At 60.2% G+C, this 115343-nt stretch carries 104 protein-coding genes and 3 pseudogenes (2 of these 107 only partly in view); 49 read left to right on the top strand and 58 right to left on the bottom strand.

All coding sequences use genetic code 11. The features are described 5' to 3' along the window. On the top strand, positions 1 to 226 hold the 3' end of the coding sequence (locus PFEN_RS02715) for a hypothetical protein (protein ID WP_191485491.1). 587 nt of this gene lie to the left of the window's left edge; the window shows 226 of its 813 coding nt (coding positions 588-813); its start codon lies beyond the left edge, outside the window; it ends in the stop codon at positions 224 to 226. A 223-nt stretch (positions 227 to 449) separates the two neighbouring features. Here the strand turns inward: PFEN_RS02715 and PFEN_RS02720 are convergent, their stop codons facing one another. Continuing rightward, positions 450 to 734, bottom strand: a complete 285-nt coding sequence (locus PFEN_RS02720; RefSeq protein WP_191485492.1) for a hypothetical protein — start codon at positions 732 to 734, stop codon at positions 450 to 452. A 601-nt stretch (positions 735 to 1335) separates the two neighbouring features. On the opposite strand from PFEN_RS02720, the gene PFEN_RS02725 reads away from it, so the two are divergent. The 8 genes from PFEN_RS02725 to PFEN_RS02760 all read left to right on the top strand — a co-directional run bounded on the left by PFEN_RS02725 (position 1336) and on the right by PFEN_RS02760 (position 11608). Next, positions 1336 to 2973, top strand: a complete 1638-nt coding sequence (locus PFEN_RS02725; protein ID WP_191485493.1) for a diguanylate cyclase domain-containing protein — start codon at positions 1336 to 1338, stop codon at positions 2971 to 2973. A 140-nt stretch (positions 2974 to 3113) separates the two neighbouring features. Continuing rightward, positions 3114 to 4028, top strand: coding sequence for a LysR family transcriptional regulator (locus PFEN_RS02730; RefSeq protein WP_191485494.1), 915 nt, complete (start codon positions 3114 to 3116; stop codon positions 4026 to 4028). 106 nt (positions 4029 to 4134) lie between these two features. Continuing rightward, positions 4135 to 5625 carry a gamma-aminobutyraldehyde dehydrogenase gene (locus PFEN_RS02735; RefSeq protein WP_191485495.1) on the top strand — a complete coding sequence of 497 codons (1491 nt, stop codon included), beginning with the start codon at positions 4135 to 4137 and terminating at the stop codon, positions 5623 to 5625. A gap of 86 nt (positions 5626 to 5711) precedes the next feature. Then, the gene (gene ydcS, locus PFEN_RS02740) at positions 5712 to 6863 is read left to right on the top strand and encodes a putative ABC transporter substrate-binding protein YdcS (protein ID WP_191485496.1); all 1152 of its coding nucleotides are present in this window, start codon (positions 5712 to 5714) and stop codon (positions 6861 to 6863) included. A gap of 260 nt (positions 6864 to 7123) precedes the next feature. After that, positions 7124 to 8149: an ABC transporter ATP-binding protein gene (locus PFEN_RS02745; RefSeq protein ID WP_191485497.1), complete on the top strand. Its 1026-nt coding sequence runs from the start codon at positions 7124 to 7126 to the stop codon at positions 8147 to 8149. 1 nt (position 8150) lies between these two features. Beyond that, positions 8151 to 9098, top strand: coding sequence for an ABC transporter permease (locus PFEN_RS02750; protein WP_191485498.1), 948 nt, complete (start codon positions 8151 to 8153; stop codon positions 9096 to 9098). Further along, positions 9088 to 9915, top strand: a complete 828-nt coding sequence (locus PFEN_RS02755) for an ABC transporter permease (RefSeq protein ID WP_191485499.1) — start codon at positions 9088 to 9090, stop codon at positions 9913 to 9915. Before PFEN_RS02750 ends, PFEN_RS02755 begins: the two co-directional genes overlap by 11 nt. 268 nt (positions 9916 to 10183) lie before the next feature. Continuing rightward, the gene (locus PFEN_RS02760; protein WP_191485500.1) at positions 10184 to 11608 is read left to right on the top strand and encodes a gamma-aminobutyraldehyde dehydrogenase; all 1425 of its coding nucleotides are present in this window, start codon (positions 10184 to 10186) and stop codon (positions 11606 to 11608) included. 459 nt (positions 11609 to 12067) lie between these two features. Here the strand turns inward: PFEN_RS02760 and PFEN_RS02765 are convergent, their stop codons facing one another. From PFEN_RS02765 to PFEN_RS02785, 5 genes are all read right to left on the bottom strand, one after another. Then, positions 12068 to 12259 carry a hypothetical protein gene (locus PFEN_RS02765; RefSeq protein ID WP_191485501.1) on the bottom strand — a complete coding sequence of 64 codons (192 nt, stop codon included), beginning with the start codon at positions 12257 to 12259 and terminating at the stop codon, positions 12068 to 12070. Positions 12260 to 12421: 162 nt separating this feature from the next. Next, a complete protein-coding gene (locus PFEN_RS02770; protein ID WP_191485502.1) occupies positions 12422 to 12934 on the bottom strand; it encodes an AAA family ATPase in 513 nt (170 codons plus the stop codon). Between the two features lie 194 nt (positions 12935 to 13128). Next, a complete protein-coding gene (locus tag PFEN_RS02775; protein ID WP_191485503.1) occupies positions 13129 to 14235 on the bottom strand; it encodes an NADH:flavin oxidoreductase/NADH oxidase in 1107 nt (368 codons plus the stop codon). 227 nt (positions 14236 to 14462) lie between these two features. Beyond that, entirely contained in the window at positions 14463 to 16172 is a 1710-nt protein-coding gene (gene recJ, locus PFEN_RS02780) for a single-stranded-DNA-specific exonuclease RecJ (protein ID WP_191485504.1), read from the bottom strand. Positions 16173 to 16180: 8 nt separating this feature from the next. Beyond that, a complete protein-coding gene (locus tag PFEN_RS02785) occupies positions 16181 to 16723 on the bottom strand; it encodes a YaeQ family protein (RefSeq protein ID WP_191485505.1) in 543 nt (180 codons plus the stop codon). A gap of 139 nt (positions 16724 to 16862) precedes the next feature. Between PFEN_RS02785 and PFEN_RS02790 the strand changes: the two genes are divergently transcribed. Next, a complete protein-coding gene (locus PFEN_RS02790) occupies positions 16863 to 18062 on the top strand; it encodes a CaiB/BaiF CoA transferase family protein (protein WP_191485506.1) in 1200 nt (399 codons plus the stop codon). A 51-nt stretch (positions 18063 to 18113) separates the two neighbouring features. Next, positions 18114 to 19013, top strand: coding sequence for a TIGR02285 family protein (locus tag PFEN_RS02795; RefSeq protein WP_191485507.1), 900 nt, complete (start codon positions 18114 to 18116; stop codon positions 19011 to 19013). Positions 19014 to 19174: 161 nt separating this feature from the next. Here the strand turns inward: PFEN_RS02795 and PFEN_RS02800 are convergent, their stop codons facing one another. Next, positions 19175 to 19465 carry a DUF3509 domain-containing protein gene (locus PFEN_RS02800; RefSeq protein ID WP_191485508.1) on the bottom strand — a complete coding sequence of 97 codons (291 nt, stop codon included), beginning with the start codon at positions 19463 to 19465 and terminating at the stop codon, positions 19175 to 19177. Between the two features lie 166 nt (positions 19466 to 19631). Between PFEN_RS02800 and PFEN_RS02805 the strand changes: the two genes are divergently transcribed. Beyond that, entirely contained in the window at positions 19632 to 20309 is a 678-nt protein-coding gene (locus tag PFEN_RS02805; RefSeq protein WP_191485509.1) for a response regulator transcription factor, read from the top strand. Between the two features lie 13 nt (positions 20310 to 20322). Here PFEN_RS02805 and PFEN_RS02810 read toward each other — a convergent pair whose 3' ends face one another. The 11 genes from PFEN_RS02810 to ffh form a co-directional block, all read right to left on the bottom strand. Continuing rightward, positions 20323 to 21588 carry an EAL domain-containing protein gene (locus PFEN_RS02810; RefSeq protein WP_191485510.1) on the bottom strand — a complete coding sequence of 422 codons (1266 nt, stop codon included), beginning with the start codon at positions 21586 to 21588 and terminating at the stop codon, positions 20323 to 20325. A gap of 87 nt (positions 21589 to 21675) precedes the next feature. Then, positions 21676 to 25188 (bottom strand): ATP-binding protein, encoded by a 3513-nt coding sequence (locus PFEN_RS02815; protein ID WP_191485912.1) that lies wholly within the window; start codon positions 25186 to 25188, stop codon positions 21676 to 21678. 203 nt (positions 25189 to 25391) lie between these two features. Next, complete coding sequence (gene thrC, locus PFEN_RS02820; RefSeq protein WP_191485511.1) at positions 25392 to 26801, bottom strand: threonine synthase; 1410 nt, start codon at positions 26799 to 26801, stop codon at positions 25392 to 25394. Positions 26802 to 26832: 31 nt separating this feature from the next. Then, complete coding sequence (locus tag PFEN_RS02825) at positions 26833 to 28137, bottom strand: homoserine dehydrogenase (RefSeq protein ID WP_191485512.1); 1305 nt, start codon at positions 28135 to 28137, stop codon at positions 26833 to 26835. 139 nt (positions 28138 to 28276) lie between these two features. Beyond that, a complete protein-coding gene (locus PFEN_RS02830) occupies positions 28277 to 29008 on the bottom strand; it encodes a DsbC family protein (RefSeq protein WP_191485513.1) in 732 nt (243 codons plus the stop codon). Between the two features lie 132 nt (positions 29009 to 29140). Continuing rightward, positions 29141 to 30037 (bottom strand): site-specific tyrosine recombinase XerD, encoded by an 897-nt coding sequence (xerD, locus tag PFEN_RS02835; RefSeq protein ID WP_191485514.1) that lies wholly within the window; start codon positions 30035 to 30037, stop codon positions 29141 to 29143. 122 nt (positions 30038 to 30159) lie between these two features. Next, complete coding sequence (rplS, locus tag PFEN_RS02840; RefSeq protein WP_191485515.1) at positions 30160 to 30510, bottom strand: 50S ribosomal protein L19; 351 nt, start codon at positions 30508 to 30510, stop codon at positions 30160 to 30162. 45 nt (positions 30511 to 30555) lie between these two features. Continuing rightward, positions 30556 to 31323, bottom strand: a complete 768-nt coding sequence (trmD, locus tag PFEN_RS02845; RefSeq protein ID WP_191485516.1) for a tRNA (guanosine(37)-N1)-methyltransferase TrmD — start codon at positions 31321 to 31323, stop codon at positions 30556 to 30558. Next, positions 31310 to 31846, bottom strand: coding sequence for a ribosome maturation factor RimM (rimM, locus tag PFEN_RS02850; protein ID WP_191485517.1), 537 nt, complete (start codon positions 31844 to 31846; stop codon positions 31310 to 31312). The genes trmD and rimM overlap by 14 nt, the downstream gene beginning before the upstream one ends. Before the next feature lie 5 nt (positions 31847 to 31851). Next, on the bottom strand, positions 31852 to 32103 hold the full coding sequence (gene rpsP, locus PFEN_RS02855; protein WP_017130802.1) for a 30S ribosomal protein S16: 252 nt from the start codon (positions 32101 to 32103) through the stop codon (positions 31852 to 31854). A 253-nt stretch (positions 32104 to 32356) separates the two neighbouring features. Continuing rightward, positions 32357 to 33733: a signal recognition particle protein gene (gene ffh, locus PFEN_RS02860; RefSeq protein ID WP_191485518.1), complete on the bottom strand. Its 1377-nt coding sequence runs from the start codon at positions 33731 to 33733 to the stop codon at positions 32357 to 32359. A gap of 197 nt (positions 33734 to 33930) precedes the next feature. Here ffh and PFEN_RS02865 point away from each other — a divergent pair, with 197 nt between their 5' ends. The 3 genes from PFEN_RS02865 to PFEN_RS02875 all read left to right on the top strand — a co-directional run bounded on the left by PFEN_RS02865 (position 33931) and on the right by PFEN_RS02875 (position 37689). Further along, positions 33931 to 34743, top strand: coding sequence for an inner membrane protein YpjD (locus PFEN_RS02865; RefSeq protein ID WP_191485519.1), 813 nt, complete (start codon positions 33931 to 33933; stop codon positions 34741 to 34743). Positions 34744 to 34758: 15 nt separating this feature from the next. Further along, entirely contained in the window at positions 34759 to 36003 is a 1245-nt protein-coding gene (locus PFEN_RS02870; RefSeq protein WP_191485520.1) for an HlyC/CorC family transporter, read from the top strand. Between the two features lie 369 nt (positions 36004 to 36372). Then, on the top strand, positions 36373 to 37689 hold the full coding sequence (locus PFEN_RS02875) for an MFS transporter (RefSeq protein WP_191485521.1): 1317 nt from the start codon (positions 36373 to 36375) through the stop codon (positions 37687 to 37689). A gap of 145 nt (positions 37690 to 37834) precedes the next feature. On the opposite strand, the gene purT is transcribed toward PFEN_RS02875, so the two are convergent. The 5 genes from purT to PFEN_RS02900 all read right to left on the bottom strand — a co-directional run bounded on the left by purT (position 37835) and on the right by PFEN_RS02900 (position 41208). Then, a complete protein-coding gene (gene purT / locus PFEN_RS02880; RefSeq protein ID WP_191485522.1) occupies positions 37835 to 39016 on the bottom strand; it encodes a formate-dependent phosphoribosylglycinamide formyltransferase in 1182 nt (393 codons plus the stop codon). Between the two features lie 115 nt (positions 39017 to 39131). Next, complete coding sequence (locus PFEN_RS02885) at positions 39132 to 39599, bottom strand: VUT family protein (protein WP_191485523.1); 468 nt, start codon at positions 39597 to 39599, stop codon at positions 39132 to 39134. Positions 39600 to 39837: 238 nt separating this feature from the next. Continuing rightward, a complete protein-coding gene (locus PFEN_RS02890) occupies positions 39838 to 40047 on the bottom strand; it encodes a DUF1289 domain-containing protein (protein WP_191485524.1) in 210 nt (69 codons plus the stop codon). Then, positions 40044 to 40568 carry a gamma carbonic anhydrase family protein gene (locus tag PFEN_RS02895; RefSeq protein WP_191485525.1) on the bottom strand — a complete coding sequence of 175 codons (525 nt, stop codon included), beginning with the start codon at positions 40566 to 40568 and terminating at the stop codon, positions 40044 to 40046. Before PFEN_RS02895 ends, PFEN_RS02890 begins: the two co-directional genes overlap by 4 nt. 40 nt (positions 40569 to 40608) lie before the next feature. Further along, positions 40609 to 41208, bottom strand: coding sequence for a CoA pyrophosphatase (locus PFEN_RS02900; RefSeq protein WP_191485526.1), 600 nt, complete (start codon positions 41206 to 41208; stop codon positions 40609 to 40611). Positions 41209 to 41355: 147 nt separating this feature from the next. On the opposite strand from PFEN_RS02900, the gene PFEN_RS02905 reads away from it, so the two are divergent. Further along, the gene (locus tag PFEN_RS02905; protein ID WP_191485527.1) at positions 41356 to 41910 is read left to right on the top strand and encodes an NUDIX hydrolase; all 555 of its coding nucleotides are present in this window, start codon (positions 41356 to 41358) and stop codon (positions 41908 to 41910) included. Positions 41911 to 41944: 34 nt separating this feature from the next. Then, complete coding sequence (locus tag PFEN_RS02910; RefSeq protein WP_191485528.1) at positions 41945 to 42448, top strand: L,D-transpeptidase family protein; 504 nt, start codon at positions 41945 to 41947, stop codon at positions 42446 to 42448. Positions 42449 to 42479: 31 nt separating this feature from the next. On the opposite strand, the gene PFEN_RS02915 is transcribed toward PFEN_RS02910, so the two are convergent. Then, the gene (locus tag PFEN_RS02915) at positions 42480 to 42791 is read right to left on the bottom strand and encodes a YqfO family protein (protein ID WP_191485529.1); all 312 of its coding nucleotides are present in this window, start codon (positions 42789 to 42791) and stop codon (positions 42480 to 42482) included. 6 nt (positions 42792 to 42797) lie between these two features. Further along, positions 42798 to 46694: a phosphoribosylformylglycinamidine synthase gene (purL, locus tag PFEN_RS02920; RefSeq protein WP_191485530.1), complete on the bottom strand. Its 3897-nt coding sequence runs from the start codon at positions 46692 to 46694 to the stop codon at positions 42798 to 42800. Between the two features lie 287 nt (positions 46695 to 46981). Between purL and mltF the strand changes: the two genes are divergently transcribed. Next, positions 46982 to 48442: a membrane-bound lytic murein transglycosylase MltF gene (gene mltF / locus PFEN_RS02925; RefSeq protein WP_191485531.1), complete on the top strand. Its 1461-nt coding sequence runs from the start codon at positions 46982 to 46984 to the stop codon at positions 48440 to 48442. Positions 48443 to 48632: 190 nt separating this feature from the next. Here the strand turns inward: mltF and pdxJ are convergent, their stop codons facing one another. From pdxJ to lptF, 9 genes are all read right to left on the bottom strand, one after another. Then, the gene (pdxJ, locus tag PFEN_RS02930; protein ID WP_191485532.1) at positions 48633 to 49379 is read right to left on the bottom strand and encodes a pyridoxine 5'-phosphate synthase; all 747 of its coding nucleotides are present in this window, start codon (positions 49377 to 49379) and stop codon (positions 48633 to 48635) included. Positions 49380 to 49678: 299 nt separating this feature from the next. Continuing rightward, complete coding sequence (gene recO, locus PFEN_RS02935) at positions 49679 to 50368, bottom strand: DNA repair protein RecO (protein ID WP_191485533.1); 690 nt, start codon at positions 50366 to 50368, stop codon at positions 49679 to 49681. Between the two features lie 273 nt (positions 50369 to 50641). After that, positions 50642 to 51544 carry a GTPase Era gene (gene era, locus PFEN_RS02940; RefSeq protein WP_191485534.1) on the bottom strand — a complete coding sequence of 301 codons (903 nt, stop codon included), beginning with the start codon at positions 51542 to 51544 and terminating at the stop codon, positions 50642 to 50644. Further along, positions 51537 to 52226, bottom strand: a complete 690-nt coding sequence (rnc, locus tag PFEN_RS02945; protein WP_103497033.1) for a ribonuclease III — start codon at positions 52224 to 52226, stop codon at positions 51537 to 51539. Before rnc ends, era begins: the two co-directional genes overlap by 8 nt. Then, entirely contained in the window at positions 52223 to 52600 is a 378-nt protein-coding gene (locus PFEN_RS02950; protein WP_191485913.1) for a DUF4845 domain-containing protein, read from the bottom strand. The genes rnc and PFEN_RS02950 overlap by 4 nt, the downstream gene beginning before the upstream one ends. Positions 52601 to 52661: 61 nt before the next feature. Then, entirely contained in the window at positions 52662 to 53516 is an 855-nt protein-coding gene (gene lepB, locus PFEN_RS02955; RefSeq protein WP_191485535.1) for a signal peptidase I, read from the bottom strand. Between the two features lie 5 nt (positions 53517 to 53521). Further along, positions 53522 to 55321: a translation elongation factor 4 gene (gene lepA / locus PFEN_RS02960; RefSeq protein ID WP_191485536.1), complete on the bottom strand. Its 1800-nt coding sequence runs from the start codon at positions 55319 to 55321 to the stop codon at positions 53522 to 53524. 170 nt (positions 55322 to 55491) lie between these two features. Next, positions 55492 to 56553: an LPS export ABC transporter permease LptG gene (gene lptG, locus PFEN_RS02965; RefSeq protein WP_191485537.1), complete on the bottom strand. Its 1062-nt coding sequence runs from the start codon at positions 56551 to 56553 to the stop codon at positions 55492 to 55494. Beyond that, a complete protein-coding gene (lptF, locus tag PFEN_RS02970; RefSeq protein ID WP_191485538.1) occupies positions 56546 to 57664 on the bottom strand; it encodes an LPS export ABC transporter permease LptF in 1119 nt (372 codons plus the stop codon). The genes lptG and lptF overlap by 8 nt, the downstream gene beginning before the upstream one ends. Before the next feature lie 468 nt (positions 57665 to 58132). Between lptF and PFEN_RS02975 the strand changes: the two genes are divergently transcribed. From PFEN_RS02975 to rlmF, 5 genes are all read left to right on the top strand, one after another. Next, the gene (locus tag PFEN_RS02975) at positions 58133 to 59623 is read left to right on the top strand and encodes a leucyl aminopeptidase (protein ID WP_191485539.1); all 1491 of its coding nucleotides are present in this window, start codon (positions 58133 to 58135) and stop codon (positions 59621 to 59623) included. Positions 59624 to 59680: 57 nt separating this feature from the next. Next, on the top strand, positions 59681 to 60109 hold the full coding sequence (locus PFEN_RS02980; protein ID WP_191485540.1) for a DNA polymerase III subunit chi: 429 nt from the start codon (positions 59681 to 59683) through the stop codon (positions 60107 to 60109). Between the two features lie 8 nt (positions 60110 to 60117). Beyond that, the gene (locus PFEN_RS02985; protein ID WP_191485541.1) at positions 60118 to 60534 is read left to right on the top strand and encodes a DNA polymerase III subunit chi; all 417 of its coding nucleotides are present in this window, start codon (positions 60118 to 60120) and stop codon (positions 60532 to 60534) included. Between the two features lie 353 nt (positions 60535 to 60887). Continuing rightward, a complete protein-coding gene (locus tag PFEN_RS02990) occupies positions 60888 to 63734 on the top strand; it encodes a valine--tRNA ligase (protein WP_191485542.1) in 2847 nt (948 codons plus the stop codon). Positions 63735 to 64008: 274 nt separating this feature from the next. Beyond that, positions 64009 to 65037 carry a 23S rRNA (adenine(1618)-N(6))-methyltransferase RlmF gene (rlmF, locus tag PFEN_RS02995; RefSeq protein WP_191485543.1) on the top strand — a complete coding sequence of 343 codons (1029 nt, stop codon included), beginning with the start codon at positions 64009 to 64011 and terminating at the stop codon, positions 65035 to 65037. A 90-nt stretch (positions 65038 to 65127) separates the two neighbouring features. Here rlmF and PFEN_RS03000 read toward each other — a convergent pair whose 3' ends face one another. Then, on the bottom strand, positions 65128 to 65409 hold the full coding sequence (locus PFEN_RS03000; RefSeq protein WP_191485544.1) for an HU family DNA-binding protein: 282 nt from the start codon (positions 65407 to 65409) through the stop codon (positions 65128 to 65130). 389 nt (positions 65410 to 65798) lie between these two features. Between PFEN_RS03000 and yejK the strand changes: the two genes are divergently transcribed. Together yejK and PFEN_RS03010 are read left to right on the top strand one after the other, a co-directional pair. Then, positions 65799 to 66806: a nucleoid-associated protein YejK gene (gene yejK, locus PFEN_RS03005; protein ID WP_191485545.1), complete on the top strand. Its 1008-nt coding sequence runs from the start codon at positions 65799 to 65801 to the stop codon at positions 66804 to 66806. A gap of 3 nt (positions 66807 to 66809) precedes the next feature. Next, complete coding sequence (locus PFEN_RS03010; protein WP_191485546.1) at positions 66810 to 67163, top strand: glutaredoxin family protein; 354 nt, start codon at positions 66810 to 66812, stop codon at positions 67161 to 67163. On the opposite strand, the gene PFEN_RS03015 is transcribed toward PFEN_RS03010, so the two are convergent. The 3 genes from PFEN_RS03015 to PFEN_RS03025 all read right to left on the bottom strand — a co-directional run bounded on the left by PFEN_RS03015 (position 67138) and on the right by PFEN_RS03025 (position 69106). Next, a complete protein-coding gene (locus PFEN_RS03015; protein ID WP_191485547.1) occupies positions 67138 to 68079 on the bottom strand; it encodes a glutathione S-transferase family protein in 942 nt (313 codons plus the stop codon). The genes PFEN_RS03010 and PFEN_RS03015 overlap by 26 nt on opposite strands. Positions 68080 to 68371: 292 nt before the next feature. Beyond that, positions 68372 to 68662: a helix-turn-helix domain-containing protein gene (locus tag PFEN_RS03020; protein ID WP_191485548.1), complete on the bottom strand. Its 291-nt coding sequence runs from the start codon at positions 68660 to 68662 to the stop codon at positions 68372 to 68374. A gap of 114 nt (positions 68663 to 68776) precedes the next feature. Continuing rightward, on the bottom strand, positions 68777 to 69106 hold the full coding sequence (locus PFEN_RS03025; protein ID WP_191485549.1) for a type II toxin-antitoxin system RelE/ParE family toxin: 330 nt from the start codon (positions 69104 to 69106) through the stop codon (positions 68777 to 68779). A 340-nt stretch (positions 69107 to 69446) separates the two neighbouring features. Between PFEN_RS03025 and PFEN_RS30400 the strand changes: the two are divergent. Continuing rightward, positions 69447 to 69910 (top strand): annotated as a pseudogene (locus tag PFEN_RS30400) (hypothetical protein); the annotation flags it as partial. A gap of 19 nt (positions 69911 to 69929) precedes the next feature. Here PFEN_RS30400 and PFEN_RS03030 read toward each other — a convergent pair. Further along, complete coding sequence (locus PFEN_RS03030) at positions 69930 to 70907, bottom strand: DUF4238 domain-containing protein (RefSeq protein WP_191485550.1); 978 nt, start codon at positions 70905 to 70907, stop codon at positions 69930 to 69932. Positions 70908 to 71919: 1012 nt separating this feature from the next. Here PFEN_RS03030 and PFEN_RS03035 point away from each other — a divergent pair. Both PFEN_RS03035 and PFEN_RS03040 read left to right on the top strand, forming a co-directional pair. Beyond that, entirely contained in the window at positions 71920 to 73575 is a 1656-nt protein-coding gene (locus PFEN_RS03035; protein ID WP_191485551.1) for a HEPN domain-containing protein, read from the top strand. Positions 73576 to 73904: 329 nt separating this feature from the next. Beyond that, entirely contained in the window at positions 73905 to 74645 is a 741-nt protein-coding gene (locus PFEN_RS03040) for a RusA family crossover junction endodeoxyribonuclease (protein WP_191485552.1), read from the top strand. An 89-nt stretch (positions 74646 to 74734) separates the two neighbouring features. Here the strand turns inward: PFEN_RS03040 and tnpB are convergent, their stop codons facing one another. After that, positions 74735 to 74932: an IS66 family insertion sequence element accessory protein TnpB gene (tnpB, locus tag PFEN_RS03045; RefSeq protein ID WP_224770874.1), complete on the bottom strand. Its 198-nt coding sequence runs from the start codon at positions 74930 to 74932 to the stop codon at positions 74735 to 74737. A gap of 396 nt (positions 74933 to 75328) precedes the next feature. Between tnpB and PFEN_RS03050 the strand changes: the two genes are divergently transcribed. Beyond that, positions 75329 to 75883 carry a hypothetical protein gene (locus PFEN_RS03050; protein WP_191485553.1) on the top strand — a complete coding sequence of 185 codons (555 nt, stop codon included), beginning with the start codon at positions 75329 to 75331 and terminating at the stop codon, positions 75881 to 75883. Between the two features lie 228 nt (positions 75884 to 76111). Here PFEN_RS03050 and PFEN_RS03055 read toward each other — a convergent pair whose 3' ends face one another. The 4 genes from PFEN_RS03055 to PFEN_RS03070 form a co-directional block, all read right to left on the bottom strand. Then, entirely contained in the window at positions 76112 to 76441 is a 330-nt protein-coding gene (locus PFEN_RS03055; RefSeq protein WP_191485554.1) for a GIY-YIG nuclease family protein, read from the bottom strand. A 46-nt stretch (positions 76442 to 76487) separates the two neighbouring features. Continuing rightward, positions 76488 to 76958, bottom strand: coding sequence for a nuclear transport factor 2 family protein (locus tag PFEN_RS03060; protein ID WP_191485555.1), 471 nt, complete (start codon positions 76956 to 76958; stop codon positions 76488 to 76490). Between the two features lie 102 nt (positions 76959 to 77060). Continuing rightward, positions 77061 to 78368: a CynX/NimT family MFS transporter gene (locus PFEN_RS03065; protein WP_191485556.1), complete on the bottom strand. Its 1308-nt coding sequence runs from the start codon at positions 78366 to 78368 to the stop codon at positions 77061 to 77063. Next, a complete protein-coding gene (locus tag PFEN_RS03070; protein WP_191485557.1) occupies positions 78358 to 79017 on the bottom strand; it encodes a FadR/GntR family transcriptional regulator in 660 nt (219 codons plus the stop codon). The genes PFEN_RS03065 and PFEN_RS03070 overlap by 11 nt, the downstream gene beginning before the upstream one ends. 271 nt (positions 79018 to 79288) lie before the next feature. Here PFEN_RS03070 and PFEN_RS03075 point away from each other — a divergent pair, with 271 nt between their 5' ends. Both PFEN_RS03075 and PFEN_RS03080 read left to right on the top strand, forming a co-directional pair. Beyond that, a complete protein-coding gene (locus PFEN_RS03075; protein ID WP_191485558.1) occupies positions 79289 to 80113 on the top strand; it encodes a FadR/GntR family transcriptional regulator in 825 nt (274 codons plus the stop codon). Positions 80114 to 80585: 472 nt separating this feature from the next. Next, on the top strand, positions 80586 to 81512 hold the full coding sequence (locus tag PFEN_RS03080) for a transporter (RefSeq protein ID WP_191485559.1): 927 nt from the start codon (positions 80586 to 80588) through the stop codon (positions 81510 to 81512). 283 nt (positions 81513 to 81795) lie between these two features. On the opposite strand, the gene PFEN_RS03085 is transcribed toward PFEN_RS03080, so the two are convergent. Continuing rightward, positions 81796 to 82407, bottom strand: coding sequence for a TetR/AcrR family transcriptional regulator (locus PFEN_RS03085; RefSeq protein WP_191485560.1), 612 nt, complete (start codon positions 82405 to 82407; stop codon positions 81796 to 81798). Positions 82408 to 82884: 477 nt separating this feature from the next. Between PFEN_RS03085 and PFEN_RS03090 the strand changes: the two genes are divergently transcribed. Then, positions 82885 to 83658, top strand: a complete 774-nt coding sequence (locus PFEN_RS03090; RefSeq protein WP_224770875.1) for a hypothetical protein — start codon at positions 82885 to 82887, stop codon at positions 83656 to 83658. Positions 83659 to 83875: 217 nt separating this feature from the next. Next, positions 83876 to 84772: pseudogene (locus PFEN_RS03095) on the top strand (MFS transporter); the annotation flags it as partial. A gap of 28 nt (positions 84773 to 84800) precedes the next feature. On the opposite strand, the pseudogene PFEN_RS30405 reads toward PFEN_RS03095, so the two are convergent. Together PFEN_RS30405 and PFEN_RS03100 are read right to left on the bottom strand one after the other, a co-directional pair. Beyond that, positions 84801 to 85061: pseudogene (locus PFEN_RS30405) on the bottom strand (NAD(P)H-dependent oxidoreductase); the annotation flags it as partial. Between the two features lie 37 nt (positions 85062 to 85098). Further along, complete coding sequence (locus PFEN_RS03100) at positions 85099 to 86346, bottom strand: acyl-CoA dehydrogenase family protein (protein ID WP_191485562.1); 1248 nt, start codon at positions 86344 to 86346, stop codon at positions 85099 to 85101. A gap of 130 nt (positions 86347 to 86476) precedes the next feature. Here PFEN_RS03100 and PFEN_RS03105 point away from each other — a divergent pair, with 130 nt between their 5' ends. Next, positions 86477 to 87469, top strand: coding sequence for a GlxA family transcriptional regulator (locus PFEN_RS03105; RefSeq protein ID WP_191485563.1), 993 nt, complete (start codon positions 86477 to 86479; stop codon positions 87467 to 87469). A gap of 307 nt (positions 87470 to 87776) precedes the next feature. Here PFEN_RS03105 and PFEN_RS03110 read toward each other — a convergent pair whose 3' ends face one another. The 4 genes from PFEN_RS03110 to PFEN_RS03125 all read right to left on the bottom strand — a co-directional run bounded on the left by PFEN_RS03110 (position 87777) and on the right by PFEN_RS03125 (position 91939). Further along, positions 87777 to 88541: an amino acid ABC transporter ATP-binding protein gene (locus PFEN_RS03110; protein WP_191485564.1), complete on the bottom strand. Its 765-nt coding sequence runs from the start codon at positions 88539 to 88541 to the stop codon at positions 87777 to 87779. Positions 88542 to 88551: 10 nt separating this feature from the next. Beyond that, a complete protein-coding gene (locus tag PFEN_RS03115; protein WP_191485565.1) occupies positions 88552 to 89649 on the bottom strand; it encodes an amino acid ABC transporter permease in 1098 nt (365 codons plus the stop codon). 10 nt (positions 89650 to 89659) lie between these two features. Further along, positions 89660 to 90841 (bottom strand): amino acid ABC transporter permease, encoded by a 1182-nt coding sequence (locus PFEN_RS03120; RefSeq protein ID WP_191485566.1) that lies wholly within the window; start codon positions 90839 to 90841, stop codon positions 89660 to 89662. 66 nt (positions 90842 to 90907) lie between these two features. Continuing rightward, on the bottom strand, positions 90908 to 91939 hold the full coding sequence (locus tag PFEN_RS03125; protein ID WP_191485567.1) for an amino acid ABC transporter substrate-binding protein: 1032 nt from the start codon (positions 91937 to 91939) through the stop codon (positions 90908 to 90910). Between the two features lie 480 nt (positions 91940 to 92419). On the opposite strand from PFEN_RS03125, the gene PFEN_RS03130 reads away from it, so the two are divergent. The 5 genes from PFEN_RS03130 to PFEN_RS03150 all read left to right on the top strand — a co-directional run bounded on the left by PFEN_RS03130 (position 92420) and on the right by PFEN_RS03150 (position 97696). After that, positions 92420 to 93076 (top strand): alpha/beta hydrolase, encoded by a 657-nt coding sequence (locus PFEN_RS03130; RefSeq protein ID WP_191485568.1) that lies wholly within the window; start codon positions 92420 to 92422, stop codon positions 93074 to 93076. A 76-nt stretch (positions 93077 to 93152) separates the two neighbouring features. Then, the gene (gene rhlB / locus PFEN_RS03135) at positions 93153 to 94628 is read left to right on the top strand and encodes an ATP-dependent RNA helicase RhlB (RefSeq protein ID WP_191485569.1); all 1476 of its coding nucleotides are present in this window, start codon (positions 93153 to 93155) and stop codon (positions 94626 to 94628) included. A 131-nt stretch (positions 94629 to 94759) separates the two neighbouring features. Next, positions 94760 to 95710, top strand: a complete 951-nt coding sequence (locus PFEN_RS03140) for an ornithine cyclodeaminase family protein (protein WP_191485570.1) — start codon at positions 94760 to 94762, stop codon at positions 95708 to 95710. 64 nt (positions 95711 to 95774) lie between these two features. Beyond that, entirely contained in the window at positions 95775 to 96902 is a 1128-nt protein-coding gene (locus tag PFEN_RS03145) for an NAD(P)/FAD-dependent oxidoreductase (RefSeq protein ID WP_191485571.1), read from the top strand. Positions 96903 to 97066: 164 nt separating this feature from the next. After that, on the top strand, positions 97067 to 97696 hold the full coding sequence (locus PFEN_RS03150; protein WP_191485572.1) for a transcriptional regulator: 630 nt from the start codon (positions 97067 to 97069) through the stop codon (positions 97694 to 97696). Between the two features lie 261 nt (positions 97697 to 97957). Here PFEN_RS03150 and PFEN_RS03155 read toward each other — a convergent pair whose 3' ends face one another. From PFEN_RS03155 to moaC, 4 genes are all read right to left on the bottom strand, one after another. Further along, positions 97958 to 98734, bottom strand: a complete 777-nt coding sequence (locus PFEN_RS03155) for an ABC transporter substrate-binding protein (RefSeq protein ID WP_191485573.1) — start codon at positions 98732 to 98734, stop codon at positions 97958 to 97960. 225 nt (positions 98735 to 98959) lie between these two features. Further along, positions 98960 to 99409 (bottom strand): molybdopterin synthase catalytic subunit MoaE, encoded by a 450-nt coding sequence (moaE, locus tag PFEN_RS03160; protein WP_191485574.1) that lies wholly within the window; start codon positions 99407 to 99409, stop codon positions 98960 to 98962. 1 nt (position 99410) lies between these two features. Next, positions 99411 to 99653 carry a MoaD/ThiS family protein gene (locus PFEN_RS03165; RefSeq protein ID WP_191485575.1) on the bottom strand — a complete coding sequence of 81 codons (243 nt, stop codon included), beginning with the start codon at positions 99651 to 99653 and terminating at the stop codon, positions 99411 to 99413. Then, complete coding sequence (gene moaC / locus PFEN_RS03170) at positions 99650 to 100123, bottom strand: cyclic pyranopterin monophosphate synthase MoaC (protein WP_191485576.1); 474 nt, start codon at positions 100121 to 100123, stop codon at positions 99650 to 99652. The genes PFEN_RS03165 and moaC overlap by 4 nt, the downstream gene beginning before the upstream one ends. 218 nt (positions 100124 to 100341) lie before the next feature. Between moaC and PFEN_RS03175 the strand changes: the two genes are divergently transcribed. The 6 genes from PFEN_RS03175 (at position 100342) to ribD (ending at position 106245) form a co-directional block, all read left to right on the top strand. Beyond that, a complete protein-coding gene (locus PFEN_RS03175) occupies positions 100342 to 100785 on the top strand; it encodes a DMT family transporter (protein WP_191485577.1) in 444 nt (147 codons plus the stop codon). A gap of 90 nt (positions 100786 to 100875) precedes the next feature. After that, on the top strand, positions 100876 to 101616 hold the full coding sequence (locus tag PFEN_RS03180) for a class I SAM-dependent methyltransferase (RefSeq protein ID WP_191485578.1): 741 nt from the start codon (positions 100876 to 100878) through the stop codon (positions 101614 to 101616). Between the two features lie 69 nt (positions 101617 to 101685). Next, complete coding sequence (locus tag PFEN_RS03185; RefSeq protein ID WP_191485579.1) at positions 101686 to 102693, top strand: formylglycine-generating enzyme family protein; 1008 nt, start codon at positions 101686 to 101688, stop codon at positions 102691 to 102693. Between the two features lie 73 nt (positions 102694 to 102766). Continuing rightward, positions 102767 to 103360, top strand: coding sequence for a GTP cyclohydrolase II (locus tag PFEN_RS03190; RefSeq protein WP_191485580.1), 594 nt, complete (start codon positions 102767 to 102769; stop codon positions 103358 to 103360). A gap of 78 nt (positions 103361 to 103438) precedes the next feature. Then, the gene (locus tag PFEN_RS03195) at positions 103439 to 105142 is read left to right on the top strand and encodes a WD40 repeat domain-containing protein (protein WP_191485581.1); all 1704 of its coding nucleotides are present in this window, start codon (positions 103439 to 103441) and stop codon (positions 105140 to 105142) included. Continuing rightward, positions 105139 to 106245 (top strand): bifunctional diaminohydroxyphosphoribosylaminopyrimidine deaminase/5-amino-6-(5-phosphoribosylamino)uracil reductase RibD, encoded by a 1107-nt coding sequence (ribD, locus tag PFEN_RS03200; protein WP_191485582.1) that lies wholly within the window; start codon positions 105139 to 105141, stop codon positions 106243 to 106245. The genes PFEN_RS03195 and ribD overlap by 4 nt, the downstream gene beginning before the upstream one ends. Here ribD and PFEN_RS03205 read toward each other — a convergent pair. Continuing rightward, positions 106224 to 107150 carry a LysR family transcriptional regulator gene (locus PFEN_RS03205; RefSeq protein WP_191485583.1) on the bottom strand — a complete coding sequence of 309 codons (927 nt, stop codon included), beginning with the start codon at positions 107148 to 107150 and terminating at the stop codon, positions 106224 to 106226. The genes ribD and PFEN_RS03205 overlap by 22 nt on opposite strands. Before the next feature lie 48 nt (positions 107151 to 107198). Here PFEN_RS03205 and PFEN_RS03210 point away from each other — a divergent pair, with 48 nt between their 5' ends. Genes PFEN_RS03210 through PFEN_RS03220 form a run of 3 tightly spaced genes read left to right on the top strand, consistent with a single transcriptional unit; the run spans position 107199 to position 111846 of the window. Then, complete coding sequence (locus tag PFEN_RS03210; RefSeq protein ID WP_191485584.1) at positions 107199 to 107612, top strand: VOC family protein; 414 nt, start codon at positions 107199 to 107201, stop codon at positions 107610 to 107612. A gap of 23 nt (positions 107613 to 107635) precedes the next feature. Further along, positions 107636 to 108787: an efflux RND transporter periplasmic adaptor subunit gene (locus PFEN_RS03215; protein ID WP_191485585.1), complete on the top strand. Its 1152-nt coding sequence runs from the start codon at positions 107636 to 107638 to the stop codon at positions 108785 to 108787. Beyond that, positions 108784 to 111846, top strand: coding sequence for a MexW/MexI family multidrug efflux RND transporter permease subunit (locus tag PFEN_RS03220; RefSeq protein WP_191485586.1), 3063 nt, complete (start codon positions 108784 to 108786; stop codon positions 111844 to 111846). Before PFEN_RS03215 ends, PFEN_RS03220 begins: the two co-directional genes overlap by 4 nt. A 57-nt stretch (positions 111847 to 111903) precedes the next feature. Here the strand turns inward: PFEN_RS03220 and PFEN_RS03225 are convergent, their stop codons facing one another. After that, positions 111904 to 113298, bottom strand: coding sequence for a PhoH family protein (locus tag PFEN_RS03225; protein WP_191485587.1), 1395 nt, complete (start codon positions 113296 to 113298; stop codon positions 111904 to 111906). Between the two features lie 342 nt (positions 113299 to 113640). Continuing rightward, positions 113641 to 114765, bottom strand: coding sequence for a polysaccharide deacetylase family protein (locus PFEN_RS03230; protein WP_191485588.1), 1125 nt, complete (start codon positions 114763 to 114765; stop codon positions 113641 to 113643). 308 nt (positions 114766 to 115073) lie between these two features. On the opposite strand from PFEN_RS03230, the gene yaaA reads away from it, so the two are divergent. Further along, positions 115074 to 115343, top strand: the beginning of a protein-coding gene (yaaA, locus tag PFEN_RS03235; protein WP_191485589.1) for a peroxide stress protein YaaA. The gene runs 510 nt beyond the window's last position; the window shows 270 of its 780 coding nt (coding positions 1-270); the start codon lies at positions 115074 to 115076; the stop codon falls past the right edge of the window.

Genomic DNA, 115343 nt, shown 5'->3' on the forward strand with positions numbered 1-115343 from the left:
AGACAAAAGAGGTACCTACCTAATAAGTTTAAGCTTTTCAACAGAAGCAGAGTTCTTGGGAGCGCCCTTCCAAGGCGATGACAAGCTTCGCTGGAAAGAGCTACTACCCGACGTGCTAGCGGTCGCAAAAAAACAACGCGAAGAACTGGAAGCCAAAGCCCGAGCCGCCGGTATAGAAATTGATGAGTCGTATCAAGACCCTCTGATCAAAGAGTTAAATTTGTGACCCATTGCAAAAGTCAAATTTCAACTTCTCACTCACCTATGGAAAGTCTACCCTTCTCCAACTTATAGATTTACCCGGAACGTGAGCGCGGGCTGGACGTTTAACTAATACACGGTCTTTTAGGCCCGCACTGGCCCGCGTAGGAGTCGAATTGCCGACTATGAGGACCTCGATCTAGCGGACATCATCGCCAGCAAGCTGGCTCCTACAGTACCGTGTTCGGTCAGGATACCGGGGCGCTGTGGATTCGGTCGGTGAATCGACCCTGCATCGCATCCAGCGCATCGCAGCCATCCTGCAACAGCAAGCAGCTGGCACCGGCAAAGTGCTGAAGATCACGGTCGCAGGTGTTGCCGATACTCATGCAGGTCAGGCTGTGGCTCAGGTCGCGGGCGGCCTTGATGCGCTGGATGGCGCACTCATACAGATCACGCACCGGGGCATCGAGATTGAGGGAGAGAACAGGGACTTCGGTGAGGTTGCTTTGCAGCGGGCGATATTGAGTCATTGCTAAAGCTCCATTAGGAATTAGGAGCCACCACCTTTTGCGGCTAAGCAAAATCAGGGTGGCAGCTGTACGCGGGTTAGCCGACCGGGTCCTATGGAGCTACACCCGACACACCCGAAGATGTCCCGCGCACAACCGCCATAACGCAAACGTCAGGCAGTAATAAGCGCCAGCATTGTAATGGCGGAGCCCAAGCTCCGTGAGGAATTTCGACCGGCTAAGATCGATCACCGAGGCGTCGGTGACGACCGAACTATAGTCCAGCCACTCACCGAATAGTCGCCGCTTTTACACCTTGAAATACTAGTCACTGCACAGGTCAATCATGACTATCAGTCCGAGTTATCCAGGAGCCATTGCCACAACATCCCGATTTTCGCACTCGATCGCCTGCAGCCCTTTAAAATGACAGGCAGCGTCGCCAGGCCTGTGCCATCCTTTATCCAGCCGCGGGTCGCGGCATTGCGTGATAGCCACCAGGCTATCCCCCTGAGCGGACGCTTTGCGACAACGCGCACAAGCTCAGCGAGCTTCATTTCCGAGCAAACGGCCATTGTTGCCCGCGCATCCTATCAATCCTCTAGGTCCAGGAACCTGGTTCATGCCCGTTCTGCCCAGCCTGCGCAGTCGCTTCGCGCTGATGATCGCCGTATTGGTCAGCCTGTTGAGCTGGTTGCTGGGCTCACTCATCAGCCACGACTCCAATTCGCGAATGATCAATGAAATCGGCCAGGACCTGGCCGAAAACGCCTACCAGATGTCCGATCGGCTGGACCGCGACATGGCCAGCCGGGTCAAGCTGCTGAGCGTCGTCAGCCACCTGCAGGTCCTGCAACAGGCCACGGACACCCAGCAGATCCGCCGCCTGCTCGAGCATGTGCAAGAGGAGTTCCCAAGCTTCGCCTGGGTCGGCTTCATTGCGCCCGACGGCGTCGTCAAGGCCGCGACCCAAGGTCTTCTGGAACAAGCCGATATCAGCGAGCGGCCGGTATACACCCAGGGCCGGGAGCAATTGTTCGTCGGTGATGTGCATGATGCCAAGCTGTTGTCCAAACTGTTGCCCAACCCCAAGGGCGAGGCGATGAAGTTCGTCGACATCAGCTTGCCGGTGTTCAGCAATGAACCGTCACAAAATCAAGTCGGGGTACTCGCGGCGCATCTCTCCTGGGGCTGGGCCGAAGAATTGCGCCAGTCCTTGCTCAACCCTATCCAGGCCCGGCGCGACGCGGAGTTTTTCGTCGTCACCGCCAACCATCAAGTCATCCTCGGCCCCAGGGAAGCGATCGGCCAGGCGCTGCCCCTGCCCCTGCTCGACAACCTTGGCACCCAGCAGACCCGCTGGGGCGTCCAACGCTGGCCGGACGGCAATGACTACCTCACGGGCGTTGCCGTGAGCCGCGGTCACGGCAGTTACGCAGGGCTGGGCTGGACCGTGGTGTCGCGCCAGACGCTTGACGAAGCCTACGCCCCGGCCAAGGCATTGCAGCGCGATATCCTGGTCTGGGGCATTGCCCTGGCGGTGGTCATCGCCTTTATCGGCTGGTTGCTGGCCACCTGGTTCACTCGACCGCTGCATGCTATCGCCAGGGCCGCCGACCGGTTGAGCCTCGGCGAATCCATGGAGATTCCCGAGGTCAAGGGCACCCGGGAAATCGCCCAGTTGAGCCAGTCGATCCGCCATCTGGTGGACAGCCTGAGCAATCACCAGACCGCCCTGGGCATGATGGAAAGCCTGGCCCACCATGATGCCCTGACCGGCCTGCCGAACCGCGCCGCACTGGAAAAATATCTGCCCCGTGCCCAGCAGCGCAGCCAGGCGCAGAACTACTGCCTGGCCTTGCTCTACCTGGATCTGGACGGCTTCAAGCCGATCAACGACCAGTTCGGCCATGCCGGTGGCGATGAGCTGCTCAGGGAAGTCGCGAGTCGCTTGCGCGTCTGCCTGCGCGAAGGCGACCTGGTGGCGCGCCTGGGCGGCGATGAGTTTCTGATGGTCCTGCAGGTACCGCGCCACGATGCCATTGACCAGGCGCGAAGCATTGCCCAGCGCGTGCTCGCCAGCCTGGGGCAAACCTTCCTGGTGCACGACGTCCACGCCCGGATCGGTTGCAGCATCGGCGGCGCGCTGTGGCCTCTCGATGCCCCGGACCTGAGCGACGTGCTGGGCCTGGCGGACCAGGCCTTGTACCGCGCCAAGCATGCGGGCAAGGGCCAGGCGCATTTTCACACAGAGGCATAAGGGTGGCGACTTGCACTGATCAGAGCGCCTCCAGCACGGGTCAGCTCGCAGCTGTCGTCCGCAAGGCTATCGATTAAAAAGATATACACTGGGTCGTATCCATAAGAACAACCTGCCGGCTGATCGGCATTGGTGCGCCCATGATGACCCTGCGTCAGATCCGTCACTTCATCGCCGTGGCCGAGACCGGCTCGATCTCGGCCGCGGCCCAGGCGGTGTTCATTTCCCAGTCGACCCTGACCCTGGCGATCCAGCAGCTTGAGCAGGAGATCGGCGTCAGCCTGTTCAACCGCCACGCCAAGGGCATGACCCTGACCCACCAGGGCCACCAGTTCCTGCGCCAGGCGCACCTGATCCTCGCCACCGTCGACAACGCCAAGCGCAGCCTGCAGCAAAGCACCGACCAGGTCGCCGGACAACTGACCATCGGCGTGACCAGCCTGGTGGCCGGCTACTACCTCGCCGACCTGCTGACCCGTTTCCAGCGCGCCTACCCCAACGTCGAGATCCGCGTGATGGAAGACGAGCGCCCCTATATCGAGCACTTGCTGGTCAGCGGCGAGATCGATGTCGGGGTGCTGATCCTCTCCAACCTTGAAGACCGTCATGCCCTGCAGACCGAGGTCCTGACCCACTCGCCGCATCGCCTGTGGCTGCCGGCCCAGCATCCGCTGCTGGAACACGACAGCATCAACCTGGCGGACGTGGCCCGCGAGCCGCTGATCCAGCTCAACGTCGATGAAATGGACCGCAACGCCCAACGCATGTGGCGTGGTGCCGGCCTGCAACCGCGGATCACCCTGCGCACCGCGTCTACTGAGGCCGTGCGCAGCCTGGTGGCAGCCGGGCTGGGGGTATCGATCCAGCCGGACATGACCTACCGCCCCTGGTCGCTGGAAGGCGACATCATCGAAGCCCGGCCGCTGGCCGACCTCAACCAGACTCTCGACGTCGGCCTGGCCTGGCGCCGGGGCACCGCCCGGCCGCCGCTGGTGGACCCGTTCCTGACCGTGGCCCGTGAACAACCTCATGGCGGACGCAAGCCATCGATTTAATCGAACGCCGCATTCAGTATTTAGTATTTGTCGACCTCCCGTCCGCCCACTAGTCTCTTGCCATCCATCTAGAGAAAGGCCGGACTCCAGCGATAGGGGACGCTCCATGGCCACACAAGAAAAGAGAACTCGCAAAATGGCTGGCGCGCACCCGACCCCACTGTTCACGGCGTTACTGATCGACGGTGAACTCGTTGGCGGCCTCGGCGTGGTCGAGCCGATCCTCAACCCGGCCACGGGGGAGGTGCTCACGCATATCGCCGAAGCCAGCAGCGAACAGGTCGAAAGCGCCATCCTCGCCGCCCACCGGGCCTTTGCCGGCTGGTCGCGGACCACTCCGCAACAACGCGCCGATCGCCTGCTGGCGATCGCCGATGCGGTGGAAAAAAACGCCGACCTGCTCGCCCGCCTGGAATCGCTGAACTGTGGTAAGCCCTTGCACCTGGCCCGCCAGGACGACCTGAGCGCCACCGTCGACGTGTTTCGTTTCTTCGCCGGCGCGGTGCGCTGCCAGACCGGCCAGTTGTCCGGCGAATACCTGCCGGGCTACACCAGCATGGTCCGTCGCGACCCGATTGGCGTAGTGGCCTCCATCGCACCGTGGAACTACCCGATCATGATGGCCGCCTGGAAGATCGCCCCGGCCCTGGCCGCCGGCAACACCCTGGTGTTCAAGCCATCGGAACACACGCCGCTGTCGATCCTGGCCCTGGCCCCCATGCTCGCCGAGCTGCTGCCACCCGGAGTGCTCAATATTGTCTGCGGCGGTGGCGAAGGGGTCGGCAGTCATCTGGTCAGCCACCCGAAAGTACGCATGGTGTCGCTGACCGGCGATATTGTCACCGGCCAGAAAATCCTCCAGGCCGCCGCCAAGAGCGTCAAGCGTACCCATCTGGAACTGGGCGGCAAGGCACCGGTGATCGTCTGCAACGATGCCGATCTGCAGGCCGTGGTCGAAGGCGTGCGCAGCTACGGTTACTACAACGCCGGGCAGGATTGCACCGCCGCCTGCCGGATCTACGCCCAGGCCGGTATTCACGACAAACTGGTGGCCGATCTTGGCGCGGCGGTCAGCAGTCTGCGGTTCGCCGGCAAGCGCGACGCCGACAATGAAATCGGGCCGCTGATCAGCACCCGCCAGCGTGACCGCGTCGCCAGCTTCGTCGAGCGTGCCCTCGGCCAGCCGCATATCGAACGGATCACCGGAGCCGCCGTGCATTCCGGAGCCGGCTTCTACTACCAGCCGACCCTGCTCGCCGGCTGCCGACAGAGCGACGAGATCGTCCAGCGCGAAGTGTTCGGTCCGGTGGTCACCGTGACCCGCTTCGATGAACTGAGCCAGGCGGTGGACTGGGCCAACGACTCGGAATACGGCCTGGCGTCATCGGTCTGGACCCAGAACCTGGACAAGGCCATGCAGGTGGCCGCGCGCCTGCAATACGGCTGCACCTGGATCAACAGCCATTTCATGCTGGTCAGCGAAATGCCCCACGGCGGCCTCAAGCGCTCCGGCTATGGCAAGGACCTGTCCAGTGATTCGCTTCAGGACTACAGCGTGGTACGCCACATCATGGCGCGCCACGGCCAGCATCTGTAACACGCTCTACTCTAATAACCAGCCCGCGACGGCACGCTGCATCACGTTCAACTGCCCCGACCATAATTAAAGAAGAGGGAATCCCCATGTTCGTGCACAAGATCGCACTGCTCAGTGCAATGACCACCGCGCTGCTGGCCAGCGTCTCGATCCAGGCCGCCGAGCCGCTGAAAGCCGTGGGTGCGGGCGAAGGCCAACTGGATATCGTCGCTTGGCCGGGCTACATCGAGCGCGGCGAAAGCGACAAGGCCTACGACTGGGTGACGGGCTTCGAGAAGGAAACCGGCTGCAAGGTCAGCGTGAAAACCGCCGCCACCTCCGATGAAATGGTCAGCCTCATGGCCAAGGGCGGCTATGACCTGGTCACGGCTTCCGGCGATGCCTCCCTGCGACTGATCGTCGGCAAGCGCGTGCAACCGATCAACACCGCGCTGATCCCGAACTGGAAGAACCTCGATCCGCGTCTCAAGGATGCGCCCTGGTATGTGGTCAACAAGCAGACCTACGGCACGCCTTATCAGTGGGGCCCGAACGTACTGATGTACAACACCAACGTGTTCAAGCAGGCACCGACCAGCTGGGGCGTGGTCTTCGAGGCGCAGAACCTGCCGGACGGCAAGCCGAACAAGGGGCGCGTACAGGCCTATGACGGCCCGATCTATATCGCCGACGCGGCGCTGTACCTCAAGTCGGCCAAACCGGAGCTGGGCATCCAGAATCCCTATGAGCTGACCGAAACCCAGTACAAGGCCGTGCTCGACCTGCTGCGCGCCCAGCAGCCGTTGATCCACCGCTACTGGCATGACGCCACGGTACAGATGAGCGACTTCAAGAACGAAGGTGTGGCGGCCTCCAGTTCCTGGGGCTACATGGTCAACGGCCTGCAGGCGGACAAGCAGCCGGTGGCCTCGGTCATTCCGAAGGAAGGTGTCACCGGCTGGGCCGACACCACCATGCTGCACGCCGATGCCAAGCACCCGAACTGCGCCTACAAATGGATGGACTGGTCGTTGCAACCCAAGGTCCAGGGTGACGTCGCGGCCTGGTTCGGTTCGTTGCCGGCGGTACCGGCGGCCTGCAAGGAGAGCGAGTTGCTGGGAGCTGAAGGCTGCAAGACCAACGGCTTCGACCACTTCGACAAGATTGCTTTCTGGACCACGCCCCAGGCCGCGGGCGGCAAGTTCGTGCCGTACAGCCGCTGGACCCAGGACTACATTGCGATCATGGGCGGCAGGTAATACCCCCAGGCAATAACGAAACTTGTGGCGAGCGGGCTTGCCTCCAATGCCATTCAGTTAAGAACTGGCCCCAAGTCGGGCCGAGATTTGTGGCGAGCGGGCTTGTCGGAACGCCGCACCGCCACTCTCGGCTGCGAAGCAGCCGTAAAACCGCTCATCTCGATCGGCCTGACAGGCCGAATTCGCCGGTTTCAGGGGCGCTTCGCGCCCCAGCGCGGGCAAGCCCGCTCGCCACACACGCCTTCTCGGAGCACCGCATCATGACGCTTGCAGTCCAGTTTACCCACGTTTCCCGTCAGTTCGGCGAAGTGAAAGCCGTCGACCGGGTTTCCATCGATATCCAGGACGGCGAGTTCTTTTCCATGCTCGGCCCTTCCGGCTCGGGCAAGACCACCTGCCTGCGCCTGATCGCCGGTTTCGAACAACCCAGCGCCGGCTCGATCCGCATCCATGGCGAAGAGGCCGCCGGGCTGCCACCCTATCAGCGCGACGTGAACACCGTGTTCCAGGATTACGCGTTGTTCCCCCATATGAACGTGCGCGACAACGTCGCCTACGGCCTGAAAGTCAAAGGCGTCGACAAACGCGAACGCCTGAACCGCGCCGAAGAGGCCCTGGGCATGGTCGCCCTGGCCGGCTACGGCGAGCGCAAGCCGGTACAGCTCTCCGGCGGTCAGCGCCAGCGCGTGGCCCTGGCCCGCGCCCTGGTCAATCGCCCTCGGGTACTGCTGCTCGACGAACCCCTCGGCGCACTGGACCTCAAGCTGCGCGAGCAGATGCAAGGCGAGCTGAAAAAACTGCAACGGCAACTGGGCATCACCTTCATCTTCGTCACTCATGACCAGACCGAAGCGCTGTCCATGTCCGACCGCGTGGCGGTGTTCAACAAAGGCCGCATCGAGCAGGTCGACAGCCCGCGCAACCTTTACATGAAACCGGCCACCGCGTTTGTCGCCGAGTTCGTCGGCACCTCCAACGTGATTCGCGGCGAGCTGGCGAAACAGCTCTGCGGCAGCGACCTGCCGCTGTCGATCCGTCCGGAGCACGTGCGCTTCGCCGACGGGCCGGCGCACAGCGACGAGGTCGAGATCAGTGGCCTGCTCCATGACATCCAGTACCAAGGCAGCAGTACCCGCTATGAACTGAAACTGGACAGCGGCCAGACCCTGAATATCAACCGGCCCAACACCCAATGGGCGGACACCGGCAGCGCTTACCAGGCCGGCCAGCGGCTCACCGCGCGCTGGGCGCGGGAAGCCATGACCGTGCTGGCGAGCGAGGTCTGACATGTATAGCCAGGCCCTCCCCCAAGCGACCTCGGCAGGCTCGCCGATGCGGCGCTTCTCCAACCTGCTGTACCGGCGCCCCAACTTCTACCTGGCGCTGCTGCTGGTACCGCCGCTGATCTGGTTTGGCGCGATCTACCTCGGCTCGCTGCTGACCTTGCTCTGGCAGGGTTTCTACACCTTCGACGACTTCACCATGGCGGTCACCCCGCAGCTGACCCTGGCGAACTTCGCCGCCCTGTTCGCGCCGTCGAACTTCGACATCATTCTGCGCACCTTGAGCATGGCGGTGGTGGTGTCCATCGCCGCCGCTATCGTCGCCTTCCCCATTGCCTACTACATGGCGCGCTACACCACGGGCAAGACCAAGGCTTTCTTCTACATCGCGGTGATGATGCCAATGTGGGCCAGCTACATCGTCAAGGCCTACGCCTGGACCCTGCTGCTGGCCAAAGGCGGGGTCGCCCAGTGGTTTGTCCAGCACCTGGGGCTGGAACCGTTGTTGCAGTTCGTGCTGGGCATTCCGGGGGTCGGCGGCAGCACCCTGTCGACCTCGCACCTGGGACGTTTCCTGGTGTTCGTCTATATCTGGTTGCCGTTCATGATCCTGCCGATCCAGGCTGCCCTCGAGCGCCTGCCGCCGTCGCTGCTGCAAGCCTCCGCGGACCTCGGCGCCAAGCCGCGCCAGACCTTTATGCTGGTGATCCTGCCGCTGTCGATTCCCGGCATCGCGGCGGGCTCGATCTTCACCTTCTCGCTGACCCTGGGCGACTTCATCGTGCCGCAACTGATCGGCCCACCCGGTTACTTCGTCGGCAGCATGGTCTACGCCCAGCAGGGCGCCATCGGCAACATGCCGATGGCGGCGGCCTTCACCCTGGTGCCAATCGTGCTGATCGCCGTGTACCTGTCCATCGTCAAACGCCTGGGGGCCTTCGATGCGCTCTAATTCAGAACAACACGGGGAAAGAGCCTCGCTGGGCCTGCGCCTGGCGGCCTGGGGCGGGCTGCTGTTCCTGCACTTCCCGATCCTGATCATCTTCCTCTACGCCTTCAACACCGAAGACGCGGCCTTCAGCTTCCCGCCCCGGGGCTTTACCCTGAAGTGGTTCAGCGTGGCCTTCGCCCGGCCCGATGTCCTGGAAGCCATCAAGCTGTCCTTGCAGATCGCCGCGATTGCCACGCTGATCGCCATGCTGCTCGGCACCCTGGCCTCGGCCGCCCTGTATCGCCGGGACTTCTTCGGCAAGCAGGGCATTTCGCTGATGCTGATCCTGCCCATCGCCCTGCCGGGGATCATCACCGGGATCGCCTTGCTCGCGACCTTCAAGAGCCTGGGGATCGAGCCGGGCATGTTCACCATCATCGTCGGCCACGCGACCTTCTGCGTGGTGATCGTCTACAACAACGTCATCGCCCGCTTGCGGCGCACCTCCCACAGCCTGATCGAAGCCTCGATGGACCTGGGTGCCGACGGCTGGCAGACCTTCCGCTACATCGTCCTGCCGAACCTCGGCTCGGCGTTGCTGGCCGGCGGCATGCTGGCATTCGCCCTGTCGTTCGACGAGATCATCGTCACCACCTTTACCGCCGGCCATGAACGCACCTTGCCGATCTGGCTGCTCAACCAGCTCAGCCGACCACGGGACGTCCCGGTGACCAACGTGGTGGCCATGCTGGTGATGATAGTCACGATGCTGCCGATTCTCGGTGCCTACTACCTGACCCGCGGCGGTGAAAGCGTGGCCGGCAGTGGCGGTAAATAAGCGAAGACCGAGGCCGGCTACCGAAATTGAAAGCTAAATCGGAACTGGAACTGAGGCTGGAACTGAGGCTGTGACTGGAATTTGGACTTGAACTTGAACTTGGACCGTGGGAGCGGAGCTTGCCCGCGAAGGGGCCCTTGAGGGCACTAAAAGCTTCGCGGACAAGCTCCGCCCCCACAAGGAGACTCCCACCCATCCGAAGGCTCCCACAAACTCCGAAAAATTCGGTGTCTACAGAACCACCTGATTGCTCCATGAGGACATGACCATGCAAACCAAACTGCTGATCAACGGCCAACTCGTCAACGGCGAAGGCCCGGCCCAATCCGTGTTCAACCCGGCCCTGGGCCGGGTCCTGGTAGATATCAACGAAGCCAGCGAAGCCCAGGTCGACGCCGCCGTGCGCGCCGCCGACGGCGCCTTCGAAAGCTGGTCGCAGACCGCGCCGAAAGACCGCTCCCTGCTGCTGCTGAAACTGGCCGACGCCATCGAGGCCCATGGCCCGGAACTGGCGAAACTGGAGTCGGACAACTGCGGCAAGCCCCTGAGCGCGGCCCTCAACGACGAGATCCCGGCGATCGCCGACGTGTTCCGTTTCTTCGCCGGCGCCAGCCGTTGCATGAGCGGTTCGGCGGGGGGCGAATACCTGCCCGGCCACACTTCGATGATCCGCCGCGACCCGGTGGGCGTGATCGCCTCCATCGCGCCGTGGAACTACCCGCTGATGATGGTCGCCTGGAAAATCGCCCCGGCCCTGGCCGCCGGCAATACCGTGGTACTCAAGCCCTCGGAACAGACCCCGCTGACCGCCTTGCGCCTGGCCGAACTGGCCGCGCAGATCTTCCCGGCCGGCGTGTTCAACCTGGTCTTCGGCCGCGGCCCGACCGTGGGCAACCCGCTGGTGACCCACCCGAAAGTACGCATGGTGTCGCTGACCGGCTCCATCGCTACCGGTTCGCAGATCATTTCCAGCACCGCCGACAGCGTCAAGCGCATGCACATGGAACTGGGCGGCAAGGCCCCGGTGATCATCTTCGACGACGCCGACATCGACGCCGCCGTGGCCGGCATCCGCACCTTCGGTTTCTACAATGCCGGCCAGGACTGCACCGCCGCCTGTCGGGTCTATGCCCAGGCCGGGATCTACGAGAAGTTCGTCGAGAAACTCGGCGCGGCGGTCAGCACCATCAAGTATGGCTTGCAGGATGATCCGCAAACCGAGCTGGGCCCGCTGATCACCGCCCAGCACCGTGATCGCGTGGCCGGTTTCGTCGAGCGCGCACTGGCCCAGTCACATATCCGCCTGGTCACGGGCGGCAAGGCGGTGCCCGGCAACGGCTTCTTCTTCGAACCGACGGTCCTGGCCGACGCCCTGCAGGATGACGAAATCGTCCGGCGCGAGGTGTTCGGGCCGGTGGTCTCGGTAACCCGGTTCGACGATGAAGCCCAGGTGCTGGGTTGGGCCAACGATTCGGACTACGGCCTGGCGTCATCGGTGTGGACCGCCGATGTCGGTCGCGCCCATCGCCTGGCGGCCCGCTTGCAGTACGGCTGCACCTGGGTCAACACCCACTTCATGCTGGTCAGCGAAATGCCCCATGGCGGGCAGAAGCTGTCCGGGTATGGCAAGGACATGTCGATGTACGGATTGGAGGACTACACCACCGTGCGGCATGTGATGTTCAAGCACTGACACATCAATACCTGGGTTGTCCGCGAAGCAGGCGTTCGTCTTGAGGGCCTCTTCGCGGGCAAGCTCCGCTCCCACAGGTTATCGGTCGCCTGCGAAAAGTAAATTCGACGCGGTCATTGTGGCAGCGGAGCTTGTCGGGACGCTGCACAGCCGCGAAGAGGCCAGAACAAGCACCACCATTCAAGATATCTACCCGCAATCCAGATCCACCACAACAATACCGAACCGGGACGGGCCGTCATGGCCCGGCCACGGTTTCGGACACCTGAAATCTGCCGATTTTCTGGAGCAACACCGTCATGAGTGCACAACCCCACCTCGGCGCAGCGGCCGACAGCGGGTGTTCGAGCGCCATCAACCGCTCTGCGTGCTGTTCAACACCTTCGATATCCGCGTCGAGGATTCCTACCGGCCAGCATTCCTCAGCGCGTCCCTGGCGGGCATGACGACTTGTGCGACTCAAAACCGCGAAACACCCTCCATCACATTCAACAGGCAGCGCATCGCATTGCGGTCCTCGGCCGACAACGCGCGATAGCGTTCCAGCAATTGTTGCTCTTCAGCGCTGAGCTTACGCGCCCTGGGCCGGGATGAGGTCCTGAACGTCCAGAGGAACAGCATGAAACCGACAATGCTCCGCGCCTTTGCCATGACCACTTTCCTTGCTGGATAGACCTGCCCCGCCTGAACGAACCGCTCAGGATTGCCTTAAGCGTAGGAACAGTCCGAATCAGGCTAAGAACATTTCGAAATTTCCAGCAAGAAAACTCAAGTCATCCTGGCAAGAGCCCGTGATAAACACCCGGGGTACGCCTATTCATACCGCACCACCTCAAACCCCTCTTCCAGCGCCGGAGCTTCGAAATAGCGGGAAATCGCCTCGAACTCGGCCTCACTGGTCTTGAACGGGTGATCACCCGCCTCATTACGGACCTTCAGACGGGCCTTGCACAGCTCATCAGCCACATCGAGGAAATGCAGCCGATGGGCAGCCCCCGCGCTTTCAAAGACCGAACGCGCCCAAAGCCGGCTGGCCACGGTATTGGACGGAAAATCGAGGACCACCGAGACCCCAGCGTGCAAAAGCGCAACGAGATGCTCGGCCAAGACCCCGCGCAAGCGGCCGGCACAGCGCACATAGTCAGCGATTGCAGTGATCTCGCCCGGATACAGCCGGGCAAGCCAGACGTCCTCACAGATCAACACGGTCGAGGCGGTTGCCGCCAGGCGTTGTGCCAGCATCGACTTCCCCGAGCCGATCTTTCCACAGACCAGATGCAGGGTCGGAACGCTATCGCCGGGGGCGCGGGTTTCAGGTGGCGACATTTCAATCTCCTTTTGACGTCCAATACCCAGGAAGGCGGCCAGAAAAAACCCGCCTCGGTGGGCGGGTTTCGGGTGTTTTCAGAACACGCGTCAGCCCACCCTCGTATCGAAGGTGGGAATAATCGCGATGTTCTGCTGTGAGTTCATGAAACTGACCTTATTCACTTAAACGTCTGACGGCAAGCCTCAACCCTTCACTCACGCAAATTCGACTCGTGAATCGGCTGATCGCGATGGGTCGCACGCTGATACTGCGCCGGCCAGGTCGCCTTGTGCCCGCCCAGATCATCATCGGCGTGCAACGGCCAGTAAGGGTCACGCAACAGCTCGCGGGCCAGCAGAATCATATCCGCCTGGCCGGTGCGCAGGATGTGCTCGGCCTGGGCCGGCTCGGTAATCAGGCCGACGGTACCGGTGGCGATGTCGGACTCCTTGCGTACGCGCTCGGCGAAACGGGTCTGATAACCCGGTCCAGTGGGAATCTCCGCATTGGCGGCGGTGCCACCCGAGGACACATCGATCAGGTCGACGCCGAGGGCCTTCAAGCGCCGCGCCAGCTCCACCGTCTCATCGGGGTTCCAACCATCTTCCACCCAGTCGGTGGCCGAAACACGGACAAACAGCGGCAGCTCTTCGGGCCAGACCGCGCGCACGGCCTCAGTCACCTGCAACACCAGGCGAACGCGATTTTCAAAGGATCCACCGTATTGGTCGCGGCGCTGGTTGCTCAATGGCGATAGAAACTGGTGCAGCAGATAACCATGGGCCGCATGCACTTCGACCACCTTGAAACCGGCGATCAAGGCGCGCTTGGCTGCCATCACAAAAGCCTGGATAACCTCGGCGATCTGCTGCTCGTCCAGTTGCGCGGGCGAGGTGTGCTGCGGATCGAAGGCAATCGGCGATGGGCCGACCGGAGTCCAGCCACCCTCCTCCGGCTTGACGCTGCCATGCTTGCCCAACCAGGGCCGGTGGGTGCTGGCCTTGCGTCCGGCATGAGCGAGCTGGATTCCCGCCACCGCGCCCTGGGCGGTGATAAAGCGGGTGATGCGTTGTAACGGTTCGATCTGTTGGTCATTCCACAGGCCAAGATCCTGGGCGGTGATCCGGCCGTCGGCGGTAACGGCGGTGGCTTCGGTGAAGATCAACCCGGCACCGCCCACTGCCCGACTGCCCAGGTGGACGAGGTGCCAGTCGTTGGCCAGGCCGTCGACGCTGGAGTACTGACACATGGGCGAGACCGCGATGCGGTTGAGCAGGGTCAATTGACGAAGGGTATAAGGTTCAAGCAGCAGACTCATGGGGCACCTCTCAAATCAAGTGGGCTGGCTCCAGGGTTCTGTTAGAACGTCGGCAAGTGACAAGAGTGGTGGATAACCGCCCCCCGGCGGGTAGAAAACAGGGCGACGTCACAAGACCATTCAGACAGTGCTTACAGCCTAGTCGACAATGGCACGGGCGGGAGGGTTCAGCGGATTTAAACCGGCATAATCACCTGCGGGCGCCGGCATGCCGGCACCCGCAGCTCTCAGCGCGGCTCGATATGGGCAATCATCAGTTGCACGCTTTCCTTGCCACGAAACTCGTTGAGGTCAAGTTTGTAGGCCAGTTCCACCCAGTCGACCCGCGCGTTGCTCCACAGCTCCGGGTCGATGCCGAAGGCAATGCCATCGAGCTTCAGCGACCCGCATTCGCTTTTCAACACCACCTTCAGGTGCCGCTCGCCGACGATGCGCTTTTCCACCAGTTGGAATACACCATGGAACAGCGGCTCGGGGAAATGCTGCCCCCACGGGCCGGCATTGCGCAGCGCCCGCGCCAGCTCCAGGTTGAACTCCTCCAGGGCCAGCGAACCATCGGTCTGCAAGCGTCCGGTCAGGTCGTCCTCGCTAAGCTGACGCCGTACTTCGGCATCGAAGGCTTCGGCGAACAACGGCAAGTTTTCCTGCGCCAGGCTCAGACCGGCGGCCATCGCATGACCGCCGTACTTGCCGATCAGTTCCGGGTGTTGCGCCGCCACCACGCTCAAGGCATCACGAATATGGAAACCCGGGACCGAACGGCCGGAACCCTTGAGCATGCCGTCGCCGGCATCGGCAAAGGCGATGGTCGGCCGGTGATAACGCTCTTTCATCCGCGAGGCGAGGATACCGATCACCCCCTGGTGCCAGTCCGGCTCGAACAGGCACAGGCCGAACGGCATCGACTCCAGCGGCAGGTCCTTGAGCTGGGCCAGCGCTTCGCGTTGCATGCCCTGCTCGATGGACTTGCGGTCCTTGTTCATATCATCGAGCTGGCTGGCCATTTCCAGGGCCAGGGCCGGGTCTTCACAAAGCAGGCATTCAATACCCAGGCTCATATCGTCCAGACGCCCCGCCGCGTTCAGCCGCGGGCCGAGAATAAAGCCCAGGTCGGTGGAGGTCAGCCGCGAATGATCGCGTTTGGCCACCTCGAGGATCGCCTTGAGTCCCGGTCGGGCACGCCCCGCGCGAATCCGCTCCAGGCCCTGGTGCACCAGGATACGGTTGTTGGCATCCAGCGGCACCACGTCCGCCACGCTGCCCAACGCCACCAGATCGAGCAGTTCGCCGATGTTCGGCTGCGGCGCGCTGGCGTAGCGGCCCAGGCCGCGCAGGCGCGCGCGCAGGGCCATCAACACATAGAAAATCACCCCGACACCAGCCAGGGCCTTGCTCGGAAACTCGCAGCCCGGCTGGTTCGGGTTGACGATGGCATCGGCCTCCGGCAATTCGCTGCCGGGCAAGTGGTGGTCGGTGACCAGCACCTTGAGCCCCGCCGCCTTCGCCGCCTGCACCCCCTCGATGCTGGAAATGCCGTTGTCCACGGTGATCAGCAATTGCGGCTCGCGCTGCAAGGCCACGGCAACGATTTCCGGGGTCAGGCCATAACCGTATTCGAAGCGGTTCGGCACCAGATAATCGACATGCGCCGCGCCCAGCAGGCGCAGGCCCAGGACCCCGACAGTGCTGGCGGTGGCGCCGTCGGCATCGAAGTCGCCGACAATCAGGATCCGCTGGCGCTGCTCCAGCGCCGTCACCAGCAGGTCCACCGCCGCGTCGATGCCTTTGAGTTGCTGGAAGGGGATCAGCCGCGCCAGGCTCTTGTCCAACTCGTCCTCGGAGACCACGCCGCGGGCGGCGTACAGACGGGTCAACAAGGGCGGCAGATCACCGAGAAAAGGCAGCGTGGCGGGCAACGGGCGGGGTTCGATACGCATGGGAATAATTAACCGCGCTCGCCCATCAGCCATTCCAGCTGGACTTCATGCTGGCCACGATCGTCGGTGACGAAGATTGTGCCTTCGCTGATCATCACGTCCCACTTGATCACCCGCGGCATGTCCTTGGCCAGGGTTTCCAGGACTTCTTGCGGTACGGCGGCGATATGGACATTCTTCAGGTTCTTCACCGCGTCGACCACCTTGGTCTGCCAGACCCGCAAACTGCCATAGGCCAGCAGGCTGGTACGCTCGGTGCGGCGGGAACACCAGGTCAGACGGTCGGCATCCGGTTGACCGACTTCGATCCAGTGCAGCACGCGATCATCCAGGCTCTTTTCCCACAATGCCGGCTCGTCCACTTCCGACAGACCCCGACCAAAGGCCAGCAGCTCGTTGTACCAGAAGGCGTAAGCCAGCAGACGCACGGTCATGCGCTCCTCGGTTTCCGATGGGTGGCGGGCGATGGTCTGGTTGACGCTCTCGTAGACCCCACGATCCAGGTCAGTGAGGTTCAGGTTGAATTTGTAGGTCGTGGACGGCTGGGCCATGAACGGGGCTTCTAAAGACGAGGAAAGGCGGCCAGTCTAACCGATACGCAAGGCAATCAACGACTGCTCGCGGTTATGCTGATTCGTTCAGCCATGATAAAAAGCCCTATTGTCTTCGTTTTGCCCTACAGGATCTGCCATGCCGCTCACCGCCAAACCCCTTTCCGGACTGAAGGTCATCGAGCTCGGAACCCTGATCGCCGGCCCTTTCGCCTCGCGCATCTGTGCCGAATTCGGTGCACAGGTGATCAAGGTGGAATCGCCGGACGGCGGCGACCCGTTGCGCAAATGGCGCAAGCTGTACGAGGGCACGTCGCTGTGGTGGTTTGTCCAGGCACGCAACAAGCAATCGCTGACGCTGAACCTGAAACACCCGGACGGCCTGGCCATCCTCAAGCAATTGCTTGGCGACGCGGACATCCTGATCGAGAACTTCCGCCCCGGCGTACTGGAAAAGCTCGGCCTGGGCTGGGAAACCCTGCACGCGCTGAACCCGAAGCTGGTGATGGTGCGGTTATCGGGTTTCGGCCAGACCGGGCCGATGAAGGACCAGCCCGGCTTCGGCGCGGTCGGCGAGTCCATGGGCGGGTTGCGCTACATCACCGGTTTCGAGGATCGACCGCCGGTACGCACCGGGATTTCCATCGGCGATTCGATTGCCGCGCTCTGGGGGGTGATTGGCGCACTGATGGCCCTGCGTCATCGCGAAGTCAACGGAGGCAACGGCCAGGTGGTGGACGTGGCCTTGTATGAAGCCATCTTCGCCATGATGGAGAGCATGGTGCCGGAATTCGACGTGTTCGGTTTTATCCGCGAGCGCACCGGCAACATCATGCCGGGGATCACGCCCTCCTCGATCCACACCACGGCCGATGGCAAGCATGTACAGATCGGCGCCAACGGTGACGCGATCTTCAAACGCTTCATGCAAGCCATCGATCGCAACGATCTGGCGAACGATCCGGCGCTGGCCAGCAACGATGGCCGCGACAGCCGGCGTGACGAACTCTATGGTGTGATCGATCGATGGGTGAACAGCCAGTCACTGGACTCGGTGCTCGCCACCCTGAACCAGGCCGAGGTACCGGCCAGCCGGATCTACAGCGCCGAAGACATGTTCAGCGACCCGCAGTTTCTCGCCCGGGAAATGTTTATCCAGGCCAAGCTGCCGGACGGCAAGGACTTCAAGATGCCGGGAATCGTGCCGAAACTCTCAGAGACACCGGGCTCCAGCGAATGGGTGGGACCTGAATTGGGCGAGCACAACAACGTGGTGCTGGCCAGCCTGGGCTATGACGCCGCACGGATTGCACGCTTGCGTGAAAGTGGCGCTATCTAGCGTGTCGTGGTGGCAAGACCTTGGCCTGACTGCGCGGAAGGTATGGACGTCATGAGTCCTCGAATTCTCTGGCAACACCGGCGCTGTCGACGAGCGCTTATCACCCTGCTGGCCACGCTGGTCTTTGCCCTGCCGATAGGCGCCCAGGCCAAGGACACGCTGATCTGGCTGCTGCGGGACCTGCCGCCGCTGGTGATTTTCGAGGGGCCGCAAAAAGGTCAGGGGGCCGTCGATCAATTGCGCCAGTTGTTGGCGGCCGCCATGCCCGAGTACGAACATACGACCCTGCGGGTCAACCGGGCGCGAGCCATGCAGATGCTCGCCGAGCCTTCGTTTACCTGCGACGCGGCGCTGCTCTGGACCGCTGAACGGGCGAAGAAGATTGTGTTCTCCATTCCCAGCCTGGGCTTGACCAGCAACGGATTGGTGGTGCGCCAAGAGGACCGTCCGCTGATCGAGCCGTTTGTGCGCGACGGCCAAGTGGACCTCGCTGCCCTGCTGGTCAGTGATCATCTGAAACTGGGGATTGTCGCCGAACGCAGCTACGGCTACCTGATCGACAATCTGTTGCGACAGACCCCCGCGGAGCACTTGGCGCCCCATTACGGCAACGATGCCCAGGGCAATCTGTTGCAGATGCAGCGCTTGGGACGGCTGACCGCCTTACTCGGCTATTGGGCGGAAATTCGCTACCAGGCCCGGCAACAAGGCATCGTCGCCGAGAACCTGGTGTTTTATCCGATCAAGGGCATCGCCAAGTACCAGTTCATCCGTGTGGGGTGCTCCAACACGGAACAGGGACGCGCGGCCGTCACCCATATCAACCAGATCCTGCGTGAGCTGCGCCAGCACCAGTTGCTCGATCTCTATGTGCAATGGCTCGACCCACAGCAGCGGGACGCCTATCTGGAGGACGCCAGGCAGTTTTTCCTGGCCCCTGAGGATCAGTGATAAACGCCAGGCAAAAGAAACCCCGAGAAGCGGGGAAACGACTCGGGGTTAAACGTGGTCTATAAAGACCAGTACGGCAAGCGACAAACACCGGAGCACAATGTTTGCTCCTGCCGATACATATCCGACAACGCGCGCGAAAAAAAGTTTCCCGAGAATCTCTACACGCCAGTCGAACGAAACATCTTGTCCCGCGCGGCGTGACGCAAGGCCGCGATCACAGAGGGCTCCAGGCGTCCTTCGGCAATACGCAGGTCGCGGTGCAAGCCGTCGACCACATCGGTCAACAAACGCTTGTCGTTCAATTGGGCATGGCTGATTTCACGCTCCAACAGGATCAGGCCCGCGCGGCTGTTCACGGTCAGCCGGCATTCACCATGGCTCCCCGACGGTGTCAGGGTGACGGGATAAGGACTCAATGCTTCATTCAGCAACAGACTGATACTTTCCATCTCGATCACCACTCAATAGTCAGAACCCGACAGATCAAAAACAAAGGGGCTGTAGTCAATGACCGCCAGTCAGAGAAGAAAGTTCGTCAAGCCAGCTAACCGGATACTGGTAGAAACCGCACATCCGGCAGTTCCTAGCGTTCCATTGCGAGCATGAACCAGAAAGATGACAGAGAGAAAACAGCGAAACGCCTCACCTCCCCCCTTGCGCATCATCCTCGCCGACGATCATCCGATTTTTCTGATTGGCCTGCGTGTTGTTCTCGAGCAAGACCCAGGACTGAGCGTTGTTGGCGAGGCCAGCACGCCAGAGGAACTGCTCGGACTTCTGCAAAGCACTACCTGCGAGATGCTGGTCACGGATTTCATGATGCCGGTCGAACAGCAGAATGACGGTCTGCGCATGCTGGAAAGCGTGACTCGGCAGCACCCGCACCTGCCGATCGTGGTGGTCACCATGCTCAACAATGCCGGGCTGTTCCGTTCCATTCTCGACCTCGGCGTGATGGGGCTGCTGAGCAAGGCCAGCCTAGCCGCCGAGCTGCCGGTCGCCATCGCCCAGGCACGGCGCCGACGGCTCTACGTAGCCAACTCCATTCGTCAGATATTGGCGCTGGCAGGCGAGGTCGGCGAGCACCGCCTGGGCGACCAGGAACAACTTTCACCCCGGGAGCTGGAGGTGACACGCCTGCTGGCGGCCGGGCGTACCGTCGGTGAAATCGCCACGCAGTTGAGCCGCAGCAAGCAGACGGTGAGCGCCCAGAAGGTCAGTGCCATGCGCAAGCTCGGCTTGTCCAACAATGCGGCGTTGTTTCTCTACCTGCAGGAACATGGCCTGGCCTGAAAGGGGCCGGTCGTCAGAGGCTCACGCTGTCCGCGGGTACGTATTCCACCCGCGCGGGCAGCGGGCACCCCGCGCCGAACCCCGCCACTTCAAGCCAGGACAACAGCTCGGCGCGACTCATGGGCGGGGCCACGAAGCTGCCTTGAATCAGCCCGTCCCCCAGGGCCATGACCGCCTGGTAGTCGCTTTCGCTTGCAACCCCGCTGAGCACCACTTGCAAGTTCATGCCTCGCGCCATCCGCCAGACTCCGTCGACGATGGCCGACTTGCGCGGGTCCGCCGCCATCCCGAGCACGAATGGCGCGGCGATCTTCAGTTCCGTGAACGGTAACTCAAGCAGGCGCCGCAGGCTGCTCCCGCCCATGCCGAAATCGCCGACCGCCAACTGGCAGCCGAGCATGCGTAACCTCAGCAAGCCCTCGGCCAGCGCAATGGCGCTGGTGAATTCGGTTGTTTCCAGCACATCGAGGGTCACTCGCGCGGCAGGTAAGTCGAAGCGCTCCAGCAAGGCTTTCAGGCGCGCGGCGAAGTCCAGCTGTTCGACCATGCTTCCCGGTATACCCACGGTGATCGGCAAGGCTTCCTCGGTGGCGAAACGCACCTCGGCCGACAGGCTCACGGCCAGTTCCAACACCTGCCAGATCAACGCCTGTGCCAACCCGGCGTACTCGAGCACCGGCATGAAACTGTCGGGCAGCAACAACCCCTGCTCCGGGTGTTGCCAGCGCACCAGCGCCTCGACTCCCGCGACGCGACCGTGCGCCGTCAAGCGTGGCTGAAAGTGCGCGGTACAGTATTTCTCGATGGCCGCGGTACCTGCGCACGCCTGGAGTTCGTGCAGCGACAGCAGCTCACAGACCTGGGCCAGCGGCAGGCCCGGCCGCCGACGAGCGAAACGCTGCTGGTAGATCGCCAGCAACTCCGCCAGAGTCGCGGCCGAGGCCGGCTTGCGCAGACAACCGAGGACGTGCAGCCCCAACTGGCGGGCCATATGCGCCGCGCCCTCAAGTACCTCCAGCTCGGCGCTGCTGAGGATGATCAGGGCCTGTGCCTCCTGCCCTTCGGCCATGCAACGAATCAGCTCCAGGCCATCGCCCTCCTCCAGGTGCAGGTCGCAGATGGCGACGTCGACTGGGCCGCGATTGGCCAACGATTGCCGGGCACCCTCGACATTTTCCGCCGTCAGCACATCAAACACGCCGGTGGCATTGAGCATCTGGTGCAGGGCCATCAGTTGAAAGGGGTTGTCTTCAAGAATCAGGACTTTGAGTGCGCGCATCGAGGGGCTCCACAAAATGAGGCGGCCGTGGTCCGCAATCACCTTCGAGCTTAATCAACGCCCCGGTAACGCCCCATAGGACAAGTCCTAAAGTGCCGGAATATCCACCTGCAAATGCACTTCGATGTCGTCGAGCACCCGCTCGATGGCTTGTTTGAGCGCCTGCCCGTCCGAGGCCACTCGCTCGTCGGATTTGAGCCGCACACAGCTGTCCAGATCGGCGCAGGCACGTGCCAGGGCAATGGCATCGATCAGGCAGGCGATCCCCTTGAGCCGATGGACCGCCACCCCCAGGCCCTCCCAGTTGCTCAGCCCGACCGCCAGCTCCAGCGCGCCGCGCTCCTGTTCGAGGTTCTTGCGCAACTCCAGCAGCATGCGCCGCATGACCTCGGCGTTGGCACAGGTCATGCTGTTCAGGGCCTGAATATCAAATGAGCGCTCGGGTACGATGCTCGCCAGCAGCTGCGCCAGGTCGTCCAGGGAGACCGGCTTGACCAGCAGCTCAATCATCCCCGCCTCCAGGCAATGCTGACGTTCGTCGCTCAGGGCATTGGCCGTACAACCAACGACCGGACAGCTCTCCCGGACCTCGAGCTGGCGTATCGCCGCGGCCAGCGCATAGCCGCTCATGTCCGGCATGTTGCAATCGGTGATCACCAGGTCGAAAGGCTCCTGCCGCAAGGCTTGCAACGCGGCCTCGCCACTCTGGCAGGCCACGACCCGCTGGCCGAGAAAACTCAACTGCTGGTTGAGCACCAGGCAATTGGCGGACAGGTCATCGACAATCAGCACCTTGAGGGATGCCAGTCGAGGCCGGCGGTCCTCCGCGGCGGGAGACACGATCAGGGCCGGTTCCACGGGCTTGAGCGCCAGCTCGATATGCACCCGGGTGCCTTGTCCCGGTTGGCTGAGCAAGGCGATGGTGCCCCCCATCAACTCCACCAGTTGCTTGCAGATGCTCAAGCCCAGGCCGGTTCCGCCATATTCCTCATCGGCTTGACCACGAATCTGGACAAACGGTGCGAAGAGCGTTTTCTGCTGTTCGAGGCCGATCCCCTTGCCGCTGTCTTCGATAGTGATGCACAGGCTTTCCTGGTCCGCCGTGCGTGACAGACTGCGCACACGAATACGCACAAAGCCCTCGGCGGTGAATTTCAGCGCATTGCCGATCAGGTTGTTCAACACCTGGCGCAAACGCAGCGGGTCGATCCAGTAATCGCCCTCAAGCCCCGGTTCGATCTCCAGGCTCAGTTCGACGCCCTTTTCCCGTGCGGCGGCCTCGAACAGTTGCCGCACGCTTTCCAGCACCGCGGCCAGGGAGCTGGCGCGCAACGCCAGGTGCATGCCACCGGCCTCGATCTTGGCCAGGTCCAGGCTGTCGCCGATCAAGGCCGTCAGCTCCTGCGCCGATTGATAAGCCACCTGCAACGCCTGGGAAAAGCCGCGGCCATTGGCGCGGGCCTGCTCGCGCTCCAGTTCGAGCAGGCCAATGATGGCCACCATCGGGGTGCGAATTTCATGGCTCATGGTGGCCAGAAATGCGCTCTTGGCCTGGTTGGCCTGCTCCGCCTGCTGGCGCGCCTCCATCAGTTGGGCTTCGAGCTGCTTGCGTTCGGTAATGTCGATCCAGCCGCCCAGCAGCCCCTGCAACTGGGCCTCCGCCGAGTAGAACGGCACCATCCACTGATAGATGTCGATCCTGCCGCTGGCAAAGTCGAGCTGGCGGTCCCGGAACAGCGGCTGCTGGGTCTCGAACAACTGGAGGAACTCGGCATGCAGTTGCTCCGCGGTCGCCAGGGGCAAAATATCCACTTCGGTGATCCGTCGACCTTGCACTTGCTCCAACGAGGTGGAAAAGCGTTCCTCGTAACTGCGGTTGCAGGTCATCAGGCGCCCGTCCAGGTCGCGCACGAAAATCGGATTGGGGATCCCGTCCAGCAGGGCACGCTGGAAGGCCAACTGGTCGCTGAGTTCCTGTTCGGCCCGGCGGCGCTGGCGAATCTGGATGTTCAAGCGGCGGTTCCAGGCCAGGGAGACACCGCCCAGCAGGATCATCACCGCCGTCAGGCCGTAGACCCAGCGCGGCACCCGCTCCCAGACCGGGCGCATCGGCGCCAGGCCGATCGCACCGTGCCATTTGATGCGCAACGCGCGCAGTTCGGCCACCGGGAACGCCTCCAGGGCCTTGTTCAGGATACCGAGCAACTCCGGTTCGGTCTTGAGCACCGAGAAACTGTCGGCTGACCACAGCCCCTCGACGCTGCGCCCGACCTTCAGCCGCCCGGGCGGATACAGATAGGCCCGCGTATCGCTCTGGATCGTCGCGGTGGCCTCGCCGCGCTCGACCATTGCCCGCGCCTCCTCGGGCGTCTTGACCGTGCGCAGGTCGATATCCGGATAGCCCCGACGGATCATCGGCTCCAAGGCGTGTTTCTCCGGCAGCACCAGCACCCGCCCGGACAACTGGGAAAGCGCGCCAAGTGGCGAGTCGTGCACGCGCACCACGAACACCCAGGCGCTGCCACCAAAGGCATAGGTGAAATTCAGGAAGGCCTTGCGCTCGACGCTCTCGGCCAGTGTCGTGCTCATCAGTGCCTTGCCATCGTGGAGCAGGCTGACACTCTCGGCGGTGGAACCGGTCTCCCGGAAGTCGAACTGCAGGCCGGTCATGCGCGCAATGCGTGACAGCAGATCCGGGTTGAGGCCAACCCAGCGGTTGTGACCGTCCTTGTAGATATGCGGCGGGTACGGCTGGGCCACCACCGTGACCCGTGGGTGGCGGTCGATCCAGGCCAGCTCCGCCGCGCTGAGGCTGATGCGCGGCTGAGCGATATCCGAACCGAACCCGGTGGTCCAGCGGGCCAGGATCTCCCGCCGCGTGGCGTTGTCGGTGTTGTCCAGGACCCGCTCCACCAGGCCGCTGAGCACTGGATCGGACTGGCGCGTGGCAAAGGCAAAACCAATCGGCGGCAAGTCGCTCTTGTCCTTGATCTGCACGCCCATGTAAGGCCGCAGGCTCTTGTAGGCACGGACAATCACCTCGTTGCCGATAAAGGCCTCGACCTCGCCCTGGGAGAGGGCTTCCAGGGCACTGTAGAGGGTCGGAGCGAGGATGATCTCGCTCTCGGGGTAGGTGGCATGCACGACCTGGGCATCGGCGTAGCCATCGAGCAGCACCACCTTCTTGCCGTTGAGATCATGCAGATCGTGCGCGCCGGCGCGGCCGACGATCACCGAACGATCCGGCATATAGTCGCTGGAGAACGTCAGCCCGGGCACGCCGCGCTCGTAGCCGTTGGCACTGGTGAGAATATCGATCTGCCCGCTGCGCAGGGCGTCGACGGCCTGGTCGCGCTCGCCGAAGCCGAGCACCTGGACCTGCACTCCCAGGCGATCGCGGATCAGCCCCACGTAATCGGCACTGATGCCCTGGTAGCGGTTGCGGTCATTGGTGATATCGATGGGTTCATAGTCGGCCACCGAAATCCCCACCCGCAAGGTTCGCTCGGCCAGCCATTGCTCCTCTTCCGGGTTCAGCGGCAGGCGCTCGACCGCGACGAACGACGGCGGCAAGCTGAACGGCAGGCCCTGGGCCGCCATTGCGCAGGCGGGCAGGCACAGCAGCAGCCACCACGACAACCTGGCCAGAACGGATTGTATGGATCGAGCCAAAAACACCATGACGAACTACCTGCCCCCTTCGGTCCATTTCAGGAAATGGCAAAAAAACAGGGCAAGTTTGACATGCGAAAACGATAAAGCCCGCCAAGGGGCGGGCTTTAATGTGTGACCTTTCTAGTCTGTCAGAGCGCTTTGCCGCGGTTGCCATGCTGGCTGACAAAGGCCTGAACGGCTTTCAAGTCATTGGCCAATACGGTGCAACGCTCATCTCGCTCAAACAAATCCGAAAGATGCGCAGGTAGTTCAAGTGCTTTTCCTACGCCTGCCTTCTCCACTGCCTCGGGGAACTTGACCGGATGCGCGGTTCCCAGCACCACCATCGGGATATCCAGGCTGCGTCGGCACTCACGGGCCGCGCGGACACCGATAGCGGTATGTGGATCGAGGACCTCACCGCTCTGGGCAAAGACTTCGGCGATGGTTTCGCAGGTCTGCGCATCGTCCACGGCCAGGGAATCGAACAGCCTGCGCGCTTCCGTCCAGCGATCCTGATCGACACTGAACCCGCCACCCTGCTTGAAGGTGTCCATCAACCCGGCGATGGCCGCGCCATTGCGCCCGTGCAGGTCGAACAGCAGGCGTTCGAAGTTCGACGAAACCATGATGTCCATGGATGGCGACAGGGTCGCGTGCAGGGTTTCCTTGACGTACTGGTTGCCGCTCATGAAGCGGTGCAGGATGTCATTGCGGTTGGTGGCGACAATCAGTTGATTGATCGGCAGACCCATGTTGCGCGCCAGGTAGCCGGCGAAGATATCGCCGAAGTTGCCGGTCGGTACCGAGAACGCCACCGAACGGGCCGGACCGCCCAACTGCAAGGCCGCGTGGAAGTAGTAGACGATCTGGGCCATGATCCGCGCCCAGTTGATCGAGTTCACCGCCACCAGCCGCGTGCCCTTGAGGAAACTCTGGTCGGCGAAGCTGTTCTTGACCATTTCCTGGCAATCGTCGAAGTTGCCTTCGATGGCGATGTTGTGGATGTTGTCGCCGAACAGGGTGGTCATCTGCCGGCGCTGCACCTCGGACACCCGGTTGTGCGGATGGAGGATGAAGATGTCGACGTTTTCGCAGTGCTTGCAGCCTTCGATGGCGGCCGAACCGGTGTCGCCGGAGGTGGCGCCGATGATCACCACGCGCTCGCCACGCTTTTCCAGCACGTAGTCGAGCAGGCGACCGAGCAGTTGCAGGGCGAAGTCCTTGAACGCCAGGGTCGGGCCGTGGAACAGCTCCAGCACCCATTCGTTGCCGTTCAGTTGGCGCAACGGCGCCACGGCGTCATGGGCGAAGACACCGTAGGTTTCCTCGAGAATCTTCTTGAAGTCGGCGTCCGGAATGCTGCCGGTGACGAACGGGCGCATGACCCGGAACGCCAGCTCGTGGTACGGCAGGCCGGCCCAGGAAGCGATTTCCTCCTGGGTGAAGCGTGGCAGGTTTTCCGGCACGTACAGGCCGCCGTCGCTGGCCAGGCCGGCCAGCAGCACGTCTTCGAAGTTCAGGGCCGGTGCCTGGCCGCGGGTACTGATGTAACGCATGAAGAATTCCTCTCTGATCGGCGGCGCCGGCTTAGTTCAAGTGCTCGACGCGGATCCGCACGACAGGGCCGACCACGCCTTGCAGGGCCTCCAGCGCCGCGATGGCGTCGTTGATATGCTGCTCCAGGACACGGTGGGTCAGCAGGATCATCGGCACCAGGCCGTCGTGCTCCTCGACTTCCTTCTGCATGATCGATTCGATGTTGATGCCGCGCTCCGACAGGATGCTCGCCACCTGGGCCAACACGCCCGGATGGTCCTTGGCCTGGATACGCAGGTAGTAGGCGCTTTCGCAGGCTTCGATCGGCAGGATCGGGTGCGCCGACAGCGAGTCCGGCTGGAAAGCCAGATGCGGTACGCGGTTTTCCGGATCGCTGGTCATGGCACGAACCACATCCACCAGGTCGGCAACCACCGACGAAGCCGTTGGCTCCATGCCAGCACCGGCCCCGTAGAACAGGGTGGAACCGGAGGCATCGCCATTGACCATGACCGCGTTCATCACGCCATTGACGTTGGCGAGCAGGCGATCGGCCGGGATCAGCGTCGGGTGCACCCGCAGTTCGATACCGGCGGCGGTGCTGCGCGCTACACCCAGGTGCTTGATGCGATAGCCCAGGGCCTCGGCGTAATTGACGTCGGCGGTGGTCAGCTGGGTGATGCCTTCGGTGTAGGCCTTGTCGAATTGCAGCGGGATACCGAAGGCAATGGAAGCCAGGATCGTCAGCTTGTGCGCGGCATCGATGCCTTCGACGTCGAAGGTCGGATCGGCTTCGGCGTAACCCAGGGCCTGGGCCTCGGCCAACACGTCGTCGAAGGTACGGCCCTTCTCGCGCATTTCGGTGAGGATGAAGTTGCCGGTACCGTTGATGATCCCCGCGACCCAGTTGATGCGGTTGGCCGAGAGGCCTTCGCGAATCGCCTTGATCACCGGGATACCGCCGGCCACGGCGGCTTCGAACGCGACGATCACGCCCTTCTCGCGGGCCTTGGCGAAGATTTCGTTACCGTGCACGGCAATCAGCGCCTTGTTCGCGGTGACCACGTGCTTGCCGTGCTCGATGGCACTGAGCACCAGCTCACGGGCCACGGTGTAACCGCCCATCAGCTCGACGACGATATCGATTTCAGGGTTGCTCGCCACTTCGAATACGTCGCGGGTAATAGCAATACCGGTGGTCTGGAACTGAGGCTTTGGCGTACGCATGGCAATTTGTGCCACTTCGATTCCACGCCCGGCACGGCGGGCAATCTCCTCGGCGTTACGCTGAAGTACGTTGAAGGTGCCGCCACCGACGGTACCTAACCCACAGATGCCTACTTTGACCGGTTTCACTCTGAACTCCCCATGAAACGGCCGACACGAGGTCGGCCGTGGAAAACAGCCGCTGGACCACCAGCGGCTCGCTATTGATGACCCCGGAACCTTGTCCCGCGGGCCATGCTCGTCAAAGGTTGAGCCTGACGAGGCTGGATTACTTGGCGGACAGTGCCAGTTTGGCAACTTGTGCCGCTGGCTGGTAGCCCGGAATTACCTGACCGTCGGCCAAAATAATGGCCGGCGTGCCGTTGACACCGATCGATTGGCCGAGGGCGAACTGCTTGGACACCGGGTTGGCGCACTTGGCAGCCTTGATTTCCTGGCCGTCGACCATCTTGTCCATGGCCGCTTTCTTGTCGGCCGAGCACCAGACCGCCTGCAACTGTTCGTCGCCCGGCGAGCCGAGGCCCTGGCGCGGGAACGCGACATAGCGCACCTCGATGCCCATTTTGTTCAGCGCCGGCACTTCGGCATGCAGCTTGTGGCAGTACGGGCAGGTGGTATCGGTGAACACGGTGATATGCGACTTGGTTTCGCCGATAGCCGGGTAGACCACGGTCTCGGCCACCGGAATACCGTTGATCAATTTGGAGACGCCCAGGCGTTCGGTCTTCTCGGTGAGGTTGACCGGCTTGCCATCCTTGAGCTGGAACAGGTAGCCCTGCATGACGAACTGGCCATCGGCGCTGGCGTAGAGCACGCGGCTGCCCTTGAGCTTGACTTCATACAGGCCGGCCAGGGGGCTGGCGCTGATGCTCTCCACCGGGGTTTCCAGTTGAAGGCTCTCGAGGCTCTTGCGAATCGCCTGCTCGGCGGTGTCGTCGGCCAGGGCCAGGGAGCTGACCAGAGCGAGGGCAGCGGCGGCGAAAATCTGGGTCAAGCGCATGGGAACTCCTGAAGACGGGCGAAGGGGGGTCAGGCCGATAGGACCATGGTGAAACGGATCGGTTTCAAACACCCACTTTGCAAACCTGTAGAGCCTATCACATAAGCCCGGCGGGGCCGAACCCTGTGTCGCTCAGCCGCGCGGGTGGTGCTTGGCATGCATATCCTGCAAGCGCGCCCGGGCCACATGGGTGTAGATCTGCGTGGTCGACAGATCGCTGTGGCCGAGCAACATCTGCACCACCCGCAAGTCGGCACCGTGGTTGAGCAGGTGCGTGGCGAAAGCATGGCGCAAGGTGTGTGGCGACAGCGACTTGCCGATCCCGGCGACCTTGGCCTGGTGCTTGATCCGGTGCCAGAAGGTCTGGCGGGTCATCTGTTCGCCGCGCTGGCTGGGAAACAGCACATCGCTGGGGCGTCCGCCGAGCAGTTCGACACGGGCATCACGCATATAGCGCTCGACCCAGACAATTGCTTCTTCGCCCATGGGCACCAGCCGTTCCTTGCTGCCCTTGCCCATGACCCGCAACACGCCCTGGCGCAGATTGACCTGTTCCAGGGTCAGGCTGATCAGTTCGGTGACCCGCAGCCCGCAGGCATAGAGCACCTCGAGCATGGCGCGGTCGCGCTGGCCGATGGCCTCGCCCAGGTCCGGGGCGGCCAGCAGCGCTTCCACATCGGCTTCCGACAAGGATTTGGGTAGCGGCCTGCCCAACTGCGGCATCTCGACCTGCAAGGTCGGGTCGACGGCAATCAGCTTTTCACGCAACAGATAGCGATAGAAACCACGCACACCGGAGAGAAAGCGCGCAGTGGAGCGCGGCTTGTAGGCCTGTTCCAGGCGCCAGGCCAGATGATCGAGGATCAGCTCGCGGCCGGCATTGGCCAGTTCCAGGTCTTTTTCCTGCAACCAGCCGTTGAACAACGCCAGGTCGCTGCGATAAGCGCCCCGGGTGTTGTCGGACAGACCTTTTTCCAGCCACAAGGCGTCGAGAAACTGGTCGATAAGCGGGTGATCGATGGCGGGCATAAGGGCTCGGAAAACAACAGGCGATTAGCAGATGAACTGTGACAGCGCGCCACGGCTTTTTCAAAACCCATAATGCAAAAAAGCAGCCCGTAGGCTGCTTTTTTCTGCATCGGAAGCTGGACTTAAACCAGTTTTTCCTTGATGCGAGCTGCTTTACCCGACAGGTCACGCAGGTAGTACAGCTTGGCTTTACGTACATCACCGCGACGCTTGACAGCCATGCTGTCGATTTGCGGGCTGTAGGTCTGGAAAGTACGCTCTACGCCAACACCGTTGGAGATTTTACGTACGGTGAACGCGCTGTTCACACCGCGGTTACGCTTGGCAATTACCACGCCTTCGAACGCTTGCAGACGCGAACGGTCGCCTTCCTTCACTTTCACCTGAACGACAATGGTGTCGCCCGGGGCAAAGGTAGGGATCTCTTTGGTCATCTGCTCGGCTTCGAGTTGCAGAATGATTTTGTTAGTCATGCTGTGCTCCTAAGGTAAATCGTCCGATCTACCATCGATACGTTGTTAACTATCGTCCCGCTCGCGGATGTATTCCTCGAGCAGCTTCTTCTCTTCTCCAGAAAGCGAGCGGCTTTCCAGAAGATCGGCGCGTCGTTCCGAGGTCCTGCCAAGGGACTGCTTCAGACGCCAACGCCGGATATGTGCGTGGTTGCCACTGAGCAACACGTCGGGAACACGCTGATCCGCATACACCTCCGGACGGGTGTAGTGCGGGCAATCCAGCAGACCATCCGTGAAGGAATCTTCCTCCGCGGAGTCCGCATGCCCTAAAGCTCCGGGCAGCAGCCGTGTAACCGCATCTATCAGGACCATCGCCGGCAGCTCGCCACCGGAAAGAACATAGTCCCCAATCGACCACTCTTCATCGACATGAGCCTCTATAAAGCGCTCGTCAATGCCTTCATAACGACCTGCAATGAGGATCAAGGCTTCCTCGTTCGCCAGGTCGCGTACCGCCAACTGATTCAGTTGCCGGCCTTGGGGCGACAGGTAAATCACCTTCGCCGCCTCCCCTGCCGCCGCCTTGGCCTGAACCAGGGCATCCTCAAGGGGCTTGATCTTCATCACCATGCCCGGACCACCGCCAAACGGGCGATCGTCCACAGTGTGATGCCGATCCGTGGTGTAGTCCCGCGGGTTCCAACAGGTCAACTGCAAGAGCCCCTGTTTCACCGCGCGACTGGTGATGCCGTAGTCGCTGATGGCGGAAAACATCTCGGGAAACAAACTGATCACTTCTACGCGTAGGCGAGCCAGCTTAGAAGTCTGCATCCCATTCCACCTTCATCTCACCAGCGGCAAGGTCGACAGCCAACACACATTGCTCCGTATAGGGCAACAGGCGTTCGCGATCATCCAGGCTGCCCGGGCAAGGCTTGACCACCATGACATCGTTCGAGCCCGTCTCAAGCAGGTGATCGATTTTCCCGAACAGTTGTCCGAGGGTGTCGATGACCTTGAGACCTTCCAGCTGGTACCAGTAGTACTCGCCGTCGGTCAGTTCAGGAAACAGGTTGCGCGGCACGCAGATCTCATAACCGGCCAGAAGACGCGCTTCTTCACGATCATCGAGACCCTTGAGCTTTGCGACCAGGAACTTGTCGTTCCCACGTCCGCTGACCAGCTCTACCTGTTTCACGCTACCTTCGCGCTTGAGCGTCCAGGTTTTGTAGTCCAACAGGTTTTTAATCGGATCCGTAAAGGAATAAACCTTCACTTCGCCGCGAACGCCATGAACCGAATAGATCTTGCCGATAACGATCAAATCATCGGTAGAAGCCGGCGTCGCGCTCATATTGCTCAGGCCGCAGCCTTAGCAGATTCCTTCAACAACTGAGCAACACGCTCAGAAGGTTGTGCACCAACGCTCAGCCAGTAGGCTACGCGCTCTTGGTTCACGGACAGACGAACTTCCTGACCACGAGCAACCGGGTTGAAGAAACCCACTTGTTCTTTGTGCGAACCGTCACGAGCGTTGCGGCTGTCGGTTACGGTCAGGTGGTAAAACGGGCGCTTTTTGGAGCCGCCAAGGGCAAGACGGATTGTTAGCATGTGAACATCGTTCCTGTAGTCGGTGCTGCAAATCTAAATGCACAGCGGGCATGGGTGCCCGAAAGGCCGCATATTCTAAGGAATATACGGACTTTTGCAAATGACTTTTTCCGGCGCCCGGCGCCGTGCAATCAAGATTTGCCATAGAGCCATCGTCAAGATGGCAGGTCAGCTCCCGCTGAACGCGGGTTTACTGGCGATCCCCCGCATCCCTGCGGGGGGTAGCGCCGACCGTCAGGTCGGCGCGAATCCTTTACATTTTCGGCATGCCGCCGCCGGGCAACATACCGCCCATGCCGCGCATCATCTTGGCCATACCGCCTTTGGCGGAGAATTTCTTCATCATTTTCTGCATCTGCTTGTGCTGCTTGATCAAGCGTCCGATGTCCTGCACCTGGGTGCCGGAGCCCATGGCGATCCGGCGTTTGCGCGAACCGCTGATCAGCTCAGGGTCGCGGCGCTCGGCCGGGGTCATGGAATTGATGATGGCTTCCATCTGCTTGAACTGCTTCTCGGCCGCGCCCTGGGCGTTGCCCATCTGCGCCAGGTTGACCCCACCGATGTTCGGCAGTTTGTCCATCAGGCCACCCAGGCCGCCCATGTTCTTCATCTGTTGCAGCTGGTCGCGGAAGTCTTCGAGATCGAAGCCCTTGCCTTTCTTCAGCTTCTTGGCCAGCTTGTCGGCCTTGTCCTTGTCGAGGGTCTGTTCGGCCTTCTCGATCAGGCTGAGCACGTCGCCCATGCCGAGGATACGCGAGGCGATCCGCTCCGGGTGGAACGGCTCGAGCGCTTCGCTCTTCTCGCCCATGCCGATGAACTTGATCGGTTTGCCGGTAATGGCCCGTACCGACAACGCGGCACCGCCACGGGCATCGCCGTCGACCTTGGTCAGGATCACACCGGTCAGCGGCAGCGCATCGCCGAAGGCCTTGGCGGTGTTGGCGGCGTCCTGGCCGGTCATGGCGTCGACCACGAACAGCGTCTCCACCGGCTTGATCGCCGCGTGCAGCTGCTTGATTTCGGCCATCATCTCGTCGTCGATGTGCAGACGACCAGCGGTGTCGACGATAACCACGTCGATGAATTTGAGTCGGGCTTCCTTGATCGCCGCTTCGGCGATGTCCACCGGCTTCTGGCTGAGATCGGACGGGAAGAAGGTGACGCCGATGTCGCCCGCCAGGGTTTCCAGTTGCTTGATCGCCGCCGGACGGTAGACGTCGGCCGAGACCACCATCACGCTTTTCTTCTTGCGCTCCTTGAGGAAGCGCGCCAGCTTGCCGACGGTGGTGGTTTTACCCGCGCCCTGCAGACCGGCCATGAGTACCACCGCGGGCGGTACGGCGCTGAGGTTGAGGTCCTCGTTGGCGGCGCCCATCAGGCTTTCGAGCTCGGCCTGGACGATCTTCACGAAGGCCTGGCCCGGGGTCAGGCTGCGCGACACTTCGGTGCCGACCGCGCGGTCCTTGACCGCGTTGACGAAATCCTTCACCACCGGCAGGGCGACGTCGGCTTCGAGCAACGCCATGCGCACTTCACGCAGGGTGTCTTTGATGTTGTCCTCGGTCAGCTTGGCCTTGCCGGTGACATGGCGCAGCGTCTGCGAGAGACGGTCGGTCAGGTTTTCAAACATGCGCGATCCTTTGAGGCCCTCATGGAGACCGAAGTGATGGCTGCCGGACAAGAAAAAACAACGTCTGGCGAGCCTGCGGCGTGGGCAGGTCGCGGATTATAGCGGAGACTGCATGCGCCGCACTAGCACCACGGTCTTTCGTGGACCAGGGGTTCTATGCCAAACTCAGCGCCTTTCGGGCTTGCCTAACAGGACTTATGCTCCCTTTGTCACCCAGTTTGCTGACCAGCCTCGCCGCCGCCTGCCTCTATGCCGCTGCGACCCTTTATCAAGGCACCCGCCTGCGCCAGGGCGCCAAGGCGAACAAACGCCTGCTGGTCGGGCTCGGCGTGCTCGCCGTGATTGCCCATGCGACCAGCCTGCTCACCCACCTGATGACACCCATCGGCCTGGGCCTGGACTTTTTCAACGCCGCCAGCCTGATCGCCGTCGCCGTGATCGCCCTGACCCTGGCGGCCTGCTCGCGCATCCCGGTGGAAAACCTGCTGCTGCTACTGTTTCCGCTGGGCCTGCTGACCGTGGTGCTGGCACAGTTCGCGCCCTCCGGCACGGTGCAGATCATCGATGAGGCGCCTGGGATCCTGGCGCATATCCTGTTGTCGATCCTGGCCTACGGCATGTTCACCATCGCGGTGTTCCAGGCCCTGCTCCTGCTGCTGCAGGATCACCAGCTCAAGCACAAGCACCCCTCCGGGCTGATCAGGAACTTCCCGCCGTTGCAGACCATGGAAAGCCTGTTGTTCGGCTTTCTCTGGGCCGGCTGGAGCCTGCTGTCGCTGTCACTGATCTCCGGCTGGCTGTTCGTCGAGAACCTGTTCGCCCAGCACCTGGTACACAAGACCCTGCTAGCCTGCCTGGCCTGGGTGGTGTTCAGCGTGCTGTTGTGGGGGCGCAATCGTCTTGGTTGGCGCGGGCACAAGGCCATCCGCTGGACCCTGGCTGGTTTCTGCCTGCTGATGCTGGCCTATTTCGGCAGCAAGCTGGTCCGCGAATACATCCTGCACATCTGACGGGCGTTTGACACCATGGACAACTTGCCCGCCGGGCCGATGCTCGCCGTATTGGCCCTGCTGATCCTCTGGTCGGCGCTGTTCACCGCCATAGAAGTCGCGCAACAACAGCTCGCGGCCTTGCGCCCCGCCTCACGCTCGGGTGAAAAGCCGCTGGCCCGGCTGAAATTCCCCCGCGACAGCCTGATCCTGTGCAATACCCTGTGCCGGATCGTGGTCGTGGTGATCAGCACCCTGCTGTCGATTCTGCTGTGGGGCCAGCACGGGCCCTGGCTGGCCTGCCTCGGCGCCACGGTCCTGTTGCTGGTCTTCGCCGACTACCTGCCACGTCTGCTCGCCGCGCGCTATCCCGAGCCGATTCTGGCCACGGGTAACGCCCTGTTGGGGATTCCGCTGAAGATCATCTACCCGCTGGCCTGGCTGCTCAGCGGTATCGCCCAACTGTTGCTGCGCCCCTTTATCAGCAAAGCCGGCGCAGTCAAGCAGAGCGATGAAGACCAGCCGCCCCTTGATCTGGAAGATGAGCCGGAGCTCCCGCCGCGCAGCCCGTCGCTGTCGAGCATCAAGGCACTGGACAACATCACGGTCAACGACATCCTGGTGCCACGCAGCGAAGTGGATGGGATCAACCTCGACGACTCCATCGAGGAAATCACCGCGCAGTTGCTGAAGAACCGCCGTACCCGCCTACCGGTGTTCCACAGCGATATCAACCAGGTCGAGGCGGTGATCAATACCCGTCAGATCCTTAACCTGCTGTTCGATGCCAGCCTGACCAAAGCCGCCCTGCTCGCCGCCTGCCATGAGCCGTACTTCGTGCCGGAAAGCACGCCACTGCAACTGCAACTGCTGAACTTCCACAAGCAACAGCGGCGCCTGGGCATGGTGGTGGACGAATACGGCGAGGTGCTGGGCATCGTCACCCTGGAAGATATTCTGGAAGAAATCGTCGGCGAATTCGAAAGCGAGCACAGTCTCGACAACCCGCACATCCATCCCCAGCCCGACGGACGGTTGGTGATCGAAGGGGCCGCGTCAATTCGCGAACTGAACAAGAGTCTCGGTTGGCACCTGCCTTGCGATGGCCCGAAAACCCTCAATGGCCTGGTCACCGAAGCACTGGAAACCATTCCGGACAGCGCCGTATGCCTGAAGATCGGCCGTTACCGCCTGGAAATTCTCGAAACCGAGGACAATCGGGTCAGCCGGGTTCTGGCCTGGCATACCAGCTCTACCCCAGTGGCAACGCCATCCTCGTAATTCAAAGTCGCCGCGCAACCTTGTGAGCGGAGCTTGCCCGCGAAGCCTTTGGCGGCCTTGAGGGCCCCTTCGCGGATGAATCCGGCTCCCACGGCACGGTGTTTCAACGTAAAGCTTCGCCGACCCCGGGCCTGCCACACATCCCGCACGACCTTCGCTCTTGTTTGATCCATCGGCGCCTTCCTATAATCGAACCGGCTTACCCAGCCCACTCGGAACGACTGCCTACCCGCAATCCGCGTTCCTCGACCCCGCACAGTGTCACGATCCAGTGCCGACTCGAACCTCAAGCGGCGCGCAACCAGCCCTTATCCCTGGGCGGTCAATACTAATAATTCGCATGAGCAAGACTTTACAGGGACGCCCGCAATGACTTCCAGCACCACCTTTGCCGATGCCACGCCGAACAAACCGCTGAACTCGACCTCGCGAGTGGCCACCGCCAGCTTTATCGGCACGGCCATCGAGTTCTACGATTTCTACGTCTATGCCACCGCCGCCGCGCTGGTGATCGGACCGGTTTTTTTCCCCCAGACCGACAGTACCGCGCAGATGCTCTCAGCCTTCCTGACCTTTGGCATCGCCTTCCTCGCCCGCCCGCTGGGCTCGGTCCTGTTCGGCCATTTCGGTGATCGCATCGGACGCAAATCGACACTGGTCGCCTCGTTGCTGCTGATGGGTGTCTGTACCACGCTGATCGGCGTGCTGCCCGGCTACGCGAGCATTGGCGCCTGGGCGCCGGTCCTGCTGTGCCTGCTGCGCTTCGGCCAGGGGCTGGGACTCGGCGGGGAATGGGGCGGGGCCGCGCTGCTGGCCACCGAAAACGCCCCCGAAGGCAAGCGCGCCTGGTTCGGCATGTTTCCGCAGTTGGGCCCTTCGATCGGCTTTCTCGCCGCCAATGGCCTGTTTCTGATCCTGGCCATGACCCTGAGCGACGAACAGTTCCGCTCCTGGGGCTGGCGCATTCCGTTCCTGCTCAGTGCCGTCCTGGTGATGGTCGGCCTGTATGTGCGCCTCAAGCTCGAGGAAACCCCGATCTTCACCAATGCCGTGGCGCGCCAGGAGCGCGTGAAGATCCCTCTGATCGAACTGTTCAGCCGCTATTGGGCACCGGTACTGCTCGGCTCGCTGTCCATGGTGGTGTGTTACGCGCTGTTCTATATCTCGGCGGTGTTTGCCCTGAGCTACGGGGTGGCCAACCTTGGCTACAGTCGCGAGACCTTCCTCGGACTTTTGTGCTTTGCCGTGCTATTCATGGCCGCGGCCACGCCACTGGCGGCCTGGGCCAGCGACCGCTTCGGGCGCAAGCCGGTACTGATTCTCGGTGCAGTGCTGGCACTGCTGTCCGGCTTCACCATGGAGCCGCTGCTGAGCCATGGCTCGACCTGGGGCGTCGCGCTGTTCCTGTGCCTGGAGTTGTTCCTGATGGGAGTTACCTTCGCGCCGATGGGCGCGCTGCTACCAGAGCTGTTTCCCACCCATGTGCGTTATACCGGTGCCTCGGCGGCGTATAACCTGGGCGGCATCGTCGGCGCCTCGGCGGCACCGTTCTTTGCCCAGAAGCTGGTGGCGATGGGCGGTTTGAGTTGGGTCGGCGGGTATGTGTCGGCGGCGGCGGCGTTGAGCCTGATTGCGATTCTCTGCTTGAAGGAAACGCGCCACAACGATTTGAACAAGGTCAGCTGAAGCTCAGCCAGTGGATGGCCGCCAAGCTTCTGGCAGTCTTGGGGGCCTCTTCGCGGCGCTGCGCCGATCCGACAAGCCCTGCTCCTACAGTTCAGCGGCGAACGCGGATTGTGCGCAAGGCACAAATCCGCGCCTGCGAGCGGGGTTACAGCTCTACCACAACCGCTTGGGCAGCACGGGTCGCCTTGGCCCGCGCGGCTTCGATCGACTCGTCCCGTGCCAGCGCCACGCCCATGCGGCGCTGGCCGTTGACTTCCGGTTTGCCAAACAGACGCAAGGCGGTATCCGGCTCGCTCAACGCCGCACCGAGGTTGGCGAACGCAGTCTGGGTCGACTGCCCTTCCACCAGGATCACCGCCGACGCCGATGGGCCGAACTGACGGATCAACGGGATCGGCAAGCCGAGAATCGCCCGGGCATGCAGCGCGAACTGCGACAGATCCTGGGAAATCATGGTCACCATGCCGGTGTCATGGGGACGCGGCGAGACTTCGCTGAACCAGACCTGATCGCCCTTGATAAACAATTCGACGCCAAACATGCCGCGCCCACCCAGGGCCTCGGTCACCGCCTTGGCGACCCGCTCCGATTCGGCCAGGGCCAGCGGACTCATGACCTGCGGCTGCCAGGACTCCTGGTAATCGCCTTTCTCCTGACGATGGCCGACCGGCGCGCAGAAAGTGGTGCCACCGATATGACGAACGGTCAGCAGAGTGATCTCGTAATCGAAGTCGATGAAACCTTCGACAATCACCCGGCCCTTACCGGCACGCCCGCCTTCCTGGGCATAGTCCCAGGCCGGCTGCACGTCGTCGATGCTGCGCAGCAGGCTCTGGCCCTTGCCCGAAGAGCTCATCACCGGTTTGACCACGCATGGAAAGCCGAGGTCCTCGACAGCCTTGCTATACGCCTCGAAGGTGTCGGCAAAGTGGTACGGCGAGGTCGGCAGCTTCAACTCTTCGGCAGCCAGGCGACGGATGCCTTCACGGTTCATGGTCAGTTGCGCGGCACGCGCGGTCGGCACCACGGTGAAACCTTCGGCTTCCAGTTCCACCAGGGTGGCGGTGGCAATGGCTTCGATTTCCGGCACGATGAAATGCGGTTTCTCGGCTTCGATCACTGCCCGCAGGGCGGCGCCGTCGAGCATATTGATCACGTGGCTGCGATGCGCGACCTGCATGGCCGGCGCGTTGGCATAGCGGTCAACGGCAATCACTTCAACGCCCAGGCGCTGCAGCTCAATGACCACTTCCTTGCCCAGCTCACCACAACCACAGAGCAATACGCGAGTCGCGGTCGGCGACAGTGGAGTTCCGATACGGGTCATTTCAGGTCCTCGAGGAAGCAGATCATCGGCGGCGCCTGCGCAATCAGACACCTGCCGGGAAGAAAGACCGGCATTTTACATGAACTGGGCACGACATGAACCGCATGGCGCGGCTTCAGCTGGAAAGCGCCGCCTTGCGCATCCGCCAGGCCATGGCCAGCCAGACACAAGTCACGCCGGCGAATTTCGAGCCCAGGGCGGTAAGGATCACCCCCGGGGTCAGCGCGCCGATCAGGCCGAAGAAGATAAAGGTGTCCAACGGGATGCTCAGCGCCGAACTTATCCACAGGCGATCATGCAGCGCACGCTTGGTGAGGCTGAAGACCAGCCAGTCGATGCACTCGGAGACGGCGAAGGCGGTGGCGCTCGCCAGGGCGATGGCCGGCTCGGAGGTGAAGTAGGACAGCAACAGCGCCGCGATCATCGCGACAATCGCACCGTGACCGAAGCGGGTCTGCACCATGTCGCGCAGGACGAAGACCAGCCCGCCCCAGGCCGACCAGATGATGTCCAGTTGCGGCGCGGCGGAGAAGGCGAAGTTGATCAGCACGACGCTGGCGATGTAGGCGATGAGAAAGAGCATGGGGCACGGACGACCTTGTCTATGTAGCCATACAGGTTACCCCAAAGCAGTAAAGGGATCACACAAGTGTGGCGAGCGGGCTTGCCCGCGCTCGGCTGCGCAGCAGCCGCAGAACCATGGCTCCCGTCTATGCCTGATACACCGCTATTGCAGGTTTCAGGGGGGCTTCGCCCCCCAGCGCGGGCAAGCCCGCTCGCCACAAGAGCCACTGGGCCAGGCTCTGCTGATTGATGCCGAATCAGGTCTTGGCGTTCGCTACCCACAACAAGCCGCTGGCCTTGGCCCGCCCATGGCAACGCGCCAGCACCTCGCGGCGCTCGGCGTTGTCCATGCGGCTCCAGCGGGTGATTTCCTCGACCGTGCGCTGGCAGCCGATGCAGACGTCCTGTTCATCCAGCGCACAGACACTCACACAGGGCGAGGCCAGCGGACGCTCGACCGTGCTCATGCCTCGTCGACCGCCAGGTCGCGGGCATAACGCTGGGCGTTGTGCACATAGTGGGCGGCACTGGCTTCGAGCATTTTCTTCTGCGCTTCGGTCAACTCGCGAACCACCCGGCCCGGCGAGCCCATCACCAGCGAACCATCGGGAATCTCCTTGTTCTCGCCGATCAACGCATTGGCGCCAATGATGCAATGCTTGCCGATCTTCGCGCCGTTGAGGATCACCGCGTTGATGCCGATCAGGCTGTAGTCGTCGACCGTGCAGCCATGGAGCATGGCGTTATGGCCGATGGTCACCCCGGTACCAATGGTCAGCGGATACCCCATGTCAGTGTGCATCACCGTGCCATCTTGCACATTGCTGTGCCGGCCGATCAGGATCAGTTCGTTGTCGCCGCGCAACACTGCGTTGAACCAGACACTGGCCCCCTCCTCCAGCCGGACCTTACCGACCAGGGTCGCGTTGGGTGCCACCCAGCTCTGTGGATGCATCTCTACCCGGGCATCGCCCAGACGGTATTTCATAGGGTTGTCCTCAAGGCTCACGACCACCTGAACGGCGGTTCTAGATATTGATAAAGCGTTCCGGGGGATTGTGCAGGCTGATCCGCGCGTCATACAACAGGTTGACCAGTTCGACGATCATGATCGCTGTCAGTCCCCAGATCTTGTACTCGCCAAAGCGGTAGCTGGGCACGTACCAACTACGGCCCTGGTAGTCGATACGGTGGGTATGCTCGCGCGGGTCCTGGCGGAAAAACGCCAACGGCACGTTGAACACCGCGGCAATCTCGGCATCATTGGCCCGATACTCGACAAAGTCCGGTACCACTCCGACGTAGGGCGTGACCTTGATCCCGTGCAGGGAGATCAGCGGGCTGAGCGGCCCGATGATTTCCACCAGCCCCGGCGCCAGGCCGATTTCCTCTTCGGCTTCGCGCAGGGCGGTGAAGATCAGGTCTGGATCCTCCGGGTCACGCCGCCCGCCGGGGAAGGCCACCTCGCCGCCATGGGTCGACAGACCGCTGGCGCGCAATGTCAGCACCAACTCCGGTTCGTCACTGCGAGTGATAGGCAGCAGTACCGCCGCCTCGGGAAAGCGACGATCCGTTTCCAGGGGGCGGGGCGTATGGCTGCTTACTCGTCGAAGTAACTCGTCCAGCATGGCTCATCTCGATTTGCGGCTTACCTGGCATCATGCACCAAAAGAAGTAGAGGGCCCAAGCCCCACACGGTGAGATGTCGCGAAAGCACAACTTGCCGACAGCCCGCCGCCCACGCGAAGATAGGCGTATTGCCAAGAGAATCCAGCATGAAGTTCTGCAGCCAGTGCGGCAAACCAGTGAATCAGCGCGTACCCGAGGGCGACACGCGCCCGCGTTTCGTCTGCGACCACTGTGACACCATTCATTACCAGAACCCGAATATCGTCGCCGGCTGCGTGCCGGTCTGGGGCACCCGGGTCCTGCTCTGCCGCCGCGCCATCGAACCGCGCCGGGGTTACTGGACCCTGCCCGCCGGTTTCATGGAGAATGGCGAGACCGTGGAACAGGCCGCCTGCCGGGAAACCCTGGAAGAGGCCTGCGCGCGGGTGCGCAACCTGAGCATCTATACTTTGATCGACGTGCCCCATATCAACCAGGTGCACGTATTCTACCGTGCCGAACTGGTGGACCTGGAATTTGCCGCTGGCGAAGAAAGTCTGGAAGTACGATTGTTCGAAGAACACGAGATACCCTGGTCGGAGCTGGCTTTCAGAACCGTCGGGCGTACCCTGGAATATTTCTTCGCCGACCGCCAGACCGAGCAATATCCGGTTCGCAGCGAAGCCGTGCCACCCATGGCACCACGCACCACTACCCAATAATCGAAAACGCCTTACCTGCAGGGATACCGTTTTAATGCGCTGGTTGTTCGTTGTGTTCTGCCTGTCGTTTGCCGCTTTGTCCCAGGCCTCTATCGCCGCCCCACTGAGCGGCAAGACCATCGAGAAGATCCTGATCCTCAAGTCCGCCCATCAATTGCAACTGATCAATGACGGCAAACCGCTGAAAACCTATCGCATTTCCCTGGGCAAGAATCCCAGGGGGCAGAAACTCATGCAAGGCGACCGGCGCACGCCCGAGGGTTTCTACTGGATCGACTGGCGCAAACCCAGCGACAAATACAACCTGTCGCTGCACCTGTCCTACCCCAATATCAGCGACTCGGTACGCGCCCGTCGCGAAGGCGTGGACCCCGGCGACATGATCATGATCCACGGCACCCCGGACTCCGCGGACTACCCGGAAAACCTGTTCCACACCCTGGACTGGACCGACGGCTGCATTGCCATGCGCAATGTCGACATGCGCGAGGTCTGGGATCTGGTCAAGGACGGCACCATGGTGGAAATCCGCCCCTGAGCCGGCTCGGCAGCGACGGAAGGACGGATAATCAGAAATCGGCCAAACGCCAGACTTCATAGGCTGGTGTTTCGTAGGGATGGCTCTGCTTGAGAGCCATCACCACCGCCTCGATCAAGGCGTCCGCCACCACCAGCTCAACCTTCCACTCGTCCACCCGCTCGACCACGCCGGTCTGCCCGAGAAACGGCTGGCTGCCGTCCAACGGGCGAAACTGACCCTGGCCCAGCACCTGCCACGCGCACTGGTCATAAGCACCGACCCGCCCGCCTCCGGCGGCGAAGACGGCACTCTTGACCTGTTCCACATGGCTCGGCGGGACGAAAAAGCTGAGCTTGTACATGACCGCTTAGTTAACCCAGACGCGGGCGTTGCGGAACATGCGCATCCATGGCGCGTCTTCGTTCCAGTCTTCCGAGCGCCAGGAGTTCTGCACGGCGCGGAAGACCCGCTCAGGGTGCGGCATCATGATGGTGACGCGACCGTCGCGGCTGGTCAGCCCGGTGATCCCGCGCGGCGAGCCGTTCGGGTTGGCCGGGTAGGTCTGGGTGACCTTGCCGTGGTTGTCGACGAAACGCATGGCCACGCAACCCGACAGGTCGGCTTGCAGCAGGGCTTCCTCGCTTTCGAACTCGGCATGGCCTTCGCCGTGGGCGATGGCGATCGGCATCCGCGAACCGGCCATGCCCTGCAGGAAGATCGAGTTCGACTCCTGGATCTGCACCATCGCCACCCGCGCTTCGAACTGCTCGGAGCGGTTGCGCACGAAATGCGGCCAGAATTCGCTGCCCGGGATCAGCTCGTGCAGGTTGGACATCATCTGGCAACCGTTGCACACGCCCAGGGTAAAGCTGTCATTGCGCTCGAAGAAGCCCTGGAAGGCATCGCGGGCACGGGTGTTGAACAGCGCCGACTTGGCCCAGCCCTCGCCGGCGCCGAGCACGTCGCCGTAGGAGAAGCCACCGCAGGCGACCAGGCCCTTGAAGTCGTTCAGGTCGACGCGGCCGGCGAGGATATCGCTCATATGCACGTCGATGGCATTGAAGCCGGCACGGTCGAACGCCGCGGCCATTTCCACCTGGCCGTTGACGCCCTGCTCACGCAGCACCGCCACCTGTGGGCGAATGCCTTTCTTGATGTACGGCGCGGCGATGTCCTGGTTCACATCAAAGCTGGTCTTGTAGCTCAGGCCCGGGTTGCCCTCGTCGAGCAGGACCTCGAACTCCTGGTCGGCACAATCGGCGTTGTCGCGCAGGCGCTGGATGCGGTAGCTGGTTTCCGCCCACTGGCGCTGCAACAGGCGGCGCTCGCCGGTGAAGACCGTCTCGCCGTCGAAGGTGATGCTGACTTCGCCATTGTTCAACGGCTGGCCGATCACCGACACGCAATCGCCCAGGCCGGCGGCGCTGAACTGCGCCAGCACGTCCGGGGTGGAGTCCTGGCGAACCTGGAGCACCGCACCGAGTTCTTCGTTGAACAGAATGGCCGCGAGGTCGTCGGAAGTTTCCGCCAGGCCATCGAGGTTCAGGTGCAGACCGCAGTGACCGGCAAAGGCCATTTCCAGCACGGAGGTCAGCAGACCGCCATCGGAACGGTCGTGGTAGGCGAGCAGATGACCGTCGGCGTTGAGGCCCTGGATCACCGCGAAGAAGGCCTTCAGGTCTTCGGCGTCATCGACGTCCGGCGCCTGCTTGCCGAGCTTGCCGTAGACCTGGGCGAGAATCGAGGCGCCCATGCGGTTCTGGCCGCGACCGAGGTCGATCAGGATCAGGTCGGTGGTGCCCTTGTCCATGCGCAGTTGCGGGGTCAGGGTCTGGCGGATATCGGTGACCGGGGCGAAACCGGTAACGATCAGCGACAGCGGCGAGGTCACACTCTTGTCGGTGCCTTCGTCGTTCCAGCGGGTGGCCATGGACATGGAGTCCTTGCCCACGGGAATGGTCAGGCCCAATTCGGGGCACAGCTCCATGCCGACCGCCTTGACGGTGTCGTACAGACGGGCATCTTCACCCGGGTGACCGGCAGCGGACATCCAGTTGGCCGACAGCTTGATATCGGACAGCTTGCCGATCCGCGAAGCGGCGATGTTGGTCAGGGTTTCACCGATCGCCATGCGCCCGGAAGCCGGCGCGTCCAACAGGGCCAGCGGCGTGCGCTCGCCCATGGCCATGGCCTCACCGGTGTAGACGTCGAAACTGGTGGCGGTCACGGCGACGTCAGCCACCGGTACCTGCCACGGACCGACCATCTGGTCACGGGAGACCAGGCCGGTAATGGTGCGGTCGCCGATGGTGATCAGAAAACTCTTGCTCGCCACGGCCGGGTGATGCAGGACGCGCTCCACGCACTCGGCCAGGGCCAGGCTGCTCGGATCGAAATCATCGCCCAGCTCGGTCTCGCGAACCGCCGAACGGTGCATGCGCGGGGCCTTGCCCAACAACACTTCCAACGGCATGTCCACCGGGCTGTTGCCGAAGTGGCTGTCGGTGACCGTCAGTTGCGGCTCGGCGGTGGCCTCCCCGACTACGGCGAACGGGCAGCGCTCGCGCTCGCAGATCGCCTTGAAGCGCTCGAAGTCCGCCGCGCCGACCGCCAGGACATAACGTTCCTGGGATTCGTTGGACCAGATTTCGTGCGGGGCCATGCCCGGCTCGTCATTGGGGATATTGCGCAGTTCGAAACGACCGCCGCGGTCGCCGTCGTTGACCAGTTCAGGGAAGGCGTTGGACAGGCCACCAGCGCCCACGTCGTGGATAAAGCTGATGGGGTTCTTGTCGCCCAACTGCCAGCAACGGTCGATGACTTCCTGGCAACGGCGCTCCATTTCCGGGTTTTCGCGCTGTACCGAAGCGAAATCCAGGTCCGCCGAGCTGGTGCCGGTGGCCATCGAGGAGGCCGCGCCGCCGCCCAGGCCGATCAACATCGCCGGGCCGCCGAGTACGATCAGCTTGGAGCCGACGAGGATTTCGCCTTTCTGTACGTGTTCGGCACGGATGTTACCCATACCGCCGGCCAGCATGATCGGCTTGTGGTAACCGCGCACTTCGGCGCCACGCGGCGTGGTGATGGACTGTTCGAAGGTCCGGAAATAACCGGTCAGGGCCGGACGGCCGAATTCGTTGTTGAACGCGGCGCCACCCAGTGGGCCTTCGATCATGATGTCCAGCGCGGTGACGATGCGCTCGGGCTTGCCGTACGGCACTTCCCAAGGCTGCTCGAAACCGGGGATCTGCAGGTTGGACACGGTGAAACCGGTGAGACCGGCTTTCGGCTTGGCGCCGCGGCCGGTCGCGCCCTCGTCGCGGATCTCGCCACCGGAGCCGGTGGACGCGCCCGGGAACGGCGCGATGGCGGTCGGGTGGTTGTGGGTCTCGACCTTCATCAGGATGTGCACCGGCTCCTGCACCGCGCCGTACTGGCGGGTTTCAGGGTCCGGGAAGAAACGCCCGGCAACATTGCCGACGATCACCGAGGCATTGTCCTTGTAAGCCGACAGAACGCCTTCGCTGTGCATCTGGTAGGTGTTCTTGATCATGCCGAACAGGCTTTTTTCCTGGTTCTGGCCGTCGATATCCCAACTGGCGTTGAAGATCTTGTGCCGGCAGTGCTCGGAGTTGGCCTGGGCGAACATCATCAGTTCGATGTCGTGCGGGTTGCGCTGCAGACCGGTGAAGGCGTTCACCAGATAGTCGATCTCGTCTTCGGCCAGGGCCAGGCCCAGCTCGACGTTGGCTTTTTCCAACGCGGCGCGACCGCCACCCAGCAGATCGATGGCCGTCAGCGGCTTGGGTTGGGCATGGCTGAACAGGCCGGCGGCCTGTTCCAGGTTACCCAGCACGATCTGGGTCATGCGGTCATGCAGGGCGGCGCCGATCAGTTCGGCTTCGGCCTCGCTGAATTGGCCGGCCACGTAGAAGGCGATACCGCGCTCCAGGCGCTGGATTTTCCCCAGGCCGCAGTTACGCGCAATGTCGCTGGCCTTGCTCGACCAGGGCGAAATGGTGCCAAAACGCGGCAACACCAGGAACAGACGACCGGTCGGCTCCTGGACCGGCACGCTCGGGCCGTATTTCAGCAGGCGGGCCAGCACTTGCTGTTCGTCGCCAGTCAGCACGCCAGTCACTTCGGCGAAATGGGCGAACTCGGCATACAAGCCACTGACAGCCGGAACCTTTTGGCTCAGTTGTTCGAGCAGTTTGCTGTGGCGAAAGGCGGAAAGGGCAGGAGCACCGCGCAGGATCAACATCTTCGGGACAGCCTCGGGAAGGGGGTGTGCTTTGAGGCCGTGCATTCTAGCCTAAACCGCCCGCGACGGCACCCGAAACGGCATGCTTGCCCCCTAGCAAATGCCTCTCAATGCCTGATTATCTATTCCTACAGATTATTATCGTTATTCCTCAGCACTATTTTATAAAGTTCATACACCCTAAAAAGCCTATTCCTACAGCCTCCAGCCTTTCCCTGGGATCGCTAGCAGACCGGCGCGATTCTGTCGAGATATGGCGGCCGGGGTCCTTTGCGTATACTGCGCAGATGTTCTCCCCAACTGCTTTCCGCCCGCGCTGTGCCAGGTGGCTCATCGCAACCGGACTCTTCCTGATGCTCGGCGCCTGTGTTGATAAACCCAGCACACTCGAGCGCGTAAAGGAGGACGGTGTACTGCGCGTGATCACCCGCAACAGTCCGGCCACCTATTTCCAGGATCGCAACGGTGAAACCGGCTTCGAGTACGAGCTGGTCAAGCGCTTTGCCGATGACCTGGGGGTCAAGCTCGAGATCGAGACCGCCGACAATATCGACGATCTGTTCAATCAGTTGGGCAAGCCCAACGGCCCGGTACTGGCCGCCGCGGGCCTGGTGAGCAGCGACCCGCGCAAGCAGCAGGCACGCTTTTCCCATCCGTATCTTGAAGTCACCCCGCAAATCATCTATCGCAACGGCCAGTCCCGCCCCACGACACCGGCGGACCTGGTGGGCAAGCGCATCACGGTGCTCAAGGGCAGCACCCATGCCGAGCAACTCGCCGAGCTGAAAAAGCAAAATCCTGCGATCGAATACGAAGAGTCCGACGCGGTTGAAGTGGTCGACCTGTTGCGCATGGTCGACGAGGGCCAGATCGACCTGACCCTGGTGGACTCCAACGAAGTGGCGATGAACCAGGTGTATTTCCCCAATGTACGGGTCGCCTTCGACCTCGGCGACGCGCGCAACCAGCGCTGGGCGGTGGCCCCGGGCGACGACAACAGCCTGCTCAACGAGATCAACGCCTACCTCGACAAGGTGCAACAGAACGGCACCCTGCAACGCCTGAAAGATCGCTATTACGGGCATGTCGATGTCCTCGGCTATGTCGGCGCCTATACCTTTGCCCAGCATTTGCAGCAGCGCTTGCCCAAGTACGAGAAACACTTCCGGGCCTCGGCCAAGGAGGAGAAAGTCGACTGGCGGCTACTGGCGGCCATCGGTTACCAGGAGTCGATGTGGCAACCGGCGGTCACCTCCAAGACGGGCGTGCGTGGCCTGATGATGCTGACCCAGAGCACGGCCCAGGCCATGGGGGTGTCCAACCGTCTGGATGCGCGACAGAGCATCAGCGGCGGGGCCAAGTACCTGGTCTACATGAAGGATCAGTTGGACGAACAGATCGAAGAGCCGGACCGGACCTGGTTTGCCTTGGCCGCGTACAACGTCGGCAGCGGCCATCTGGACGACGCGCGCAAGCTGGCCGAGAAGGAAGGCCTGAATCCGAACAAGTGGCTGGACGTGAAGAAAATGCTCCCGCGCCTGGCGCAGAAGCAGTGGTACAGCAAGACCCGCTACGGCTATGCGCGGGGCGGCGAGCCGGTGCATTTCGTCGCCAACATCCGCCGTTACTACGACATCCTGACCTGGGTGACCCAGCCGCAGCTGGAGGGCAGCCAGGTGGTGGACGGCAACCTGCATGTGCCGGGTGTCGACAAGACCAAGCCGACCGAGCAGCCGTCGCAGCTGTAGCCAACCCGTCCCCGACGATAGCGAGAGACAGTGTGGCGAGCGGGCTTGCCCGCGCTGGGCTGCGAAGCAGCCCTGGACCAGTCGCCTCGGTTTATCCAGTAGACCGCGTTCGCCGGTTTTAGGGCCGCTTCGCAGCCCAACGGGGGCAAGCCCCCTCGCCACAAAGGGGATCAGCCAATGTCGAACGATCTCAGGCCTTCGGCGCAGCCGCCAGGATCAGCGCCTTCATCTCCACCACCGCGGCCTTGAAACCGACGAACAGCGCATGCGCCACCAGCGCATGGCCGATATTCAACTCATTGATCCCCGGAATCGCCGCCACCGCCTCGACGTTATGGTAATGCAGGCCATGCCCGGCATTGACGATCAGCCCCTGAGCCACACCAAAGGCCACGCCATCGGCGATCCGTTGCAGCTCTTCGGCAACTTCAGCCGGTGTCTGCGCATCGGCATAGCGCCCGGTGTGCAACTCGATGGCCGGGGCCCCGATACGCTTGGCCGCGGCGATCTGACGCTCGTCGGCATCGATGAACAATGACACTTCACTGCCGATCTTGCTCAAACGCTCCACCGCCGCCTTGATCCGCGCTTCCTGCCCCGCGACGTCCAGACCGCCCTCGGTGGTCAGCTCCTGGCGGGTTTCCGGCACCAGGCAGATATGCGCCGGCCGAATGCGCTCGGCAAAGGCCAGCATCTCTTCGGTCACGCCCATCTCGAAGTTCATCCGCGTCTGCAGCACGTCCTTGAGCAGCAGGACATCACGCTCCTGGATATGCCGGCGGTCTTCGCGCAGGTGCACGGTGATGCCATCGGCGCCCGCCTCTTCGGCATCCAGCGCAGCCTTGACCGGATCGGGATAACGCGTGCCCCGGGCCTGACGCAGGGTGGCGACGTGGTCGATGTTCACGCCGAGAAGGATACGAGTGCTGGTGCTCACGGAAAGACTCCTGAAGAGTGGAAGGTTCGGTGCACAGCATACACGTCCTGCTCGACCGGTTCTGTGCACCGAGAACGAATGCACGGGCGCACGGCCGAAGCGCGGTGATGCCCCAGGCCCGAGCATGGCGACGGACAGCAAGATCGGAAGGCTGCCTTAGCGCCAATCGACCACCCAGCACCAGTGAGCCAACTTGCACCGGACCAGCGGCGTGCCGCCCAGATGGCACGATGTCCCAGGGCGTACCATGGCAACGCCGAATCTTGCCGTGACCGTAACAAGCCTCGCCTTCTCCCCGCTCAGGGCTTGCGGAACAACTCGCGACTGACCAGCGGCTTGCCGCCCAGGTGCACCGCCAGGGCCTGGCGCATCAGGCGCTTGGCCGCCGACAATGCGCCGACCGCCGTCCAGTCGGCTTGCGCCATGGCCAGCAGCTCGGTGCCCTGGAACAGGCCCGGTTGCAACAGGTAGACCCGCTCCAGGCCGGCATCGACCTGCAGGCGGTACAAGCCATCCGCCGCCAGGGGCTCGCCGTGAATGTCCAGGTCCAGGGAAAAACCGTAACCGAGATCGTCCAATAGCCGCCATTCGAAGGAGCGCAGCAACGGTTCGAGCGGCCGGCCTTCGGCCAGGGCCAGCAGGGTCGCGGCGTAGTGATCGAAGACCGCCGGGTGCGGATCTTCGGCCGGTAGCAGGCGGATCAGCAGTTCGTTGAGGTAGAGACCGCTGAACAGGGCCTCGCCGCTGAGCCAGGTGGAGACCCCGGCGCTTTCCATCCGGCCGACGTTCTTCAGTTCGCCACGACCGCGAAACTCCACCTCGAGGGGCACAAAGGGTCGCGCCAGGGTCCCGGCCTTGCCCCGCGCACTGCGCAACACGGCACGCAGCCGGCCTTGCGGGGTGATGAAATCCACCAGCGCGCTGCTTTCGCGGTAGGCGCGGGAGTGGAGGACATAGGCAGGTTGGCCGGGAGGTGGCTGGCTGGACATCGGTGTATGAATGTCTCTGAAGGATATTGCTTGTGTGGCAAGAGGCCTTGGCTCAACCCTAGCCTGCCCATCTGACTTGTGGGAACGGTGCGGGCTTATTGTGGCGAGCGGGCTTGCCCGCGCTGGGGTGCGGAGCCCCCCTAAAACCAGTGACCGCGGTATATCAGGTAGAACGCGGTGCCCGGCTTTACGACTGCTTCGCAGCCGAGCGCGGGCAAGCCCGCTCACCACAGAATTCGAACCGCCTTAACGGCAAGTCACTTGAGGACCGCGTTACAGGTCGCCGTAACCCAACGAACGCAACGCCCGCTCGTCATCGGACCAGCCGCCCTTCACCTTGACCCACAGGTTGAGCATGATCTTCGAATCGAACAACAGCTCCATGTCCTTGCGCGCCTCGGTGCCGATACGCTTGATGCGCTCGCCCTTGTCGCCAATGATGATCTTCTTCTGGCCGTCACGTTCAACGAGGATCAACGCATGAATATGCAGGGTCTTCCCCTGCTGCTTGAACTCTTCGATTTCCACGGTGATCTGGTAAGGCAGCTCGGCCCCCAGTTGGCGCATGATTTTCTCACGCACCAGTTCCGCCGCCAGGAATCGGCTGCTACGGTCGGTGATCTGGTCTTCCGGGAAAAAGTGCTCGTTTTCCGGCAGGTGCCCGGCGATCAGCCCTTCCAGGGCTTCAAGGTTATGCCCCTGCTGCGCCGAGATCGGTACGATCTGCGCCTTCGGCAGCTGTTCCTGCAACCAGGTCAGGTGCGGCATCAGCTCGGCCTTGTCCTCGATCCGATCGGTCTTGTTCAAGGCCACGATCACCGGGCCTTCGACGTACTGGATGCGCTCCAGGACCATCTGGTCCTCGTCGGTCCAGCGGGTCCGATCGACCACGAAGATCACCACATCGACGTCTTTCAAGGCCGCCGAAGCGGTCTTGTTCATGTAGCGGTTCAGGGCCTTTTCACCCCCCTTGTGCATGCCGGGGGTGTCCACGTAGATCGCCTGCACGGCGCCTTCGGTCTTGATCCCGAGCATGTTGTGACGCGTGGTCTGGGGCTTGCGCGAGGTGATCGCCAGTTTCTGCCCGAGGATATGGTTCAGCAGCGTGGACTTGCCCACGTTCGGCCGGCCGACGATGGCGACGTAGCCGCAGCGTGTTGCCGTTGAATCAGTCATTACCATTCTCCACGCCCAGGGCAATCAGTGCCGATGCCGCCGCTACCTGTTCGGCAATACGACGGCTCACGCCCTGTCCTCGGCTTTTTTCGTTCAAGAGGGTGATCTCGCACTCGACGAAAAACGTCCGGCAATGCGGCTCACCCTGGATATCCACCACTTCGTAACGCGGCAGGTCGCAGGCCCGGGACTGGAGAAACTCCTGCAGGCGGGTCTTGGGGTCCTTGTTGGTGTCCACCAGCGTCAGGCTGTCGAACTCCGAGGTCAGCCAGGCCAATACCCGATCCCGTGCGGCTTCCATGCCGGCGTCCAGGTAAATGGCACCAATCAGGGCTTCCAGGGCGTCGGCAAGAATCGACTCACGGCGAAAACCACCACTTTTCAATTCACCGGAACCCAGGCGCAGGTATTCACCCAACTCGAAACCACGGGCCAGTACCGCCAGGGTTTCACCTTTCACCAGGCGCGCGCGCAAACGCGACAACTGGCCTTCGCGGGCCTGGGGGAAGCGCTCGAACAGCGCCTCGCCCGCGACGAAGTTGAGAATGGCATCACCGAGGAATTCCAGACGCTCGTTGTTGCGCCCGGCAAAACTGCGGTGAGTCAGGGCCAGGAGCATCAGTTCCTGATCCTTGAAGGTATAACCGAGCTGACGCTCGAGACGACTTAACGACACGCTCACGGTTTAGCCACGCTGAATTCGTGGTCGAACTTGACCACCAGATCGATATTCTGGATCAGCGGGTCACGCTGCTCATATTTCAAGTGCGCGAGGAACCGATTGTTCTCCAACGTCACGCTTAACACCTTGTTCAAATCCAAATCCTGAATGCTGTTGACCTGCATGCCGCGGGTAACATGGGTATAAAAGTCGTTGACGGTGGTGATATCCGCCGCCTTGTCGGTTTCCACCGACATAATGATTTTCTTCATCGACATATAGTCGAGGTAATGCGGAACCACCTTCAACGCCACACTGGCGACAAAGGCAACCAAGGCCAGGGTCAGCAACCAGCCAAAAAACGACAGGCCTTCTTGCGAGCGAGCAGAGGTCATCTTCATGGTACTGCGGCACCTGAAAAAGCACTCGGCGCTGTGTTCACAGCGCCGGGTTTGGTTACTTGATCAGACCGACCCGGGAAAAATTCGGGAAGTGGCTGAGTTTCGGTTCGGGCCAGCTCATCCAGACCGCGAAGGCCTTGCCGACGATGTTCTCGTCGGGAACCATGCCCAGCAATTCCTTGGGAATGCTCGGGTCGTCCCAGTAGCGGCTGTCGTTGGAGTTGTCGCGGTTGTCGCCCATCATGAAGTAGTGGCCCTGCGGGACCTTCCACTCGTGATCAGGCGGCGCTCGGTAACGCCCCATCTCCTTGCGGATATAGTGTTCGACCGCGCCCAGTTGCTCCTTGTAGAGTTCGGCGCTGCCGAGCATGCCCGGCTCGGCGCCGACCAGCTGTTCGGCCACCGACTGGCCGTTGACGAACAGCTTCTTGTCACTGGTGTAACGCACCACGTCGCCCGGCAAGCCGACTACACGCTTGATGTAGTTGACGTTGGGGTCGCTCGGGTAACGGAACACCATCACATCGCCGCGCTGCGGATCACCGACTTCGATGACTTTCTTGTCGAGCACTGGCAAGCGAATCCCGTAGGAAAACTTGTTCACCAGGATGAAGTCGCCGACATCCAGGGTCGGTTTCATCGAACCGGAAGGAATCTGGAACGGTTCCACCAGGAACGAACGCAGTACCAACACGATGAACAACACCGGGAAGAAGGATTTGCCGTATTCAACCAGCAAAGGCTCCTTGTTCAGCTTTTCGACCACCTCCCCATCGGGCTGCGTCACGCTGCCCTGATAGGCAGCGATGGCCGCACGCCGACGAGGCGCCAGAAAGACCAGATCGAGCAACGCCAACACACCACACACGGCAACGGCGATGACCAGCAACAGCGGGAAATTTAGTGACATAGGACCTAACTATCCAACCTGAGCACTGCAAGGAAGGCTTCCTGTGGAATTTCCACGTTACCCACTTGCTTCATGCGTTTCTTACCGGCCTTCTGCTTTTCCAACAGCTTGCGCTTACGGCTGACGTCGCCACCGTAGCATTTGGCCAGTACGTTCTTTCTGAGCGCCTTGACGGTTGTCCGTGCCACGATCTGCCCGCCAATGGCGGCCTGGATAGCAACATCGAACATCTGCCGAGGAATCAGTTCTTTCATCTTCTCGGTCAACGCACGACCTTTGTAATGCGCGTTATCACGATGCACGATCAGCGCCAGAGCGTCGACCTTTTCACCGTTGATCAGTACATCCAGCTTGACCAGGTTGGCCGACTGGTAACGATCAAAATGGTAGTCCAGCGAAGCATAGCCGCGACTGGTGGATTTGAGACGGTCAAAGAAGTCCAGGACCACTTCGTTCATCGGCAGATCGTAGGTCACTTGCACCTGCGAGCCAAGGAACAGCATGTCGTGCTGGATGCCACGTTTCTCGATGCACAGGGTAATGACGTTGCCCAGGTGCTCCTGCGGTACAAGAATATTGGCCCGCACGATCGGTTCGCGCATGTCTTCGATGGCGGACAGGTCCGGCAGCTTGGACGGGTTGTCGACGTAAATAGTTTCGCCGTTCTTGAGCAGCAGTTCGAAGATTACCGTCGGCGCGGTGGTAATCAGGTCCAGGTCGTACTCGCGCTCCAGGCGCTCCTGGATGATCTCCATGTGCAGCATGCCGAGGAACCCACAACGGAAGCCGAAGCCCAGGGCGTCGGAGCTTTCCGGGGTGTATTGCAGCGAGGAGTCGTTCAGCGTGAGCTTTTGCAGGGCTTCGCGGAAGTCTTCGAAATCATCGGAGCTGACCGGGAACAGACCGGCATAGACCTGCGGCTGGATGCGTTTGAAGCCCGGCAGCACGTCGACATCGGGAGTGCTGCTCAAGGTCAGGGTGTCGCCCACCGGCGCACCGTGGATGTCCTTGATACCGGCGATGATAAAGCCCACTTCACCGGCCTTCAGGTCGACGGTGGCGGTGTGTTTCGGGTTGAACACACCGACGCTGTCCACCAGGTGTATCTTGCCGGTGGATTTGACCAGGATCTTGTCACCCTTCTTCACGCGACCGTGGCGCACGCGCACCAGGGACACGACGCCCAGGTAGTTGTCGAACCAGGAGTCGATGATCAACGCTTGCAGCGGATCTTCGATATTGCCGGTCGGCGCGGGAATGGTGGTCACCAGCCGTTCGAGCACCTCGTCGACGCCCTGGCCGGTCTTGGCGCTGCAGGTAACGGCGTCGGTGGCATCGATACCGATGATTTTCTCGATTTCTTCCTTCACCCGGTCCGGATCGGCCTGCGGCAGGTCGATCTTGTTCAGCACCGGCATGACTTCCAGGCCCTGCTCGATGGCGGTGTAGCAGTTGGCCACGGACTGGGCTTCGACGCCCTGGCCGGCATCCACCACCAGCAAGGCGCCCTCACAGGCCGCCAGGGAACGGCTGACTTCGTAGGTGAAGTCGACGTGGCCAGGGGTGTCGATGAAGTTCAACTGGTAGGTGATACCGTCGCGAGCCTTGTAGTACAGGGTAACGCTGTGGGCCTTGATGGTGATCCCGCGCTCGCGCTCGAGGTCCATGGAATCCAGCACCTGCGCTTCCATCTCGCGCTCGGCAAGGCCGCCGCACATCTGGATGAAGCGATCGGCCAGAGTCGACTTGCCATGGTCAATGTGGGCGATGATGGAGAAATTGCGGATATGACTCAAATCACTCACGGGTCAACACTCAAAAAGGCTGCAGGCGGACTGCCCGCCGAAAAATAGCCGGGAATTGTACCTGATGCGCGGCCAAGGCGTCACGTGAACAGGCCGGACGGCACAGACAAAAAAGCCTCTGTCACTGGACAGAGGCTTTTCCCTGGATCATTTGTCGCTCAATCGCCTGATCATCCGGCCCGGCGCAACAGCCAGACGCCGGCCACCGCACAAATCGCCGCCGGCAGCACCACCGCCAGCAGCGGCGGGAAGCCGAACACCAGGCTCGAAGGCCCGAGCAGGTCCTGGGCAATGCGGAAGGTGAAGCCCACCAGCACGCCGGTGAAGACCCGCTGCCCCAGGGTCACCGAGCGCAGCGGACCGAAGATGAAGGAAATCGCCATCAACACCAGTGCCGCGGTCACCAACGGCTGCAGGACCTTGACCCAGAATGCCAGCCAGTAGCGACCATTCGCCAGGCCCTGGTCCGCCAGGTAGTGGATATAACTCCACAGGCCGCTGATCGACAGGGCCTCGGGCACCATCACCACGGTGCTCAGCAGGTTCGGGCTCAAGGCCACGTCCCAGCGCTCCTCCGGCACATTGATGACTTCGGTGTGGCCGTCGCGGAAATAGGTGGTGGTGACGTCCGTCAGTTGCCAGAAGTCCTTGTCGAAGTGCGCCTTCTTGGCAAAGCTCGACGACAGGATGTGGCGCTCGCTGTCGAAGTGATAGCGGGTCACGCCGTAAAGCAGGCCGTTGGGTTGCACGGCGTTGATATGGATGAACTCGTCACCCTGGCGATGCCACAGGCCGTTCCGGGAGCTCTGCGCATCCCCCGAACCCTGGGCCAGGGCCTTGGCCGCCTGGGCCTTGCTCTCGGTCGCCGGGGCGACATACTCGCCGACCAGCACGCCGACCAGCATCAACACCAGCATTGGCTTCATCACCGCCCAGACGATACGCCCGACGGACACCCCCGCCGCACGCATGATGGTCAATTCGCTGTTGCTGGCCAGGCTGCCGAGACCGATCAGGCAGCCGATCAGGCCGGCCATCGGCAACATGTCGTAGACCCGGCGCGGCGCCGTGAGCACGACAAAACTCAGCACGTCGCTCCAGGTGTAGGTATCGGAAATATTGCCCATCTCGTCGATAAAGGCGAATAGCGAGGCCAGCCCGAGGATGATCCCCAGCACCGCCAGGATCGCCATGAACACGCTGCTACCGATGTAGCGATCGAGCTTAACCACGAGCCATCTCCTTCACCGTGCGACGACTCGCCAGCTTCAAACGCAGGGGTTCCCAGTACAGCAGTCCCAGGCCGATGGCCAGGAACAGGCCGTGCACCCACCACATCCCCAGTAGCGGAGACAAATTGCCTTTCTCCAACGAGCCACGGGCCGAAATCAGCATGGTCAGGTAGGCCATATAAAGGAGGATCGCCGGCAACAGCTTGAGGAAGCGGCCCTGGCGCGGGTTGACCCGTGACAGCGGCACCGCCATCAGGGTCACGATAAACACCAGCAGGGGCAGCGAAAGACGCCATTGCAACTCGGCGACGGCCTTCAGGTCCGGGTTGCCGAACAGACTCGATGTCGTCATCGCATCACGGTCGGTGACCTCTTCGCTCATCTCCGGCTTGGGCAGCATGACACCATAGGTCTCGTACTTGATCGCCCGGTAATCGGCCATGCCCGGGCTGCCGTCGTAGCGATAGCCATTTTCGAGGATCAGGTAGCGATTGCCGTCCTGGCGCACTTCCTGGCGGCCTTTCTCGGCCACCAGCACGGAAATGCCGCGGTCCTTCTTGTTCACGCCGAAACGTTTTTCCGAGATGAACACGCCACCCAGGTTCGCCCGATCATCGGACAACTGCTCGGTGTAGGTGACCCGCGAGCCATCGTTGAGCTCCTGGAAACGGCCGGGCACCAGGGTGTCGAACTCGGTCATCGCATCCTGCTGGTTGAGCAGCAGCTGGAATTGCAGCGCGCCCTTGGGCGCCAGGCTCAGGCTGATCCAGGCAACGAGCAGCGCCACCAGCAGCGCCGGCGCCATGGTCATGCCCAGCAAACGCTGCTGGCTCATGCCGGTAGCGGACAACACGGTCATTTCACTTTCGAGATAGAGCCGCCCGTAGGCCAGCAGAATCCCGAGGAACAGGCCCAGAGGGAGGATCAGCTGGAGGAAACCGGGCAGGCGAAAGCCCATGATCAGGAACAGCGAACCCGGATCCAATTGGCCCGAGGCGGCCTGGGCCAGGAACTTGACGAAGCGCCCGCTCATGGTGATGACCAGCAGCACGGCGCTTACCGCACTCAAGGTGAGCAGGACTTCGCGGGACAGATAACGAAAAACAATCAAACCAGACACTCCAGGATTGTCAGGCTAAGGTGGCCGAACAAGCAAACAAAGGCACCGACAGAGGCCCCACCGCGGCGGGCCCTGCAAAAAGAGGCGCATTATCCTGTGATTACTCCCGGCTGTCACTGCGCACTTGCCTACAGCTTCCTCCTTGGCGGCAACGCTACCTACTTAAGGCTAAATGAAACCCCGTGGGAGCAGGATCTATCCGCGAAGAAGCCCGTGATGCGGCTAAAAGCTTCGCGGCGGCGTGGCGATCCGACAAGCACCGCTCCCACAGGCGACATCGCACGGTTCAGATGACGCCCCCTTAAAAGCAAACAACTTTGCCCTCGGTATTGGGACTTGCTCCCAGCCAGCGGCGAGGTTCAAACTGCGGCCTTTGCCGAAGGCCACGCCATTGCGTCGCCCTGCCCCGGCGCAGAGCCTTCTCTGCGCCCTTTGACCTTAATCTTCAGGGATCCGGACATGGAACTGGTTGTAAAAAGCGTCAGCCCAGAAACATTGAAAACCGCCACCCTGGTACTCGCCGTCGGCGAAGACCGCAAACTTGGCGCGGTCGCCAGCAAAGTCGATGAGCTCAGCGGCGGCGCCATCAGCGCCATCCTCAAGCGCGGCGACCTGGCCGGCAAGGTCGGCCAGACCCTGCTGCTGCAAAGCCTGCCCAACCTCAAGGCCGAACGCGTGCTGCTGGTGGGCGTGGGCAAGGACGCCGAACTCGGTGACCGCCCGTTCCGCAAAGCCGTTGCCGCGACCCTCGCCACCCTCAAGGGCCTGGGCGGCAGCGATGCGGTGCTCGCCCTCGACGACCTGGTGGTCAAGGGCCGCGACAGCTATGGCAAGACCCGCCTGCTGGCCGAAAGCCTGCTGGACGGTGAATACAGCTTCGACCAGTTCAAGAGCCAGAAGTCCGAACCGCGCGCGCTGAAGAAAATCACCCTGGTGACCATCAAGGCCGCGCAAGCCGAAGTCGAACGCGCCGTCAGCCACGCCCGCGCCATCGCTGGCGGCATGGCCTTCACCCGCGACCTGGGCAACCTGCCACCCAACATCTGCCACCCGAGCTACCTCGCCGAACAGGCGAAGAACCTCGGCAAGGCCAACAAAGGCCTGAAGGTCGAGATCCTTGACGAGAAGAAGATCAAGGAACTGGGCATGGGTTCGTTCTACGCCGTGGGCCAGGGCAGCGACCAGCCGCCACGCCTGATCGTCATGCAGTACAACGGCGGCAAGAAATCCGAGAAGCCGTTCGCCCTGGTCGGCAAGGGCATCACCTTCGACACCGGCGGCATCAGCCTCAAGCCGGGCCTGGGCATGGACGAGATGAAGTACGACATGGGCGGCGCCGCCAGCGTCTTCGGCACCCTGCACGCGGTGCTCGCCCTGCAACTGCCGATCAACCTGGTGTGCATCCTGGCCTGTGCCGAGAACATGCCGAGCGGCGGCGCGAGCCGTCCGGGCGACATCGTTACCACCCTGAGCGGCCAGACCGTGGAAATCCTCAACACCGACGCCGAAGGCCGTCTGGTGCTGTGCGATGCCCTGACCTACGCCGAACGCTTCAAGCCCCAGGCGGTGATCGATATCGCCACCCTGACCGGCGCCTGCGTGGTCGCCCTCGGCGCCCATACCTCGGGCCTGTTGGGCAACAACGACGAACTGATCGAACAATTGTTGAGCGCCGGCCGCCAAGCCGACGACCGCGCCTGGCAACTGCCGCTGTTCGATGAGTACCAGGAGCAACTGGACAGCCCATTCGCCGACATCGCCAACATCGGCGGGCCGAAAGCCGGGACCATCACCGCGGCCTGCTTCCTGTCGCGCTTCGCCAAGCAGTTCAACTGGGCGCACCTGGACATCGCCGGCACCGCCTGGACCAGCGGCGGCAAGGACAAGGGCGCCACCGGCCGTCCGGTGCCGCTGCTGACCCAGTACCTGCTGGACCGCGCCAAGGCCTGACCCTGAGCCTGCCGGGCGGCGTGCGCCAATGGCGCCGCCCGGAACCCGGAATCCCCTATGACCCAAGTTGATTTCTACATCCTTCCCAGCGCGGATCCTTCAGCGCGCCTGGACTTTGCCTGCAAACTGAGCGAAAAAGCCTGGCGCCTGGGACACAAGGTCTACCTGCATTGCAGCGACAGCGCCCAGCGCGATGACCTCGACGCCCGCCTCTGGCAGTTCAAGGGCGAAAGCTTCGTGCCCCACGGCCCGGCGGAAAGCGAACCGGAAGGCCGCGTGGTCCTGGGACTGGGCGAAGACCCCGGTCCTCATCAGGACCTGCTGGTCAACCTCGACATGAAAGTGCCAGCCTTTGCCTCGCGCTTTGCCCGCGTGGCGGAAGTGGTGGTGGAAGACCCGGCGATTCGCCAAGCGGCGCGGGACAGTTTCCGTTTCTATCGCGAACAGGGCTATCCTCTGCAAGATCACCGTCTACAGCGACTTTGAGCACCCCGATGGACACTCCCAAACAACCACAGAAAGCCGCGCCCCTGCTGGACGAGCTCGAATCGATCCGCAAGCTGCTCGGCGACGACACCCTGCAACCGCCGCTACTGACCGAAACGGTCGCCAGCGAAGGACAGATCCCCCTGTTGTTCGACATGGTGGGTAATAAAACCAAGGTCGAGGTGCAACCCGAAGTTGTCAGCGCACCTGTAGTCGAGCCAAAACCGGCACCGCCAGTCGTTGCGGCGGAACCCGCCAAACCGAAGAGCCAGGACGCCTTGCTGCACCTGGACAGCGAACTGCGCGCCGCCGCGCAATTGATCATGCAGGACGTGATCGACGATTTCGCCCCGCATATCGAGACCGAGATCAAGCGCCGCCTGGATGCTCGTATGGAACGTCTGCTCAGCCAATATCCTTCCTGACACGGCTCGCCCTCCTTACTCCTTAGTAGAAGCAGGGCTTTCCCAATTCACATCGATCTCAAGTCTGACCAGGACTGGTGGCGAGCGGGCTTGCCCGCGCTGGGCTGCGAAGCGGCCCTGAAACCAGTGATCGCGGTGTATCGGGTACAGCGAGGTGGCCGTTTTTTACGACTGCTTCGCAGCCGAGCGCGGGCTTGCCCGCTCGCCACAACTTCAAACTCCCTGAGCTGACCAAGACTGGGCGCCAGCGGGCATTTTTGTGCCACCGGCCCTCACCTCGCTCTACGCCCCGCGCCATATCCCCGTTATACTTGCCGGCTTTCCTGAATTAATGCCTAAGGGTCCCGCCGCGCATGGATAAGACCTACCAGCCGCACGCCATTGAAACTTCCTGGTACCAGACCTGGGAGGCCGAGAATTACTTCGCCCCGCAAGGCGCCGGCGATCCCTACACCATCATGATCCCGCCGCCGAACGTCACCGGCAGCCTGCACATGGGCCATGGTTTCAACAACGCGATCATGGATGCCCTGATCCGTTTCCGCCGCATGCAGGGTCGCAACACCCTGTGGCAGCCGGGCACCGACCACGCCGGGATCGCCACCCAGATGCTGGTGGAGCGCCAACTCGAAGCCCAGGGCCAGAGTCGCCATGACCTGGGGCGCGAGAAATTCCTGGAAAAGGTCTGGGAATGGAAGGATCAGTCCGGCGGCAATATCAGCCGGCAGATCCGTCGCCTGGGCTCGTCCGTGGACTGGAGCCGCGAGCGCTTCACCATGGACGACGGCCTCTCGGAAGCGGTGAAGGAAGCCTTCGTGCGCCTGCACGAGGACGGCCTGATCTATCGCGGCAAACGCCTGGTCAACTGGGACACCAAGCTGCATACGGCGATTTCCGACCTCGAAGTGGAAAACCATGACGAGAAAGGCTTCCTCTGGAACCTGCGCTACCCGCTGGCTGACGGCGCCAAGACCGCCGAGGGCCTGGACTACCTGATCGTCGCCACCACTCGCCCGGAAACCATGCTCGGCGACTCGGCCGTGGCGGTGAACCCGCAGGACGAACGCTACAAGGCCCTGATCGGCAAGTTTGTCGAACTGCCGCTGGTCGGCCGCCGCATCCCGATCATCGCCGACGATTACTGCGATCCGGAATTCGGCACCGGTTGCGTGAAGATCACCCCGGCCCACGATTTCAACGACTACGAAGTCGGCAAGCGCCACAACCTGCCGCTGCTGAACATCTTCGACAAGAATGCCGCCGTGCTGCCGGCCTGCCAGGTGTTCAACCTCGACGGCACGCTGAACGACAGCATCGATGGCCAGATTCCGGCGCAATACGCCGGCCTCGATCGCTTCGAAGCGCGCAAGCAGATCGTTGCCGACTTCGACGCGGCCAGCCTGCTGGTCAGCGTTGACGACCACGGCCTGAAAGTGCCGAAGGGCGACCGCTCCGGGACCATTATCGAGCCGTGGCTGACCGACCAGTGGTATGTCTCCACCAAGCCGCTGGCCGAACCGGCGATTGCCGCCGTGGAAGACGGCCGCATCGCTTTCGTCCCCAAGCAATATGAAAACATGTACTTCTCCTGGATGCGCGATATCCAGGACTGGTGCATCAGCCGCCAGCTGTGGTGGGGCCACCGGATTCCGGCCTGGTACGACGAGTCGGGCAAGGTCTATGTCGGTCGCGACGAAGCCGAAGTGCGCGCCAAGCACAACCTCGGCCCGGATGTGGCGCTGCAACAGGACAACGACGTTCTCGACACCTGGTTCAGTTCGGGCTTGTGGACCTTCTCCACCCTGGGCTGGCCGGAACAGACCGACTTCCTCAAGACCTTCCACCCCACTGACGTGCTGGTGACCGGTTTCGACATCATTTTCTTCTGGGTCGCCCGGATGATCATGCTGACCATGCACCTGGTGAAGAACGAGGACGGCACCCCGCAGGTACCGTTCAAGACCGTCTACGTCCACGGCCTGGTGCGTGACGGCCAGGGCCAGAAGATGTCCAAGTCCAAGGGCAACGTCCTCGACCCGCTGGATATCATCGACGGCATCGAACTCGAAGCGCTGGTGCAGAAACGTACCACCGGCCTGATGCAGCCCAAGCTGCAGAAAGCCATCGAGAAGCAGACCCGCGCCGAGTTCGCCGACGGTATCGCCAGCTACGGCACCGACGCCCTGCGCTTCACCTTCTGCTCGCTGGCCTCCACCGGTCGTGACATCAAGTTCGACATGGGCCGCGTCGAAGGCTATCGCAACTTCTGCAACAAGATCTGGAACGCCGCGCGCTATGTGCTGGACAAGGGCGACGACTGTGGCCAGAACGGCGAAGCCTACGAGCTGTCCCTGGCCGATCGCTGGATCATCTCGCAGTTGCAGCGCACCGAAGCCGAAGTGACCCGCCAACTCGACCAGTTCCGTTTCGACCTGGCCGCCCAGGCCTTGTACGAGTTCATCTGGAACCAGTATTGCGACTGGTACCTGGAACTGTCCAAGCCGGTGCTGTGGGACGAGAATGCGCCGGTCGAACGCCAGCGCGGCACCCGTCGCACCCTGGTGCGCGTACTGGAAGTGGCCCTGCGCCTGGCGCATCCGTTCATGCCGTTCATCACCGAGGAAATCTGGCAGCGCCTGGCGCCGTTGGTCGGTGCCGAGGGCAAGACCATCATGCTGCAACCGTGGCCGGTGGCGAACGAAGCACGCATCGACCAGGGCGCCGAAGACGACATCGAATGGCTCAAGGGCCTGATGCTCGGCGTGCGCAACATTCGCGCCGAGATGAATATCGGCCCGGGCAAGCCGTTGGCGTTGTTCCTGAAGAACGTCAATGCCCAGGACCAACGGCGCCTGAACGAGAACGAGCAACTGCTGAAAAAGCTGGCCAAGCTCGAATCGATCACCGTGCTGACGGCCGGCGACGAAGCACCGCTGTCCGCCACCGCCCTGGTGGGTGAGATGGAAGTGCTGGTGCCGATGGCCGGGCTGATCGACAAGGGCGCCGAACTGGCGCGCCTGGACAAGGAAATCCAGCGTCTGCAAGGCGAAGTGCAACGGGTCGGCGGCAAGCTGGCGAATGCCGCGTTCGTCGACAAGGCCCCGGCCGAAGTCATCGAGAAGGAGCGCGCCAAGCTGGCCGAGGCCGAACAGGCCCTGGGCAAGCTGGCCGAGCAACATGCGCGGATCGCCAGCCTGTAATCGTGGCGATTGATTGAAAAAGGGAGGCCATCGGGCCTCCCTTTTTCATGTCCACATGCAACCCTGGGCCTATCTCTTGCAGGCAGCACAAAACCGGTGGGAGCGGAGCTTGTCGGGACGCCGCACCGCCGCGAAACTTTTGGTGGTTTCACAGGCCTCTTCGCGGATAAATCCGGCTCGCACAATCTCCGCGTCGAACCGAAAGCCCGCATACAAGCAAAACCCTGTGGGACAATACCCACCAATTAACGTCCAGCCCGAATCGACCCTGCCCATGACCGCCCCAAGCAAACCCAAAGCCCCGCGCAAGAAGCCCAAGCCCGCACCCCCGGCCAAGGCCGTCGAGCCCCGCGAAAAAGCCAGCCTGCACCCACGCAATCGCCATCAGGGCCGCTACGACTTCCCTCAACTGATCAAGAGCTGCCCCGAGCTGGGCCGGTTCGTGATCCTCAACCCCTACGGCAAGGAAAGCATCGACTTCGCCGACCCGGCCGCGGTGCGCGTGTTCAACCGCGCCCTGCTCAAGGCGTTCTACGGGATCGCCCACTGGGACATCCCGGCGGACTTCCTCTGCCCGCCAGTACCGGGCCGAGCCGACTACGTGCATTTCCTCGCCGACCTGCTGGCCGAAGACAATGCAGGCGTGATCCCCAAGGGCGCGGCGGTGCGCGTGCTGGATATCGGCGTCGGCGCCAACTGTATCTACCCGTTGATCGGCCACAGCGACTACCGCTGGCAGTTTCTCGGTTCGGACATCAATCCCACCGCCCTCGCCGCCGCCAAGGCCATCGTCCAGTCCAACGGCCTGAACAAGGCCATCAGCCTGCGCCTGCAAGGCCAGCCGAAGCAGATCCTCAGTGGCCTGCTGGAAGACACCGAGCGCTTCGACCTGACCATGTGCAATCCGCCGTTCCACACCTCCCTGGACGAAGCCCAAAGCGGCAGCCGGCGTAAATGGCGGGCACTCGGCAAGGCCGATCCGCAGCGCAAGCTGCCGGTGTTGAACTTTGGCGGGCAAGCGGCGGAATTGTGGTGTGAAGGCGGTGAAATACGCTTTGTGAGCCAACTGATCGCCGAAAGCAGCGCCCTCGGCCAGCAAGTGTTGTGGTTCAGCACCCTGGTGTCCAAGGCGTCCAACCTGCCCGCCATCGAAAGCGCCCTGAAAAAGGCCGGCGCCCCGCACAGCCGGGTGGTGGAAATGTCCCAGGGGCAGAAACAGAGTCGTTTCGTCGCCTGGACCTTCCAGGACCCGGCGCAACGCCAGGCATGGCGCCGGGAACGCTGGAGCCGGCTTAACGGCTGAGTCATGCTGCCCCGCCGGGCGCCCGGCACTTTTCCACAGGCGAAAAAAAACCGTGCCCGGATAAACTCCGGGGCACGGTTTCACTGCATCTTACTTGTTCACAGCGTCGGTCAGGCCTTTGGCCACAACCAGCTTGATCACTTTCTTGGCAGGGATTTCGATGGCAGCGCCAGTCGACGGGTTACGGCCGGTACGGGCAGGACGCTCGGTCACTTTCAGTTTGCCAACGCCTGGCAGAGTGATTTCGCCGCCGTTTTCCAATTGATCAGCAACGATCTGGGCCAGTTGGTCCAGAGCGGCACGCGCGGTGGTTTTCGGCGCGTCGATAGCTTCGGCGATATCGGCGATCAGTTGGTCTTTGGTAATAGCCATTGAGATGTTCCTTCCCTATCAAATTCATTTGGATTGCAGAGTGCAGTGTCAGCCATCGAGCCAGCCTTGTGCCCCCCCGCTGACAACCACGACGGATCGCAGATGTAGATAGCAGAATTGGGGTTTGGTTCGACGTGACACCTGCTGAATGCACGCTTTGCGCCGTTACCGAGCGCAAGACCGGGCAAAACTAGCACAGAGACGGGGAAATATCCGCCTCTACCTAGCCATTTGGTCAGCTTTTGCGCTCGTTTTCGAAAAAAAAGCTGTCTGAAACCGCTCATCCCGCCAGAACGACCGGGCAAAGGCGGATTCAGCCCCCGGGTGCGGTACACTGGGAGCTTTTCCGGGGAGCTCGCCTTCCCCCTGACAAATCAGCCGAGAAACCTATGCCGATCCGTCATTGCATCGTCCACCTGATCGACAAAAAACCCGACGGCAGCCCTGCGGTCCTGCATGCCCGTGACTCCGAACTGGCCGAATCCCAGGCCATCGAGCACATGCTCGCCGACCTCAACGAAAGCTATAACGCCAAGCAGGGCAAAGCCTGGGGCTTCTTCCATGCCGAGTCCGGCGCGCATCCGTTCAGCGGCTGGCTGAAGGAATACCTGGACGGCGGCAAGGACTTCACCGCGTTCAGCCGGATTGCCGTCGAACATCTGCAAAAACTGATGGAAGAATCCAACCTCTCGGTGGGTGGCCATGTGCTGTTCGCGCACTACCAGCAAGGCATGACCGACTACCTGGCGATCGCCCTGCTGCACCACAGCGAAGGCGTGGCGGTGAACGCCGAGCTGGACGTGACCCCATCACGCCACCTCGACCTGGGCCAATTGCACCTGGCGGCGCGGATCAATCTGTCCGAATGGCAGAACAACAAGCAGTCCAAACAGTACATTTCCTTCATCAAGGGCAAGAACGGGAAAAAGGTTTCGGAGTATTTCCGCGACTTTATCGGCTGCCAGGAAGGCGTCGATGGTCCGGGCGAGACCCGCACCCTGCTCAAGGCCTTCAGCGACTTCGTCGAAAGCGAAGACCTGCCCGAGGACGATGCCCGGGAAAAAACCAAGACCCTGGTGGACTACGCCAGCAGCCAGGCCAAGATGGGCGAGCCCATGGGCCTGGAAGAGCTCTCCGGGCTGATCGACGAGGACCGTCCACGGGCGTTCTACGAACATATCCGCAACAAGGACTACGGCCTGTCACCGGAGATCCCGGCGGACAAGCGCACCCTGAACCAGTTCCGCCGCTTCACCGGCCGCGCCGAAGGCCTGTCCATCAGCTTCGAGGCGCACTTGCTGGGTTCGAAGATCGAGTATGACGAAGAAGCCGGCACCCTGATCATCAAGGGCCTGCCAACGCAACTGACCGATCAGCTCAAGCGACGCAAGGACTGAGTCATGCTCACAGGCATGCTGAAGAAGGTCCTGCTGATCCTGCTGGTGGTCGTGGCCTATCAGAACTGGGGCAAGATCGAGCGGGTGTTCAACCCTGGCGCCGGGGTTTCCGAACAGACCCTGGCCAAGGCCCGGGTGGTGCTTTATGCCACCGACTGGTGCGGCTACTGCAAGCAGACCCGGCGTTTTCTCGAGCAGAAAGGCATTCCCTACCAGGAATTCGATATCGAGAAAGACGCCGCCGCGCGCAAGGCCTATCAGGCCCTGGGCGGTGGCGGGATCCCGATGCTGGACGTGAACGGCACCTTGATCCGTGGCTATGAACCCGAGGCTATTCTGGCCGCGCTTCGATCCTGAAGCCGAGTCGCGGGAAGTGCACATGCACCACGCCCGCGCGTTCATCCTCGCGCCGCACGATCAACTCTTCGCAACCGGCAAACACCAGTTCGCCCGCCACCGGATCGACGCCATAATCGGTTGCCGCGACGATCACCGGCTGGCCGACCGCAAAGCCGTTCGGATCATTGAACGGCTCAACCGGAAGCGCTGCCGGTGTCGACTCACGCGCCACCTGCAGGGCCTGTTCGGCACTCATTTCACTCGGCGCGCCATGCCCGAACGCCATGACCCGGGCGAACCAGGTCGCCACCGCCGGATACCCGTCCACCAACGGCGCGGTCACCGGCGCCGCCTTGAGGAACCACAGCGGATGCGCCATGGCAAAGTCGGCAATCGACGGCTCGCCGAACAGGAAGTCGCCCTCCTCGCGCTGCAATTGCTGCTCCAGGCGCGCCATGAATACCGGCCACTGGTGCCTGGCCTGCTCCAGCGGAACACGCGAGGCCGAGCCGCCACTGAACAGACCGGCGCGATCGATCATGAAGCTCTTGAGCTGCTCCGGGGAAAACCGCGCAAAGCGCACCGCCGCCGATTCGGGCTGGAGTACCAGACTCACCGCGTGGCTGAACACCACCGAATCGGCCCAGGCGGCAAAAGTTGCCGCGACCATTTCCCGGCCTTCGGGGAACAGGCTCGGCACTGCCTTCTCCTGCTCCAGGCGTCGGGCGATCAAGGCGGTGTCGCAGTAGATATCGGCACCGACCTGCAACACCGGGGTTTTCCGATAGCCACCGGTCAGCGTCGTCAGGTCGGGTTTGGGCATCATCGGCGGAATGTGCACCGAGCGCCAGGAAAGCCCTTTGAACCCGAGCAGCAAACGGGCTTTTTCGGAAAAGGGAGACGTCGGGTAATGATGCAGAATCAACTCAGGCATGCTGGAGTCCGCCGGGTAAATGAGAACCCGAAGCTTAGCCTGCAAATCGCTGGCGGCCTACCCGGCAGGCCTGATGTCACCTTATCAATGGTATCAATTGCCAGGGAGTCGAAAGGCAGCGTGGCAGGGTAAGCTGGCGGTTTGACCGGAATGGAGGCTGAAGTGACCGCCTATTTTCCAGCGCTGGCCATTGGCGGTCAGAGGCTGGAGGGTGTAATTCTGAGCGGCCCAAACGAATTCGGGCTAGCACATGGCTAGCCCGTCTATTCCATCTACACAACGCCCAAGTCCTTTAGGCGGCTTTGTGGTTTTCGGTTACTTCAATTTCAATTCCAAGGTCAGCGGCGTCCAACAAATTTACCAGGGCATCCAGAGAAAATTTATCAATTTTCCCTTGCATCAAATCACTCAAGCGCGGTTGCGTCACATGCAGACGCTTGGCAGCGTCCTTCTGATGCAAATCCCAGCCTTTGATCGTGCGCGTAAGCACACGCATCAGCTTGGAACGCAAACGCAGATTTGCGGCTTCTCCTGGTGAGTCAAACAACGCAGACCACACATCGGTGTAGCGTTCGTTTGCCATGGGGGTTGTCCTCATTTAAAAACCGTACCACTCAACTCAACTGTTACAAGGTTACAAGGCCGTTTGTCACGTCTGACCGCGCTCCCCTTCCGGCAGAAGGGGGAACCGCAACGTTCAGCCTAGCGACTTAAACCGAGCTTTCGCCAAGTCGATGTCGCGCTTTTCCGTCTTTTCTGTGGTTTTTCTGAACGCGTGCAGCACGTAGATTGCCTCTGGACGATTAACCACATAAAACACGCGAAAAGCACCGTCTTTACATTTCACCCGGATCTCGTTGACCCCGGGCCCGACCGATTTCATCGGCTTCCAGTCACTCGCCTCTTCGCCTTCTTGCAGTGACTCTAGCTCATACGCTACCCGTTGCTTCGCGCCATCAGGGAAAGCCCCAATAACCTTCTTGCTGGTACCGCAAAACTCTATTGGTTTGATTTCCCGCACCAGCATATTGGCTCCTTCGTCGCAGCTCGCGAACTAGAATTTTCTTGATTTGAGTGGTCACTTTCATATCTCCGAAGGGTTCGAACTGTGTTGTTAGCACTGCTCTGATAGTGTTGCAGATCAAACAATATATCCGTTTAGATATGCGGTCAACCCCCAAAATTGAGTCCCCGACAGACGCTCCTGACTTTCCTGATGCGCGGGTGCAATTCTGGTTCCTCGCGTCGTTGGGCTGGATTGACTCACCTACAGCGCAGAGCAAGCCACACCATGGCGTGTCGACGTGAGGGGGGGTAAGGTCCTGTCAGACAGCCCCCCAGACCTTCAGGGCAAAGCGATGAGGCACCACACCAGGACGGAGGGCGACCATTCAACCGAATCAGTGGGTGACATCAAGAAAATCGAGGCCCTGGGCGCGCTCAAGCTGCTGTCGGGCGGATCCGCGAGTCGCGCCGCCGTAGATGATCTAAACAAGGCCACCGTCCGGAATCTGAACCTGGTGGTAGGACAGAGGCACAACGCCATGGCAAATGGCGATATGTCGGAGCGGATCCAGCGCTTGCCCAACATCGCGACGGTGACCACAGTCGGTGTCCGCGGGCGTCCAGGATCTGTGTCGGCTCCCACAGGGTCAACGTACTGCAGGTGCTGTGCAATCTGCTTGACTTGGTGCAGCAGATGAATACGCAATTGGCCGCATGCCCCCAAATGCCTGGTCCAGCACCTACGTCGGCGGATACTGCAGCGATCACCGCGAAAGTGACAACAGCAGCTCAACTGAGCGCAAAGCTCAAGCCAATCACGCTGTAGTTGAGAGACTGATGGATCGTCAATGATAACCCCGCCTAGCGTCTTTTATCGCTTCTCGCGAAACTCCATAGATGTTTAGATGGGAATCTTTTACGATTTGCATGTTCAGCACCTTCACTGTTTGCTCGTCAATCGACAATGCAAGATCATCGTATCTGTTGTCCTTACTAATGATGTACGCCATTTTGGGTGAGATAGGAAAGTAAAGATCAAGTTCTTCAGGTGGCTTCCCTGGCACTGTATTCCCTGCAGAGTCATGAATATTTACAACTGGGCAATCGCTAGTTATAAAGTCAATACCTGTGTTATTCCTTATAAATGTATGATGATCTGAAGCGGCGGTGCTGCATAGAGAGGCCCCCACATTCAAACCGAGCCTGTAGCTAAGAAACCACCAATTTCGTTCAAAAAGAACTTTAAACGTGTCTACTCCTGGAGTCCCAGCAGGGAGCAAACGCATGCCCTCAAAACATTTATCCTTTACTTTTTTGGTCCTAAAAAGCTGCTGCGCAAGGAAATTACAAAAGCTGGTCATGTATTGGCCTTGCTCAAGGCAACTTGCATTACCACGCTTCAACTCATCAATAACGGGTCTGGCCAAGCCTTCAATCGCGGTATGTGTTCTTTCAAATATACCAAACTGAACAGCCTCTGAAACATTCTTAAGCTCGGCATAACCTTCCAAACCTTCAAGTCCAACATGAAAATCAATTAAAGCCGAGGCTTTCTTAAAATACTCAATTTGTGACTTTTGAAACTCCTGGAGGCCAGGAAAATTCCCGCTTGGCCATAGCTCAATATAAGCCACATCATCATTACTCAGCGCATGTATTTTATTAAAGTCATTTTCTCTCGACAGGCCTTTTACACTATCATTTCTTATATTCCCCTTTTTCGTTGCATACCAAACATTTTTGTCACCTTCAGTCGCCCAAGCACTAAGATAATAGGCCCACACATAATGATGCTTGCGAACTACCGGCAGCATATCCCGCATTTATTTAATCTCCCTCAGTACTACTGACAGTAAATACAGTGCAGAACATAAGCATGCCTTGTTACTATCTCCTACACCATCAGGATTGCACATAAACGCTACCGTCGATGTACTCGATACAGCCCTCCCCAACGGAACCATGATGATACAAAGTTGCGTCCCGCAGGTCAGGCAGCAGAAACAGATAAAGCTGCATGCCAACCTGCAGTCGGGCGATCATTGAGCTTCGTCCAATCTATGGGGCTGCCCACAAGTCACCAGAACATACGATAGCTTTTCCGCTCTTTGGGGTCCAAGACGATGCCACGGCGTACGCCAAAACACCATCCACTTGCTCTAACGATCTCCGCTTGGTGCACCATATGCTCGCTCTTGAGCAAGACTTTGTGACGCCCCCCCCAGGTTCTCAAGTAATGCGGCCTCATCCTGCAGCAGCTCATCCAAAGCCTCAATCGTATCGTTGCTGCTGAAATGTCACGGTGTGAGCGAGGATCCAGCAGAAAAATCTTGGTTAAAGAAAAAATCGAACCGAAAAAGCACTTTTCCCCCTCCCGCCGACGGGCCCTGTACCTATTTTTTGTGCAAAGGGTGCAGGGGTACTCCAGCCCAGGCCTTCTGGAGGCTCTGTGGGGGCGTTGGTAATTTCAAAAAATGCAAGGTTTTGCAAAGAAATGAAGAATTTTTGCGCGGAACTCCAGGATAGCGAGCACGACGGCTGAATTCTGAAGGACCCGATTTAGAAGTGGGAGCCATTGAAATGTGGCTGTTTTCCGAGTTTTCTAATTCTGAATAGATCGCTCCAAGTACATTCTTGAGCCCATCCCAAGGAGCTGTCTGAACGTTTGAATGCCTTAGTTGAAGGGCCTTTTCGGGCATCGGCTACATTTCACAGCCTAGCCAAAAATAGCTTCAGATGGCACCGTATGAGCCATTGTTCGGACGTATGAATTCTGGAATTTATCGTCTATAAATATAATTAACAACTCACCACCCTTATCAGAGCACATAATAAATGACTGATGAAATCGACTTCTCCAAACAGCACGAATATGATGTAGAGATATACTATGACAACCACATAGCGCTCGGAAATGGCACTCTATCATTTGGCGGCGGGAGCTTCATACATATAAACCACAGAAACCCTGACAACTTCATTAGACCAGAAGGTGAGACCACCCTAAACGTAAAAACCAAAACCAGTGATATTTTCACACTATTCAACTGCAAATATGGTCAGGGAGTAATATATTCCGACTTTCTTATTGCAGGAAGCACTAATAGAGGCGTTACATGTATAGGTATCCGATACAGCGACATCTCCGAATGGTTCCTGTATGACCAACGAGTAAATGGGTACGTTGGCGAAAGCATCGTATGGACAAACCTCGTACAGCCCATAGCCGTCTCAGTTGAAACAGACGAAGAGAGTTTTTCTCTAACAAGTGAGACCATTGGCAGCATTAACAAACGCGGTGAAGACCGTACAATTCATGAGCACGTAAATTTTCTCTTCAAGCGAAACAGCGGAGAATTTAGTCTCGCCGACTTGAAAAAAAAGCCGCTTGAGCTTTCAAATTTATTATCTATTTTCATTGCATACCCGTTGTCTATTATCAGCATGTGGGTAAGTTGTGACAATGGGCACCCAATGCCCGCTTACTTCCCCTCATTCAAAAAAATTGAGCGCAACCTTGAGGAGAACTCATTTGAGCGAAACGCCCTAATCTCTAGATCAACTCTTGATAACCGATGGCAAGTGGTTTTTGATAGATATTACAACTCTAAGTACAGAAAAGTTTACTGGACCCGCCTTGCGGCAATGCAAAGACATGAAGGATTTTGGGAATATAGAGTCCTAGGCTATGTAAGTTTTCTTGATGGCTATGTAACTGAGCTCGCCAAAACTTATAAGCTAAAAACAGGCCATAAAAATGAAAAGCTTGAGGCCCTCACGCAGGCGCTAAAAACGCTACAGAACCCGCTCAACCAAGACCAGCACGACGAGTTGGCAGCAAATTTAAAGTCAATCTTCCCACCACCACGAGGGCTTACCTTTTCAGAAAAATACAATTACGCCGTAGATACTACGGATAGCGACATTATGAAGGTGATAAACCTATCAACTGATGATTTCAAATCAATAAAGTACGTAAGAGATCAAATAGCTCATGGCAATGCTGTCGACTCGGCCAAAAGTCCTTATGAGAAAATACACTCAATTACAGAAAAGCTGGCACTCCTATTAACATACTGGGCACTAATAGATTTTGGGATCACCCCTAATGAATTCACCTCAAATCTAATCAGAACAAATAATACTTTGAAATTCAACAACGCACTAAATCTAGTACATCTTGAGCGCATTACAAACTCCGCATTATTCATTAGCGTTTCGGAGGAAACATACAGCAAACTAACCAGCAACATCCACATCATCATTAATGCCTGCTTCACTCAAAATACAGAAGGCGAGATACAATATTCCGAGCAATATGCATCAGTATATTTGGCCTGGTATAAAAAATCCGCAGCGACCCCTGGACTATCTACCTTTGAAGAAATATTTGGCGTAACCAAGGAAAGGGTGAAATATTGGGCTACAGCATATCTGGAATGCGCTGATAAACGAAAGGAAATTTTCGGCGCATATGTTATCAATATTTGAAGCAAAGGCTGCTAGAAGAGAGTTAGATATTTACCCCTGATCCAACTCACCATAACGTTGATACAGCTCTAAGCTAAGTACTTCCACGCAGGGAAGATAGTCAGTAGGGGAGCCATAGTAGGAAGTGAACGGTTCGGCACAGAAATGCTGAACATGCCCCCCCAAAGCGCACACCGATCGTGTCCCAGGAAGTGGTGTAACTCATCATGGCTCTGGCCACTGAGTTTACCGTTTAGTTGATCACGGCCTGGAGGTGCAAATGGCTACTTTGCTGAAGAGCATGTCAGACTCTGGCCATGATCTCGTCTCCCTCACAATAGGATGCAAGCATGAGCACTGAACAGTTCCCTCAATGGACACCCTCCGAGCTGTTCAAGGATCGGCCAGAAAGCTCAAAGATTCGCGATCAGATTTTCGCCGCTTATGAACTCGTTGAAGGTCTGACGTTGAGCCAACCTCCCTCATTGGCTGAGCTGGAGTCGGTTTGCAAATGGGTGAATGCAAATGACAATACCTTCTTACCCCTCTTCGTGAAATATCATCGAACGCTGAAACGAGTTTATTCATCGTCACTGTCCGAGAAAATTTCGGCGCTCGCCCAACATCATTGTTCGATATGCACCATCCATGATGGTGGGCTTCCCACGCACGTGATCTCCATTCGAATTCCTCCCATTTCCAAGCAAGCAGCCGCTCAAACACGAGGGAGAAGAGCAGCGTTCGAGCGGGCTATCAAATATCGTTTCGCTGGACATCTAACCCCATTCCCGGCAGACACCTCGATCTGCCTCCTCATTGTCTTCGTCGTGAAAGCATCAGGCGCGCAAAAGGATTTAGACAACATGGCCAAAGCCATCCTCGATGCCGTTAAAAATGTGCTTTTCGGTGATGACAGGAGAATTGATCACCTGAACATCATCCGAATCAAGTCTCCGGATGAGGAATTCGTCTACCTGAATATTCGGGAAACCCGCCTCAATGAGCATCACGACGTGCTTTTCCCACGAATGCTCCACACATGGGCTGGCGCACAGCCGCTCAACTTAGAGGATTTTCTTGAGGAGACATAAGCCGGGCACCTCTACCCTGGAGGTTGGTGCCAGCTCCTGCAAGTAGACTCCAGGAGGCCTACTCCTATCTTTGATACAGCATCGCTGGCTCACGCCAGAGTTCGTGACACACCGCAGTATAAAATCTTCACTCGGTTGCGCGGCTTATTGAGGAAGACGAGGAGCACGGGGTCGAACACAGCGACCTTGATGTCCAGCTCGACTAGCGCAGCCAACCCATCAATGGATTTTCGAAAGTCGACGGGCTTGGGGTACAGATAGACTTTTCGACTTTGGCGTCGCATCATGGCGAACGGACTCCTGAGAGAATCGGGAGCACAGCATCCGGCACCAGCTAAGCGCTTTGAATGTGGGGTTCATTGAGTGCATACCGTGTGTTCACCGCCCCCTTACGATAAAGTGTCCACATTACGTCCACACCCAATGACAACAGCTTCACATATTGACTGAATATATCCCGAGCGCCCCAATGTTTCCGGCCACTACCCCGTGGTTACTGGCATGAATTAATGATGAAGAATCAACTCAGGCATGCTGGAGTCCGCCGGGTAAATGAGAACCCGAAGCTTAGCCTGCAAATCGCTGGCGGCCTACCCAGCCAGCCTGATGCCGCCTCATCAACGGTATCAATTGCCAGGGAGTCGAAAGGCAGCGTGGCAGGGTAAGCTGGCGGTTTGACCGGAATGGAGGCCGAAGTGACCGCCTATTTTCCAGCGCTGGCCATTGGCGGTCAGATGTACGATTTCGCTCACCTTGAGCCGTTCACCTTCACGATTTCAAGCCAGTTGGCCAAACGTGATTTGCGCATACATGCAACCTTCTCTAATCACTGTTTTACCCAGAGCTACGACGCGGTAACGCATCCAGCTGGAGAGCCGATCATTCCTGACGGTAAGCGACAACGGACATTCTGCCCCATTCGTCATCGACTATCTCAAAACCTACCGGCCGTTATTTTGCAAAGGCTGACGCATCCAAAAGCCAAGGTATGGGAAACGTCGGTCGAGCGTAATTGGTGCTTTTCCATCACCGTTGAAGACCCGAGCGGGCCTTATCATGTCTTTTTTGAGGTAAGACGCGCCGCGCACCAAAAGCGCCAATGGCAGGAGTTGAACCTGGTGGTAGAAAGCGCGTATCCCGAAGGGGAAGGCGGCAGTCTAAACCCGAAAGGATCGATGGCCTTTGCACTACTGTGCGGTAAGGTCTACTTGCGTCAACCAACCGCCACCAAACGCTAGAAGGAGAAAACGAAAAAGACGCCATGAGCGTCTTTTTCGTATTCGGTAAAACAGATCCGGACACCACTTGCGAACCGCCTTGCGCGATTACGACTTTCACCGCTGGGAAGCGCTCAATCTCATCCGGTCAGTCGCTTCGATGCGAGAATCATATTTGAGCATGGCAATGCCGTCAACGACATCCATGGCCAGAGCCAGACCACGATGAGCTATCCAAAGGCGTCCCGGTCATTTCTGCGCAACCGTGAAAGCCTCCAGACTGAACCCCGCCGCCAGGGTTTCCTTGGCACTCTTGCGCAGCTTCTTGATCAGGCGCTCCTGGCGCAGGGCCTCGCTCTTGTCGCGGCAGGCTTCCACATAGACCAGCGCCACCGCCGGGCTGGAGTGGAAGAAGCGCGCGCCCTTGCCACTCTGATGCGAGGCAAACCGCCGCTGCGGATCATCGCTGATCCCGCAATACAACGAACCATTGGCGGCACGCACCAGATAGACAAACCAGGGTTTGACCGCAGGTGCAGCCGGCTCGGTCTCGACACTGCGCGTTTCGCTGATGTTCACGTGGCAAAGGGCTTGATCGCTGACGGGGCCGCGATCTTAGCAGAACCTAACGGCTTGCCTGGAAGGCCTTCAAGCCTTTCAGCGCCTGGGCTCGCACGGCGTTCCTGAGCAATGGCGTCCAGCCCAGCAGCAAGCCCTTGGTCCCCAGCGCCTGACGCGCCCAACGCCAGAGATCGAAGTGGTCATGGTGTTCGCAGATCTTGCCGTCGCGAAACACGAAGCGCGCCTGGATATCGTTGACCACGGTATTGCCGGTCTGGCTGAACAGGTAGGTCGCCACCCAATGGGCGCCACCGCCGCGCTCGTCGGCACGGACATTGTCGAAAGTCAGGGAGAAGTCCTTGGCGCGAGTGGTCAGCATGCGCCACATATCGCCGGCATCACGCCCACGCAGCTCGCCAAACGCCGGATCACTGAACAACACATCCTCGGTGTAACAGGCACTCATGGCCTCGGCATCCAGCCGCTGGAACGCTTTATAGAACTCAGTAATCAACGCGTTGTGGGCATCACTCATGAACGGGCTCCGTGCAGGTAGAAGGATCGCCTGCACGATAGTCTGCAAATGCGCGGCTGACTATTGGCATTTGCAACCCGAATACCGGGAGTGTGGGGGGCTTCAGAGTTTTTCACTGGTCACCCGCACATAATTCGCCCGACCGGCACCGAGCCCGAAGATAATGGCGCCGAGGCCGATCACGCCGAAGATCCAGCCCAGCGCCGCCCAGCTACCGGTAAGGTCATGCACCAGCCCGACCGCGAATGGCCCCATGGACGCCAGGGTATAGCCAATGCCCTGGGCCATGCCCGACAGGTTCGCCGCCACATGGGCATCGCGCGAGCGCAGCACGATCAAGGTCAGCGCCAGGCTGAAGGTGCCCCCCTGTCCCAGGCCGAGCAGGATCGCCCAACCCCAGAGCCCTTCGAGCGGCGCATACAAGCAACCGAACAGGCCGCCCAAAGTCAGTACCATCACCACGACAATCGCCAACCGCTGATCCTTGCCGCGCGTCGCCAGCCAGGGCGCCGCCAGGGAGCTGAGCAGTTGCACCAGGATCGAGCCGGACAGCACGATTCCCGCCTGGGTGGCGCTCAGGCCGCGCCCGATCAACACCGAGGGCAACCAGCCGAAGACGATGTAGGCCAGGGACGATTGCAGGCCCATGTACAGGGTGACCTGCCAGGCCAGCGGATCGCGCAGCAGACCACTTACGCGGTAGGCCACGTGATGGGCAGCGTGTTTCTGTCCCACTTGCGGCAACCAGAAAATCGCCGCCAGCAGCGCCGGCACGCCCCAGAAACCCAGGCCGATCGACCAGCTCTCGCCAAAGTGCTGGCTCAGCGGCACCGTGGCCCCCGCCGCCAGTGCCGCGCCCAGGCACAGGGCCATGGTGTAGACGCCGGTCATGATCCCGGCCTGCTTTGCGAAGTCGCGCTTGACGATGCCGGGCAACAGCACACCGATCACCCCGATGCTCGCGCCGGCCAGCACACTGCCGGCAAACAGGCCGAACTCACCCGCCGAGCTGCGCAGAACGATCCCTCCCGCCAGGGTCAACAGAATCCCCAGCACCACCCGCTCGCTGCCGAAACGCCGGGCCAGCAGCGGTGCCAGGGGTGCCGCCAGGCCGAGGCAGAGCACTGGCAAGGTGGTCAGCAGGCCGGCCTTGGCCGCCGACAAGCCCAGGCTGCGGGACACGTCGCCGAGCAACGGCGCCATGCTCGACAACGCCGGGCGCAGGTTCAGGGCCACCAGCACCAGACCCAGCAACAGCAGCCACGGGCGACGTAGCAGCGGTTGGCTGTGCTGGACCAGGTCGTCATCGGCCTCGGCGTCGATCAGTAGCCGGTCGAGTTCGACCGGCCGCGAGAGCGTGCTGCTTTCTAGAGGAGAACGGGACAGGGGACGCTCGCTTTCAAGGTTCATTGATCAGAGTCCGGCACAAGGTCTTGGCGCGTTCAGGGTCCTGCTGTTCCACCGCTTCGAGCAGGGCGACATGCAGGTCGAACACCGATTGGCGCCGGGGGCTGATATCCAGGGTCTGGCGCAGGGCACCGGCGATCACGCTGGAAAAGTAACGGTACAGCTCGCTGAGCATCGGGTTGTGCGCGGCGTCGATCAGACGCTGGTGAAACGCCAGGTCGCAGCTGATGTAGCGGTCGAGGTCGCCGTGATAGTGCTCGCCGCTGATATCGAGGGCCTCGTGCAAGCCCTTGAGGTCGTCTTCGGTCCGCCGCAAGGCGGCCAGGCCGACGGCCTCCACCTCGAAGCTGTGTCGGGTCTCGCGGGCCTGGTCGAGAGAACAGCGCGACAGTACCTGCAGGGTCGCCAGCGGATCGATGGTCGCTCGCAGGTAGCTGCCGTCGCCCTGGCGGATCTCGATCAAGCCGGAAAACGCAAGCACGCGCAGAGCTTCACGCACGGTGTTACGACTGATACCCAGCTCCGCGGCCAGCTCCGGCTCGGTGGGCAGCCGCGCACCCACGACCCAGGTGCCAAGGCGAATGCGTTCGCGCAATTGCTCCAGGGCCTGATCGACCAGGGAGCGCTTTATGAGAGGAATACTTTGAGACATGGAAGTCACTCTAACATCCAATCATAGGATGAATTAGCAAAAAGACTACTCCAAGCGTAACGGTGAGTTCAAGAACCAGAATGTGCAGATCCGTGAAACCACGAAGGTTGGCGGCAATATATCTCAGCCTTCTGACATGGATGATCGAGCCGCTGTCCATGGATGCCTTCGTTGTTTGAGTAAGGCGGAAACGTTAAGATCCGGCATTGAGCTTACATTCAGTCATCTAAATTCAGGTGACCATGTCAACTGGTGACTTTAAGGATAAAACGTGAAGACTGACGCCTCTCAAACAAGCATCGCGCCCCCCCAACAAGCGACCTGGCAACCCATTCGCCCTCTGGCGCGCGGAAATGCGGCCGATCAAATCCTCAATGAGTTGCGCGATCGCATCCTCAGCGGTGGCTTGCCTCGCGGCAGCAAACTGCCGACCGAGAAGCAGCTTGCCGAAGCCTATGGCGTCAGCGGCGCCACCGTCCGGGAAGCGATCCGCGGTCTGACCACCTCACGCTTGATCGAAGTACGCCACGGCAGCGGTGCCTATGTCACCGCTAACACCGATCAACTGATTGCCGTTTCCCTGCGCTCGATGATTCAACTGGAGCAGATCGGCATCACCGAACTACTGGGCGTACTCGGTGCACTGAACGGCTACGCCGCGGAACTTGCGGCACTGAACGCCACCGGAGAAGACCTGGATTACCTGGATCAAGTATTGGAACGGATCAATACGGGTTCCGATCCCCAAGCGATTTCCCAGGCACTGGCGGACTTTCTCAATCGGATCGCCACCGCATCCCAAAACACCTTGTTGGCGATCCTTTGCCGTTTCCTCGCCAACATCCATATCAGCCTGGCTCGCCAGTTCCTCGGCGACTCAATGAAGCAATGGCGCGTCACGGCCAAATCCCTCAATGAGTCGCGCCAATTGCTGGTGGAAAGGATCAAGGCCCGCGACCCCATCGGGGCCCGCCTCGCCGCCGAGGCTTATCACCAACGGGCACAGAAAAAAATTGGTGCTCTGCCTAATGCGCAGAACGCAATGGTCTCGAGCGAACATCTGGCACGGCTGATGAGCGTTACTAGCGGGTTTTAGCCGGCATCAGCCATCAGTCCCACCTCTTGATACCGACCTGGGCACAGGCCTCATGCAGATCGGGAGGTTCGCCACTGCCCCCCCGACAGCGCCAAGCAGATTGCCCTCCGCATCGCGGATCAGGACAACACCAGCCGCCGGGGCACGCAGAAAGGCCTGATAGAGCGCCGAGCACAACGCTGCATACCTGGAGCAATCGCTCCGACCTGCCGTGCCTAATGGTCGGCTGCCTGATGGATGCGACGCTCTAAGCCGTACTCCGCGCAAATCTCATCAGCTGATCCACTTGGCCAGATTCACCGGCCAAGGATTCTGCGTGGGCGCTCGATGGCTTGGCGAGCGCAAAAAAATGCTCCGCCCATCCAGGGAGCCCTGTTCAAGGCCATTTAGGGCACTGTAATATTCAACAGGTCACTAGGTGACAATGTGTTTAGATCTTCAGCACCCATAACAACAATAACGAGGAAGAATCGTGAAAAAATTCACAGACACCATGACCTATGGCGCCGGGTTGGTTATGGCCTTCAGCAGCCTGTCCGCGAACGCTTTCGAGCCAGGATACCCGGGTTGGAACATACCTCCAGGCGTGCTGATCGGCGCCACGGCGGCAGCACCACCACCCGGTCTGTACAGTTTCAATCAGCTCTACTCCATCCAGGCCACGCTGACCGGACCGGGTGGACAAGCCAATACGAAAGTGCATCTGGCATCTGCGGCATTTGGCTTGACCTGGTCACCCGGCTGGGACGTGCTGGGTGGCAAATACACCACCACCATTGTTCAGCCGTTTACCGTGGCCAATGTCGGCGCTCCGTTTAACACCCATCGTTCTGGAATACACAACACCTACATCGCCCCCGGCGCCATCAGCTGGAACCTCGGAGCTGGCTGGTTTGCCAAAGCCGGATTGGGCATCGCTATTCCCGATGGAACGATTCAGGGCGAATCGGGCCTGGAAAACGTCGGTAATCCATGGTGGACATTCCACCCTGATCTTGTGGTGTCGTACCTCAAGGACGGCTGGAACCTTACCGCCAACCTGTCGGAAGAGTTCAATACGGAGAGTTACAAGACCGGCTACCGCACCGGGAACATCCTGCATCTGGACCTCACGACCACCAAAACCATCGGCAAGTGGACAATCGGACCGATCGCCACCTATGTTGGGCAAGTCACGGGAGACAGTTCCAGCCGTTTCTATAATAATCGGGTGATCACCGATCACTTCAACGTGATCTCAGTCGGGCCTTTGATAGGGTACAACTTCGGCCCTGCGACCTTGAACTTGTGGGGCACCAAGGATATCAACACCAACGCTTCCGGCGGTTTGAACCCGGATCGCGCAACGATTCCCAGAGGCTACAAGGTATATGCAAGCGTAAATTTTAAAGTGTTCTGACGATTTAAACGCTGTGGGCCCACCTTCATTTTTGATCGTGGGCCTTTTGCGAAGTGAGATGACATGTAAATCAATGAAGGACTGGATCTGGAATTCATCATCGACACCAACAGAGTTATTGTCGCGAGGCTCATTACCGATGTCGGTCCTGGTGTTGCGCTGACCTGGGATCCCGCAGCCGAAATCGCGCGAAACGAGCATGCCTCATTGTTGAGGCTGAAGCTGTTTGCGCTCGGCACTGGCACTGTGCTGTTGTGGATCACTTTGTTCTTGAGCGCTTTACTCAGCTACGCATATGGAAAAATTGTTTTAACACTCTCTCCACCCATTTTTGGTCAGGCTTTTCGCCCATCACAATCAGGCGAAAATAGAAAGAACCTACCAGCAACGCGAACATTATCTCGCTATCAAAATCCTGGCCAAGCTCGCCGCGAGCTTTTGCACGCTCGAAGAGAGATAACATAAGTTTTGAGCGCTCTTTCCATAGAAAACCTTTATCCAGGGTGAGGTCGCCGAGCTGCTGCATTTCCAGTGTCGCGATAATAAATGTTGAACCCACAGGCGAGGCGATAAATTTGCAAGTTTGGTTGAGCACGTCCCGGAGATCCTTTTCCAGAGAACCGTAATCTTCAAACACCACATTTCCCTGAATGGTATTAAGCATGACATCTATTGCCAACTCAGCTCTGGTGGGCCAGCGCCGGTAGAGCGTCGAGCGATTGATACCGGTCTCCTTCGAAATAGCCTGGAAGGTGAGCCCCTGATACCCCTGCTCTACCAGTAATTTGACCGCAACCTGCTCTATCTGCGCGGTATTTCGCGCAGTGCGCCCTCCTGGACGAATTTGCTGCCGGGAGGCTTTGGTGTCGTCGGATGTCTGTGGTTTTGTCTTCATGGGGGCGCAGTCTAATGGGTTGCTGACGGCTGATCAAAAAGGACTTGACGCTATTCGGGATTAAACGCAACATCTGATGCGTTAGCGCCTTCCATAGAAATTTTTTTGGACCGCGCCGATCGGCCACCAATAGATCAGGTCATCAAGATGGCTCACGTAAACGCCGATGATCGTGCCTCCTCACCTATGGAGCACAAGCTTACCGTTGTTTCGGTTGATATCTTCCGGGCAGGGGAAATGCCTGCTCAGGCCGCAGGAGGCCCCCAATGATTAGCCAACAGTTAAAGCAACCTACAATCTCCGAAATTGCATCCTTCGAGCCCGGTACTTTTCTGGAGAACATAGCTGTCCGCGCCGATGGATCAATGCTCGTGACGGTAGTGTTTCACCGGGATCTCTGGTGGGTTCCAGCGGTAGGATCCCGGCAAGCCACAGCTACTGCACAATTTCGATAGCCCGGCGATGGGTGTCGTGGAGATGGAACCTGACATCTTTTATGTGTGCTCCTCCGCTCCAGGCAAAGGGATGTTGTATCGAGTCGACCTTCGTGCCTGGTCCGCTGGCGAGACACTGCAACCTGAGCTCGTAGCAACATTTCCGACACCGATCGGGATGTTGAATGGCAGCTGTCGGGTAGGTGAGGACGTGATATTAATCGCCGACAGCTTTGCCGGTCTGATCTGGCGGGTGGATGTTTACCTCGATGGAAGAGTTTCAACTCCCACCGTCTGGCTGGCACACGAGAGCATGGAGCACCAGCCATCAGGAGCCTTTCCCCAACAACCAGGGGTGAACGGCGTGAAGTTTGCTGCAAGCACTGGCTGGCTGTACTACACGTCGACGGCACAAGGACTGTTTATGCGCGTGGCCGTCGATCCAGAAAGCGCCAGCGCCATCGGTACTCCCGAACGAGTTGCCAGCGGCATGATGGGCGACGATTTTTGCCTCGATGAAGAATCTGGGGTCGCCTACGTTACCACCCATCGAGAGAACACGATCGACTTGGTGTCACTGACGCCGAGCGAGAACAATGGCGAACGATATAGCGTCGTCGGGAACCCATACGACGAACGTATGACCGGCCCTTCGGCGATCGCATGGAGTCGAAGCTCTACGGAACAGGGCGTAGTCGCTTATGTCACGACTGATGGCGGTGTGATGTCATTGAAACCCGGTAACGTCCTGAAGCCAGCGAAAGTGCTGCGCATTGAGTTTTTTAATCAAGATCGGAACAGGACGGATCAATCCTGACTGGAGGCTAAGCAGCCAGCTTTGAGCGGACGGAGTAATCATCCAAACAAATCGCAACAGCGTTATATATAAGCGGCCACCCAAAGGTTTTTTTGGAACCAGTAACGATCGAACACAGAATTCGCAATTTTGACATCGTAAATATAATAAATAGGAGTTCCGCATGTCATTCGATTCCGTTAATCAGCCAAGTAACGCCATACCTGACGCCAACGCCATGCTTAAAGACAAGGTGCAAAAGGCAAGCGTGGGAGTGTATCCATGGTTTGTTATTGCTGTTTTGATATTCGCCCTAACCTTGTCATTTATTGATCGTCAGATTCTCAGCTTGCTGGTCGGACCGATAAAGAGCGATCTGCAGATTAACGACACTCAAATGAGCATGCTGCAAGGGTTGGCTTTTGCGCTATTTTACGTCTTGCTGGGGATTCCCATCGGGCGAGTGGCAGACCACTACAATCGTAGAAATATCATTGCGATAGGCATTGGCATATGGAGCTTTTTTACTGCCTTGTGCGGTTTTGCCAAAAGCTTCGGGGTTATGTTCCTGGCTCGGGTCGGCGTGGGCGCGGGAGAGAGTTCCCTCATGCCTACCAGTTACTCTTTGATTGCTGACTACTTTCCTAAAGAGCGGATGTCTACCGCTATCAGCATATTTCAAACCGGGGTATCACTTGGCGTGGGCATTGCCATGCTGTTTGGTGGGATGGTGGTTAACTTTACCGAAAGTTTTCAGGAGATCACCTTACCGCTAGTGGGTACAACCTCCTCATGGCGCTTGACCTTCGCCATTGTCTCCATACCCGGAATACTGGCAATCCTAGCCTTGATGTTTGTTAAGGAGCCGAGAAGAAAAAGCCTGGAGTCCCACCAGAAGAAACACTTCACAGTTACAGAGGTGTTCGCATTCATGTCCCAAAGAAAAAAATTGATTCTCTCCCATTTTTTGGGGTTTTCGTTATTGGCTACCGTCAGTTCCGGACTAATGGCCTGGAGCCCCAGTTATTTTGTCCGCAGCTTTGGATGGTCGTCCGGTGATGCCGGTATTTATCTGGGTATTGTGGCGCTTTTTATAGGGACCAGTGCGATCATTACCGGCGGAGCCTTAGTCGATAAACTGTTTAAAGCAAACTATCGGGACACTTGTCCAACTCTATTTGGATATCCGGCGCCAGTGTGCGCTGCGAGTAATTATGACGCTGCTCCAAGGCATAAATCAGGTACTCGGAATTCGCGCGGCTGCCAAAATCAGCTGCACTGGCGATCGGGCTCCACCCCATGGCATAGAGGTCAGAAACTTCGATTGAGTGCCCTTGTCCCCGTAGTTCTTCGACCGCCAGATCTTTCATGGCCGCATTGAACGATTGCGGCTCGTTGTGCGCATGGATAATGAGGATGTGCATTGGACAGGTCTCCATTGAGCCTGGATTGGCGACCCAATCAGCCTGTGATGTCTTTACCAAAGATTGCGCGTGCAATGACTAGCTTTTGAATCTCATTGGTACCTTCATAAATTTCGGCGATCTTGCAATCGCGATAGATCTCTTCGACACGGTAGTGCGCACCATCAGCGGCGAGTTCGCGCATAAAGCCGTAGCCGCCAAAGATCTGTACAGCATCGCGGGCGAATTCACCGGCAAGGTTGGTACCGTACCATTTCGCCATTGCAGCTTCGGGCTCCGGGAAAGCGAGTCCTTCGTCCATGCGTAAAGCCGCCTTGAGATACAAGTTGCGGGAATTCTCGATTTCAGTAGCCCGTTCGGCCATCTTGAATTGCCAGTGTTGGAATTGCGCAATGGCTTTGCCGAACGCCCGGCGGGTCTTGAGGCGCTCGACACTGTGATCAAACAGAGCCTGAGCCATTCCCGTTCCACTCGCAGCAATCCCGACTCGTCCGTAGGTCAGCGTTTGCAACGCGATCTTGAGACCTTGACCCGGCTGACCAACGACGTTCGCCATTGGCACCTTGACGTTATCGAAATAGATATCCGCCGTCAGTTGGCCGTGATTGCCCATTTTCTTGTCGGGTTCGCCAACTCGAACACCAGGCCAATTCAATTCGACCACAAGCTCAGTCATGCGCTCTCCCTCGACACAGAGCAATACAACAAAGTCGGCGACGGGGGCGTTGCTGATGAAACGTTTATGGCCATTGACAATGTAGCCACCCTCGACAGGCGTGGCGTATGTGCTCATGGCTTCGATGCTCAGGTCGGTACTGGCATCCGGCTCAGTAGTGGCAAAGCTCCCAATCTTGTCGCCGTCGAGCAAGGGCCTGAGGTAGCGTTGCTTGATCGAGTCCGAACCGTGTTTCAACGCATTGCCCGCGAGAATGCAATGCACGTCAACGATGGCAGCCACTGAGTTCGAATGGTAGGCCAACTCTTCGATCATCACTGCGGTGGCTGTGGCGGGGTACTTGAGCCCGCGTCCGCCAACGTCAGCGGCAAAGGGGATGCCAAACAACCCGGCCTTGGCCATCTTGGCGAACAAGTCACGCGGGAAGGCGGCGACGGACTCCTCGGTATGGCCAATGGCATAAGCCACCGGTGCGACATGCTCATCAGCGAAGCGACGAACCTCCAGGCGAATAGCCAGGATTTCCTGCGGGATATTCAGGTCGTGGAACAAGCTGTCTTGGTAACGGGTGATCGTCGTATTGGCGCAAGCATCGGCAAAATAGGTCATGAGATATCTCGTATGCAGCTTAGGAAGCAACGTGCAATAACTGTAGAGAGCCTCATTGGCTGTGATAATAGGCAAAAACGACGGTGAATATGCGAATATCGCCATATCCACTTAAAATAAAGATGGCACTATGCCCACCGTTGCAATTCTGGGATTTGACGATTCCTACGCCTCCGTTATTGGAGGCTTTGCTGACATGCTTCAGGTAGCCAATGCGCATATGTCCAGACAAGGAATGCCATTAGCCGGACTTTTTGAATGGCATTTCATATCGCAGAACGGATTGCCCGTGCGGGCAAGCAATGGACTTGAACTGGCCATGCGGCCCTTGCCAAAAAACCACTACTACGATCTGGTTTTTATTCCCAGCCTGCATTACCGGGGCTGGCAGCCGTTCCAACGGTTCCTGGAGAGTCAGGCCGTTGTGCGCGACTGGCTGATCGGGCAATGGAGCCATGGTGCATGGCTCTGCGCAAATTGCACGGGCACTTTCCTGCTTGCCGATACAGGCTTGCTAGATAACAAGATGGCAACGACCACCTGGTGGCTGGAGGGGCATTTCCGCGAGCGATTCCCGCAGGTCAATCTGCAAATGCGTCCGTTGGTGACTGAGTCTGAGCGCCTGGTATGTGGCGGTGCACATGCCACATTTCTGTTGCAAGCCGTTCACGTGCTCAACAAATTTGCTGGAAAGGCTATAGCGATGCAGTGCGCTCGCAGCATGCTGATCGATCTGACCCAAACCACCCAGACGCCTTTGCAACCGCTGATCGCAGACAAGACGCACAACGACCCGTTGATTCAACGCGCGCAGAAGTGGCTTGAGGAACACTTGGCGGAACAGGTACGCATGACAGACCTCGCACAGAAGCTGGCAGTCAGCGAGCGTACCTTGATACGTCGTTTCAACAAGGTGCTTGAGCAGTCACCGCTTACCTACTTGCAAAATTTGCGTATCGACACTGCGCGAGCATTACTGGAGGCCGGAGACCTGAGCACTGAGCGAATCGCTCAATATGTTGGTTATAACGACATCAGCTCGTTTTCACGCCTGTTTCGTGAGCGTGTTGGATTCACGCCAGGGACCTATCGAGCCAGGTTTCAGTTACCAAGAGCAGATTAACTGAATGCTTCTCGAAGGGTATGCCCATACCAAGCTTCACACGAGCGACAGCAAAGGAACTTGGAGAGCGTGGTATCTCCCTTCAAGGCATTGAAAAAACCGGTCCCGGCGCTCCCGGGCTGGCAGTGCGAGACCGGCTCGGAGATCGTGCTTGATCCTGAAAGCGCCCAGCGCTATTCAGACGCCAGCGATAAGCTTGTTTATCCATCGAGGCGTCCTCTGGATCGACACCCGCTCACCTGATCGATAAAACGCAGGCGAAAAAAAACCCGGACCAGGTCCGGGTTTTTCATTCAACGTGAGCCGATCAATGCAGGATCTGACTCAGGAACAGCTTGGTCCGATCGTTCTGCGGGTTGTCGAAGAAGTCGTTCGGCGCCGCCTGTTCGACGATTTCGCCCTTGTCCATGAAGATCACGCGGTTGGCCACGGTACGGGCAAAGCCCATTTCGTGGGTCACGCAAAGCATGGTCATGCCGTCTTCGGCCAGGCCGATCATGGTGTCCAATACCTCTTTCACCATTTCCGGATCGAGCGCCGAGGTCGGCTCGTCGAACAGCATGATTTTCGGCTTCATGCACAAGGCACGGGCAATCGCCACACGCTGCTGCTGACCACCGGACAACTGGCCCGGGAACTTGTGGGCCTGCTCCGGGATACGCACGCGCTGCAGATAATGCATGGCGATTTCTTCCGCCTCGCGCTTGGGCATCTTGCGCACCCACATCGGCGCCAGGGTGCAGTTCTGCAGGATGGTCAGGTGCGGGAACAGGTTGAAGTGCTGGAACACCATGCCGACTTCACGGCGGATCGCTTCGATCTGCTTGAGGTCGTTGGTCAGTTCCACGCCATCAACCACGATACGACCCTGCTGGTGCTCTTCCAGACGGTTGAGGCAGCGGATGGTGGTGGACTTGCCCGAACCCGACGGACCGCAGAGGACGATACGCTCGCCCTGCCGGACATTCAGGTTGATGTCTTTCAACACGTGGAACTGGCCGTACCACTTGTTCACGCCCTGCATCTGAATAATGCCTTCAGGACCCACAGGCTGTTTGATCGCTTCACTCATGAAAAAACTCCTAACGCTTGTGGCCTGTGTCCAGCTTGCGTTCCAAATGCATGGAATAGCGGGACATACCAAAACAGAAAATCCAGAACACCAGGGCGGCGAACACGTAGCCTTCGGTGGCCATGCCCAACCATTTCGGGTCGGCGGCGGCTTGCTTGACGCTGTTGAGCAGGTCGAACAGGCCGATGATGATCACCAGGCTGGTGTCCTTGAACAACGCGATGAGCGTGTTCACAATCCCCGGAATCACCAGTTTCAAGGCTTGCGGCAGGATCACCAGACCCATCGAGCGCCAGTAACCCAGGCCCATGGCGGCAGCGGCTTCATATTGCCCCTTGGGAATGGCTTGCAGACCGCCACGCACCACTTCGGCGACATAGGCCGACTGGAACAGGATCACCCCGATCAGCGCTCGCAGCAGCTTGTCGAAGTTCATGCCTTCAGGCAGGAACAGCGGCAGCATCACCGAGGACATGAACAGCACGGTGATCAACGGCACGCCACGCCAGAACTCGATGAAGGTCACGCAGACCACCTTCACCGCCGGCATGTTCGAACGCCGCCCCAGCGCCAGCATGATCCCCAATGGCAAGGCCCCGGCGATACCGACGGTGGCGATGACCAGGGTCAGCATCAGGCCGCCCCACTCGGTGGTGGCGACGCTGGGCAAGCCCAGGTAACCGCCACGCAACAGGGTGAAGGCGATGATCGGGTACAGCACCAGGAAACCCAGGCCATAGATCGCCTTGCGCGGGAAGCGCGGGATGAACAACGGTGCCACGCCGATGATCGCCAGCCACACGGTCAGGTCCACGCGCCAGCGCAGCACGGGCGGGTAGTAGCCATACATGAACTGGCCGAAACGCTGCTGGATGAACACCCAGCAGGCGCCCCCCTTGGTGCAGTCGGCACGGGTGGTGCCGACCCAGTTGGCGTCGAGGATGGCCCAATGCAACAGCGGTGGGACGATCAGGTAGATCAGATAGAAGGCGAACAGGGTCAGCAGCGTGTTGAGCCAGCTGGAGAACATGTTGGCGCGCATCCACGCCACCACGCCAATACTGTTGCTCGGCGGTGGCATGTCGGGTTTGAAAGTATGCGTACTCATGGGCGTTTCCTCACCGCTCGATCAGCGCAATGCGCTTGTTGTACCAGTTCATCAGCAGGGAAATGCTGATACTGATCGCCAGGTACACGCTCATGGTGATGGCAATGACTTCAATGGCCTGCCCGGTCTGGTTCAACACCGTACCGGCAAACAACGAAACCATTTCCGGGTAACCGATACCGGCGGCCAGGGACGAGTTCTTCGCCAGGTTCAGGTATTGGCTGGTCAGCGGCGGAATAATCACGCGCAGGGCTTGCGGGATGATCACCTTGCGCAGGGTCGGACCGTTGCGCAGGCCGAGGGAACGCGCCGCCTCGGTCTGGCCATGGCTGACCGACTTGATACCCGAGCGCACGATCTCGGCGATAAACGCCGCGGTGTACACCGTCAGGGCCAGGGTCAAGGCCAGCAGTTCAGGGATCAGCACCCAACCACCGACAAAGTTGAACCCTTGCAGCTTGGGCATCTCCCAGTGCACCGGTGCGCCGAAGACCAGGGCAGACAACGCCGGAATCACCAGGAACAGCGCCAGGCCGACCCAGAACTTGTGGAACGGCACGCCGGTTTCTTCAAAGCGCTTGGTCGCCCAACGGCTCATCAGCACGATCGCCACGATGGCCAGCACAACGCTGATCACGAATGGCCAGAAACCTTCGGAAGCAATGGCCGCCGGCATGTTCAGGCCGCGACTGCTGACGAAGAAGGTGTCACCGAAGTTATGGCTGTTGCGCGGTCCCGGCATGGTCAGGAACACCGCGAAGTACCAGAACAGGATCTGCAACAATGGCGGGATGTTACGGAATACCTCGATATAGACGGTGGCCAGCTTGTTGATCACCCAGTTCGACGACAGTCGCGACACACCGATGATGAACCCCAGCAGGGTCGCCAGGATAACGCCGATGACCGTTACCAACAGGGTATTGAGCAGGCCGATGACGAACACCCGGGCATAGCTGTCCGATTCAGTGTAGTCGATCAGGTGTTGGGCGATGCCGAAACCGGCACTGCGTTCAAGAAAGCCGAAACCCGAGGTAATGCCTCGGTGTTGCAGGTTGGTCTGGGTGTTGTGAAACAGATACCAGCCCAGCGAGATCACCGCGACAATCGTGATGATCTGAAATAGCCACGCACGCACTTTGGGGTCGCTGAAGCTGAGCCTCTGCTTGGGTGCGCCGATTTTATTTTGCATGAAGTGCCCCAGGAAGAACGGAACAGGAACATCGCCCGGCAGTTGGCCTGCCGGGCGATAGGTCAATCAGCGCACGGGAGGTGCGTATTGAATGCCGCCGTTGGTCCACAGAGCGTTCAGGCCGCGGTCGATTTCCAGCGGAGTGCTCTTGCCGAGGTTCTTCTCGAAGATCTCGCCGTAGTTACCGACCTGGGAAACGATTTTGACGACCCAGTCCTTCGGCAGTTTCAGATCCTTGCCGTATTCACCGTCGCCACCCAGCAGACGAGCAACGTCCGGGTTCTTGGTCGACTTGGCTTGTTCAATGACGTTTTTCGAAGTGATACCGGCTTCTTCGGTATTGAGCAGCGCGTAGCCGACCCAACGGACGATCTTGTTCCACTCATCGTCGCCGTTACGCACCACTGGGCCCAGAGGCTCCTTGGAGATGGTTTCCGGCAGAACGACGTAGTCTTTCGGCGAAGCCAGCTTGCTGCGCTGGGCGAACAGCTGGGACTTGTCCGAGGTCAGCACGTCGCAACGACCGGATTCCAGCGACTTGGCGCTTTCATCGGAGGTGTCGAAGGTGATCGGGGTGTACTTCAGGCCATTGGCGCGGAAGTAGTCGGACACGTTCAGTTCGGTGGTGGTACCGGCCTGGATGCAGATGGTCGCGCCATCCAGTTCCTTGGCACTTTTCACGCCCAGTTTTTTGTTGGCCAGGAAGCCGACGCCATCGTAGTAGGTGATGAAGCCCGGGAAAAACAGGCCCATGCCGGCGTCACGGGAGCTGGTCATGGTGGTGTTACGCGACAGGATGTCGATTTCGCCCGATTGCAGCGCGGTGAAGCGCTCCTTGGCGTTCAACTGGCTGAACTTGACCTTGGTCGCGTCGCCGAATACGGCAGCGGCCACGGCACGGCAGACGTCAGCGTCGATACCGACGATCTTGCCGGAAGCATCAGGCACCGAGAAGCCCGGCAAGCCATCACTCACGCCACACTGAACAAAACCCTTTTTCTGTACGGCATCCAGGGTAGCGCCCGCTTGCGCGAAACCGCTGACGCCCAGTACGACGGCTGCAGTCACGACTGCCAGGGTGGATTTCAACATCTTCATTCAAACCTCCAGTTGCTCTTGTTGTGTCGGAGCTAGAGTCTAGCCGCACCCTTATGAGGCGCTGTTAACCCGTGCTGGCATTTTTTTGGGTCAAGCGGCTAAAGACTTGAGCTATGAGTTTAGTAGGAGAAAATCTCCCGTCTGTAAAACTCACCGCCCACCAAATTGGCCGAACGGGCATCAGCCCTTTCCAGATTCGCTAAAGCCCTGCCGGCCCTTGGCGAACGTGAATCAGAACCCACCTAGACGGATTCATTTGCTATCCCACGGCCAGCGGTAGACTGATAGTGTTACCGCCAGGGGAGAATGCATTCACTCGGTTCTCCCATAGCAAAGCCCGTACCACAGTGGCGGCTAAAGCGATTCAGCCAAGGGTCAATAGAGGAACGGTCAGTTTTGCGACATTTTGTTAACGAATCCACTCTTTACGCACCGTAACCGCGCACACATCTGGAGCGCACGCACATTAATGGAGCACACATGACTGAACCGCTGATCATTCACCCCGCCAAGACCGCCGACGCCTGTGTTATCTGGCTTCACGGGCTGGGAGCCGACCGCTATGACTTCCTGCCGGTGGCCGAGGCGCTGCAGGAAAGCCTGACGAGCACGCGCTTCGTCCTGCCCCAGGCGCCGACCCGCGCCGTGACCATCAACGGCGGCTATGCCATGCCCAGTTGGTACGACATCAAGGCCATGAGCCCGGCGCGCTCCATCAGTCTGGAGGAGCTCGAAGAGTCCGCGGCGACCGTCATGGAATTGATAGAAGCCCAGCGGGCCGCGGGGATCGACCCGTCACGGATCTTCCTGGCCGGTTTTTCCCAGGGCGGCGCCGTGGTGCTGCACACCGCGTTCCTGAAGTGGCAGGGCGCTCTCGGCGGCGTCCTGGCGCTGTCGACCTATGCCCCGACATTCAGCGATGCCCTGCAACTTTCGGCCAGCCAACAGCGCATTCCGGTGCTCTGCCTGCATGGCCATTATGACGAAGTGGTCCAGAACGCCATGGGGCGCACCGCCTATGAGCACCTCAAGCGCCTTGATGTCACCGTGACATGGCAAGAATACCCAATGGGCCACGAAGTGTTACCCGAAGAAATACAGGACATCGGTACCTGGCTGGCCGCTCGTTTGCGCTGATAGCGGTAACGCACTACGCCGCGCCCGATTCTTGCATTACACTGGCCGGCGTACATTCCTTAACCAAATTAACGAGATGACCGTGCTCAAAGCACTCAAAAAAATATTCGGTAAAAGCGAGGCTGAGCAGCTCGCACCAGGTTCCAGCGCTCCTGTCCCAAGCTCCGATAGCCGCAGTCACGGCCAACCATCGGATCGCGCCAAGCCTGCCGCCAAACCGAAAGCCCCGGCCGCCCAACCGTCAGAGCCAGCCGTCGCGGTCGAAACGCCACGCGCCGAACAGCCGAAAGCCGCGGCGCCGCGCCGTGAACGAGCGCCGAAACCAGCCGCCAAGCCGTGGAAGCTCGAGGACTTCGTCGTCGAGCCGCAGGAAGGCAAGACCCGCTTCCACGACTTCAAGCTTGCGCCGGAACTGATGCATGCCATCCAGGACCTCGGCTTCCCTTACTGCACGCCGATCCAGGCACAGGTCCTGGGCTTCACCCTGGCCGGCAAGGACGCCATCGGGCGCGCCCAGACCGGCACCGGCAAGACCGCCGCCTTCCTGATCTCGATCATCACCCAGTTGTTGCAGACCCCGCCGCCGAAAGAGCGCTACATGGGCGAACCGCGGGCGCTGATCATCGCGCCGACCCGTGAACTGGTGGTGCAGATCGCCAAGGACGCCGCCGACCTGACCAAGTACACCGGCCTCAACGTCATGCAGTTTGTCGGCGGCATGGACTTCGACAAGCAGCTCAAGCTGCTCGAGGCCCGCCATTGCGACATCCTGGTGGCGACCCCGGGCCGCCTGCTGGACTTCAACCAGCGCGGCGAAGTGCACCTGGACATGGTCGAAGTGATGGTCCTCGACGAAGCCGACCGCATGCTCGACATGGGCTTTATCCCGCAGGTCCGGCAGATCATCCGCCAGACACCGCCCAAGAGCGAACGCCAGACCCTGCTGTTCTCGGCCACCTTCACCGAGGACGTGATGAACCTGGCCAAGCAATGGACCACCGAGCCGTCCATTGTCGAGATCGAATCGCAGAACGTGGCCAGCGCCAACGTCGAACAGCACGTCTACGCCGTGGCTGGCGCCGACAAGTACAAGCTGCTCTACAACCTGGTCACCGACAATGGTTGGGAACGGGTGATGGTATTCGCCAACCGCAAGGATGAAGTGCGGCGGATCGAGGAGCGCCTGGTACGCGACGGCGTCAACGCCGCGCAATTGTCCGGCGACGTGCCGCAACACAAGCGTATCAAGACCCTCGAAGGCTTCCGCGAAGGCAAGATCCGCGTACTGGTGGCCACCGACGTGGCCGGTCGCGGGATCCATATCGACGGCATCAGCCACGTGATCAACTTCACCCTGCCGGAAGTGCCGGACGACTACGTGCACCGCATCGGGCGGACCGGGCGAGCGGGCGCTGACGGCGTGTCCATCAGCTTCGCCGGTGAAGACGACTCCTACCAGTTGCCGGCGATCGAGACCCTGCTGGGACACAAGATCAGCTGCGAAACGCCACCCACCGAGTTGTTACGTCCGGTAGTGCGCCAGCGCCCCTGAGGCCTGAATGCCTTACCCAGGAACGTCGCCCGATACCAGGCGGCGTTTTTTTTCGCCCAGCGATTGCCGAAATAAACTAAAAGTCCATAATGGACAAATAAGTTTAATTCAAAGCCTTCGGGAGCACCCTCATGTCCGGCCACAGCCCCTACGTGTTCGACCGCCACCAGGCGCACCGACTCCTGCGGCAGATCGACGTGCCACGAATCCTGCGCAAGCTGTTCCGCGACCTGGCGAGCGGACAGGCCGTGCAGCCGGCCCAGCAGTGGGTGGAGTTCCCGCAAGGCGCCGGCGACTTCATCAACTACCTGGGTGTGCTGGCCGACGACCAGGTCTATGGCGTCAAGACCTCGCCCTACATCGTTCGCGAGCAAGGTCCGCTGGTGACCGCCTGGACCCTGCTGATGTCCATGCAAACCGGCCAGCCGCTGCTGCTGTGCGATGCCGGCGAACTGACCGTCGCGCGCACCGCGGCCACCACCGCCGTGGCCGTCGACGCCCTGGCCCCGCTGGATGCCAAGCGTCTGGCGATCGTCGGCAGCGGTCCGGTCGCCCAGGCGCACCTGCACTACGCCAGGGGCCTGCGCGACTGGCAGGACATCAGCCTTTACTCACCCAATGTGAATACCGATAAACGCACGCGCCTGATCGACATCGAACCGCGCCTGCACATTGTCGAGCAGCTCGAGCAGGCCCTGGAAGATGCCGATGTCATCCTGCTGTGCACCTCCTCCGCGACCCCGGTCATCGACCCGAGCCGGCTGCGCAAGCCGGCCCTGATCAGTTCCATCAGCACCAACGCTCCGCGCGCCCATGAAGTGCCGCCGCGGGCCTTGAGCGACATGCAGGTCTACTGCGACTATCGCAAGACCACGCCGGAGTCGGCCGGGGAAATGCTGATCGCCGCCAGCCAGCACGGCTGGGACGTCGGCCAGATCCGTGGCGACCTGGCCGAGCTGCTCAGCGGGCGGATGCCACGGCCGACCTACGAGCGCCATGTGTTCTTCCGCTCCATCGGCCTGGGCCTGGAAGACATCGCCCTGGCCAATGCGCTCTATCATCTGCACCACAACGCAGGCTGAACACCGATCCTGTAGGAGCCAGCAAGCTGGCGCCTACATAGAACCTATCCGCAGGAGGCTTTGAATGAATCAGGCAGACTTCATCATCATCGGCGGCGGCATTGCCGGCGCCTCCACCGGTTTCTGGCTGGCCCCCCATGGCCGGGTGATCGTGCTCGAACGTGAATCGCACCCGGCCTACCATTCCACCGGACGTTCCGCCGCCCTCTATACCGCCGCCTACGGCACGCCCCAGGTCCGCGCCCTGACCCTCGCCAGCCGGGCCTTTTTCGATGCGCCGCCAGCGGGCTTCGCCGAACACCCGCTGCTCACGCCCCGGGGCGAAATGACCGTGGACTTCAGCGGCGACCCGGACGAACTGCGGCAGCAATACCTCAGTGCCAAAGCCAGCGTGCCCGAGACACAGCTACTCAGCGCCGAGCAGGCCTGCGCGCGCCTGCCGATCCTGCGCCGGGACAAGGTCCACGGCGCGATCTACGACCCCAGCGCCAGCGACATCGACACCGACGCCCTGCACCAGGGCTATCTGCGCGGCATCCGGCGCCAGCAGGGCCAGGTCCATACCGACTGTGAAGTCCTCGGACTTGAGCGCGATGCCGAAGGTCTGTGGCAGGTCCGCACCGCCGGGCAGACTTTCAGCGCAAAAGTGCTGATCAACGCCGCCGGCGCCTGGGCCGACCAGATCGGCGCACTGGCCGGCGCCCGCCCCCTGGGCCTGCAGCCCAAGCGCCGGGCCGCCTTTATCTTCGCGCCGCCCGAAGGCCTGGATATCCACGACTGGCCGATGCTGGTGAGTCTCGACGAGTCCTTCTACATGAAACCGGACGCCGGCATGTTCCTCGGCTCCCCGGCCAACGCCGACCCGGTCGAGCCCCACGACGTGCAACCCGAAGAACTGGATATCGCCATGGGCATCCACCAGATCGAGGAAGCCACCACCCTGACCATTCGCCGCCCGACCCGCATCTGGGCCGGCCTGCGCAGTTTCGTCCATGACGGCAATCTGGTCTCGGGCTTCGATCCCCAGGTGCCTGGCCTGTTCTGGGTCGCCGCCCAGGGCGGCTACGGCATCCAGACCTCTCCGGCGATGGGCCAGGCCAGCGCGGCGTTGGTCCGCGGCCAGGCCTTGCCCGAACACCTCGGGCAGTTCGGCCTGGACGCCTCGATGCTCTCCCCAGCCCGTCTCGGGTGACGACCGACGCTGATTGCGGCACACTCGCCAGAGCGCCCCTATCCGAGGCCATGACCCATTTGCCGCGCGACGATCAGGCCAGCCTCTTGCGTGCCGGCCTGATCAACGCACCAGTTGTTTCCTTTGGCTCCCGCCCGGATGCTGAAGTTGCCTGGAGAATCACCATGACACCCAAACAGGCCCCCACCCTGGACAACTTCCGGGCGATTGCCGATGCCATCGCCACACTGTTCTTTCCCCATGCGGAAGTGGTCCTGCACGACCTGCGCACGCAACGGATCGACTACATCGCCAACAATATCTCCAAACGCGAGATCGGCGATGACGCGGCGCTGGAGGACATGCTCGAAGCAGGGATCGAGGAACGCAATATCGGTCCTTACGAGAAACTCAACTGGGACGGCCAGAAGATCCGCAGTGTCAGCACGGTGCTGCACGACGCCCAGGGCATGCCCGTGGCGGTGCTGTGCATCAACCTGAATATTTCCCTGTTCGAAAGCGCCAAGGCCGCGCTGGACCTGTTCCTCTCGCCGCACAAACTGATCCCGCAGCCGGATGCGCTGTTTCGCGATGACTGGCAGGAGCGGATCAATACCTTCCTGCATGGCTGGCTACGCCAGCGACAGTTGGGGCTGAACCTGCTGACCCGCGACCACAAGCGCGAACTGGTGCTGGCCTTGCACGCCGAGGGGGCGTTCAAGGGCAAGAGCGCGGCCAACTATGTGGCCAACGTGCTGAACATGGGGCGGGCGACGGTGTACAAACACCTGAAGGAATTGAAGGCGGAGGTCTGAGGGCAACCCCATCGCGCATGCGAACACCAAGTTTGTAGAGGTCTTGCCCACTATCAGTCAATACACGAAGGTCTAAAGTCGGGCGCGGTTTTGTGGCGAGCGGGCTTGCCCGCGCTCGGCGGCGCAGCAGTCGCAAAACCTGTGACTACGTTTTATCTGAGACGATGAAGTCGCTGACTTCAGGGGCGCTTCGCGCCCCAACGCGGGCAAGCCCGCTCGCCACAAGTTTCGGCCAGGCCGAAGACATCAGGGCTCCAATAATCAGTCGCCGTAGATATCCGTCTTGAAATACTTGCCCTCGATCTTCTGGTACTCACCGCTGGCCCGAATCCCGTCGATGGCCTTGTTCAGTTTGCTCACCAACTCGCCATTACCCTTGCGCACCGCGATCCCGGCACCCTCGCCGACGTACTTCGGATCCTTGAGCTCCGGCCCGACAAAGGCGTAACCGGCACCGCGCGGCATCGAGAGGAAATCGTCCAGCGGAATGGTGTCGGCAAAGATCGCATCCAACCGCCCGGAGGCCAGGTCCATGTAGATCTCTTCGTTGTTACCGTAACGCATCACCTTGATGCCCAACGGCTCGAAGACTTCCGTGGCGTAACGATCGGTGGTGGTCGAACGCTGCACACCGACGGTCTTGCCCTTGAGGCTGGCGTAATGGTCATCCACCACCGCGCCCTGCTTCATCACCAGACGCGAAGAGGTGAAGTAGTACTTGTGGGTGAAATCCACCGACTGCTTGCGCTCGTCGGTGATGGTCATGGACGACAGGGCCGCGTCGATTTTCTTGACTTTCAAGGCGGGGATCAGGCCGTCGAACTCACCTTCGATCCACTCGCACTTGACCTTCATCTGCGCGCACAGGGCGTTGCCGATGTCGTAGTCGAAGCCGACGATAGTGCCTTCAGTGGTTTTCGAGGCAAACGGCGGGTAAGCCGCCTCAATGCCGATACGCAGGGTCGGCTCGGCGGCAAACGCCGTGCTGCCGGCCAGCAGGCTCAAGGCCAGACCGCCGATCAGGGTGAACTTCTTCATGCTGGAACTCCCGCTCTTTTGTTGGAGGTGTTGTGGCAAGACAGTAGGAAAGAAGACGATAGCGCTATTTTGTACTTATTAGTCCATCGTGGACTTATTGGTACAGTTCGTCAACGAGCAAATGCGCGTGCCTTGTCAGAAAGCCATGCACAGATGGATGTTTGAAGGTGTCCGGATGGGAGGGGTAAGGTTCGAGGGCCCGCGCTGATCGCACGGACGCAAACACTACTTCCAGCGTTCCGCCGCCGCCTGGTCGCTGGCGCGACCCTCGACCCAGTGCGGGCCCTCGGCGGTATTTTCCTTTTTCCAGAATGGCGCTCGGGTTTTCAGGTAGTCCATGACGAAATTGCAGGCATCGAAGGCCGCCTGGCGATGGGCGCTGGTGACCCCGACAAACACGATGGGCTCACCCGGTTCCAGGGCACCGACCCGGTGCAACACCTCCAGCCCGAGCAATGGCCAGCGCTCATGGGCTTGCGTCACGATCTTGCCCAAGGCCCTTTCGGTCATCCCCGGATAATGCTCCAGGAACATCCCCGCCACCGCCTGCCCGTCATTGAAATCACGCACATAGCCGACAAAACTCACCACCGCGCCGATTCCCAGGTTGGCGGCGTGCAACGCATTGACCTCCACTCCCGGATCGAATGCTTGCACCTGTACGCGAATCGCCATTTCAGCCTCCAGTCACCGTGGGAAAAAACGCCACTTCGTCGCCATCGGTCAGCGGCTCGTCAAGCGCGCAAAGATCCTCATTGCGCGCGCACATCAGGTTCTGTTCAGCAAGGACCTGCGCGCCTTCGCGCGGCAACAGAAACCGGCGGACAGCATCGACGCTGGCGAAATCGCCCTCCACCGACAGCTCCTCCACCCCGAGCGCTTCACGGTAGCGGGCAAAGAACTTGACGACGATCTTCATGACTCATCCGCCAGGTAGTGCCCGCTCTTGCCACCGAGCTTCTCCAGCAGGCGCACGTTGTCGATGATCATGCCGCGATCCACCGCCTTGCACATGTCATAGATCGTCAGCGCCGCGACACTGGCGGCCGTCAGTGCTTCCATTTCCACGCCGGTCTGCCCGGACAACTTGCAGCGCGCGACAATCAGCACCGCATCCTCGCCTTCGGCGCTCAGTTCGACCTTGATGCTGGTCAGCAGCAAGGGATGACACAGGGGAATCAGCTCGGAGGTTTTCTTCGCCGCCTGGATACCGGCGATCCGCGCCACGGCGAACACATCGCCCTTGGGATGGCCACCGCTGACGATCATTTGCAGGGTCTCGGGCAGCATGCGCACGCGGGCTTGGGCGACTGCCTCGCGGAAAGTCACGCTCTTGTCGGTAACGTCGACCATATTGGCGCGACCTTGGGAATCGAGATGAGTCAGCACAGCGATACTCCTGATCAGGAGTGTGGATTGTAAACCTGCAACTCAGCTTCACGCACGCCTGATCAACCGCCTCCACCAGCCCCGGGCCAACAACCGGCCCGCCTCCCACCAGCGGCGATCACCTCCGTCGATTAGCGTTGCGAATACTTCGTATCAAAACAAAGAATTGGCGCCAGTAAACTAATAAACGTACAACGTTAAAAAAGGATCCCATCGCCATGACTATTCTTCCATTCATCCTACTCAGTCTATTTGCCGGTTTTGCCGTTCCTCTGCAAGCCGGAACAAATGCAAAACTGGGCAGCTTACTCGGACACCCTTTATGGGCAACTGCAGTTTCATTGTTCGTCAGCTCGCTAGTACTTATAATTGTGATTCTCCTCGTCAAGGCACCTCGTCCTAACGTGGCACAATTACAAGAAGGTCCCTGGTGGATCTGGATGGGTGGAGTCGCCGGCGTTTTTTATATCACCATCGCCTTGCTGATGGCTCCTCGCCTTGGCGCGCTCAACTTCATCATGGCGGTATTGATTGGCCAACTGATTATTTCAATAGCCATTGACTACTTTGGCCTACTGGGTTTCCCCAGACAGCTCATCAACACACAAAAAACCATCGGCGTACTGGTTGTTATCGGAGGTTTCTTTATCGCGACACGCTAATAAAAAAGCAATACGGGTCACCGAAACAGAAGATTTCTTATGTTCCCGTGTCAGGGATTGACAACAACCAAAAGACTACACAGGTGAGTAATGACTACCCAAACTGCGACTTATGACACTATTGGCGAACGCTTCGAGTCGTTTACCGACAGTGCTTCCCAACGCGCCGTCGAAACTGCGACTTTCTTCCATATGGTCGGCGACGTCAAAAACAAGTCCGTGCTGGACTTGGCTTGCGGGTTCGGCTATTTCGGTCGCGAGCTCTATCACCAAGGCGCCAGCAAAGTGGTCGGTGTGGATATTTCCGCAGCCATGATCGAGTTGGCCCGCAAAGAGTCGGCCCGCAACAAAGAAGCCATCGAATACCACGTTTCCAATGTCTGCGACATGGGTGTGCTGGGGCAATTCGACCTCATCACCGCAGCCTGGTTGTTCAACTACGCACAATCCCCCAGAGAACTGGACAAGATGTTCCAGGTCGTCGCCCAGAACCTGGCCCCAGGTGGCAAGGTGGTCGCCTATACGGTGGACCCCGACTTCGAGCTGCAACGCGGCAACTTCACCAAGTACGGCGTGCATGTACTGACCGAAGAAGCCCATGAAGGCGGTTTTCGTTACAACGCCGAGTTCGTCACCCAGCCCCCCAGCCCGTTCACCTTTCATCGCTGGAGCCGCGATTTATACGAGCGGGCCATCATGAAGGCAGGCTTCTCCAGGTATCAGTGGCAGAAGCCGATCATCTCCGAAGCCATTCGGACCAAGCACCCGAAGGGTTACTGGGATGACTTCGAAAAAAACTGCCTGCAAACCGGGTTGATCTGCACCCGTTGAAGATCAAGCAGGAACCGTGACACCACGTTCGGGCTCTTTTCAACCATCCAGTAGCAGGAAAACAGCACTATGACATCCAAGGGGTTTACCCATTGGCCGGTATTTGACGGCCCCCTGACCGCTGAAATGTCCGACAGAGAACTGATGGGACTGCCGGCAGGTTTCCAGGCGAGTCTTGATCCCAGGCTGCCGCTTTCAGCCTGGCGACAACTGAGCGAGGAATCGGCCAGGCAACTCGCCAGCCGCGTGGAAACCCCCGGCACGCCCCTGCCTTTTCGCCTCGCAGCCGCCCGACTGCTGGCGCTGACCATGGACCCGCGCCTGGACGTACTCAATCCACCAATGATCCTCATCGAAGGCGGCGCCATCGAGATCGGACTTGCGGAGTCCGCGGTCGACCAGGTTATGCGGGACATGCAGGGTCTAGGGTTGGATCGTACCTGGATCGAAAAGGAAGTTCCCCGCCACCCGGTATGGCTCAATCCCTACGCCATAGGTAAGTACCCGGTGACCAACCTGGAATACCGTGCCTTTCTCGAGAGTTCGGGCCAGGCACGCCTCCCGGAAAGCTGGTCATTCGGGCAATTTCCTGTCGAACGTGCCAATCACCCGGTCTACGGACTCAGCGCCGACGACGCCGATGCCTATGCCGCCTGGCTAACCGAATCCACCGGACGCTCATTCCGCCTGCCGACCGAAGCTGAATGGGAGTTTGCCGCGGCAGGGCCGCAGAACCTGGAGTATCCCTGGGGCAACACCTTTGTCCCCAACCACGCCAATACCGCTGAAATGGGTCTGTTCATGACCACGCCAGTGGGCCTGCTGGCTGAGGGCACCTCGCCTTTCGGCTGCATGGACATGGCCGGTAACGTTGAAGAGTACGTATCCGACAACTACGCGCCCTACCCCGGCGGTCGGGCAATTGTCGATGACCTGGTCACCGTCGTTGGCACCCACCGCGTTGCCAGGGGCGGCAGTTTTACCCGATTTCGCGACCTGACCCGCAATTGTCGGCGACACGGCAAATACCCGCGCGAAATCTACGTCATGGGGTTTCGACTCGCAGAAACCCTCTGACCCCGAAAGTCCCGATTTCACAAAGTCCCTATTTCAAAAAAACACACGTTCCCGAAGAACGGAAGGAAGTCCTATGAGTCGCCTAAGCGTAAGAAATCACGTAGACATACCTCTGAACGAAGCTTCCAATCCCGGCACCTTTTACAGTTTCAGCGGATTAGACAGTGCCCACGAGCATATTGTTATCAAACTGGGACCTGACAATAAGAATAGTCCACTGGTACGCATTCACTCCGAATGCCTGACGGGCGACGTCTTCAGCTCACAACGCTGTGACTGTGGCCCTCAATTGAACGAATCCATCTTACGCATGCAAGAGGAAGGCGGCTACCTGATTTACCTGCGGCAAGAAGGTCGTGGTATTGGCTTATACGCCAAATTGGACGCCTATCGTCTTCAGGACAGCGGCATGGATACCTTCGAGGCCAACACACATCTGAACTTCCCTGAAGACGACCGCGACTTCTCCATGGCTGCCGATATGTTGAAAGCCCTGAATATTCATAATTGCAAGCTGATCACCAACAACCCGGAGAAAATCAAAGCCCTTGTCGACAATGGTATCAACGTCGACAGCATCATCCCCACCGGGGTGTTCCTGACTCGACACAACACCCATTACCTGCAAGCAAAAATAGACAAGAAAAATCATCTAATTAATATTTAAAACAATACTGCGATTTATCTCTGAAAATCGTTTTGGTCATCCGAAACATGCCAACTTCAGTATCAAGGATACCTATTCATGAAACATTTCGGTCCTATTAGCGGTATTGCCACATTCAAAGATATTTATGTCGCCACCGCCGGTTACGACAACCAGGTCATTCTCTGGGACGCCAAGACCAAGACCCCTATTCAGCGGGTACTGCACGATCACTTGGCCAATCAGTGTGCCTTCAACGCCAGCGGTACTCTGTTGGTCAGCGCCAGCAGCGACTATACCGCACGCGTCTGGGAGGTCCCCTCATTGCGCTTGAAAAGCGTTCTGATCGGTCATGACGATGACATTGAAATGGCGGCGTTTTCGCCTGACGGTCAGACCATTGCCACCTGCTCCCGTGACCACAGCATTCGCTTATTCAACCTCACGGGTCAAACCCTGAAGATCCTCAACGGCCACAGCGCCGATGTGATCTCGGTATGCTGGGCGGCCGACGGTGAAACCCTGGTATCGAGCAGCGACGATGGCTCAATCCGGCGCTGGGACTTCCGGACCGGACAACAGTTGGACATCATCGACCTGGGTGGCGTGGAAACCGACACCGTGGCGCTGTCACGCGAAGGCATCATTTTTGCCGGTGACGATGAAGGCAAACTGTCGATCATCAGCCCTACCGGCAGCCACCTGCAACTGGCGCACGCGGCGGGGATCAAGCGCATTATCTGGGACGATGCCCAGCGTTTGCTGATCAGCCTGAGCTATGATCGCTGCGTGATGCTCTGGCACCTGAACAGTGACAACCAGCTGGTCAAGACCGCCGAAACGTCGCTGCCAAGCATCATCTGGCCGCGCAGTTGCGCACTGCTGGGCACCAACCAGATCGCCTTCGTGACCTTCGGTTCGAGCTACGCCACTTGGAACTTCCACAACCAGGCCTGGGACCTGGACGCCATCGACCCCGCCATCAGCCTCAATGCCGTAACCATGGTCGGTGAAGATATCTATAGCATCGGTGACGCCGGCATCCTGCAGATCAATGGCCAGCCAAGCACCAAGGCGGGCAGCCTGTGCAACTTCCTTTTACCCTTCGGTGACAACGTATTGACCGGCGGCCAGATGGGTACGGTATTCGACGCCCGCACCGGACAAACCATCTACCAGCATCGCTCACCGCTGAACTGCGGCACGACCTTCCACAAAGATGGCAAACCGCATGCAGCCATCGGGACCTACACTGGCGAAGCGCTGATTTTCTGTCTGGACGCTGGGCAGCCGCGCTTTCTCAGCGCAGTGCGCATGCACGAGAACGCCATCAAGGGTATCGCCGCGGACGAGACCTACCTCTTCAGTGTCTGCGCGACCGCGGCAGCGGCGTTTTTCCGTATCGCCGACTTCGAACTGCAAACCTATCTGGACAGAGCCCACGACCGGATCTCCAATGGCTGCACGCAGATAGAAGGCGGTTTCGCCAGTATCGGTCGCGACTTGAAGCTGCGGCTATGGCAGGAAGGCACAAGCGAAGTCTACGAAACGCCACACCATCATTCGATCAAGTGCATTGCTATCTCCAAGGATCGCAAGCTAATCGCCACCGGCAGCTACGGAGGCACCGTCGCACTGTTCGATCTCGTCACACGGACCTGGTCCAAAGTCACTAAGCCGACCGCCAGCGGCATTTCCTGCCTGTCCCATGACGCCGAGGGCAGTGGATTCCTGGCCAGCGCCTACGACGGACGCATCTATCCGATCAGCACCCACACCTCGTCGCAGCGATACGTGTCATGAGTCACTTCAGCGAAGTCGACTTTCAACACATGCAGCGTGCGTTGTCGTTGGCCGAGCTTGGCAGTCACTCCACCTGGCCCAATCCCCGGGTCGGGTGTGTGATCGCCCATGGCAGTCAAGTCGTGGGCGAGGGCTGGCATCGGCGTGCGGGAGGTCCCCACGCCGAAGTCTTCGCCCTGCGTCAGGCCGGTGCCCTGGCCAGGGGCGCGACCGCCTATGTCACGCTCGAACCCTGTAGCCATGTGGGTCGTACTGGCGCCTGTCACCAGGCGCTGATCGAGGCGGGTGTGCGTAAGGTGGTCATCGCCCACGAAGATCCGTTCAAGCAGGTCAACGGCCAGGGTATCGCCCAACTGCGGGCAGCCGGGATAGAGGTCAACATCGGACTGTGCAAGGAGGCCGCCAGGGAACTGAACCGGGGTTTTCTATCCAGCGTGCAACACCGGCGCCCCTGGGTGCAATTGAAGATGGGAATGAGCCTGGATGGACGCACCGCGCTGGGCAACGGAGCCTCGAAATGGATCACCAGCCCAAGGGCTCGCGAAGACGTTCAGTATTGGCGGGCCCGCAGTGCAGCGATTCTCACTGGCAGCGGCACGGTACTGGCGGACGATCCGTCGCTGACGGTGCGCCAATTGGCCTCCCCCGAGGCCATCGCTCCGCTGCGGGTCATTCTCGACAGTCAGCGTCGGGTGCCCACTTGCGCGCGAGTGTTCGATCAGCAGGCACCGAGCCTGCATGTGATACATGAAGACAGCCGTAGAGAAGCGCACGACAACGAAGACATATTGCGGCTCGGGGGCGATAGCAGCGGTCTTGACTTGGTGGCCCTGATGCGCCACCTCAGTGATCGTGGGATGCACGATATGATGGTGGAGGCCGGCCCGACACTGGCCGGCAACCTGCTGCGCGCCGGCCTGGTGGACGAGTTGTTGCTGTATGTGGCTCCACGTCTGCTGGGCGACCTGGCCCGGCCGCTGCTGCATCTGCCTGCGTTTGAGAGTCTGGGAGACACGCTGGATTTCACCTTGTACGAGGTGATCCAGATAGGGCCCGATCTGCGCCTGCGCCTGCGCCCAGTTCAGTCCGCGAGCACGGCGTGAGCTACCACTTGCTTGACCTGCTGCCGCAACCAGACATGCGCGGGGTCGTCACAGAAACGCGCGTGCCAGATCTGCACGAACGGAAAACACGGAATCGTGAACGGTGGCGGCAACTGGATCAGGTCCGAGTTCAACAGCGTGTCGTTCAGGGTCCGAGTGGCCACGGTGAGGATCAGGTCGGTATTGTGCAGCATGCTAGGCGCGGTACGCCAATGCGGCACACTCACGGCGATACGGCGGCGCAACCCTTCGGCGCGCAACAGACTATCGACTTCGCCATGGGTCCCGCCATCCATCGACACCTGGATATGCGGCCGCGCGAGATAAGTCTCCAGGCTCAATCCGCTACCTGCGGGCAAGGTCCGCCGATCCAGGAGGCACGAGAAGCATTCCTCGAACAGAACCTCCATGGAGATGTCCGGGGTCAGGTTCGGGAACACCCCCAGCGCGAGATCGATCTTGCCCTGGGCAACCTGCTCGGTCATCACATGCCGACTGCCCTGCGTCACCAGCAACGTAGTGTTCGGCGCTTCACGGCGCAGCCGCACCAGCAGTCTGGGCAGGACAATCGCCGCGCCATAATCGGACATCGCCAGATTGAACGTGCGCTGGGAACTGGCCGGATCAAAGTCGATGGTTCTACCGAACAAGGTTTCGATCTGACTGAGGATATCGCGCAGCGGTGCCTGAATACTCTGCGCCAGGGTGCTGAGTACCACCTCGCCGCCCTCGCGGATCAGCAGCGGATCGTCCAGCAGAACCCGCAGCTTACCCAGGGAGTGACTGATCGCCGGCTGACTCAGGTGCAAACGTGTACCTGTACGGGTGACGTGCCTTTCCGTCAGCAGCGCATCCAGCACCACCAGCAGATTCAAATCGATATTGCGCAGTAAGACCGTGACCATCCTGTCATTTCCAACCAGGGGAGCATCCTCCCGAACAAGGAGCAACACATGCTTCAACTCAAGCGGATTGTTGAAACAGCGCTGTATGTGAATGACCTCAGTCTTGCCAGAGACTTTTATGTCCGGCACTTCGAACTGGAGATCATGGCTGAGAGCAATGTCCTGGTTGCCCTCAACATTGGCGACCAGAATACCTTATTGCTATTCAGACGAGGGGCCTCTCTCGAAACCAAGTACCTGAGTGGTGGCGAAATCCCGCCTCATGACGCCAGCGGCCGCATTCACATCTGCTTCGCCATCGACAAATCGGACCTGCCCGCCTGGGAGCAGCGTCTACACCAGGCGGACATTGCCATTGAAGGTCGGACCCAGTGGCCCAGGGGGGGATCCAGCCTCTACTTCCGCGACCCCGACGCAAACCTCGTCGAACTGCTCACGCCAGGTTGCTGGCCGATTTACTGAACTCTCTTCAAGGAAAGAAGCTCATGTCCCACGTCAGTGCAGTCAGACGCACCGCCGCCCGGTCTCTCAGTATAGTATTGCTCGTCCTGTTATTGCTGGCGAGCCTGGCCTGGGGGGGTTGGCGCTGGACCCGCCCCAATGTCCCACATTACCCGGTCATACCGATAAAAGTCGCCGTGGCAACGGTCAGCAAGCAGCCCTTTATCCGATATCTGGAAGCCGTCGGCGAGTTAGAGGCCGTACAACAGGTCAGCGTACCCGCCGAGGTCGGCGGGCGTATTGTCCGTTTGCCCGTCGAGTCGGGCCAACGGGTCGAGCGCGACCAGGTGCTGGTCCAGCTCAATGATGCACCGCAGCGCGGCGATCTGGTCCGCTTGCAAGGCGAGCTGGAAAACACCCGGGTGAAACTCGAGCGCTCGCAGCGCCTGGTCAGCGTCAATGCCACCTCCAGGGAGGCTTACGACAATGCCCGAACCGAGTACATCACCGCCCAGGGCGCCTTGCAGACGATCAAGGCGCAGATTGACCAACGCACCATTCGTGCGCCCTTTTCCGGTGTCCTCGGTATCCGCAAGGTGCACCTGGGACAGTATGTGAACCCTGGTGACATTCTGATCAACCTGGTCGGCGATCAAGGCCTTTACGTCAACTTCAGCGTCCCCGAACAGGCCCACTCGCAACTCAAACCCGGCAGTCCGTTGCAAGTGCAACTCGATGCGCTGCCCGACCGCCCCTTCGAAGCACGGGTCAGCTCTATCGACCCGGTCCTTGATAGCTCGCGCACTCTGAGCGTCCAGGCACGGCTGCAAGCGCCAACCCCCGGCGCACTGCCGCGGATGTTCGCCCGGGTGCGGCTGGCCCAGCCCCTGCCTGCCAGCACCCTCAGCGTGCCGGAAACCGCCGTGACCTATAACGCCTATGGCGAAGATCTGTTTGTGGTCCAACCGCCCGCAGACGACCGGAGCCCACCAACCGTGCGCCGGGTTTCGGTAAAGACCGGCGAGCGTCGTGACGGTCGTGTGGTGATTAACGAGGGACTGTCGCTCGGCGAACAGGTGGTGATATCGGGACAGATCAAGCTCAGCGACGGCGCAGCCATCGACCCCCTCGAACACAGCGTGCTGAACGATTCGATGCCGTCTTCCCAGGTTATGACTGCCGGAGGACACCTGTGAAATTCACCGACTTATTCGTCCGCCGCCCGGTGCTGGCGCTGGTGGTCAGTCTGCTGATCCTGCTGGTGGGGCTCAAAGCCTACCTGGACTTGCCCATTCGTCAGTATCCGCTGCTCGAAAGCTCGGTGATCACGGTGACTACCGACTTTCCCGGCGCCCCCGCCGAACTGATGCAGGGTTTCATCACCCAACCGATCAACCAATCCCTGGCCTCGGTGGAAGGCGTCGACTACGTCAGTTCTTCCTCGGTCCAGGGACGTAGCCAGATCACCCTGCGCATGGCCCTCAACCAAGACTCAAGCAAGGCCCTGAGCGATGTCATCGCCAAGGTCAACCAGGTCAAATACCGTCTACCGGAAAAGGCCTACGACCCGGTGATCGAGCGTTCCGCCGGCGATGCCACGGCAGTCGCCTATGTCGGTTTTTCCAGCGACTCGCTCTCCGCATCGGCCTTGAGCGACTACCTGAGCCGCGTAGTGCAGCCGTTGTTCTCGACCATCGACGGTGTATCCAAGGTCGAGACGTTCGGCGGCCAACGCCTGGCCATGCGCCTGTGGCTCGACCCACAGCGCATGGCCGGTCATGGCATCAGCGCCACGCAGGTCGAACAAGCGATCCGCAGCAACAACTTCCAGGCAGCCCCGGGCCAGATCAAGGGGCAGTACGTGATCTCCTCGATCCAGGTCAACACCGACCTGAGCAGCCTTGATGAATTCCGCAACATGGTCGTCAGCAACCGCGGCGACCATCTGCTGCGCCTGCGGGACATCGCCACCATCGAACTGGGCTCGGCCGCCTATGAAACCAGCGCCTTGATGGACGCCAAGCCCGCCGTGCACTTGGGTCTCTACGCGACACCCAAGGGCAACCCGCTGCTGATCGTCGCGGACATAAAGCGCCTGTTGCCGGAGATCCAGAAAACCCTGCCGCCGGGTGTCGAAGTGGCCCTGGCCTTTGAAACCGCTCGCTTCATCGAGGCGTCGATCAGCGAAGTCATCGACACCCTGGCCGAAGCCATCCTGATCGTCGTGATCATCATCTACCTATGCCTGGGTTCGGTACGCAGCGTCCTGATTCCCATCCTCAGCATCCCCCTGTCGATACTCGGCGCCCTGGCACTGATGCAACTGTTCGGGTTCAGCATCAACCTGCTCACGCTGCTGGCCATGGTCCTATCCATCGGACTGGTGGTGGATGACGCCATCGTAGTCATGGAAAACATCCATCGCCATGTCAAGGAGGGCCGCACACCGCTGCAGGCTTCGATTTTCGGTGCACGGGAGATCGCGTCGCCGGTAATCGTCATGACCATTACGCTGGCGGCGGTGTACATGCCCATCGGCTTGATGAGTGGTCTGACCGGCGCGTTGTTCAAGGAGTTTGCCCTGACCCTGGCCGGTTCCGTACTGGTCTCTGGAGTCGTCGCCCTGACCCTGACCCCCGTCATGTGCGCCAGGCTATTGCCAGCCCGGCACAGTGAAGGCGCCATGAGCCGGTTGGCCGAACGCTTCTTCCACCAGCTCGCCCGCCACTATCAGCGTGGCCTGCTGACATCGCTGCGCTGGCGCGGCGTCGTGCTGATATTTGGTGCCGTGGTACTGCTCAGTCTGCCGTGGCTCTACGGTCAGGCCCACAAAGAACTGGCACCCAACGAAGATCAGGGCAACCTGCTGCTGGCGATCAAGTCCCCCCAACATGTCAACCTCGATTACGTCGAGCGCTATGCCTACCAATTGAGCAAAATTCTCGGGCTCCTGCCGGAAGCCACCAGCACTTGGATCATCAATGGCACGGACGGTGTTGCCGCCAGTTTTGCCGGAGTCAACTTCAGTGACTGGTCGCAGCGCCAGCGCAGTGCCGCCACCATCCAGAGCGAGTTGCAGCAAAGCGTGGACGCGGTGGAAGGCAATTCGATCTTTGTCTTTCAACTCCCACCGCTGCCGGCCTCCACTGGTGGGCTCCCGGTGCAACTGGTACTACGCAGCACCGAGAACTATCGTTCGTTATACCAGGCCATGGAAGACATCAAAGCCAAGGCTCGTGCCAGCGGTCTGTTCTCAGTAGTCGACAGCGACCTGGATTTCAACAACCCGCTGACCGAAGTACGCATCGATCGCAGCAAGGCCAACACCCTTGGCATACGCATGCAAGATATAGGCAGCACCCTGGCCGTGCTGATCGGCGAAAACTATACCAACCGCTTCGCCCTGCAAGGACGCTCCTATGATGTCATCCCCCAGAGCCAGGCCTCACGCCGACTGACGCCCGAGGACCTGAACGGCTTCTATGTCGATACCGACGGCGGCACCCAGGTGCCCTTATCCACGGTGGTCAGCTTGCATAGCACCATCGAACCGAATCGGCTCAAGCAATTCAACCAGCAGAACAGCGCCACCTTCCAGGGCATACCCGCCTCCGGTGTCAGCCTGGGCGAGGCTGTGGACTTCCTGCGACAGCAAAGCCTCGGACTGCCAGCCAGCTTCAGCCATGACTGGCAAGCCGATGCCCGCCAGTTCATTCACGAGGGCAATGCGCTGCTGCTGACCTTCCTCTTCGCCCTGATTGTCATCTACATGGTTCTTGCCGCCCAGTACGAGAGCCTAACCGACCCACTGATTATCCTGATCACTGTACCGTTGTCGATCTGTGGTGCATTGATTCCTCTAGCGCTGGGGATGGCGACCGTCAACATCTACACGCAAATCGGCCTGGTGACATTGATCGGCCTCATCAGCAAGCACGGCATTCTGATGGTCGAGTTCGCCAACGAGCTGCAGATTCAGGGCGGTTGTTCGCCGGCACAGGCGATCGCCCGCGCGGCACGTATTCGCCTGCGGCCGATCCTGATGACCACTGCGGCGATGGTGGTTGGACTGGTGCCATTGCTGTTCGCCTCCGGCGCCGGCGCCAGCAGCCGTTTTGGACTGGGCCTGGTAATCATCGTTGGCATGTTGGTGGGCACCCTGTTCACTCTATTCGTATTGCCGTCGATCTACACTCTGCTGTCGCGGGGACACGGAACATCCGTCGACTGGCAGGCCCTGGAAGGACACGCCTGAACGGCTGAAGCAAAACGGGCGCCCCGAAGGACGCCCGTACCAGACAGTGAAACGCCGTTACAAGTGCGATTCGGCGTATTCGGCGAGGATCGAACGCGGCACGCCCTGCAGGGTAATGTGCACGCCGTTCGGGAAGTCCTTGAAGCGTTCAGTCAGGTAGGTCAGCCCGGAGCTGGTCGCGGACAGGTAAGGGGTGTCGATCTGTGCCAGGTTGCCCAGGCACACCACTTTGGAACCGGCACCGGCACGGGTGATGATGGTTTTCATCTGGTGCGGCGTCAGGTTCTGGCATTCATCGATCAGGATCAGGCTCTGCTGGAAGCTGCGACCACGGATGTAGTTCAGGGACTTGAACTGCAACGGCACCTTGCTGAGGATGTAGTCGACGCTGCCATGGGTGCTTTCGTCATCCATGTGCAAGGCTTCGAGGTTGTCGGTGATTGCCCCCAGCCAGGGTTCCATTTTCTCCGCCTCGGTGCCGGGCAGAAAGCCGATTTCCTGGTCCAGGCCCTGCACGCTACGGGTGGCGATGATCCGCCGATAGCGTTTGCTGACCATGGTCTGCTCGATGGCGGCGGCCAGGGCCAGGATGGTTTTCCCGGAACCGGCGGCACCGGTCAGATTGACCAGGTGGATGTCCGGATCGAGCAAGGCGAACAGCGCCAGGCTCTGATAGATGTCACGCGGTTTCAGGCCCCAGGCTTCCTGGTGCAACAGGGGTTCCTGATGCAGATCGAGAATCAGCAGCACATCGGCGCGGATCTCCTTGACCCAGCCGACGAAGCCCTGTTCGTCGATGATGAATTCGTTGACGTGCACCGCTGGCAGATTGTCGGTCAACTGCACCTGATGCCAGGTGCGACCACGGTCCTGGCGGGTCTCGACCTTGCTGACACGGTCCCAGAACGAACCTTTGACGTCGTGATAGCCGTTGGGCAGCAGGGACACGTCGTCGACCAACTGGTCGGTGCTGTAGTCCTCGGCCGCAATCCCGCAGGCGCGCGCCTTGAGGCGCATGTTGATGTCCTTGGTCACCAGGACCACGCGCAGGTCCTTGTCCCGCGCATGCAGATCGATCAACTGGTTGATGATGATGTTGTCGTTCAGATGTTCGGGCAGTACCAGGTTCGGTTCACTGCGCTTGCTCATCAGGATCGACAGCAGGCCCTTGGGCCCACTCTTGCCACGCTGGATCGGCACGCCCAACTCGACGTCCTCGGGGCTGGCGTCGCCCAGGGTCTTGTCGATCAGACGGATCGCCTGCCGGCATTCGGCGGCGACGCTGTGATGGCCACCCTTGAGCTTGTCGAGTTCCTCGAGCACGGTCATCGGGATGGCGACATGGTGTTCTTCGAAGTTGAGTAACGCGTTTGGGTCGTGGATCAGTACGTTGGTATCGAGCACGTAAAGGATAGGCAGGTTGGAAGAAGGCGTGCGTCCATGATCATCCATACTCGGTCACCTTTGTGGGAGCCAGTCGACGCAATACCTTGACGGTGCTGCGCCTCGAAGTGACCGCCGAATTCGCCTGTGAAGGGGCAGGCGTTCTGTGCACAAGTTGGGTCTTGTAAGACGCCACCTGTGTCGCAGGTTTCGGCGGTCTGACTCCGTAATACCGCAAAAGACATGACAGGAAAAAGCACTTTGACGTTTTTTTGAAGTTTATTTTTCAAGCTGACGAATAGCCCTTGGCTAGCAGCCCACACACCGTTACAGTCGGAAGTCTGCCTGCATCGAAATCATCAGCTGATTTTTCCCCGGCCCAGCAAATGCGGGCACTTGCGCTTTTCCCGCCTAACGAAACGCGTCCTTGCACTCCTGCCAGCCGAGCCCGCTTTCAGCGGTCTGCCGGAGCAGCCAGGGCAACGCCATGCGCGCCTTGTCCTGGGTGTCATGGAACACGATGACCCCACGCCGCCAGAGCAGCATCAAGGTCAGTACCCGCTGGGCGGATTGCTCGGCGCTGAGCTTGCCGGAGGCATCCGCCGAATCGATGTCCCACAGGGCGACCTGCAAGCGCTGGGCCTTGAAAAATGCCGCGGCGTCGGCCCGCCGCTGTCCGTATGGGGGGCGGAAAAAGGCGGCGTAGTTGTCCGGCAGGGCATTCTGCACCAGCGCGACACTGCGCAAGATCGAGTCTTCCCAATCCTGCCACTGGCTGTGGGAGCGATACTGCCAGCCTTCCACGCCCACGCATTGCTGGCGGTACAGCTCGCGCACCGCCGACATCGAGGTTCTGTCCAGACGGGACTGCAAGGCATTGCCGAGGACAAAGAACAGCCCGTTCATCTTCTGTTTACGCAGGTACTCGGCCAACTCATCGGTATTGCCCTGGGCCAGGGTTGGTCCGCCGTCGAAGGTCAGCAGGAACAGCCGGTCGTTGAAATTTTCGCCATTACGCTCGTGGTCGCCCATCAGCTGGATTTCACTGCTGGTTTGCGGCAGCAGCGCGGCCAGGCGCAGTTGCTCGTCCAGGTAACGCTCATTGAACGCCCGGGCCGGTTCCGCCCAACGCGCATAGAAGGAGTCCTCGGCGACCCGGAACTTGCCGGAGCTGGTCCGCAGGCTCTCCATGTCCTCAACGTAATAACAGAAGGACGCATCCTGTTCACAACTTTGCTGGGCGGCGTTGTAACTGATCAGCAGGCGCCGCCACATGCGCTGGCGCACCGCGTCGATCGCAGTCATGTTGATCTGCTTGAGCCCCAGGCGCTTCTTGAGGGCCGGCTCGTCGAGCAGTTCGCTGACCAGCAGGACATGGGCGAACATCAGGATCTGCGCACGCGAGGCGACATCGAACAGCGCCGGACTGCTCAGTTGTTCGGGCCAGGTGCCGCGATCCAGGGTCGCGGGGTCGTTCGGCGCGGCGACGGCCACCAGACAGGCCAGCAGGGCCGAGAAGAAAAGAACGATACGCAAGGGGTGCCTCCATTTCAGAACCCGCCGCGCACTATAGCCGATCTGAGGGCCCGGACCCTTGTGGTGGCTGTTCCGGCCTCTTCGCGGCAGTGCGGCGGCCCGACAAGCTGCGCTCCCACAGGTTTTCAGTCGTTCGCAAGATATCGGTACGACTCAATACCCATTGTGGGAGCGGAGCTTGCCCGCGAATAGGCCTTAAAGCTCAACCAATATCCCCCAGACCAAGCACACAGCAGCTATCGCCATCATAGGTGGAGTCAAACCGCCCAAGCCCCTAGAATCCCCCGACGTTCAAAGGAGACGACTTCATGCTGATGGTGATTTCCCCCGCCAAGACCCTCGATTTCGAAACACCCGCGGTGACCCGGCGCTTCACCCAACCACAATACCTGGACCACTCCCAGGAACTGATCGAGCAACTGCGCACCCTGAGCCCGGCGCAGATCAGCGAGCTGATGCACGTCTCCGACAAGATCGGCGGCCTCAATGCCGCGCGTTTCGGCAGTTGGAACCCAGCCTTTACCCCGGACAATGCCAAACCGGCGCTGCTGGCGTTCAAGGGTGACGTCTACACCGGC

Origin of the sequence: Pseudomonas sp. FEN, assembly GCF_904067045.1 — a bacterium.
In the GTDB taxonomy this organism is placed as follows: domain Bacteria; phylum Pseudomonadota; class Gammaproteobacteria; order Pseudomonadales; family Pseudomonadaceae; genus Aquipseudomonas.

What these genes read in the sequence shown, in the direction of transcription:
- PFEN_RS03185 (WP_191485579.1), top strand. Translation starts at nt 101,686, where the DNA reads ATGACATCCAAGGGGTTTACCCATTGGCCGGTATTTGACGGCCCCCTG.
- PFEN_RS02915 (WP_191485529.1), bottom strand. Translation starts at nt 42,791, where the DNA reads ATGTACAAGCTCAGCTTTTTCGTCCCGCCGAGCCATGTGGAACAGGTC.
- purT (WP_191485522.1), bottom strand. Translation starts at nt 39,016, where the DNA reads ATGACCCGTATCGGAACTCCACTGTCGCCGACCGCGACTCGCGTATTG.
- PFEN_RS02760 (WP_191485500.1), top strand. Translation starts at nt 10,184, where the DNA reads ATGCAAACCAAACTGCTGATCAACGGCCAACTCGTCAACGGCGAAGGC.
- PFEN_RS02890 (WP_191485524.1), bottom strand. Translation starts at nt 40,047, where the DNA reads ATGAGCACGGTCGAGCGTCCGCTGGCCTCGCCCTGTGTGAGTGTCTGT.
- PFEN_RS03030 (WP_191485550.1), bottom strand. Translation starts at nt 70,907, where the DNA reads ATGCGGGATATGCTGCCGGTAGTTCGCAAGCATCATTATGTGTGGGCC.
- recO (WP_191485533.1), bottom strand. Translation starts at nt 50,368, where the DNA reads ATGTCCAGCCAGCCACCTCCCGGCCAACCTGCCTATGTCCTCCACTCC.
- rlmF (WP_191485543.1), top strand. Translation starts at nt 64,009, where the DNA reads ATGACCGCCCCAAGCAAACCCAAAGCCCCGCGCAAGAAGCCCAAGCCC.
- PFEN_RS02905 (WP_191485527.1), top strand. Translation starts at nt 41,356, where the DNA reads ATGAAGTTCTGCAGCCAGTGCGGCAAACCAGTGAATCAGCGCGTACCC.
- PFEN_RS03040 (WP_191485552.1), top strand. Translation starts at nt 73,905, where the DNA reads ATGAGCACTGAACAGTTCCCTCAATGGACACCCTCCGAGCTGTTCAAG.
- PFEN_RS02725 (WP_191485493.1), top strand. Translation starts at nt 1,336, where the DNA reads ATGCCCGTTCTGCCCAGCCTGCGCAGTCGCTTCGCGCTGATGATCGCC.
- PFEN_RS03000 (WP_191485544.1), bottom strand. Translation starts at nt 65,409, where the DNA reads ATGGCTATTACCAAAGACCAACTGATCGCCGATATCGCCGAAGCTATC.
- PFEN_RS03105 (WP_191485563.1), top strand. Translation starts at nt 86,477, where the DNA reads ATGCCCACCGTTGCAATTCTGGGATTTGACGATTCCTACGCCTCCGTT.
- PFEN_RS03010 (WP_191485546.1), top strand. Translation starts at nt 66,810, where the DNA reads ATGCTCACAGGCATGCTGAAGAAGGTCCTGCTGATCCTGCTGGTGGTC.
- PFEN_RS02870 (WP_191485520.1), top strand. Translation starts at nt 34,759, where the DNA reads ATGGACAACTTGCCCGCCGGGCCGATGCTCGCCGTATTGGCCCTGCTG.
- PFEN_RS03155 (WP_191485573.1), bottom strand. Translation starts at nt 98,734, where the DNA reads ATGAAGAAGTTCACCCTGATCGGCGGTCTGGCCTTGAGCCTGCTGGCC.
- PFEN_RS03020 (WP_191485548.1), bottom strand. Translation starts at nt 68,662, where the DNA reads ATGGCAAACGAACGCTACACCGATGTGTGGTCTGCGTTGTTTGACTCA.
- PFEN_RS03205 (WP_191485583.1), bottom strand. Translation starts at nt 107,150, where the DNA reads ATGGTCACGGTCTTACTGCGCAATATCGATTTGAATCTGCTGGTGGTG.
- rimM (WP_191485517.1), bottom strand. Translation starts at nt 31,846, where the DNA reads ATGAGCGCGACGCCGGCTTCTACCGATGATTTGATCGTTATCGGCAAG.
- PFEN_RS02900 (WP_191485526.1), bottom strand. Translation starts at nt 41,208, where the DNA reads ATGCTGGACGAGTTACTTCGACGAGTAAGCAGCCATACGCCCCGCCCC.
- era (WP_191485534.1), bottom strand. Translation starts at nt 51,544, where the DNA reads ATGACTGATTCAACGGCAACACGCTGCGGCTACGTCGCCATCGTCGGC.
- PFEN_RS03190 (WP_191485580.1), top strand. Translation starts at nt 102,767, where the DNA reads ATGAGTCGCCTAAGCGTAAGAAATCACGTAGACATACCTCTGAACGAA.
- PFEN_RS02985 (WP_191485541.1), top strand. Translation starts at nt 60,118, where the DNA reads ATGGACACTCCCAAACAACCACAGAAAGCCGCGCCCCTGCTGGACGAG.
- yejK (WP_191485545.1), top strand. Translation starts at nt 65,799, where the DNA reads ATGCCGATCCGTCATTGCATCGTCCACCTGATCGACAAAAAACCCGAC.
- PFEN_RS02865 (WP_191485519.1), top strand. Translation starts at nt 33,931, where the DNA reads ATGCTCCCTTTGTCACCCAGTTTGCTGACCAGCCTCGCCGCCGCCTGC.
- PFEN_RS02735 (WP_191485495.1), top strand. Translation starts at nt 4,135, where the DNA reads ATGGCCACACAAGAAAAGAGAACTCGCAAAATGGCTGGCGCGCACCCG.
- PFEN_RS03140 (WP_191485570.1), top strand. Translation starts at nt 94,760, where the DNA reads ATGTCCGGCCACAGCCCCTACGTGTTCGACCGCCACCAGGCGCACCGA.
- PFEN_RS02745 (WP_191485497.1), top strand. Translation starts at nt 7,124, where the DNA reads ATGACGCTTGCAGTCCAGTTTACCCACGTTTCCCGTCAGTTCGGCGAA.
- PFEN_RS03120 (WP_191485566.1), bottom strand. Translation starts at nt 90,841, where the DNA reads ATGCAAAATAAAATCGGCGCACCCAAGCAGAGGCTCAGCTTCAGCGAC.
- PFEN_RS02805 (WP_191485509.1), top strand. Translation starts at nt 19,632, where the DNA reads ATGACAGAGAGAAAACAGCGAAACGCCTCACCTCCCCCCTTGCGCATC.
- PFEN_RS02755 (WP_191485499.1), top strand. Translation starts at nt 9,088, where the DNA reads ATGCGCTCTAATTCAGAACAACACGGGGAAAGAGCCTCGCTGGGCCTG.
- PFEN_RS02720 (WP_191485492.1), bottom strand. Translation starts at nt 734, where the DNA reads ATGACTCAATATCGCCCGCTGCAAAGCAACCTCACCGAAGTCCCTGTT.
- PFEN_RS03130 (WP_191485568.1), top strand. Translation starts at nt 92,420, where the DNA reads ATGACTGAACCGCTGATCATTCACCCCGCCAAGACCGCCGACGCCTGT.
- PFEN_RS02795 (WP_191485507.1), top strand. Translation starts at nt 18,114, where the DNA reads ATGAGTCCTCGAATTCTCTGGCAACACCGGCGCTGTCGACGAGCGCTT.
- rplS (WP_191485515.1), bottom strand. Translation starts at nt 30,510, where the DNA reads ATGACTAACAAAATCATTCTGCAACTCGAAGCCGAGCAGATGACCAAA.
- ffh (WP_191485518.1), bottom strand. Translation starts at nt 33,733, where the DNA reads ATGTTTGAAAACCTGACCGACCGTCTCTCGCAGACGCTGCGCCATGTC.
- PFEN_RS02950 (WP_191485913.1), bottom strand. Translation starts at nt 52,600, where the DNA reads ATGACCTCTGCTCGCTCGCAAGAAGGCCTGTCGTTTTTTGGCTGGTTG.
- PFEN_RS03175 (WP_191485577.1), top strand. Translation starts at nt 100,342, where the DNA reads ATGACTATTCTTCCATTCATCCTACTCAGTCTATTTGCCGGTTTTGCC.
- PFEN_RS02980 (WP_191485540.1), top strand. Translation starts at nt 59,681, where the DNA reads ATGACCCAAGTTGATTTCTACATCCTTCCCAGCGCGGATCCTTCAGCG.
- PFEN_RS02875 (WP_191485521.1), top strand. Translation starts at nt 36,373, where the DNA reads ATGACTTCCAGCACCACCTTTGCCGATGCCACGCCGAACAAACCGCTG.
- PFEN_RS03145 (WP_191485571.1), top strand. Translation starts at nt 95,775, where the DNA reads ATGAATCAGGCAGACTTCATCATCATCGGCGGCGGCATTGCCGGCGCC.
- PFEN_RS03070 (WP_191485557.1), bottom strand. Translation starts at nt 79,017, where the DNA reads ATGTCTCAAAGTATTCCTCTCATAAAGCGCTCCCTGGTCGATCAGGCC.
- PFEN_RS03150 (WP_191485572.1), top strand. Translation starts at nt 97,067, where the DNA reads ATGACACCCAAACAGGCCCCCACCCTGGACAACTTCCGGGCGATTGCC.
- PFEN_RS03015 (WP_191485547.1), bottom strand. Translation starts at nt 68,079, where the DNA reads ATGCCTGAGTTGATTCTGCATCATTACCCGACGTCTCCCTTTTCCGAA.
- PFEN_RS03125 (WP_191485567.1), bottom strand. Translation starts at nt 91,939, where the DNA reads ATGAAGATGTTGAAATCCACCCTGGCAGTCGTGACTGCAGCCGTCGTA.
- PFEN_RS03050 (WP_191485553.1), top strand. Translation starts at nt 75,329, where the DNA reads ATGGAGGCCGAAGTGACCGCCTATTTTCCAGCGCTGGCCATTGGCGGT.
- PFEN_RS02975 (WP_191485539.1), top strand. Translation starts at nt 58,133, where the DNA reads ATGGAACTGGTTGTAAAAAGCGTCAGCCCAGAAACATTGAAAACCGCC.
- rpsP (WP_017130802.1), bottom strand. Translation starts at nt 32,103, where the DNA reads ATGCTAACAATCCGTCTTGCCCTTGGCGGCTCCAAAAAGCGCCCGTTT.
- rhlB (WP_191485569.1), top strand. Translation starts at nt 93,153, where the DNA reads ATGACCGTGCTCAAAGCACTCAAAAAAATATTCGGTAAAAGCGAGGCT.
- PFEN_RS03025 (WP_191485549.1), bottom strand. Translation starts at nt 69,106, where the DNA reads ATGCTGGTGCGGGAAATCAAACCAATAGAGTTTTGCGGTACCAGCAAG.
- tnpB (WP_224770874.1), bottom strand. Translation starts at nt 74,932, where the DNA reads ATGATGCGACGCCAAAGTCGAAAAGTCTATCTGTACCCCAAGCCCGTC.
- PFEN_RS02990 (WP_191485542.1), top strand. Translation starts at nt 60,888, where the DNA reads ATGGATAAGACCTACCAGCCGCACGCCATTGAAACTTCCTGGTACCAG.
- PFEN_RS03065 (WP_191485556.1), bottom strand. Translation starts at nt 78,368, where the DNA reads ATGAACCTTGAAAGCGAGCGTCCCCTGTCCCGTTCTCCTCTAGAAAGC.
- PFEN_RS02910 (WP_191485528.1), top strand. Translation starts at nt 41,945, where the DNA reads ATGCGCTGGTTGTTCGTTGTGTTCTGCCTGTCGTTTGCCGCTTTGTCC.
- PFEN_RS03110 (WP_191485564.1), bottom strand. Translation starts at nt 88,541, where the DNA reads ATGAGTGAAGCGATCAAACAGCCTGTGGGTCCTGAAGGCATTATTCAG.
- PFEN_RS02800 (WP_191485508.1), bottom strand. Translation starts at nt 19,465, where the DNA reads ATGGAAAGTATCAGTCTGTTGCTGAATGAAGCATTGAGTCCTTATCCC.
- PFEN_RS03225 (WP_191485587.1), bottom strand. Translation starts at nt 113,298, where the DNA reads ATGGATGATCATGGACGCACGCCTTCTTCCAACCTGCCTATCCTTTAC.
- PFEN_RS02770 (WP_191485502.1), bottom strand. Translation starts at nt 12,934, where the DNA reads ATGTCGCCACCTGAAACCCGCGCCCCCGGCGATAGCGTTCCGACCCTG.
- lepB (WP_191485535.1), bottom strand. Translation starts at nt 53,516, where the DNA reads ATGTCACTAAATTTCCCGCTGTTGCTGGTCATCGCCGTTGCCGTGTGT.
- PFEN_RS02750 (WP_191485498.1), top strand. Translation starts at nt 8,151, where the DNA reads ATGTATAGCCAGGCCCTCCCCCAAGCGACCTCGGCAGGCTCGCCGATG.
- PFEN_RS02765 (WP_191485501.1), bottom strand. Translation starts at nt 12,259, where the DNA reads ATGGCAAAGGCGCGGAGCATTGTCGGTTTCATGCTGTTCCTCTGGACG.
- xerD (WP_191485514.1), bottom strand. Translation starts at nt 30,037, where the DNA reads ATGCCCGCCATCGATCACCCGCTTATCGACCAGTTTCTCGACGCCTTG.
- PFEN_RS03165 (WP_191485575.1), bottom strand. Translation starts at nt 99,653, where the DNA reads ATGAAGATCGTCGTCAAGTTCTTTGCCCGCTACCGTGAAGCGCTCGGG.
- ydcS (WP_191485496.1), top strand. Translation starts at nt 5,712, where the DNA reads ATGTTCGTGCACAAGATCGCACTGCTCAGTGCAATGACCACCGCGCTG.
- trmD (WP_191485516.1), bottom strand. Translation starts at nt 31,323, where the DNA reads ATGCAGACTTCTAAGCTGGCTCGCCTACGCGTAGAAGTGATCAGTTTG.
- recJ (WP_191485504.1), bottom strand. Translation starts at nt 16,172, where the DNA reads ATGCGTATCGAACCCCGCCCGTTGCCCGCCACGCTGCCTTTTCTCGGT.
- PFEN_RS02810 (WP_191485510.1), bottom strand. Translation starts at nt 21,588, where the DNA reads ATGCGCGCACTCAAAGTCCTGATTCTTGAAGACAACCCCTTTCAACTG.
- PFEN_RS02815 (WP_191485912.1), bottom strand. Translation starts at nt 25,188, where the DNA reads ATGGCGGCCCAGGGCCTGCCGTTCAGCTTGCCGCCGTCGTTCGTCGCG.
- PFEN_RS03060 (WP_191485555.1), bottom strand. Translation starts at nt 76,958, where the DNA reads ATGAGTGATGCCCACAACGCGTTGATTACTGAGTTCTATAAAGCGTTC.
- PFEN_RS02775 (WP_191485503.1), bottom strand. Translation starts at nt 14,235, where the DNA reads ATGAGTCTGCTGCTTGAACCTTATACCCTTCGTCAATTGACCCTGCTC.
- PFEN_RS03100 (WP_191485562.1), bottom strand. Translation starts at nt 86,346, where the DNA reads ATGACCTATTTTGCCGATGCTTGCGCCAATACGACGATCACCCGTTAC.
- PFEN_RS03035 (WP_191485551.1), top strand. Translation starts at nt 71,920, where the DNA reads ATGACTGATGAAATCGACTTCTCCAAACAGCACGAATATGATGTAGAG.
- PFEN_RS03195 (WP_191485581.1), top strand. Translation starts at nt 103,439, where the DNA reads ATGAAACATTTCGGTCCTATTAGCGGTATTGCCACATTCAAAGATATT.
- PFEN_RS03180 (WP_191485578.1), top strand. Translation starts at nt 100,876, where the DNA reads ATGACTACCCAAACTGCGACTTATGACACTATTGGCGAACGCTTCGAG.
- purL (WP_191485530.1), bottom strand. Translation starts at nt 46,694, where the DNA reads ATGTTGATCCTGCGCGGTGCTCCTGCCCTTTCCGCCTTTCGCCACAGC.
- PFEN_RS02885 (WP_191485523.1), bottom strand. Translation starts at nt 39,599, where the DNA reads ATGCTCTTTCTCATCGCCTACATCGCCAGCGTCGTGCTGATCAACTTC.
- PFEN_RS02730 (WP_191485494.1), top strand. Translation starts at nt 3,114, where the DNA reads ATGATGACCCTGCGTCAGATCCGTCACTTCATCGCCGTGGCCGAGACC.
- mltF (WP_191485531.1), top strand. Translation starts at nt 46,982, where the DNA reads ATGTTCTCCCCAACTGCTTTCCGCCCGCGCTGTGCCAGGTGGCTCATC.
- PFEN_RS02785 (WP_191485505.1), bottom strand. Translation starts at nt 16,723, where the DNA reads ATGGCCCAGCCGTCCACGACCTACAAATTCAACCTGAACCTCACTGAC.
- ribD (WP_191485582.1), top strand. Translation starts at nt 105,139, where the DNA reads ATGAGTCACTTCAGCGAAGTCGACTTTCAACACATGCAGCGTGCGTTG.
- thrC (WP_191485511.1), bottom strand. Translation starts at nt 26,801, where the DNA reads ATGCGTTACATCAGTACCCGCGGCCAGGCACCGGCCCTGAACTTCGAA.
- PFEN_RS03210 (WP_191485584.1), top strand. Translation starts at nt 107,199, where the DNA reads ATGCTTCAACTCAAGCGGATTGTTGAAACAGCGCTGTATGTGAATGAC.
- PFEN_RS03215 (WP_191485585.1), top strand. Translation starts at nt 107,636, where the DNA reads ATGTCCCACGTCAGTGCAGTCAGACGCACCGCCGCCCGGTCTCTCAGT.
- PFEN_RS03090 (WP_224770875.1), top strand. Translation starts at nt 82,885, where the DNA reads ATGGAACCTGACATCTTTTATGTGTGCTCCTCCGCTCCAGGCAAAGGG.
- PFEN_RS02895 (WP_191485525.1), bottom strand. Translation starts at nt 40,568, where the DNA reads ATGAAATACCGTCTGGGCGATGCCCGGGTAGAGATGCATCCACAGAGC.
- PFEN_RS02830 (WP_191485513.1), bottom strand. Translation starts at nt 29,008, where the DNA reads ATGCGCTTGACCCAGATTTTCGCCGCCGCTGCCCTCGCTCTGGTCAGC.
- PFEN_RS03085 (WP_191485560.1), bottom strand. Translation starts at nt 82,407, where the DNA reads ATGAAGACAAAACCACAGACATCCGACGACACCAAAGCCTCCCGGCAG.
- moaE (WP_191485574.1), bottom strand. Translation starts at nt 99,409, where the DNA reads ATGGCGATTCGCGTACAGGTGCAAGCATTCGATCCGGGAGTGGAGGTC.
- PFEN_RS02790 (WP_191485506.1), top strand. Translation starts at nt 16,863, where the DNA reads ATGCCGCTCACCGCCAAACCCCTTTCCGGACTGAAGGTCATCGAGCTC.
- PFEN_RS03115 (WP_191485565.1), bottom strand. Translation starts at nt 89,649, where the DNA reads ATGAGTACGCATACTTTCAAACCCGACATGCCACCGCCGAGCAACAGT.